Raw genomic sequence first — 114303 nt, forward strand, 5'->3', positions numbered from 1 at the left:
GCGCGGCCGACCGGAAAGCGGCACAAGAACAGGCACTGATCATGCGGGCGCTGCCCTCGCGCAGTCGGGCGAATTCAGCGGAGGAAGCTTGCGAAACGACGGAGGGCAGCGTGCGTAACCACGGAAGGTCCGGCGCGGGCCGCCGGTGGCTGGTGCGGACGTTCGGGGTGCTGAGCACGGGTGCGCTCGTCGGCGGCGTGCTGGCCGGGTGTTCGGCGAAGAATCAGGTGCCGTCCATCGGATACGCGGTCGACGCGGTGCCGCTGAGCTACAACGGCGGCAGCACGCTGGGCGCGAACGGCGGTGCGGCGGCGGTGTTCTCGCGGGTGCTGACCGGATTCTTCTATACCGGCCCGGACGGCCAGCCGGTCGCGGACACCGACTACGGCACCGCCAAACAGGTGCCCGGCGACGTGCAGACCATCCAGTACCGGCTCGATCCGGACGGCGTGTACTCCGACGGGGTGCCCACCTCCTGCGACGATCTGGTGCTGGAGTGGGCCGCGCGCAGCGGCCGCTTCACCAAGGCCGGGCCCGGCGGCGGTCAGGTGCCGATGTTCGACGCCGCCTCGACCGCGGGCTATCGCGATATCGAGAAGGTCGAGTGCCAGCCCGGTTCGAAGGACGCGACGGTGGTCTTCCGCCCGGGGCGGCACTTCCTGCCCTGGCAGACCCTGTTCGACGCCGCGGATCTGATGCCCGCGCACATCGTCGCGCAGGCCGCCGGGGTGCCGAATGTGGTGTCGGTCGTGCAGACCGCAGACCCCGTCGCGCTGGGCAAATTGGCCCAGTTCTGGAACACCGGCTGGAATCTCACGCCCGGCAAGGTGGACACCAAACTCTTCCCCTCCTCGGGGCCGTACCGGATCGATTCCTACAGCGACAGTGACGGTCTGGTCCTGGTCAAGAACGAGAAGTGGTGGGGCCTGCCGCCTCGAACGCCGCGAATCGTGGTGTGGCCCAAGAACACCGACCTGAAGCAGAAGGTGTCCGACAAGGCGGTCGGCGTCGTGGACATCGGCGCCGGTTCGGTGAAGAATCTCGATCTGAGCGGATTCTCGGTGAATCAGGTGCCCGGCCGGGGCGCGGAGCAACTGGTGCTGTCCACGGCGGGCGTCTTCGCCTCCGCCGACGCCCGCCGCGCCTTCGCGCTGTGCGTTCCGCGCAAGGCGCTGTTCGACAAACTCGGGCATCCCGGCTTCGACCAGAAATCGGGCCTTGGTTCGGGGCCGTTGAATTCCCGTACGACACAGGCGGATTCGCTGTACTACACGCCGAGTACCGGTGCGGCGGGCAAGTACACCGGAGGTGACGCCGCCGGGGCGCAGCAGGTTTTGACCTCGGCGGGGGCGAGCAATGCGACGGTGCGGATCGGATATCGCGCGCCGGACGATCGGCGCGCGCAGACCGTGGCGATGATCGCCGACGCGTGCCGGGCGGCCGGGATCACCGTGGTGGACGCGGGCTCGCCGACCTTCGTGCCGACCCAGCTCGGCGCCGGCGTGGACGCGGTGCTGGGCAGTACCGCGGGTGCGCCGGGCCCGGCCGGGTCGCTGTCCGGTGTGGCCGCCGCGGCGGCGCTGTACACCGGCCAGGGCCTGAATTTCGGCCACTACGGCAACGGCCGTTACGACGCGATCACCGAACAGCTTGCGGCGGACGACAGTTCGAGCACCGTGCTCGGTCTGGACGCCGAGGCCGAGAATCTGCTGTGGAGCGAGATGCCGACGATTCCGCTGTTCGACACCCCGCGGACGGTGGCGTTCGGCAACGGCATGCAGAGTGGAACCGTGAACCCCACCGAGGCCGGTGCGGGGTGGAATATGGATCGCTGGGTGTTGCGGCGGTGAGCGTCGCGCGTGTGGCGCGGCCCCGGACGCGGGGCGCTGGATGAGTGGAGTGGCGCGGATGAGTAAACACGGTATGGCCGAGTCGGCCGACGCGGTGGGGGAGCGCGTCGCGCGCGCGGCCGACGCGGTGCGGCGGCTGACCCGCTGGCACGACGACTTCCCCACTCCCGGTGTGCGTTTCGCGGACCTGACGCCGGTGTTCGCCGACGCCGAGGGATTCCGCGCGGTGATCGATTACCTGGGTTCCTGTGCGCCGGACGCTGATCTGGTGGCTGGGGTGGACGCGCGCGGCTTCCTGCTCGGCGCGGGTGTCGCCGCCGCACTGGGCACGGGCGTCGTCGCGGTGCGCAAGGCCGGTAAGCTCCCGCCGCCGGTGCTGTCCCGTGAGTACACGCTCGAATACGGTTCGGCCGCACTGGAGATCCCCGCCGACGGCATCGATCTGCGCGGCCGCAGGGTCCTGCTCCTGGACGACGTGCTGGCCACCGGCGGCACCCTGGCCGCGGCGGCGGGCCTGTTCGCGGCCGCGGGCGCAGAGGTCGCGGCCGCCGCGGTGGTACTCGAGCTCGGTTTCCTGGACGGCCGGGCGCGTCAGGGCGACTACCCGCTCACTTCGATTGTGCGGCTGTAGTTTCCGGTTCCGGTTGTGAGCTGCGCGATGGGTCGCTATGCTCGTGCCCGCGGCGGCGCGGCCGGATGCCGGGCCGCCTGTGAACACGCCGATATCGTCGCTGGACTTCAGCGATTTCACAGGGATTCGGATCCAATATCAGACTCATGACCCGAGCGCAGAACACGAGAATCAGCGTCGCCGCCGTTGGCGCGGTGGGAGTCGTCTTCGCCGTGGGTGCGGCGACCGCCTCGGCCGCGCCGTCGGTGGACGTGCACGGCGGAAGTACCATCACAGCGCGGGTTTCGGGTGAGAAGCCCGGGCAGTCCTGCCGGATCGCCGCCACGGGTATCGATATGCCCTGGCGGGAGGTCGGTGGTGACGGCACCGTGAGCCTGGACAGCGGTCCGGTGCGTCATGGCCGCCATGACGCGCGCGTGGTCTGCGAGAATCCGCGAGTCGGCGCGGCCTCGGCGCATACGATCGGGCACGAGCAGGACGTGTTCACCGGGCAGTGGGCGCCGGCCTTCGAATTCCTCCAGCATCACCGGCTCGAATTCCTGACCCCGCACGGCCACTGATCGACGCCGCGCCGATCGTGGCCCGGAACTAGAAGCGACCGAGCACGCGCGTGAGGATTCCGGCCACGAGAAGCCAGAACGCCGCGGCCAGGCCATAACCCACGACGATGTTCAGCTCGTGATTGCCGGTGTCGAACAGGCCGGGGAAGAACAGTGCCAGCGCCTCGGCCAGGGACCTGAGGGCGTTGAAGAATCTGTTCACCGGATTCAGCTCGAACAGCAGCATCAGCATGTGCGCGATCTCGATGAGGGCGAAGATGCTGCCGACCGCGCTGATGAGTGTGCCCACCGGACCGCGCCCGTAGGACCTGCGATAAACATCCATGGCGGATCCCGTCGCCGAATCGCTAAAACCGTTAGGCCACTTGGTAATCCAGTTTACATCGATTCCGGTGGGCCGGGGTGTTTCGCCGGAATCGACGCCGGGCCGCGCGAAGAATTCCTTGCGCGCGGGCTCCCGGTTGGCTAGCCTGGTCCAGTCTTGTTGCCGTTGATCGGAGTCGTGCCGTTGCTCTTCTGAGGTAGCCGTCGAGTGGCCCGCAACCCGCGCGCCGCATTCTCGCGACCTCTCTGGAGCGTGCACATGTCTACCTCTGTTTCGCTGTCCGATCTCACCTTCGCCTGGCCCGACGGCACTCCCGTCTTCGAGGGGCTGGACAGTGGCCTCGGGCCCGGTCATCTCGGCCTGGTCGGCAGCAACGGCGTCGGGAAATCCACCCTGCTCCGGTTGATCGCCGGTGAGCTGCGGCCGGTACGGGGTTCGATCACCGTCGGCGGCAGCCTCGGGTACCTGCGCCAGGATCTCGGCCTGGCCGCGGGTCAGCGTGTGGACGAGGTGCTCGGCATCGATCGCGTGCGGCAAGCGCTGCACCGGATCGAATCGGGGCAGGGAACCGAAACCGATTTCGACGCGGTCGGCAACCGCTGGGACGTCGAGGAGTCCGCGGTCGCGCTGCTGGGCCGCCTGGGCCTGGACTATCTGGCCAGGGACGTATCCCAGCTGGATCGCCGCCTGGACACCCTGTCCGGCGGGGAGACGGTCCTGCTCGGCCTGGTCGCCGAACTGCTGCGCGAACCCGATGTCCTGCTGCTCGACGAGCCCACGAACAATCTGGATTCGCATGCGCGCCACCGGCTTTACGAGGTCGTCGGCCAGTTCTCCGGCACCGTGCTGATCGTCAGCCACGATCGTGAACTACTCGATCGGGTGGCGGCGATCGCCGAGCTGCGGCGGGGTGAGATCCGTTTGTTCGGCGGCAATTTCACCGCCTACGAGGAGATCATCGAGGCCGAGCAGGAGGCCGCGCGCGCGGCGATTCGCGATGCGCGCAGCGATGTGCGCAAGCAGTCGCGCGAGTTGGTGGAGGCCCGGATCAAGCTGGATCGGCGCCAGCGGTACGGGCAGAAGATGTTCGAGCAGAAGCGTGAGCCGAAAATCGTTATGGGCGAACGTAAACGGCAGGCACAGGTGTCCGCGGGCAAGCTGCGCAACAACCACCTCGCGAAGGTCGAGCAGGCGCGCCGCACGCTGGACCGGGCGCAGGAGCAGTTGCGTGATGATCGGGAGATCCGCGTGGATCTGCCCGGGACGCGGCTGTATCCGGGACAGGACGTCATCGCCCTGGAGGAGGTGCGGCTGGCGAACGGCCCGGTGGTCACCTTGCGGGTGAACGGTCCGGAGCGGATCGCGCTGACCGGACGCAACGGCGCGGGCAAGTCCACGCTGTTGCGCCGGATCGCCGCCGAACCACCGAAGGTGCCGTGGCGGATGCTGCCGCAGCGCCTGGACGTGTTCGACGAGCAGCGGTCGGTCTTCGAGAACGTCTCGGCGGCAACGCCGCACGCCACCGCCGAACGGGTGCGCGCCCAGCTGGCCCGCTTCCTGTTCCGCGGTGCGGACGCCGATGTGGCGGCGGGTGCGTTGTCCGGCGGGGAACGCCTGCGGGCGGCGCTGGCGATGCTGCTGCTGGCCGATCCCGCGCCGCGGCTGCTGCTCCTGGACGAGCCGACCAACAACCTGGATCTGCCCAGCCTGGCCCATCTCACCGAGGCCCTGACCGGGTTCGAGGGCGCGCTGATCGTGGTCAGTCACGATCGGCGGTTCCTCGAGGAGATCGGGGTGACCCGATGGTTGGAACTCACCGCGGACGGCCTGCTCGAGGATCCGTGACGGCCGGTTCGGTGATCTCGGCGCCGCGGCCGCCCGGGCGTCCGCGAATTCGTGGCATCGCGATGGGAACTGTCCGGGCCCGGCCCGCGTTCTGTATAGACGCCGGGATCGCCCGGCCGCCGGACGGTCCGCGGATACCGTGTACGCCCAGGAATCGGGCGCATTTCCCAGGAAGCGGCGGTCGTCGGTGCCGGGGATTAAAGTTGGTGGTCTGAGCCGCACCGGCGCATCGGATAGGGTGTTGCGGTCGAGGCGGGAGAGGTGGTGGCATGACTCAGCATCTGGAAAAGGCGAATGCCGAGCAAACGATGGCTGGCGGTCGTGCCGCGCCCGCGTCCGCGTCGTCTCCGGCTCCCGCCAAATCCGCGTCGGCCCCGACTCCGCGGTCCATGCCGCCGCGTCAGCCGGGCAGCCCGGCGGTCGTGTCGACCTCGGCCTCGCGCCGGGTGCGCGCCCGGCTGGCCCGCCGGATGACCGGCCAGCGCGGTATCGCGGCGGTCAAACCGGTCCTCGAGCCACTGGCGACGGTGCATCGCGAGCTGTACCCGAAGGCCAATCTGCAACTGCTGCAGCGCGCGTTCGACGTCGCCGACGAGAAGCACGCGCACCAGTTCCGCAAGTCCGGCGATCCGTACATCACCCATCCGCTGGCCGTGGCCAACATCCTGGCCGAGCTCGGGATGGACACGACGACCCTGGTCGCGGCGCTACTGCACGACACGGTCGAGGACACCGGCTATTCCCTGGACGAGCTGACCCGGGAATTCGGCCAGGAGGTCGCCCACCTGGTCGACGGCGTCACCAAACTCGACAAGGTCAATCTGGGTGCGGCCGCCGAGGCCGAAACCATCCGCAAGATGATCATCGCGATGGCGCGCGATCCGCGCGTGCTGGTCATCAAGGTCGCCGACCGCCTGCACAATATGCGCACCATGCGCTTCCTGCCGCCGGAGAAGCAGGCCAAGAAGGCGCGCGAGACGCTGGAAGTCATTGCGCCGCTGGCACATCGGCTCGGTATGGCCACGGTCAAATGGGAACTGGAGGATCTCGCGTTCGCGATCCTGCACCCCAAGAAGTACGACGAGATCGTGCGCCTGGTGGCCGACCGGGCGCCCTCGCGCGACACCTATCTGGCCAAGGTCCGCGCAGAGATCGTGAACACCCTGGCCGCGAGCCGGATCAATGCCAGCGTCGAGGGGCGCCCGAAGCACTACTGGTCGATCTACCAGAAGATGATCGTCAAGGGTAAGGACTTCGACGACATCCACGACCTGGTCGGCATCCGCATCCTGTGCGAGGAGGTGCGCGACTGCTACGCCGCGGTCGGCGTGGTGCACTCGCTCTGGCAGCCGATGGCGGGCCGGTTCAAGGACTACATCGCCCAGCCGCGTTACGGGGTGTACCAGTCGCTGCACACCACCGTCGTCGGTCCGGACGGTAAACCGCTGGAAGTGCAGATCCGCACTCGGGACATGCACCGCACCGCCGAATTCGGCATCGCCGCGCACTGGCGGTACAAGGAGACCAAGGGCCGGCACTCCGGTGACACCGCCGAGGTCGACGATATGGCCTGGATGCGCCAGCTGCTGGACTGGCAGCGTGAGGCCGCGGACCCGGCGGAGTTCCTGGAGTCGCTGCGCTTCGACCTGAAGTCGCCGGAGATCTTCGTGTTCACGCCGAAGGGCGATGTGATCACGCTGCCGCAGAAGTCGACTCCGGTCGATTTCGCGTACGCCGTGCACACCGAGGTCGGGCACAAGTGCATCGGCGCGCGGGTGAACGGCCGGCTGGTCGCCCTGGAGCGGCAGCTGGAGAACGGCGAGGTCGTCGAGATCTTCACCTCCAAGGCGCAGAACGCCGGGCCGAGCCGTGACTGGCAGAATTTCGTGGTCTCCCCGCGGGCGAAGGCCAAGATCCGGCAATGGTTCGCCAAGGAGCGTCGCGAGGAGGCGCTGGAGGCGGGTAAGGAGCAGATCTCCAAGGAGGTCCGCCGCTCCGGTCTGCCGTTGCAGCGGTTGATGAGCGTGGACGCGATGACCGCGCTGGCCCATGAGCTGCACTACTCGGACATCTCCGCGCTGTACGCGGCGGTGGGCGAGAACCAGGTGTCCGCGCATCACGTCGTGCAGCGCCTGATGGCGCAGCTCGGCGGCGTCGGTGATGTGGAAAACGAACTGGCCGAACGCAGTACGCCCTCCACGCTGCCGCTGCGCCAGCGGTCCGGTGGCGACGCCGGAGTCGAAATCCCCGGCGCCCCAGGCACCGTCGCGAAACTGGCGAAGTGCTGTACGCCGGTTCCGGGCGACGAGATCATGGGTTTCGTCACCCGCGGCGGCGCGGTGAGCGTGCACCGCACCGACTGCACGAACGCCGATTCCCTTCAGGCGCAACAGGAACGGATCATCGAGGTCACCTGGGCGCCGTCGCCGTCGTCGGTATTCCTGGTGGCCATCCAGATCGAGGCGCTGGACCGCACCCGCCTGCTCTCGGATGTGACCAAGGTGCTCGCCGACGAGAAGGTGAACATCCTGTCCGCCTCGGTGATGACCTCCGGTGACCGCGTGGCGATCAGCAAGTTCACCTTCGAGATGGGCGACCCGAAACATCTCGGTCACCTGCTGAACGTGGTGCGCAATGTCGAGGGCGTGTACGACGTGTACCGGGTGACCTCGGCGGCGTAGCGGCCGCGTCCGGACCGGCCGCGACGTCGCGCGCGGTGAGGTGCGCGAACTCCACGCGGGCCTGCTTTCCGGTTGCCCGGGCCGGTCCGCACGCCCGATCCTCGTGTGCGGACGCCGATTCGGCGTCCACACGTCATACGAGGAGAGTCACAATGCAGAGTGCAACCATGATCGCGGGCACGGGCCGGGTTTCGTCGTACTTCAACGAGCAGATCGATCTGGGATCGGCGGGCGAGGCCTACCGCCGCTACGGCCACGTGCAGTCCGGTGACGCCGAGCGGGGCGTCCTTTACGACGTGCTCAACATGACCAAATCGCAGGCTCAGTGCCTGCACGTCAACGACGCGTGCTTCATGTAGTACCGGATCCGTTCGATCAGCGCTTGTCCGGGCTCGCGTCCGCGGCCCGGAGAAGCCGTCCGAGGGAACTCACAGTGAAACTGACTACCGCGTTGCGATCGGTTGTTCTCGCTCCGGTGCCGATGTCACGAGGCCGCGCGATCGCGGTCTCGGAGTGGCTGGCCGCCGCGTCGACCCTGGCTTCGTCACTGGAATACCTCACGGCCCGTGACAAATTCGGCGCCGGGGGTGTCAACGACTGGGCGATCATCCGGCAGAACACGCTCGGCCGGGGCGCGATCCAGAGCCGGCTCCTGGATGCGATCAGCACCGAACGCCGGACGGTCGCCCTGCATTACGCCAGAGCCGCGGTCAGCGCGGGCATTCTGCTGCCGATCCCGGGGCGCTGGCGTGGCTACGGCAATGCCTTTCTCACGCTCGGCACCGTTCTGCTGAGCCCGCGGCATCGTTATGGGAGTGACGGATCCGATCAGGTCACCTACATCACCCAGGCGGTCGTGGCGACGGCGCGCCTGTCGCGCAAGCCCGCGGTGCAGGACGCCGCGCTGTGGTACGGGGCGATGCAAGCCGGGCTGGCGTATTGCGCACCGGGTTGGCTCAAGCTCATGGGCGAGCAGTGGCGCAGCGGATCGGCGCTGAGCCGGATCATCCGGACCCGGACTTACGGTCATCCGGGGCTCTACGCGGTGATGCGGCGATACCCGAAGGCCACCGCGCTGATGTCGCACGCGACGGTAGCCTGGGAATGCCTATTTCCCATCGTCTTCGCGAGGCAGGGACGCCTGATCCGGCCGATGCTGGTGACGGGCCTGGGATTTCACATCGTCAATGGATTCGCGATGGGACTGGGCAGGTTCCTCACGGCGTTCCCTTCGATGTATCCGATGTTGGCCTATGCCACGGCGCCGCGATCCCACCCCGCGGTCGCGGACCGCGACGACCGCGCGGTCCGGGTGACTCTGGCCGCGGTTCTGGCCGCCGCGGCGGCCGCGGGAATCGTGGCCGCGCGCAAGCGAATCGAGGTTCTCGATGGCTGGCCGAAGTCCAGGACGATGACCACGCGTTGCGGAAATCGCCTGCAGTACAAGCCCGTCGGCGATTGGCATGCCGACGCACCCGTACTCGTGCTGCTGCCGGATCGCGCCGAGACGCCCGAACACTTCTCGTGGCTTATCGACCGTGTCACGCAGTCGACCGGCTGTGGTGTCGTGAGCTATTCGCGCGCGGGGTACGGCGCCAGTCGCCGCCGGGCCCGCACACCCTTCGGATCGGTCGAGTCGGTCGAGGATCTGATCGATCTGCTCGATGAGGCGGTACCCGCGGACCGGCGAATCGTCCTGGTGGGCCACGGCTTCGGAGGGGTCCTCGCCCGCCGTGCCGTCGGCGCCCTGCCGGACCGGATTCATGCCGTGGTCTACCTCGACCACACCCATGCTCCGCACCCGGATGACGACGACGCCGCCGGAACGAATTCGGCCCGGGAGTGGTCGGGGATACGGCAGATAACCTGGAGCCTGCGTGCCGGGCTCGGGATTCTGGTGACCAGGCCGCGATGGCTGGACGATCTGCCTTATCTGAGTCAGCGGCAGGTGTACGCGCAGTGGTCCGACGCCCGGATGTGGCGTGCCACGGCTCGGGAATACCGTGCCGTGCAAGAGGATTACGCGTCCGGTGGCGAGCGCGGGCCGGTGGCAGGACACGCCGTCGTGATCTCGGCGCAGCAGTGCATCGATGAATCGCCGAAGCGCAGGGACCAGGATCGAGAACTCGCGGACCAGCACCGCCGGGCCGGATACCGCGCCGAGACAGTGGTCGTCGATCGGGCCGATAGGCAAGGGCTGCTGACGAATCAGCGTTATGCCGTGCAGGTGGCCGATCATATCGTCCGCTTCCTGGAGGCGGTGGACCGGCCCGTCGTGCAGCTGATCGAAGGCCCCGGCTCGCCGCCCGAGGCGCCTGTGCCGAGCGAGGGCTCGACGGGGGGAGCGCGATGATGAGCCGCCGATCATTGCGCGGCATGGTGGTGCACACCATCTCCGGCGACGGGGCCGTGGTCAGGCTGATCGGGGCGGCGATGATCGTCGCGACGCTCGCGGTCCAGCACCCGGGCAAGTTGTTCAAGCGCTTGCCGCATCGCAACATGCTCGGAGTCTTCCCGTACTGGGGCTTCTTCGCGCCCACCCCCTCCACCCACGATCTGCACGTCATGGTCCGCTTCGTGCTGAGCGATGATTCGGCTCTGGAGTGGCACGATATCGACTTCATCGAGGAGCGTCGGATATCTCACGCGGTGTGGTTCCCGGAGGCCCGGCAGAAGAAAGCGCTCTACGACCTGGTCGCGGACATGCTCACGGTGCAGGAGCGCGGTGCGGATTTGATGGCCAGGAGCCCGGCGTTCGCCGTGCTGACCGCCCATCTGCGTGCACGACTGCCCGCACCGGCCCGCGCGGACGTCACCGGATTCCAGTTCGCCATTGTCGAATCGGCCGGTTACGACGATACCGAGGCTCCCCGCGTGAAAATCGTCTCCCGACCCCAGCCGCTCGCGGTACGGAGCACCGGACCTGTCCCGAAGGCCGGACCCGACGTCGCGTGAGGCCCCGAGTGTATGGCGTCCGCCCCGTCGTGGGATGCGCGGCCCGATCCGGTCGACACCGAGATGGCCGCACCGACCGAAAGCTGCCGATGTTGCCGCTCGGCTTCGGGTGAGCCGGACGGGTACGCCCCGAGGAGGTGGCGGATGGGCTCATGGTGGCGTGTGTCCATGCTCTCGGCCGGGATGGACCACTGCCTGCGCCTGGGACAACCGGACGGCGCCCACGCACATCACGATGACCGAGAGCAGGACGAAAGCGGTGCCGACCGGACCGCTGCGCAGGCGTTCGTCCAGGACCGTGAGGCCGACGAACGCCGCGCCCAGCGGTTCGGCGACGGTGAAGGCCGGTAGCGAGGCGGACAGCGGGCCCACCTGATATCCGCGCTGTTGCAGGTAGAGTCCGGCGATTCCGGTCGCCACCAGGGTGTAGGACTGCCAGCTGGTCAGCACCGCGGTCAGGCTCTGGCCGAACAGCTGGGTGACGTGTTCGGTCAGGGCGGCGGAGATGCCGAACAGCAGCCCCGCCGCGGTGCCCAGCAACAGCGCCCGCAGCGCGGGCACGCGAACCGTGCCGGCGATCACGACGCCCGCCACGATCAACCCGCCCAGCAGGCCCAGCGGGCCCACCCAGCGATGCCACGGTGCGTCGGTGTGGCCTTCGGTGGGGTCGCCGACGACCAGGAATACCGCCAGGGCTATCGACAGCGCCGCGGCCTGTGCCCACATCACCGGTGTGACTCGCCGGCCGCTGTAGTGTGCGGCCAGCGGCAGCGCGAAGACCAGCGCGGTCACCAGGATCGGCTGGACGACCAGGACCGAACCCATGGCCAGGGCCGCCACCTGGAAACCGAATCCGCCCGCATCGCCGATGATGCCTGCCCACCAGCGCGGATTACGGATCAAACGGGCCAAAAGCGCATCGCCCTCGGGCACATCGGCCGCCGCTCGCTGCTGCGCCACGGCGGACACGGCGAACATTACCGCGCCGATGAATGCGCAGCCCACGGCTGCCAGGGGTAGTTGAGCCACCCGGACAGTCTGCCCGGACCGATCCGGGAACTCGCTCGAGGCCCCCGGCGGGCGAGATCGGCGGCGGGTGGTGCGAGTCGGCGACATCGTTGGTCCGCTGTCCAGATCCGGAGTGGATCAGCATGCGATTCTGCGTGCGTTCGTCGGCCCGAATGCCGGGATCACGGTCGGCGAAACTTTCGCGAACGCGAAACATGGGCATCTACACCGCATTCCGCGTTTTTCGGTCGGTGTGGTCGAATCGCGGCAATTCGCCGGCGTTCAATTCCTTTGCGGGAATGGGGTCTTCGCGGGTGACCTTCCGGTCCGCCCCTCGGTTTCGATAGCTGCACTGTTGCCGAGGCTCGGATCTCGTGCGGCGATCCGCGAAAATTCTTCCGGCGCCGCCGAGTCTGGGCGCGGATCCTTCCCGTCCCGGGGTCGCATCCCGCAGGATGCACTGCGGAGTTCGCCGGATTCTGTTACGGTCTATTGCGTTTCGGGGCTCACACGGCAACGGCGGCAACTCGAAAAGATCACCGAGTGTCTCGCTCGCCGCGGCTCTCGGCCCTCCGAACGCCTTGCACACAGCTGGTTAAGGGGGTCGGACGATGCTGACCGCGCGGACAACCTGGAACGGGCTGGTCACGGGCGACGCCTCGGTGAACGCCCCGCGAGCCGCCGTGTATCCGCAGCTCGCGACGATCCTCCCGCACCCTTCCGGCAACGGTACCGCTGCGGCGTTGTCCACCTCGGACATTCGGCCGGATCGATGTGGCGTCCTCGGCGCGGCGGTTGGGTCGCAATCGTTTCACTTTTCCGCGTCCCGGCGTGAGCTGAGTCATGGTGCCTGGGTGCCAGGTGAATCCGCATCCGACCGGGCCGTCGCGACCAGCGGAAATCGCAACGCCCGGGGCGGGTGTGAGAATGTGAAAAGCCTGGTAGGCGGAATCTCGGCCGTCGCATCCGGCGCGTCGAGTTCGCCGAATTCGTCGGGTACGGGAGAATTTCCGTACCCGTTCACCACGAACTGATCGCCGAGAGGGTCCGACGATGACGCACGAGGTGCCTGGCTCTGCGGGGACGGGGGAATGTTGAACTCGTACAAAGATGTGCAGCACTGGTTCCCGGCCCTCGAGCCGCAGGATGCCGCGGCATCGCACGAGGCCGCCGATCCCGAGCTCGAGCAGGCGCTGAGCGAAGGCGGCGCGGGGCAGTACCCGCACTACATCCAGGAGACCGAGCCCGAACCGTTCGACCTCCCGTTCGCCGGGGAGACCGGCACGCGGCGCGCCGAATTCGTCGGCGGCTGGTCGGACTGGGTCGCGGGCGACCGCGCGCCCGGCCCCGATGACGACTACCCCGTGCGCGACGCCGAGCTGGTCCAGTTCCCGTGGGATGAACAGGCGCACGCGCCGGCCCGCCGCCCGCGACGGTCCCGTCCCGGCCACAACGACCCGGATGAGATGGTCCAAGGGCTCGAACGGCGTTCTCGGGACGAATCCGGCACCGCGGAATCCGAGCGGGAGAGCCGGGATTCGGGTGCGGGCCGGTCCTCCTCGCGCCGTCCCGGGCCGGTGGACGATGACGACTGGCCGGGCAACTCGGCCGACTGGCTCGACGACTGGCCCGAATCGACCGGCGGCGGTCGGAAGAAAGCGCCGCGCCGAAGCTGGATCCCGCGCCGCCGCGGCGGTCTGCCCCGCGGTGGGCCCGGCGCGGCGACCGCGCCGCGCAGCCTGCGCCGGCAGGCCGGGGCGGGCGGTCTGCGCGTCGCGCTCGTCCTGGGATTCGCGGTTCTGCTGTTGGCCGCCGCGGCGATGTTCGCTGTGTATTTGCTTCAGACTCGCGGCGGTGCCGCGCATTCCACGCGTCCGGTGATTTCGGAAATTCGGCTCACCGGCGCGACCACCGGCACGCCCCTGACCTGTCCGACCGAGCGCATCGGTGCGGTGGTGCGCGGAGCGGAGCCCGGCGGCACCGGTTCCGGGCCCGACGCGATCATGTGGTTTCAGCACGCCTACTACGTCGACCGTTCCGCCGAGCGCGCCCGTGAGGTCGTCGCACCCGGCGCGAGCCTGCCTCCGGCAGAAGTGATTCAGCGCGGCATCGACTCGATTCCCGCGGGGACCGCGTACTGCGTGCGGGTGGCGCCGTCCGGGGATTCCAGGTATTCGGTGGAGGTCACCGAACAACGGCCCGGCGGCGCGCCCGCGACCTACGGCCGGCAGACGGTGACCACCGAGGTAGTCGGCGGCCGCACCCTGATCACGGGTATCGCGGCCGGTTAAGAGGAGAGCTGAGACGATGGGACAGGACTGGAGCCAGTGGCTCGACGAGACGCCCGAGGCGGGCGATCCGGCGGGTCCGCGCACGCGCGACAGGGCTCCGGTGGTGCGGTTACGCCGGAGCCGGCGCGAGGACGGCGCGGGTGAACTGCTGCCGCGGCCGATTCTGGTGGTCGGCGGCTGCGGCGGAGCGGGTACCACGACGACGGCCCTGGGGCTGGCCGCGGAACTGGGTGCCGGCGGCCTGGCGACGGTCGCGGTGGACGCGACGGCCTCGGGCAGCGATCTGGCGCTGCGCGGCGCGGACGAACATCTGAGCCCGATCAGCCTGCAATCCTGGCTGTACGGCCGCGGCGACGACGAGCCCGCGCCGCTGAAGGAGTGTCTGTCCCAAGCGAGTTCGGGCATCGGCCTGCTCTGGCGCGATTCCGCGCCGCTGCGCCGCCGGGCGACCTACCTGACCGTCGCGCGGGCGCTCGCCGACGCCGGGCACACTCCGGTCTACGACGGCGGCAGCCCGATCGCCGCGCGGCACCTGCGCCCGCTGCTCGAAGACGCCGATATCGCACTGGTGCTGGCGATTCCGGCGCGCGCCGACGCGGCCAACCGGCTGCGGGTGACCCTGGAATGGCTCGACGACGAGTTCGGCGGCCAGACCGAGGGTCAGGGCGGCGGAATCGTCGGGGACACCACGATCGTGGTGTCCCACCAGCTGCCCGGCGACAGCGCCCCGGTGGCGAAACATCTGCGCGAACACCTCAACGGATGGGTCCGGGATATCCGCGAGATTCCCTACGACCAGCATCTGGCGCGCGGAGAACTGGTGCGACACAACGCACTTACCCCCGAGACGCGCAGGGCGTATCGCACCCTGCTGGCCGGGGTGGCATCATGACCGCGGCCATGAAGGAAAGTCGCAAACCATCGGAAACCCCCGAACCGGCCGACCGGCCGGCGGGGGCGGCGGGCGTCGTCGCACCGCCGGAGAATCGTCGCGCGCCCATCTGGGACCGGCCCGTACCGGGCGCCGGACGCGCGCCGCTGGTGTGGTTGCTCGGCGTGCACGGCGGCGCCGGCGCCAGCACGCTCGCCCATGTGCTCGCGCCCGCGGCGGACTCGCATCGCCGGTGGCCGGGTGTCTTCGACCGGGAATCTCCGTTCGTGGTTCTCGTTGCGCGCGAGACGATTTCGGGCCTGGCACGGGCGCACGACCTGCTCCGCCAGCATCATGCGGGCCTGGCCGGATCCTGCCAGGTGCTCGGGCTGATCACGGTGGCCGCGCGGCCGGGCCGGATCCCGCCGGAGATTCGGCGGTACCGGGATGTGGTGGGCGCGCTGGCCGGACCGGTATGGCAGGTCCCGTGGTACGAGGAGTGGACGCTGGTCGAACCCGAGCAACTGCCGGTCTGGTCGCCCAGCGACCCGCCGCCGCAGCAGAGCAAGCGCAAACTCGATCCGCTGCACGAGGTTCCGCACGACGTGGACCAGATCGGTGCGGGTATAGTGGCTCTGATTCGTGAAAAGGTAAGCACCGCTTCACATTTCGAGGAAGAGGGCAGGCGATGACCGTGCACTCTCGGCCGCCGCTGGGCGGGCGGCGACATGGCGCAACTGACGGTGTACTCCCGGTACACGGCTTTGTTTTCGGTTCACCTATTGAGAAGGACGCTCGATGAGTACCATCCTGCTCGCTGTACACGAGACGTACAGCGCTGTTCTCGCCCAGGTCGGAAACCCGACCCCGGAGGCACCGCCCGCCTCGGACAAATTGCTCAAACTGGTCCGTTACTTCACCTGGTTCGTGCTGCTGTCGGGCATCCTGGGCATCACCTACGCGGGCGGCCGCTTCGCCTGGGAGAAGTGGACCGGCGGGGGCCTCGAGTCGCCGAAGATGGTGGCCGGCGCCATGATCGGCGGAATCATCGCCACCAGCGCCGGGACCATCATGAACGCCGCTATCGGATCGTAGGGGCGTGGCCCTCGTGCTTGCCTACAAACAGATGCCGGCCGACGTCGTCGCGCCGTTGATGCAGCTGATCGATTGGCTGCTCTGGGTTGTGCTGTTGTTCTGCCTTGCCTGGCTGATCATCTCGGCCGGGCGCCTGTGGTCGGCGATGCGCGACGACATGGCGATCAACGACGCGTCGCACGGCATCGTGATGAGCCTGGTCGGTGCGATCGTGGCCTCATCCGCAAGCGCGATCGCCCTGACCTTCCTGCCGACATGAAGGACAAGGATGCGGACTCGGACCGCGGAATCTCCTTCGGCGGCATCGCCTCCGCGGCGGTGCTGGCGCTGATCGTGGTCGTCGGGGTGTTCATGTACGTCAATCACGGTGGTCCGCACAGTGGCAGCGGCGGTCAGGCCGCGGCTCCCGGGGCGCCGTCGCCGGCGGCGGGCTCGGACGCGACCGGTTTCGCCGCGCCCGCGGTGGACGTGTTCGGCCGTCGGGTGGATGTACCGAACAACCCTGCCGGGCAAGTACTTCCGCAGGATCCGAGCAAGGAGCACAAGCCGAGCGATCAGGACTGGCTGACCGCGGCGCCGACCGGTATCACCGCAGCGCACGGCTGGCAGCGGGTGTTCGGCGCCTCGGTGCCGTTCTCCAGCAGCGACGGTCCGACCCGGATCACCGACGGCCTGGCCACGGGGTATTCGCACACCCCACAGGGCGCGGTGCTGGCGGCGGCGCAGATCACCTACCGGCTCAACGCACGTCCGGCCGACCGGGATCTGTACGTGCGCCAGGTCAAGGCCAACGCCGCGCAGCTCGCCGCCTACGACAAGGCGCGTTCGGCGGGACGGCTGCCCCAGCAGCAGCCCGAGCAGGTGACGCGGTATCTGGTGGCGCCGGACGGGTTTCAGATCGAGAACTATGCCGACGACATGGCCATCGTGCGGCTGGCCGCACGCGGCCCGGTCAACGACGGCAAACAACTGTGGGCGGCGGTCCGCCTGGTCATGGTGTGGGACAACGGGGATTGGCGGCTGAAGCCGACCGATGCCTCGGGGTCGCAGACGGAGTACGTGGACTCGCTGGATGGGTGGACGAAATGGTGAGCACAGCGGCGAGCAGGGGATGTGATGGGACGTTGACGACAGTGCTTCGGGCCGATGCGGCCGAACTCCATCGCGACACTTCGGCGCATCGAGGGGTGAGCGATTTGATCAGGCGTTTGATCACGATTCTCGCGGTCGTCTTCACCGTCGTGATCGCCACGCCCACCGTGGCGTACGGGCAGACCTACGGATTCGATCAGACCTGCAACCAGATTCACGACGACCTCGACAACATGGGACTTCCCGGAGTCTCACTCGGCGATGCCGCCTCGGCGGCCTGCAAGGGCGCCAATGCCGCGACCCATCCCGGCGACGCGGGCGCGGCGGTGCGCGACAAGGCCTGGGATACCACCTTCGGCAAGGTGGTCGACTCGCTGATGAGCGGTCTGGGCCAAGCGTTGATCATGGCGCTCACCTTCTGGATGAAGGTGCCCAACGAGCGGCTCAGCAACGGCGGCCAGCTGTTCCAGAAGGTCAACGATTACACCTATCAGGCGCAGATCCTGCTGCTGATCGTCTCGATCATCCTGTCCGGGGTCAGACTCGCCGAGGCCAGACGCGGTGCGCTGATATCCGAAGCGGCCGAGTCGTTCCGAATGTTCGCGCGGGTGATATTCAGTTCCTGGATGCTGGGCGCGGTGATCGTCGCGGGCACGCAGGCCTCGGACCGCTTCTCCGCGTGGGTGATTCAGGACGCCACCAACGGCCAGGCGAAGAACATCGCCGAGTTGATGGTGAAAACCAGTAAGCTGCAGGCGTTCTCGCCGGGCCTGGTGCTGATCATCGCGATCGTGGGCCTGCTCGGCGCGCTGGCCCAGATCGTCCTGGCCATCGTGCGTCAGGGCATGCTGGTCGTCGCCGCGGGTGTGCTGCCGCTGGCCGCCGCCGCATCGGGCACGAGTATCGGCAAACAGTCGTACTCGAAGCTGCTGAGCTGGATCATCGCCTTCATGCTGTGGAAACCGGTGGCGGCGATCGTCTACATGATCGCCTTCCTGGCCGCGGGCAACACCGACGACACCACTTCCGCCGCCGGGCTTCCCGACGCGGACCAGGCACAGCGGATGCTGGTCGCGATCGTGCTGCTGGGCAGTGTCGCCTTCGTCCTGCCGGTGCTGATGCGCCTGGTCGCTCCGGCGGTCGGCATGGTCGGTAACGGCGGTTCGGGCCTGGCCGCCACCGGTGGCGTGGTGCTGGGCGCGATGGCGCTGGGCGCGGTCGGCACCAAGGCGGTCGCCATGCGCGGTACCGCCGCCTCGGGCTCGCCCGGATATGTGGGCGGTCGCGGCCCGCGTCCGCCGGGGGGCGCCGGTCGCGGCGGCGGTAACCGTCCGGTGCCCCCGCCGCGCGGCGGCGGAGGCGGTAACGGCGCTGCGGCCGCGGCGAGTCCGCCGACGGCCAGCGGCGCGGGGACCGCGCCGTCGGGACCCGCCCGCGCGATGAACCGGATAGCCAATGCCCGCGCGGCCGCGGCCAGCCTCAACCGCGGTGAATCGGCGATGGGTGACATCGCCGGTGACGGCTGGGGCAACCGTTCACCCGACCTCGGCAGGAGCACCATTCCACGATGACGACCGAAACCTATGAGCGGCGCTCGTACGGGCTCTGGCAGAAGCCACGCAGCGCAGGCCTTTTCGGCCTGCGCTGGGGCGAGACGGTGCTCGGCTTCGTCGTGGTCATCAGTGCGCTGCTGACAGCGTTGGTGGCCGGTCCGAAACCGGCGTTCTTCGTCGCCGGGATCGGCGTCGTGGTGATGGTTCCACTGGTGTGGCGGTCGGGGGGCCGCTCCGGCTACGAGACGGGATTGATGATGTTCCACTGGATTCGCGGTCGTAATCGGGGCGAGCACGTCTATCGCGGCGGCCGGTTCTCCCGGATCCCCGGCGGTGTCGCGCGGCTGCCGGGGTTGATGGCGCCGTCCAAGTTGTACGAGGGGATCGATGCCGGCGGCTACAGCTTCGGCATGATCCATCTGCCGCAGTTCGGCCAGTACACGGTCGTGCTGCGGGCCTGGCCGCAGGGCCACGAGGCGGTCGATCAACCGGTGATCGATCGCTGGGTCGCGGCCTGGGGCACCTTCCTGGCCTCGCTGGGGCAGACCTCCGACATCATCGCGGTCGTGCCGGTCATCGACACCGTGCCCGAGACCGGTAACCGGCTGCTGACCGAGGTGTCCACGATCACCCATCCGCAGGCGCCGGATCTGGCGCAGCAGGTGATGTACGAGCTGGCCACCGAATTGCCCCAGGAGCGGGTGCAATTGCTGCCGCGCGTGGCGATCACGTTCAAGGCCACCACCGCCGAGCGCCGCAAGAATCCCGCGGAGGAGGCGGTGGAGATCGGCCGGCGGCTGCCCGGGATCTGCGCGGCGCTGGCGGAGGCGGGTGTGCGCGCCCAGCCGATGTCCGCGGACGAGGTGATCGCGTTCATCCGGCGCAGTTACGATCCGGCCGCGCAGGCCGATCTCGAGGTCGCGGTCGGTGAACCCGGCGGCCACGGCCTGGACTGGGCCGATGCCGGACCGATCTCGCACGAGGAGCGCTGGGACCACTTCCTGCACGACGGCGGTCGTTCGGTGACCTGGGAGATGGACACCGCCCCGGAGGGCGCGGTGGACGAGCGGGTGTTGCAGCGCCTGCTCGCGCCCAACCCCGAGGTGCCGCGCAAACGCGTCGCCATCGTGTACCGTCCGCACTCGGCGGCCGACGCCGCCGAGATCGTCGATGACGACTACAAGAACGCGCTGGTGGCACAGCAGAGCGAGCGCGGCGTCGTCTCGGCCGCGGCCACCCTGCGAGTGGGTGCGACGCAGCAGGCCCGCGAGGAACAGGCGCGCGGGCACGGAGTGACCCGTTTCGGTGCGCTGGTGACGATCACCGAGCCCCTGCGCGGCGATCTGCCTCGGATCGAGGCCATTACGCGCGATCTGTCCACGCAGGCGCGCTTGAAGATCCGGCGGTCCTACCGCTATCAGGCGGCGGCCTTCGCGGCCTCGCTCGGGTGCGGGGTGATTCTGCCGGAGCACGCGACCATTCCGAAAGCATTGGCGGGGTGAGCTTGCATGGCAGGTGATGACGGCGACGCGCCGATCCGGTACCGCGGCGAACCGCCGCGCTATCGCGAGCGGGTGGTGGACACGAGCAATCCACTGCCGGGCGGTGGACGACGAGGTCTGCGCCGGGAGGACGACTGGGACGTCGAGGCGTACACGCCCGGTCAGCCGCGTACCGCCATGCCTGCCGACTGGGACGACGCACCCGTTCGGCCGGCCCGGCGCGGCACGCCCGGACTCGGAGCCGGGCGTGGTCGCTCCAGCACGCCGCCGGAACGTCGCCCGCGTCGTACGGACGAGGATCGCGGCGGCGCCGGGCACGAGGCCGACGCCGAGGCGCGCTCGCGTTCCCGGGAGGCCGTACCGCCGCGCGATCGGCGTCCGGTGCGCGAGGACACCTCCTCCGATCGTCTGGCGATCGAATCCTCCACCGCCCGTGAGCGATCCGTTCGTGAACAGTCCACCTCGCGGGCAGGATCGATCCCCGCGCTGGACGCACCCGCCGCGCTCGGCCCGACGCCCGCGAACGGTACCTCGCCCGCGGACAGCAGTACCGCCGCCAACAGCAGGTCGTCCGCGGACGGCGCGATCGCCGCGAACGGTACCTCGCCGGCGAACGGCACGACCGCCGCGGCCGGCACGCCGTCCGCGAATCGCGCGGCCGCGGCGAAAGACACGGCGCCGGGGACTGACACGGCCGACGCGAACCGTGCGACCCCGGCGACCCGCGCTACCGCGGCGAACGGTACGGCCACCGCGGATGCCGCGGGCTCGGCCGGTACCGGACGCAGCCCGGCCGACGCCGGGGCCGATTCGGTTGCGCGCAAGAGTGTCCCGGCCGAGCACGCGGACGCGCCGAGCACGCGGAACCCCACCTCCCGGCCCGCGACGGCCCGGCAGCGTGGCGGGCAACAGGGAGCCGACCGGTCGGGCGGTGCGGCCCGGGGGACCGAACAGCGCACGAGAGGTCGTGAGGACATGCGAAACGGGCAGGGCGGCCGGCGTCAGCGCCCGCCGCAGGACTCACCCGAGCAGATCGGGCCGCCCGATCCGCGCGCCGCGCGGTCGCGTTCCGGGGCGGATACGTTGTCCGGCAACGGCTCTCATCCGGACCACCAGCGCGCCGACGCGGGACATCTGACCCGCAGCCGAGCCCCGATGTCCGAACGCAACCGCCGCCGGGTGACCGATCGCAACGGTGGTGAGGCCGCTCGCACCGCCGCCCAGCGCCGGGGTGCGACTTCGGCCAGGTCGTCGGCCGCGGCCCGAAAGGGTAAGGGCGGCAAGGGCAGAGGGGGTAAGCAGGCCAAACAGGGTCCGCCGCTGCTGGACGAGCTCACCCGGGCGCGGCTGGAGCTGACCGCCCGCGAGGGCGCGGGCTTGCGTGCGGCCTGGGCCGCCTTCCGCATCCGCACCGACGATCTGCGCCGGATGAACGCCGCGGCCCGGCTCGATACCACGCAGGAAGACCAATTCGACCGCACCACAGCACAATTGACCGATCGCGGTTATCTCGGCGCGGGCGGCGGGCGGATGAACGTGGTGGGCCGCCCGGTCGAATATCGCGCTACCACAGCGCAGGTCGCGGGGCTGTGGCCGTGGTCGGTCGGCGCGGGCGCGCCGCTGATCGGCACTCCGCTCGGCTCGCACCTGCACACCGGGGCCCCGGTCTGCTTCGACCCGATGAACTGGTTCATGCGTGGCAGTTTCATCACCGCGCCCAGCCTGTTCGTGCTGGGGCTCAACGGCTTCGGTAAATCCTCGCTGGTGCGCCGGATCGTGCTGGGCGGTGTCGCGCAGGGCATCACGCCGCTGATCCTGGCCGATGTCAAACCCGATTACCGCAAACTGGTGGAGATGGTCGGCGGGCAGGTCATCGACCTGGGTTACGGCCACGGCAAGGTCAATCCGCTGGCCGGTGGCGTCCTCGGCTCGGTGGTGCCGCTGCTGAGTGATCTGCCCGCGCTGCAGGTACAGGTGACGCAGGAGCTGCGGGCCCGCCAGGTCACCCTGATCGCCGGTCTGGTCGAACTCGTGCGCGGCGCCCGGGTGCGCGACTACGAGGAGACGCTCATCTCGACCGCGTTGAGCATCCTGTACCGCGAGGGCAGCGGCTTCGCCCCGGAGAAGCCGCCGATCATGGAGAATCTGCTCGAGGTCATCGTCGCGGGCGGCGATCAGCTGATGCTCGACGCCGGCGCGGACAGCCCCGAGGAGTACCACGAATCCATCAAGGGCCTGCGCCGCTCGCTGCGCGCCCTGACCCAGGGGCCGTTCGGCGCCGTGTTCAACGGGCAGACCACCACCCCTATCGATACCACCTCGGTCGCGGTCTGCATCGATGTCTCGCACATCCCGACCGGTGACAAGAAGCTCAAGGCAGCGGTCATGCTGGCCTGCTGGGCGGACGGATTCGCCTCGGTCGAGGCCGCGCACGTGCTCGCCGACGCGAATTTGGGTGCGCAGCGCTATTTCCAGGTGGTCATGGACGAGCTGTGGCAGGTGCTCGGCCTGGGCGACTTCATGGTCGATCGCGTCGACGAGCTGACCCGTCTGCAACGCGGCCTGGCCACCTCGCTGATCATGATCAGCCACACCATCAAGGATCTGCAGTCGCTCGGTTCGGAGGCCGCGATCGCCAAGGCGATCGGCTTCCTCGAGCGCGCCCGCGCGAAGATCTTCGGCGCGCTGCCGCCGGAGGAGATCAAACGCCTGGATTCCACGATCCCGTTCACCTCCGCCGAGGAGGAGATGGTGACCGGCTGGTCCGCGCCGCAGGCGTTGACCGGTGAGGCGCTCAAGCCCGGACAGGCCCGCCCGCCCGCACCCGGTACCGGCAAATTCCTGCTGAAGATCGGCGAGGATCGCCGGCCCGGCATACCGTTCCACATGGAATTCACGATCTCGGAGCGAGAGAGCGGAATTCACGAAACCAACCAGCGTTTCAGCGAATTCACCGAATCCACCGCGCGCCGCGGTGACGACGCCGCGCCGAGCGGTGATGAGGGGAGTGCTGCGTGAGAGCGAACCGGGCGGTGGCGCAGGCGCCTTCGCGGATTCGGCGGTCGGGGAGGGTGGCGCGATGATGCCGCACAGGTCCTATCGCAGGGTGTCACCGCAGGTGCGGCAGGCAGCGGTGGAACAGGTGATCGCCCTGACGGGCAAGTTGCGCAGCGAATCCGAGGCATGCCGGGTGGTGGCGGAGCAGATCGGTGTGCACGCCAATTCGGTGCGCAACTGGGTGCGCGCCGCCGAGGGGCCGGGCCTGGACCGGATGGACGCGGGGGCGCTGCGCCGCAAGGTCGCGCTGCTGCAACAACAACTGGCCGCCGCCGCCGAGATGAACCGCACCCTGGTGGAAACCCTCAACGACGCCCAGCGCAGCACATGATCGCTGCCCAGCGACGAATGGGCGTGCCGCGGTGAACGGAAAATCCCTGCTGTGGGTGGGCTTCGGCAGTGTGATCGGGCTGATCGCACTGATCGTGGTGATCGTGCTGCCCTCCTCCGAGGACGACTGCGCCGACCAGCCGACCGTCTCGGTCACCGCGCCGGTCCCGAGCGCCGCGGCGCAGGCTCAGCCCTCGCCGACCTCGGCCGCGGCGAAATCGCCCGGCGCCGCGACCTCCGCGCCGAACGCGCCGACGGCGGCCTCGCGTTCGACGGTGCCGGATGTGCCCGCGGCGGCGGTGAATCCGAGTACGGGCGACGACCGGCCCGGCGGGAGCCTGGCACCGATCCGGCGGACCTGGCCGTTGGCCTCCGGAACATTCCAGATCTCCGATACCTTCGGTTCGCGCGGCGGCACCCATCTCGGGGTCGACCTGGCCGCACCGGACGGTACTCCCATCTATTCGGTGGCCGACGGCATCGTGGTCGCGGCCGGACCGGCCTCCGGATTCGGCAATTGGATCGTGATCGATTCGATCGACGTCAACGGCCGTCCGTTCTCGGCGGTGTACGGACACGAATGGGACAGTGGCGTCGGGGTGCGGGTGGGCCAGACCGTGCGCGCCGGCCAGGCGATCGGCCGGGTGGGCTCGGCCGGGCAGGCCACCGGACCCCACCTGCACTTCGAGATCGTGCCCGGCGGTCGCCTGACCGGCGGACATCAGATCGATCCACTGCCCTGGCTGGACGGCGCGCCGACCCCGCAGGCCGGCGGCGCGGTGCCGAATTCGGTGAATCCGTTGTGCAGCCGCGGATTCGGGTCCGCGGGCGGTGCGCTCGCGGACGGGAAGGTACCCGCCGAACTCGAAATCTGGTATCGCCGTGCGGGTTCGATCTGCCCGGAGATCAGCCCGTCGATCCTGGCCGCCCAGGGTAAGCAGGAGTCCGGTTTCCGGCGCGGGCTGACCTCACCGGCCGGCGCCGAGGGGTTGGCGCAATTCCTGCCCGGCACAGCGCGATCCATCGATCCGGACGACGGCAAACCGTTCCTGATCGATGCCGACGGAAACGGCACGGCGAGTCTGTGGGACGACGGTGACGCGATCGTCGCGCAGGGCCGCTACATGTGCTCGCTGGCCCATCGGATCGAGGGCTGGATCGGACAGGGCAAGGTGCACGGCGAAGTCGTACCGCTCGCGCTGGCGGCGTACAACGCCGGTGAGGGCGCCGTACTGGCCTCGGGCGGTATGCCCGATCAGGTGCCCGCGCACTTCTCCGAGACCCAGCCGTACGTGAAGAACATCCTGACGATGGAGGCGCAGTTCCGGGCGCCGGGCTCGATGGGCAGGTTCCAGCCGGACGGCGGGTCGGGTGGCGACCAGATCGTGCGGGCGGGTGAGCAGTGGCTCGGCACTCCCTACGTATGGGGCGGCGGCGGTCCGTCCGGGCCGACCGGAGGTGGTCTGGACGGCCCGGGCCTGACCTCGGCGTCGGTATTCGCGGCCTCCTCGGGGCGAGTTGTCCTGCCGCGCACCGCCGAACAGCAGTGGGAGATGGGCTCGGAGGTTTCGCTGAGTGCGGCACGTCCGGGTGATCTGGTGTTCTTCGATTTCGGGCGCCGCGGGCCCGCGGATGTCGGCATCTACCTCGGCGGCGGCGCGATGCTGCGCTCGGCCGATCCGTCCGGCGTCGGCAAGGCCCCGGTTCCCGGCGACGGACGGTTACGGAGGGTGATGTGAGCCGGACAGCAGCGCGCGACCGCACATCCGCGGGACACGCCGAGATCACCGAATTGCCGAGAGCTGTCGGGAGTCCCGCGCGCCCGATAGCCTGGAGTGCAGGCATGGTCGGCCGCCGCCCGCCGGGCGGGAGGGCCTCGGTGACCCGTCGAAACGCGATAGTGGTGGTGATGCTGGTGGTGGGCGTCGCAGTCTCGGCCGCCGCATGCGCCGGCGGCACCGTAACCGATTCCGCCCAGCCGCCCACGACCACGGTCCGGCAGTTGGAGGCGGTGCCGCCGCCGGATCCGAGCACTCCCGACGGGGTCGCTGTGGCGGCACTGAAGGAGATCTACACCTGGTATCCCGCCACCGAGTCCGAGGGCGCGTCGCTGGCGCGGGCTCGCCGGTACCTCGGTCCGGCCCTATTGCGCACGCTGGACTCCCCGCCGAGTGTCGCCGAGACGCCGAAACCCTCACTGCAGTGGGCGGATTGGGCTGCGGCCGGGGCGAAGATCGAGGCGTTCGCGTTCGCGTCGGGGGAGAAGGCGCCGTCCACCGGCGACCAGGATCATCAGCAGTACAAGATCGGAATCGAGCAGACCGTCCGCTATCCGGACGGGCGGCGCGAAGCGCTGCCGCCGACGACGGTCATCGCCACCGTCGGGTATACCGGCGGAGTCTGGCGACTCGACGGATTCCGTTGAGCGGCAACAACATATACGGTCACCCCAGGAGGCGCAGATGGCGAAGAAGGTGAAGGACCCGGCCGATCCGGGTCCCGATCTCACCCTGTATCTGATCTACTTCGGCTTCGCGGTCGTCGGAACCCTGTGGGTGGCAGTGCAACTGGGCAACGCGCTGTCCTCGACCAAGCAGGACGTTCCGATCAATCCGATCGCGATCGTGGCAGGGCTGGCGCGCGGCAAGCTGAGCTGGCCGTTCCCCGCGACGGTGATCGTGATCCTGGTCCTCGTGCTGGTGATCGCATACGTCTTGGTGCGCAAGGAGTTGCGCAAGCGGGCCGGTAAGGGCAAGCTCCCGGTCGACGACAAGGCGCAGTACATGGGCATGGGCGGCGCCATCGCCGCCCTGACCGAACAGGGTGCGCGGGAGAAGGCCGAGCAGCTCGGCGTGGGCTCGGGACGCGGGTCGGGCGGGCTCAATTCGGATCTGTCGCGCAATCAGGGCCTGGGCTACAACGATTCGCCGGGAGTTCCCATCGGGATCTCGGTCGCCGAGGGGGTGCCGCTGTACGGCTCGTACGAGGATCTGCACCTGGACATCTGGGGCCCGCGGCAGGGCAAGTCGACCTCCCGGGTGATTCCGGCGATCCTGTCCGCCATCGGCCCGGTGCTGGTCACCTCGAACAAACGTGACGTGGTCGACGCCACCCGCGGTGTGCGCGAGCGGCAGGGCGATCCGCGCCACGTGTACGTCTTCGACCCGCAGGGCGTGGCCCTGGACGTGGATCTGCCGATCAACTGGTACTGGGACCCGCTGCGGTGGGTCGATGCGCGCCGGCGTGGTTGTGAGATGCGTGCGGCGCAATTGGCGGGGCATTTCGCCGACGCCGACTCCGGTCAGGATGCCAAGGGGGACAAGTACTTCGACGCCGAGGCGGAGGATCTGCTGGCGAACCTGTTCCTGGCTGCCGCGGTGGCGCAGCGGCCGATCGTGCAGGTGTGGGAGTGGGTGACCAACCCGAACAACCCCGAGCCCATCGAGATGTTGCGTCAGGCCACGCCGTACTGGGCGAACGTGGCGGATCTGAACCTGTCCGCCTCGAGCCTTTCCGCGCAGTACAACACCGATCCGCGCACCAAGAGCGGCATTTTCGGCACCGCGAAGAAGATGATCGGTTGTCTGAAGATGTCCAATGTGCACCAGTGGATCACCCCGGGCGGCGATCGCCGGGAGTTCGACGAGCTGGAATTCCTGGAGCGCAACGGCACCCTGTACTGCCTCTCGCTGGAGGGCCGCGGTTCGGCCGCTCCGCTGGTCAGCGCCCTGACCGCGGCGGTGGTCGATGTGGCGATGCGCGAGGCGGCGCGTTCACCGCACGGGCGGCTGCGGGTGCCGCTGCTGGCGGTGCTGGACGAGGCGGCCAACGTGGTGCGCTGGAAGGATCTGCCCAAGCAGTACAGCCATTTCGGCTCGCGCGGCATCGTGGTGATGACGGTGCTGCAGTCGTGGGCGCAGGGTGCGCGGTGCTGGGGTGAGGACGGTATGGAGGCGCTGTGGTCCGCGGCCAACATCAAGGTCCTCGGCAGCGGTATCGACGATACGAAGTTCCTGGCCGAACGCTCGGAGGCGATCGGCGATTACGACTCGATCTCCCAGTCGATGTCAGAATCCAAGGGCGGCAAGAGTTATTCGCGTTCGCTGAGTTCCTCGCGCACCTTGAATGTGAACGCCCTGGTGACTCTGCCGCGCGGTCGCGCGGTCGTGTTCACCTCCGGCGCACCGGCGATTCTGGTGCGCACCGTTCCGTGGTGGGAGGGCGAGTACGCCGACGCGGTGCGCGATTCCATCGCCCGGTACGAGCCCGGCGCTCGCACGACACAGATCAGCGATCTGATCGAGGAGCGCGGCCTGGTCCGGGAAGCGCCGTCGGAGCAGTACGGTCAGCCCGAGGAGGTGCAGCCGCTGTGAGTTCGTGCGGTGAGCGATCCTTCGACGTAATAGTTCCCGCCACAACGGAACCGACCGCCGAGGTGAGGAAATGACGGAACCGGCGGAGCAGTCCCCGACCCACTACGCGGATGTCGTCGACTTCGTGGACCAGTATCTGCGCTACGTGTACCGGCGGCAGGTCACCGATACCACCGACGCGGTGTGGTGCCCGGAGTGGTGGCGGCATCCCGAGGCCGTGATCCGGCTGGAGGCGATGTGGCGGGCATGGGAGCACTATCGGCTCGAGCCCGGTAAGGGGTTGAGCGTGTGGTTCGTCGACCACGCGGATCGGCATATGGCCAAGCTGCTGGATCCGGTGGGAACGTTCAAATACTGCAGTTCCAGGCACGGGCATCGCGAGCTGCTGAGCCCGCTGCCCTTGCGCACCCCGCAGGCGGAGATGTTCACCGAGGCGTCCGGCACCGTGTACAAGTCGGTGGTCCAGTTCGTCGAGAGCTACCTGAGCCATACCTTTCAGCGGCAGGTCACCGACACCACCGATACGGTCTGGTGCCCGGAGTGGTGGCGGCATCCCGAGGCGGTGGCGCGGCTGGATTCGCTGTGGCGCTCATGGGAGACGATGCGGATCGAGGGTGCGACCGGTCTGAGTGAGTGGTTTTTGGAGCACGCCGATCCGCAGATGAAGCAGTTGTTCGATCCGCGCGGCTCATTCCGCTACTGCAGCGCCCGGCACGGCCACAAGGATCTGCTCGGTCCGCTGCCGACCTCGGAGCCGGGCGCGGGGATGTTCAGCAAGCTGGAGGACGCCCAGGAGGAATACCGAGTCTGATCCGTAACCGGCTGTGCGACAGCCGGTTCGGTGAGCTGCCGGGCCCTCGGGTTCGGGCGGTCGGCGAACCGGGAGGATCAACCGCGAGTGCGCTCGAGCCCGCGGCCTTCCAGTTCCCGGGCCTGCCCGAGCCGCCTGCTGGTATCGGGCTTGATCCGTACCGCCTCGGATGCGGGTTGCGCCTGGCCGACTTCCATCAGCATGCGCACCTGGGCGAGTTCGGGTGCGACCCCGATCCGGTTGAGATGCTGCGCCAGCGCGGTGCGGCGCTCGGCCGAGTCGTACCGGACCGAGGGGCGCGCGGGCGTGGACGTCTGGCCACCGCTGGGCGCGGTGCTGGAACGGTCGGAAGTGCGGTCCCGTTCCAGGGATACGCCCCGCTCGAGCGGGGCCTTCTCGAACATCCGGGCGAGTTCGACGTTACGCGGATCCTTGGCCTTCGCCTCGCGCGCTTCCCGGAGCTGGAGTTCGCGGGCCTCTTTGATGCGCGACTCGGTGACCTTGACGCGGGCTTCGGCTTCCTTCTGCCCGCGCTCGCGGGTGCGCAGCGCGACCAGCGTCGCGAGCTGCAACATTTGCTTCATGATCGCCGATGTCTCGGCGCCGATCTCGTCCATTTCCGGCATGGCCTGCTCCCCGATGCTGCAGTGGGAATCACTGTGGATGATGTGTGGTGCATCGTCATGGACGCGTCACTGGAACGGTGGTTCGAGCGATACGTCCCGCCTGCGTTGCGGACACCGGGAGCACTGGGTGAGCGGTACTGCCCGGTGGGGCGCTGACAACACTACGTCGTACTCCGTTATACGAGATTACCAATAAATATGCAGGGTCGCCTTACCAGGAATGCCCTGTCACAGCATATAACGCACATTTCCGGCCTGGCCGGGGAACCTTCGTATGTCTTCCGGTCGGAGCGTCCTTCGTGCCGTAGCTTGTCCGGGTGCACCCGCGCGACGTGGTGGCCGCCGGATTCGGTTCGGCGGCCACCGATCTCAGCTCACGGTGACCGATTCGAAGGTGATCGGCAGATTCGGTTTGCCCCCGCCGGCGGAGGAGTCCATCGAGTGGTCGTCGCCGGCCTTGGCGACCTTGTCCAGCGTCGCCAGACCGGCCTGGTCGACCGTGCCGAAGATGGTGTACTGCGGCGGCAGCGGCGAATCGCCGAAGATCAGGAAGAACTGGCTTCCGTTGGTGCCCTCGCCGGTCGCCGGGTCCGCGCCCGCGTTCGCCATCGCGACCACCCCGCGCTTGTACAGCACCGCGTCCTGGGCGGCCGGATCGTTCTTGGCGTACTGATCGGTCGGGTACTCGTTGTTGTACTCGTACCCCGGCCCGCCCTGGCCGGTGCCGGTCGGATCGCCGCACTGCAGCATCTGCAGCCCCTCGGTGCTGAGCCGGTGGCAGGGTGTGTTGTCGTAGAAGTGCTGACCGGCCAGGCTCACGAAACTGTTGACCGTGCACGGAGATTCGGCCGAGTTCAGGGTGATCCCGATCGGGCCCTGCGTGGAGTTGATGCTGACCTTCGGGCTGCCGGAGGTGGACACCTGGGTCTTGTCCGGCTTGTGCACCGCCTTGGACGCCTGGCCGCCGTCCCGGTACGCGCAGCTCACGGTCGCGGCCTTCGCCTTGGCCGCCGGGGGTGGTGCGGCCTTGGGCGTATTGGACAGTGAGGCGTCGGCGCTGGTGGTGGACGCGGCGGCCGAATTCGCGCTGTGGTCGTCATCGCGGGTGAGGTAGTAGATACCGACACCGGCCGCCACCACGACAACCACGCCGAGCACGGATCCGGCGATGGTGAGCTGCTTGCGCCGCCGCGCTCGCTCGGCCCGCCGGGCGAGTTGTCGCTCCAACTTCCGCTTCGCCGCGGCTCGTCGCTGTTCGTTGCTCGGCACTCCCAGTTCCTCCCGTGTAGGTCTGCGTTTCTCCGGCCAAGAGTCTGCCATCAGTTCCTGAGGGTGGTATCAGGACCGGACGAACCCTGGCCGCCGGTGCGCCCGGGAACCGGTTGGACTCGAGGATGTGCGGTAGGGGAGACTGGGGGATCGTGACCAAGACCAGCAGCTTCAACGCCCCGAAGGGTATCCCGGATTACGTCCCGCCCGGCTCGGCCGAGTTCGTCGCGGTGCGCGACACTCTGGTGTGCGCCGCGCGATCGGCCGGGTACGGGCATGTGGAGCTGCCGATCTTCGAGGACACCGGCCTGTTCGCCCGCGGCGTCGGTGAGTCGACCGATGTGGTCAGCAAGGAGATGTACACCTTCGCCGACCGCGGCGACCGGAGCGTCACGCTGCGCCCGGAGGGCACCGCCGGGGTGATGCGCGCGGTGATCGAACACGGTCTGGACCGCGGGCAGCTGCCGGTCAAACTGTGTTACGCGGGCCCGTTCTTCCGCTACGAACGCCCGCAGGCCGGGCGGTACCGGCAGTTGCAGCAGGTCGGCGTCGAGGCGATCGGGGTGGACGATCCGGCGCTGGACGCCGAGGTGATCGCGATCGCCGACGCCGGATTCCGCGCGCTGGGTCTGGACGGCTACCGGCTCGAGATCACCTCGCTGGGCGATGACTCGTGCCGTCCGCAGTATCGGGAACTGTTGCAGGACTTCCTGTTCCGTCTCCCGCTGGACGAGGAGACCCGGCGGCGCGCGGAGCTGAACCCGTTGCGCGTGCTGGACGACAAGCGTCCGGAGATGCGCGAGCTGACCGCCGCGGCGCCGCTGATGCTCGATCACCTGTCCGAGTCGGCGAAGGTCCACTTCGACCAGGTCCTGGGATATCTGGACGCGATCGGGGTGGCGTACACCATCAATCCGCGCATGGTGCGGGGGCTGGACTACTACACCAAGACCACCTTCGAATTCGTGCACGACGGACTCGGCGCCCAGTCGGGCATCGGCGGTGGCGGCCGGTACGACGGACTGATGGCGCAGTTGGGCGGGCAGCCGCTCTCGGGCATCGGTTTCGGGCTCGGTGTGGACCGGACCATGCTGGCCCTGCAGGCCGAGGGTAAATCCGCGGCGGATCCGGCCCGGGTGGACGTGTTCGGCGTGCCGCTCGGCGAGGCGGCCACCCAGCGGCTGGTGGTGCTGGCGGCGCGGCTTCGGGCCGCGGGCGTGCGGGTCGATCTGGCCTACGGCGGCCGCGGGGTCAAGGGCGCGATGAAGGCCGCCGATCGCTCCGGCGCGAAATACGCTCTGGTACTGGGCGATCGGGACATCGCCGAGAACGAGATCGGGTTGAAGGATCTGGCCACCGGCGATCAGCGGCAGATCGCGCTCGACGACGCGGTCGGCGTGGTGTCGGAGGCTCTCGCGCACGATCGGTAGTACGGTCACGGGGCCGGGATCACCCGGGCCCTGGCCCGAACCCGCCGGAGTGCAGCGGAGGCCATGGAAACAGATGCAGCAGCAACCGAATTCGCCAGAGCCGCAACGGGTCGGCCTGGATCTGATCGCACCCGAGGTGTACGCGCCGATGCTGCGCCGATTCACGCTGCTCGCGCTCGGCGCGGCCGTGCTGGTCGCCCTGCTGTTGGCGCTGTTGGTGAACTGGCAGCTCGCCGTGCTGGCGGGGGTGCTGTTGGTCGCGCCCGCCGCGGTGTACGCGGTATCGGTGCGCCGGCGGCGCATCTGGCTGGCCGGTACGGTCGTCGAGGCCCGTACCCTCACCGGGCTGCGCCGGGTGGATATCGCGCAGGCCACCGGCGTGGAAATCCTGGTGTATCCCGGGCGGCTGAGCCGGATAGTCCTGCGGATCACCGCCGGTCGTGGCCGGCAGGTGATTCCGCTGGCCATGTACACCGACGGCGGCGCGGGCCGGGAACTGCACATCCTGGGGTTGCGCAAGCTCGCCGACGCGCTGGCCTCGAGTCCTCTCGCGGCCGCGTTGGCGGTGTCCGGCATGTTCATCGCGCAGCTGCGCGCGGAGGCTCGTGACGCTGGCCTCGAGGAACGGCCGCTGTACCGGGCCGTACATCTGGTCCGGGTCAAGGATGTGGTCCAGCCCGTCGCGCTGAGTGACGCGGATATCGCCGCCCTGGGTTGAGCGCTTCGGCGGCAGTGTGAAAAACGTTGTGGCGCAGCGTATCGAGCCTGCGCTGTGGCATTCGCGGCGGGGTCTCCGGCGAATGTCTGATTGCTCACGGTGAGCCGTCCGGCGATGTGCGGCTCGTTAGGCTCGGCACATACAGTCGATCATCGAGGAGTTGATGTGACCAGCACCGCTCGCACGCCCGTGACCGTCACCGTCACCGGCGCGGCCGGACAGATCGCCTATGGATTGCTGTTCCGGATCGCCGCGGGCGCGATGCTCGGGCCGCGGACGCCGGTTCGATTGCGACTACTGGAAACTCCGGCCGCGGTCGGCGCCCTCGAGGGGGTGGCGATGGAACTCGAGGACGGTGCGTTCGGACTGCTCGACTCGGTCGATATCGCGGACGACCCGTGGATCGGATTCGAGGGAGCGAATATCGCGGTGCTGGTGGGCGCGCGGCCGCGGACCGCCGGGATGGAGCGTTCGGATCTGCTCGCCGCCAACGGCGCCATCTTCGCCGATCAGGGCGCGGCCATCAATGCCAGTGCCGCACCGGATGTGAAGGTTCTGGTGGTCGGCAATCCGGCGAATACCAACGCGCTCATCGCCATGAGCAACGCTCCCGATGTGCCCGATTCGCGCTTCACCGCGCTGACCCGGCTCGATCACAATCGCGCCATCGCCCAGCTCGCGCGCCGGGCGGGGGCGCCGGCCGCGTCGATCGCGAGGGTGACCATCTGGGGCAATCATTCGGCCACCCAGTACCCGGATCTGAACCACGCCACCGTCGGCGGTCGGCCGGCGCTGCGGGCGATCGGTGAAACCGCTTGGGTCACCGAGGATTTCATTCCGACGGTGCAGCAGCGCGGCACCGCGATCATCAAGGCTCGCGGGGCGTCCTCGGCGGCGAGTGCGGCGGGTGCGGCCCTGGACCACATCCGGGACTGGGTGCGGGGCACCCCGGACGGCGACTGGGTGTCGATGGCCGTTCCGTCCGACGGGTCGTACGGTGTGCCCGAGGGGCTGATCAGCTCGTTCCCGGTCACCTGCGCCGAGGGGGAGTACCGGATCGTGCCCGGACTCGAGATCGACGAATTCTCCCGGGCCCGAATCGATGCCAGTGTCGCGGAACTGGAGTCCGAGCGTGATGCCGTGATCGAGTTGGGTTACGCGAAGCGGGTTTGACCGACGTGCCGAACGGTCCGATCGCGCGCCCGCGCGATCGGACCGCGTGCGGTTCAGCACTTGGCGATGACGGATTCGGCGTAGCGCTCGATCGCCGCGATCTTGCGCTCCAGTGGTTCGGTGTCCGGTCCGGTCGTGTAGTGGTAGCGGAAGCCCACGATGACGTCGGTGATGCCGCGGTCCTCGAGCCGTTTGATGCCATCGGGCGTATAGGCGTCCAGGGACGCGACGTGAATCTCGAACGGGATGGAGCTGTCGCGTTCGGGGAGCAGTTCGTTCAGGCGGGCCAGCATGCGGTCCAGCTCCTCGGGCCGGCCGCCCGCGTGCATCCAGCCGTCGCACAGGCGCACCGCGCGGCGCAGCGCCGGATCGCTGTGCCCGCCGACGAGAATCGGCAGCGGCTCGGTCGGCGCGGGGGTCAGCTTGATCCGCGGAATGTCGTAGAACTCGCCGTGGTATTCGAAGTACTCGCCGGTGCACAGGCCGCGCACGATCTCGATGCATTCGTCCATGCGCCGCCCGCGCCGTTCGAACGGCACGCCCATGATCTCGAAATCCTCCGGCCACGGGCTGATGCCGACGCCCAGCGCGAACCGGTTTCCGCTCAGCGCGGCCAGTGAACTCGCCTGCTTGGCGACCAGGACCGGCGGCCGGATCGGGAGTTTGATCACGAACGGGGTGAAACGCAGGGTGGTGGTCGCGGCGGCGAGTGCCGCGGACAGCACGAACGTCTCGATGAACGGCTTGCCGTCCAGAAACTCTCGCGAGCCGTCGGGCGTGTACGGATACGTCGAGTCCGATTCCTCCGGATAGGCGATGCTGTCGGCGATCGACATGCTGTGGAATCCGGCGGCCTCCGCGGCTTGGGCGAGCGGGACATAGTAGGCCGGATCGGTCATCGCCTCCGCGTAGGTGAAACGCATCCAAGCATCCTCTCGGTCGGCGGGTCCGTGCACCCGCCCCGGTCCGGGCGGGCAGGGATCCTGCGTCTCCGGACGGCTGAATTAGAACAGATTCTAGTTTGTCCGCGATGTTAATCGCAGCGATCATGAACTGTCAGCCGTTCGGCCGATCCAGCGCGCGGGCCCGCACCCGGTTCGCATTGTTCGATCCGCGGGTTGCGAACCGGGAGAACGCTTCTGGCTCCGAACGTCGAGGGCCCGGACCGATCGGCCCGGGCCCTGGAAAGAATCGGTCGAGGGTCGATCAGAGGCTGGTGTCGGAGGAATAGCCGTTGATCTCCTCGTCGGAATGGATCTGGCCGATCACCTCCGGTGCGATCTCACCGAGCACACCGGCCAGCTCGGTATCGCCGGTGATGCTCTGATACGGCTGGACTGTGCTCTGGTGCTCGTCGTCCTCGGTGTTGCGCGCGTTGGCCGCGCCGCCGCCCATGAATCCGGGGCTGCTGGTCAGACCGGCCGCCCTGGTCGCCGCGTTGACCTCGGCGGCCAGCGTGTTGCTCGCATTGGCGATCGCGCCCGGGATCGAAGTGCCCGCGCCCCCACCGGAATTGGTGCCGGAATTGGTCCCGATACCGTCGGTGCTCAGGCCACCGCCGCCGCTGTAGGAACCGCCTCCGCCGCCGCTGAAGGCGCCGTTGTACCCGGCCGTCGAGGTATTGCCCAGCTTGGAGGTCAGGTCGTCGGTGCTGGTACCGCTGTCGGTGCTGTTGGACAGCAGCGATTGGGCCTGTTCCATCACCGGCTGGGCGATATTCTGCGCGACGGACTCCGCCGCCTGGACCGCCTGCTGTCCGGCGCCGCTCTGGCCGAGCAACTGGTTGACCACGCCGCTGAGCTGACCGGTGTAACCCGCGAGTTCGCCGCGGGTGGCGTTGACGATTCCGACCGCGGTACCGAGATGTTCTGTGGCCGTGGCGATCAGGGTGGCCTGCGCGGGCGGGGTGACGATCACCGGAGCGAGTGCGGTGGCCTCGGCAGCGAAGGACTGGGCCACCGCGGTGAGCTGCACATTGCCCTTCTGCACCACGGCCGCGGCCTCGTCGGTGAGTTTGGAGATGTCGAAACCGCGCTGGCTGGTGTCCTTGCCCTGGGACTGGGTCTGCTGGCCGGCGGACTGCGCGCTGTCGGCGGATTTGCCCTGCCAGACCTGGTCGACCGATTTGAGCGCGCTCTCACCGACCGACATGGCCGCCTGGATGATCTGCGAGGACTGGCTGAGCAGGGTGCTGGGGTTGAGTGCGCCCATCACGCCCGTGCCGAAGCTCTGCAACAGGCTCGCGAAGGGCTGGAAGAGCTGTTCGATCCCCGGGATCGCGGGCAGCGTGATGCCCTTGCTCAGCAGGGTGTTGATCGTATCGGTCGTCGGCAGGCCCGCGGAGATCGGCGCGGCGGCCTGCTGGATCGAGGAGGCGACATTGTTCAATGCGGTCGGCGCGCTGTTCAGGGCCGTGTGCGCGGTGTCGAGCACGTTCTGTGCGCCCGGAATCGCCGCGAGAGTGGTCTGGGCGTGGTCGAGCGCGTCGTTGGCCGAGCCGAGCAGCGGACCGGCCGCATCACCCAGCGCGGACGCGTGTGCGGAGGTGTTGCCGAATCCGGGGAGGTGGCCACCGCCGAGCGACGCGCCGTGATCGTCTTCGAATTCCTTTTGCGCGAGATGCAATTCGGGCGAGGACGCCTCGGTGGCCTCGGTGGGCAGTTGCGGCAGCGAGACGTGCACGAACGGGCCGTTCTGCACGGCGGAGGCGATGTTCTGCGCGGTCTGGGACGCCGCCTCGGAGACCGCGGCGACCGGGTCGGCGGTCTGCGCGCCGATGACACCGCCGGTTCCGGAGTCGATTGCCTGCACCATCAGCCCCCGATCTCGTTGGTGACGGATTTCAGTGCGTTCGAGAAGGTCGAATCCGAGTCGTCGAACGACGCGGCGGTGCCGAACGCGGACTGCCCGATCTTGTCGACCTTGCTGGACAGATCGTTGATGTCCTGGCAGTGCAGAACCTGCGCGGCGGCGAACATCGCCAGGTAGTCGGCGCCGATGAGACCGAACACCGGCGTCATCGCGGCCACGTGACTTACCGTGTCCATATTGCCCGCCCCGGAGATCTGTGCCGCTACGCCCTTGTGCGTCGCCGCGAACGCGCGAACGGCGTCGGTTTCCACCGAGAAACTCATCGAGTCTGCCCCCCAATCCTCATGCCATCGGTCTCGTGGACTTGCCGGGACACCGCGCGGGGTGTCCGATCCCGTGCGCCGTCACCGGCGCGACCGGTGACGGTACAGGGCCTCAATATAGCGGACCTGCCCGACACGTTTCGACTCCGACCGACGCGGCAGACGGCGAATTCCGGCGAGCGAGGCGGAGATTCGGGCGAAATGGAACAAACTGAAACTAGAACTTGTTGCAAATTAGAACCGGTTCTATATTCTCGTCTCATGAAGGTCGCAGTCACCGGCGCAGCCGGGTTCCTTGGCACCAACCTGCTCCACGAACTGGTGGAGCGCGGTCACGACGTGACCGCCATCGACCGGGTCCGGCCCGCCGTCGCGTCCGGCCCGAAGGTGACCTGGGTCAGCGGCGACGTGCTGGACCCCGAGTCGATGCGCACCGCGCTGGAGGGCGCGGAGGTGGTGTACCACCTGGTCGCCATGATCACCCTGGAGCATCGCCACGACCTGGCCTGGCGGATCAATACCGAAGGGGTGCGCGTGGTCGCCGAGGCCGCGCTCGCGGCCGGTGTGCGACGCATGGTGCACACGAGTTCGATCCACGCGTTCGACCAGTACAGCTGCGGTGGCCGGATCGATGAGCGCACGCCGCGCTCGATCGATCCCGACCTGCCCGTCTACGACCGGTCCAAATTCCAGGGCGAGGTCGAGTTGCGCAAGGTCATCGATCAGGGATTGGACGCGGTGATCTGCAATCCGACCGGCGTCTACGGGCCGGTCGATCATTCGGACTCGCGGATCAACACCACGCTGTGGGACGCCGCGCGCGGTCGCGTGCCGGTGATGATCGCCGGCGGCTTCGACCTGGTCGACGTGCGCGACGTCGCGCTCGGCCTGATCCTGGCGGGGGAGAAGGGGCGCACCGGGGAGAACTACCTGCTGACCGGTGCGATGTGCTCGATGCTCGAGGTGACCCGGTTGGCCGCGGCGGTGAACGGCAAGCGCGGGCCGCGGTTCGCGATCCCGACCAAGGTCATCTCGGCCGCCCTGCCGGTGCTGGAACCGATCGCGAAGCTGTTCGGCAGCGACCGGGTGTCCAAGGCCGCCATGGGCGCGCTCATCTCCGCGCCGGCCGTGGACGGTTCGAAGGCCGAGGCCGAGCTCGGTTACCGGCCACGGCCGACCGAGGAGACCGTGCGCGACCTGGTCGCCTTCTACAAGGGCGAGCCGCTCGAGTCGCGGTCGCGCTGCGTTGCTTGACAAGTACTAGAACAAATGTTCGACTTGGAGGGTGCGGTGGCGAAGCCAGACCCTGGATGCCGAGGACGGCGCCCTCCCGGGACTCGACCGGGCGGGTCTCGTACGCACGGTGCAGACTCCGGAATTCGACGGCGTGACCTTCCACGAGGTGCTGTGCAAGAGCGCGCTCAACCGCATTCCGGAGAGTTCCGCGCTGCCGTTCGGCTGGACCATCAACCCCATGCGCGGCTGCTCGCATGCGTGCCGCTACTGCTTCGCGCGCAGCACCCACGAATATCTGGATCTGGACGCGGGCCGGGATTTCGACAGTCAGATCGTGGTCAAGACGAATGTCGCCGCGGTGCTGCGCCGCGAGGTGAATCGGCGCTCGTGGCGGCGCGAACCGGTCGCACTGGGCACCAATACCGATCCGTACCAGCGCGCCGAGGGCAGATATCGGCTGATGCCGGGGATCATCGGCGCGCTGGCCGATTCGGGCACGCCGTTCTCCATCCTCACCAAGGGCACCCTGCTGCGGCGCGACCTGCCGCTGCTGACACTCGCCGCCCGGGAGGTGCCGGTGCGGCTGGCCCTGTCGATCGCGATCCTGGACCCGGAACTGCACCGCGGTCTGGAGCCGGGCACGCCGTCCCCGCGGGCGCGACTGGAACTGGTCCGCACACTGGCGGACGCGGGTTTCGCGGTGAACGTCATGGTCGCGCCGGTGATTCCCTGTCTCACCGACGGTGTCGCCCACCTGGACGAGCTGTTCGCCGCGATCGCCGCGGCGGGTGCGGCGAGCGCGGTCGCCTTTCCCATGCATCTGCGCGGTCGCACCCGCGGCTGGTTCCTGCAATGGCTCGCCGAGCACCACCCGGCGCTGATGCGCAGATATAGGCAGTTGTACGGTCGTGGGGCGTACGTCACACCGGAGTACTCCGCGTGGCTGCGCGGTCGGCTCGATCCGCTGCTGTCGCGGCACGGTTTGAACCGCGACGCGCCCGCGGAGACCGAGGTCAGGTCGCCGCGGGCAGCGCAACCGGCCGCGCAGTTGGCTCTGTTCTCCTAGCGGCGGCCCGCCCCGGGCCCGACGGGCGCGGGTGTGGAGCAGAGGAGGCGAGTGCCGGGGCGGGGAGTGTTGCGCTGCGGCACATCTCGGCGCCGCGGGTGTGCCCGCGATGCCGCTGGAAATCGGTACGACGCGAAATCTGTTGAACCGCTTGCGACTCGGGCATATCCGGGAGCAGCGGAGTAACTTGGCATGTGGTACTCATCGACGAGGAAGTGATACACGCGCATGGTTGCCCAGGGCTCTGATTCTCCCGGCGCCGCCGCACAGGCCGGTCGCGTGGACGCGGCCGGAACTGGTGGCGTCGCAGAGAAATTGGAAAAGGTCGTCATCCGCTTCGCCGGCGACTCCGGTGACGGTATGCAGCTGACCGGTGACCGCTTCACGCACGAGGCCGCCGCGTTCGGCAACGACCTGGCCACGCAGCCGAACTTCCCCGCCGAGATCCGCGCACCCCAGGGCACGCTGCCCGGCGTCTCCTCGTTCCAGATCCAGATCGCCGATTACGACATCCTCACCGCCGGTGATCAGCCCGATGTGCTGGTGGCGATGAATCCGGCGGCGCTGAAGGCGAATGTGGAGGATCTGCCGCGCGGGGCGACGATCATCGTCAATACCGACGAGTTCACCAAGCGCACCCTGACCAAGGTCGGGTATGCGGCCGATCCGCTCGCCGACGATTCGCTGTCCGATTTCGTCGTGCACCGGGTGCCGATGACCTCGCTGACCCTGGGGGCGACCGAGTCGGCCGGGGTCGGCAAGAAGGACGGCCAGCGGGCGAAGAACATGTTCGCCCTGGGCCTGCTGTCCTGGATGTACGGACGGCCGATCGGCGGCACCGAGCAGTTCATGCGCGAGAAGTTCGCCGCCAAACCGGATATCGCCGAGGCGAATATCCTCGCCTTCCGGGCCGGTTGGAACTACGGCGAGACCACCGAGGCGTTCGCCACCACCTACGAGGTCGCCCCGGCGGTGTTGCCCCCGGCCACGTACCGGCAGATCACCGGCAACACCGCGCTGGCATACGGCATCGTCGCGGCCGGGCAGCTCTCGGGGCTGCCGGTTTTCCTGGGCACCTATCCGATCACCCCCGCCTCGGACATCCTGCACGAACTGAGCAAGCACAAGAATTTCGGCGTCACCACCTTCCAGGCGGAGGACGAGATCGCCGGAATCGGCGCGGCGCTGGGCGCCTCGCTGGGTGGTGCGCTCGGCGTGACCAGCACCTCGGGTCCGGGGCTGGCGCTCAAGAGCGAGACCATCGGCCTGGCCGTGATGACCGAGTTGCCGCTGCTGATCGTCGATGTGCAGCGCGGCGGTCCGTCGACGGGTCTGCCGACCAAGACCGAACAGGCCGACCTGCTGCAGGCGCTGTACGGCCGCAACGGTGAGTCGCCGGTCGCGGTGATCGCCCCGCGCTCACCGGCCGACTGCTTCGCGGCGGCGGTGGAGGCCGCGCGCATCGCGTTGACCTATCGCACGCCGGTGCTGCTGCTTTCGGACGGCTCGATCGCCAACGGGTCGGAACCCTGGGCGATCCCGCAGGTCACCGAACTGGAACGGATCGATCCCGGCTTCGAGTCCGATGCGGGCGAGGGCGAGTCGGATCCGTACCAGCCCTATGCGCGTGATCCGGAGACGCTGGCCCGGTCGCTCGCGGTACCGGGCACCCGTGGCCGCGCGCACCGCATCGGCGGACTGGAGAAGGCCGACGGCACCGGCAACATCTCCTACGATCCGGCGAACCACGATCTGATGGTCCGGCTGCGCCAGGCCAAGATCGACGGCATCGAGGTGCCGGACCTCGAGGTCGACGACCCCAGCGGCACCGCCGAACTGCTGCTGATCGGCTGGGGCAGCTCCTACGGGCCGATCGGCGAGGCCTGCCGCCGGGCGCGGCGGCGCGGAGTCCCCGTGGCACAGGCGCATCTGCGGAATCTCAATCCGCTGCCCGCCAATACCGGCGAGGTGCTGCGCCGCTACCGCACCGTGGTGGCGCCGGAGATGAACGGCGGTCAGCTGGCGATGCTGCTGCGTGGCCGGTATCTGGTGGACGTGCAACCCTGGACGAAGGTCGCCGGTACCGCCTTCTCGGCGCAGGAGCTGGTCGGCGTGATCGACGCGGCACTGGACGGTTCGCTCGCGGAACTCGAGAACGACAAGGTCTTCGCCGCACGCGCGAGGGCGACCTACCGCACCGTAGGGGGTAAGTGATGACGATCGTGGAAACCTCGCTCATCGGGACCGATCTCGGCCTGACCGGCCTGTCCGGCGTACCGGGCGCGGACGGGCCGCAGAAGGTCAAGGACTACACCTCCGACCAGGAGGTGCGCTGGTGTCCGGGCTGCGGTGACTACGTCATCCTGGCGACCGTGCGCAGCTTTCTGGCCGATCTGGGGCTGCGCCGGGAGAACATGATGTTCGTCTCGGGTATCGGCTGCTCGAGCCGTTTCCCGTACTACCTGGACGCCTACGGGATCCACTCGATCCACGGCCGCGCACCCGCGATCGCGACCGGTCTTGCGGTGACCCGCCCGGATCTGTCGGTGTGGGTGGTGACCGGCGACGGTGACGCGCTCTCGATCGGCGGCAACCACCTCATCCACGCACTGCGTCGCAATGTGAACATGACGATCCTGCTGTTCAACAACCGGATCTACGGGCTAACCAAGGGCCAGTACTCGCCGACCTCGGAAGCGGGCAAGGTCACCAAGTCGACGCCGATGGGGTCGGTCGACCACCCGTTCAACACGCTGTCGGTGGCGCTGGGCGCGGAGGCCACCTTCGCCGCCCGTGCGCTGGATTCGGATCGCGCCGGGCTGACCGAGGTGCTGCGCGCGGCCGCTGAGCATCGTGGCACCTCGTTCGTGGAGATCCTGCAGGATTGCCCGATCTTCAACGACGGCTCGTTCGACGCCCTGCGCAAGGACAACGCCGAATCCCATCTGATCCGGCTGCGTCACGGTCAGCCGCTGCGGTTCGGCGCGGACGGCGAATTCGCGGTGGTGCAGCGCGGTTTCGGCCTCGATGTGGTCGCCACCGATACCGTGGCCGAATCCGAGATCGTCGTGCACGACGCCTACTGCGAGGATCCGGAGTACGCCTACGCGCTCTCGCGGCTGTCCGATCAGGACCTCTCGCACGTCCCGATCGGCATCTTCCGCAGCGTCGCGCGGCCCACCTACGACGACGGCGTTCGCGAGCAGACCGAGACCGCGCGGGAACGCCGGCCGGTGCAGGCTGATTCACTGCAGCAGCTGCTCACCGGCAAGGAGACCTGGACGGTCGGCTGAGCCCGGTTCCGTCCGTTCCGGGCGGTGAGGTGTCGTGATCCTCGACGCTCGCCGCCCGGACTCACGGCCGGCGCGATTGCCGGGCCCCGACCAGTGCTGCGGCCGGTGAGGTCGGCGCGGGGGACGGGGGTTGCAGCTTGGTCGGTCGCGGTACGACCGGCGGTGTGGAGGCGGGAACGTGCGTTAGCCAATCCTCGGGGGCGGGTGGAGTCGGCGTCCGGTTCGTGCCCGGCGTGGCGGCGGTCGGCGCATGTCCCGCCAGGAGTACCCCGCCGCACAGCGACAGCGTCAGCGCCGAACCCGCCGCGAAGAGCTGTACGGACCCGATTCGCCCCCTCGCCCCGAACGACTGCATGGCCCGTCCCTTTCTCCCGGGCGGCACGGTGCCGCGCCCGCGATTGTGGACCGCCGATGCGGCGAAATGTGTGCGGCGCGCCCTATGCCGCGTACGACGTGACCGGAACCGGACAAACCGGCCATTCGTCCGGTATCCGGTGGAGTGCGGGCCGGGCCGCAGCGGGTCAGCGCAGCGCCGGAGGATTGTCCAGATCGGTCGCCGAGAACGTATCGCACGCCTTCACCTGGCCGTTGCGATATCCGGTGAGGAACCATTTCTGACGTTCCGTGGAGGACCCGTGCGTCCAGGATTCGGGATTGGTCCGGCCGGTGGCGGCCTTCTGGATCCGGTCGTCGCCGACCGATGCGGCGGCCGAGAGCGCGTCCTGAATATCCTTGTCCGACAGTGGTTTCAGGAACGGCTGGTTACTGCCCGGGGCGGGGAGTTTATCGGCGTAGGAGGCCCAGAGCCCGGCGTAGCAGTCCGCTTGCAGTTCCAGCCGGACCGATCCGGAACTCGCGCCCTGTGCGGACTTCGCCGCGCGGCCGGAATCGCCGAGCAGATTCTGGATGTGGTGGCCGACCTCGTGCGCGACCACGTACTCCTGCGCCAGCGGTCCGCCGCTGGAACCGAATTTGTCGACCAGTTCCTGGAAAAAGCTGGTGTCGAAGTACGCGGTCCGGTCCGCGGGGCAGTAGAACGGCCCGACCGCGCTGGTGGCCCGGCCGCAGCCGCCGGTGGACACCGCGCCGGTGAACAGTTGCACCTTCGGCGCGGTGTAGGCCTTGCGGGTCTGCTGCGGGAGCTTGGCGCCCCACACCGAATCCAGGCTCTGCGCGGTCAGCACCACCCGGCAGTCGACGTATCTGTTCGCGTCCGCGCCGGTCTTGCAGTGCGCGGGAGTCTTGGCACTCGGGGACTGGGTGGTCGTGCCACCGGTCACCTCGCGCAGCAGCGATCCCGGATCCCCGCCGAAGACCAGTGCCAGGACCAGCACGATCAGACCGCCGGCGCCGCCGAGCGCGATCTTCCCGCCCATTCCCGGGCCGCCGCCCGAGGAGACCCGATCCGGATCGATCTGCATGCCCTCGTTGAAGGTCATCCTGTGGCCCTCTCGCCCGTTGGTTCGCTGTGCCGCCGCGCGATCCGGTCGTTCCGGCCCGCGTGTGGACTACAGCTTGACACGGCATGGCGGATATCGGTTTCCGACGGGTGAACCGGTCTCTCTAGGATGGGAGCGCATCAGCCCATCGCGCCGGTGCACCGACCCCGTCGAAAGGAATACCGTGCTGCGCACCCACTTGGCAGGTTCGCTGCGAAGCGAACACGCCGGTCTGACCGTGACCCTCACCGGTTGGGTGGCTCGCCGTCGAGACCACGGTGGCGTGATCTTCATCGATCTGCGCGATGCGTCGGGTGTGGCGCAGGTGGTGTTCCGCGAAGGCGTTCCCGCCGAACAGGCGCACCGGTTGCGTGCGGAGTATTGCGTCCAGGTGACCGGCGTGGTCGAGCCGCGACCCGAGGGCAGCGAGAACCCGAATCTGCCGACCGGCTCGGTCGAGGTGAACGTCGGCGAACTCGTCGTCCTCAACGAGGCCGCGCCGCTGCCGTTCCAGCTCGACGAGCAGCCCGGCGAGGAGGCGCGGCTGAAGTATCGCTACCTGGACCTGCGCCGGGAGGGCCCGGCGCACGCCATCCGGCTGCGGTCCCAGGTCAACGCCGCCGCCCGCGCGGTCCTGGCCGAACACGCGTTCGTCGAGGTCGAAACCCCGACCATGACCCGTTCCACGCCCGAGGGCGCGCGCGACTTCCTGGTTCCGGCGCGGCTGCAGCCCGGTAAGTTCTACGCGCTGCCGCAGAGCCCGCAGCTGTTCAAGCAGTTGCTGATGGTGTCGGGCGTCGAGCGGTACTACCAGATCGCGCGCTGCTATCGCGACGAGGACTTCCGTGCGGACCGCCAGCCCGAGTTCACCCAGCTCGACGTCGAGATGAGTTTCGTGACCCAGGAGGATGTCATCCTGCTGGCCGAGGATGTGCTCAGCGCGCTGTGGAAACTCGTCGGCCACGAGATCCCCACGCCGATTCAGCACATGACCTATGCCGAGGCGATGCGCCGATTCGGCAGCGACAAGCCGGATCTGCGGTTCGGCGTCGAGATCACCGAGTGCACCGAATACTTCGCGCAGACTCCGTTCCGGGTGTTCCAGGCGCCGTACGTCGGCGCGGTCGTGATGCCCGGCGGTGCGAGTCAGCCGCGGCGCCAGCTCGATGCCTGGCAGGAATGGGCCAAGCAGCGCGGCGCCAAGGGCCTGGCGTACATCCTGGTCAACGAGGACGGCACGCTGGGCGGGCCGGTGGCCAAGAATCTCAGCGACTCCGAGCGCGAGGGCCTGGCCAAGCATGTCGGCGCGGAACCGGGAGACTGCGTGTTCTTCGCCGCCGGACCGGCCAAGGCGCAGCGGGCGCTGCTGGGCGCCGCGCGCGGTGAGATCGCGCGCAAGTGCGATCTGATCGACGAGAACGCCTGGGCGTTCGTGTGGATCGTGGACGCGCCGCTGTTCGAACCGGCCGCCGATGCGACCGCGAGCGGCGATGTGGCCCTGGGACATTCGGCGTGGACGGCGGTGCATCACGCGTTCACCTCGCCCAAGCCCGAATCGCTGGACACCTTCGACACCGATCCGGGCGCGGCCCTGGCCTACGCCTACGACATCGTCTGCAACGGCAACGAGATCGGCGGCGGTTCCATCCGTATCCACCGCCGTGACGTGCAGGAACGGGTGTTCAAGGTGATGGGCATCAGCCACGAGGAGGCACAGGAGAAGTTCGGCTTCCTGCTGGACGCCTTCTCCTACGGCGCACCGCCGCACGGCGGCATCGCCTTCGGCTGGGACCGCATCACCGCACTGCTGGCCGGGGTGGATTCGATCCGTGAGGTCATCGCGTTCCCGAAGTCCGGCGGTGGCGTGGACCCGCTGACCGAGGCGCCCGCGCCGATCACCCGGCAGCAACGCAAGGAGGCGGGGCTGGACGTCGTCCTGGACGAGAACGGCAACCCTGTCGGCCAGGACGGGAAGACCGCCGGGAAGAAGTAGTCCACGGTGGGCCCGGGTCGGCGTGTCCGATCCGGGTTCGATTGTCCGACAACGGATTCGGTGCTCTGCCGGTCCGAGATGCAGCGGCGGCGGGAGAACCGCGCTGCACGTCCGGGAACTGTCCGCCGGGCAGGACGGAAGAGGCGCTCGCCGCGCTGCGCGGGGCGCGACGCTGATCACGGTGCGCCGCGGTGCGGCGGTCGAGCCGTCCGGGGACGTGCTCGAGGCCGATGTCGCGCGGGAATCGGCCGACGACGTGGTCGCGGCCCTCGACGCGCTGGACAGCGGTTCGGCCGGCCGCCCCTGGACGGCGCCGACCGAATCCACACCGTGGAGTTGATCTGTCGAATGGGGCCGTTCTCCCCCGGTGGTCGCGCTGCCGGCGGGGTACGGCCCGCCGAATGACGCTGTGCCCGTGAGACGATCAGCCCAGGGTCAGGCCGTCGGTCAGCGCGCGATAGGAGTAGGTCAGCGCCATCACCGAGACCGGGCCGACCAGCAGCAGGCTCAGCGCGCAGACGACCATGCCGACCGTACCGGCGACGACCATGCCGATCACGCAGAGCACCAGGGCGGCCACGGTCAGGAACAGCACCGCGAAGGCCAGCAGCAGCGTCTTGCCGATATCCGAGAGCACCAGCCGCACACTGGATCTGATCGCGGCGATCGGATTCTGGTCCTGGTCGATCACGAAGTGCAGTGCGAACATGCACAGGAATCCGACCACGATCGCCGCGAGCACGCCCAGGATGGTCGCGAGCGTCTCGGACACGATGGCGAACACCGCGGACACCACGATCATCGCCAGCAGGCTGCTCGCGAATACGGCCAGCGCGGACAGCAGCACGTTACCGGCGTTGACGAATCCGAAGAACGCCTGGAAATCCGGTGGGGTGCCGTCGGTTTCGTAGAGCGCGCCCCGGATCATCGCCGCCTGCAGCAGCCAGACCACGACCGCCACGACCAGGAACAGCAGCAACAGCGGGATCACCGAATTGATGTCCGCCACCCGGACCACCACGGTCGCCGCCAGATACGCGACGAAGCCGACCAGCGTTATCGCGATCCAGGGAATCGGATTGGCGCGCAAGCGTTCCCAGCCGTATCCGAGGGCGCGGCCGATACTCAGGCCGATGGGCGCCGGCGCGGGGAATCCGTAGGGCGGCTGGCCCGGCATCGCGCCCTGCGGCGCTCCGGGAGGTACCGCGCCGGACGTCGGCGACCAGCCGGACTGGGGTGTTGCCCCGGCGGCGTAGTCCTGGCCGGTGTTCGGGTCGTAACCGGGGCGAGACGTCGTCGTCGGCTGTCCGTAGCCAGCCTGAGGCTGGTCGTGGCCGGGTTGAGATCGACCGTGTACCGGCGGAGGTGCGGGCTGCGCGGTAGGCGCGGATGTGGCACCGAAGACCGGGGGCGGGGGCGGGGGCCCGCCGCTCACCGGCGGAGTGGGGGCATTGCCGCCGGGACGTGCGGATCTTTCGGAGTGTGATCCGGCGTCCTGGGGATATCCGGATTGTGGTGTGGACTGCTCTCGGGCGCTGTCCCCGGAGGTGCCGGGCGCGGGGTGCGGGGTCTCGGTCATCGTGGGGACCTTTCGAATCACCTGGGTTTCAGTGTGGCGCACAGCAGTTGGCGATGACACAACCGGAATGCCCGGATCGTGTCAAGCGGCCTAGAGGGTATCCCTGTCCGAAATGTCGTAATACCTGATGGGGCAGGATCATCCCGCCCGCGGCGCACGTCGTGTGCGGACGTCCAGCCTCTCCTGCCGACAGCCCGCGCTTCACCGAGACACGCCGGGCGACGCGCGAAAGGTTGTGGAACCGCTCGCTGAAAGTGACCTGAAGCGAGTAACTTGGATCGCGATGACCGCACTATTGGCCGAACGCGCCACCGAAGTCGTGTCCGCGGCACAACATTTGCTCACAAAGCGGATGGGTGCTCCGGTGAAGCTCAGTGATCCGATAGAGCTAGGCGGAAGTGGCCGGACGACGGTACTACGCGTGCGTGTCGCGGAGAACGCCTTCTCACTTCCGCGCACGCTCATCGTCAAACAGCTCCGCGGTGCGGCGCAGGATCGCCGTATCGGCGGTCTCGCGCCCGGTGTCGCGAGTATCGACGCGGCGTTTCTCCGTGAGGCGGTGTCCTACCAGTTCACCACCGCCCTGAGCAGCCGGCACCGCCCCGGTGCGTATTTGCTGGCCCACGACATTCCCGCACGGCTGCTGATCCTGAGCGATCTGGGCGAGAACGCCTCGCTGACCACGGTGCTGCGCTCGGGCGCCGAACCGGCCAGTCGCAATGCGCTGATGGCCTTCGCCCAGGCGATGGGCCGCATGCACGCGGCCACGGTCGGCCGCGAACCCGACTTCGTAGCGTTGTTGCGCCGCGTCGACGTGGCGCACCGGGTGGACGGTATCGCCCAGCAGGCCGAGGCCGCGATCGGCGAGGTGCCTCGCATGCTGCATCGCGAGCTGAACATCGAGGTCCCCGGCGAGATCGCCGAACGCATCGTCGCGGGCAACCGGCTGTTCTCCGCGGGCCGTTATCGCGCCTTCAGCCCGTCGGACCTGTGCCCGGACAATGTCATTCTCAACGCCGAGGGCGCCCGTTTCCTCGACTACGAATGGGGCGGATTCCGCGACGCGACGCTGGATATCGCGTACGCGCTGGTCTCCTTCCCCGGCTGCCTGTGCGATGTCGAACTCTCCCGCGAACGCGCCCGTCAGCTGGTCGAGGCGTGGCGCTCGGAGGTGGTGGGCGTATGGCCCGCCCTGGCCGATGACGCCGTACTCGCCGAGCGGATCCTCGAGGCGCGGCTGATCTGGGTGTGGCTGACCACGTACTGGTTCCTGCCAGCCGATCACGCCCGCATCGCCGCCGCCCGCGAGCACGGCCTGTCGATTCCGCGCTCAGCGGCCCTGATCAACCGCTGGGCCGCCCTGGCCGAGGATGCCCGGTGCACCGGCGACGACATCCTGGGCGACTTCGCCGAGCACGTCTCGGCCACGCTCTACGAACTCTGGGAAGAATAGGAACTCCTCAGCGAGCCGGCCGGGGTCCGAAGATGGACGCGCGTTCCATCACCCGGACCTGCGGCCAGTAGTCGCTCGTGGCGTAGTGCTGGACCGCCCGGTTGTCCCAGAACGCGACGGTGTGCGGCTCCCAGTGCAGGCGAACCTGGTGCTCGGGGTAGTCGGCCTGCCGGCACAGCCGGTCCAGTAGTTCGCGGCTCTCCTCTGCGGTCCGGCCGGTGATGCGGTCGGTGAAGATCCGGTTGACGTAGAGGTGGCGGCGGCCGGTGGCGGCATGGGTGCACACCACGGGATGCTCGACGCTCGGGTGTTCGGCGCGCATGCGTTCGCGTTCCTCGGGTGTTGCCGCACGGCCGAAGGCGCGGGTGAAGTCGTGCACCGCGGTGAGTTCGCCGGCCAGTGCGCGGGTGTCCTCGTCCAGGGCGTCGTACGCGGCGTACATATCCGAGAACAGGGTGTCGCCGCCGACCTCGGGCACCGAGATCGCGTGCAGGATCGCGCCCATCGACGGCCGCGGCCGCCAGGTCACGTCGTGGTGCCAGGTGTTCTCGAGTCCGGCGACGTCCGCGCCCTTGGCGAATCGGACCAGTTCGGGCTGGCCGGAATTGGCTCCGAGCGCCGGGTGCACCTCGAGTTCGCCGAATTTCCGGGCGAACGCGACGTGCTGTGCCGGGGTGATCGGCTGGTCGCGGAAGAACAGCACCTTGTATTCGTGCAGCGCCTGGCGCAATTCGGCGACGACCTCGGCGGCCGGCGGTTCGCGCAGATCGATCCCGCTGATCTGCCCGCCGAGCGTGGTGCCGACGAGCCGGGCGTCGAAATGCTGCCAGCGCAGCGCGGACAGCCGGCGATGTTCGGCGGTCAGATGCGTGAACGGCCCGACCAGCAGGGGATATCCCGGCAGCGGGAACGGGCGCACGGTGGGCTCGGATTCGGCGACAGCGGGTGCTTCGGTCATGTCGGCTCCTGGAATCGGCTGGGTGTAGTCGAATGACTACAGGTGTTCCGTGCGCTAATGTAGTCGCATGACTACAGATCGCGCAACAGGTACGCCCGGATCCGGTGCGGCCCCGGTCGGGCGGGACGCGGTCGTGGCGGCGGTGCTGACACACGCCGCCGAACTGTTCGCCGAGCGCGGCCCGGCCGCAACCTCCATCCGGGACATCGCCGAGCGGGCCGGGGTCAATCACGGTCTGGTGTTCCGGCATTTCGGGGCCAAGGATCAGCTGGTGGCCCGGGTGCTGGACGAGCTGGCCGCCGGATCCCTCGCGGCACTGGAACGTTCGGGCCCCGATGACCGCTCGCCGCTGGATGACGCCCTGCGCCGGCACCTGACCGTGCTGGCTCGCAGCATCCTGGACGGCTATCCCGTCGCCCGGATGCAGCGCGGCTTCCCGGTGATCTCGCGACTGATCGAGCGGGCGCGGCCGTTCCACGAGTCGGACCACGACGCGGCGCTGGCCGTGGCCCATGTGGCGGCGTTATCGCTGGGGTGGCAACTGTTCGGGCCGTTCCTGCGGGGTGCGGCGGGGCTGGAGGACATGCCGGACGACCGATTGCAGGCGGATATCGACGCCGAGGCGGTCCGCATCCTGCTGTCCGGCCGCGGCGATACGATCCCGCCGGCCGAATGAGGCGACGGCCCTGGTTGTCGGTGCGGATCGGTACGGTTGTCTCGTGAACGCGGATGGATGACGGATTGTTCGAGGCTCCCGGTGCGCGGGCATCGTCCGCGAGTGCGGAGGAGTTCTCGATGGGGCAGGCCGCCGGACGATTGGCTCCGCTGGCGGTGCGGATGCGTCCGGCGAGTCTGGACGAGGTGGTCGGTCAGCAGCATCTGCTGGGTGCGGGTTCGCCGCTGCGGCGACTGATCGAGGGATCCGGTGCGGCGTCGGTACTGCTGTACGGGCCGCCGGGGACCGGTAAGACGACGCTGGCCTCGTTGATCTCCCAGGCCACCGGCCGCCGGTTCGAGGCGTTGTCGGCATTGTCGGCCGGGGTCAAGGAGGTGCGGGCGGTCATCGATGTGGCCCGGCGCCGGTTGCTGGCCGGTGAGCAGACGGTGCTGTTCATCGACGAGGTGCACCGGTTCTCCAAGACCCAGCAGGACGCGCTGCTGGCCGCGGTGGAGAACCGGGTCGTGCTCCTGGTCGGCGCGACCACGGAGAACCCGTCCTTCTCGGTGGTGTCGCCGCTGCTGTCGCGGTCACTGGTGCTGCAGCTGAAGTCGTTGTCGGAGAACGATATTCGGCAGGTTTTGCGGCGGGCCGCGGACGATCCGCGGGGACTGGGCGGCGAGTACGCGATCAGCGAGGAGGCGCTGGATCACATCGTGCGCATCGCGGGGGGAGACGCGCGCCGGGCGCTGACCGCGCTCGAGGCCTCGGCGGAGTCCTCGCTGGACGGCAACGTCGGGGTGGATCTGGTGGAGGCGAGCGTCGATCGCGCGGCCGTGCGCTACGACCGCGCCGGAGATCAGCACTACGACGTGATCAGCGCCTACATCAAATCCTTGCGCGGCTCGGACGTCGACGCGGCGCTGCATTATCTGGCCCGGATGATCAGCGCCGGCGAGGACCCGCGCTTCATCGCCCGCCGCCTGATGATCCAGGCCAGCGAGGACGTCGGCATGGCCGACCCGACCGCGCTGCAGACCGCCGTCGCCGCCGCCCAGGTGGTGCAGCTGGTCGGCATGCCCGAGGCTCAGCTCGCGCTCGCGCACGCCACCATCCACGTCGCGACCGCCCCGAAATCCGGTGCCGTGGCCGCGGCCATCGGCGCGGCCATGTCCGATATCGGTCGAGGAAAGGCCGGTGCGGTACCCGCGCACCTGCGCGACGGCCACTACGCCGGCGCCGCGAAGCTCGGCAACGCCCAGGGCTACAAGTACCCGCACGACCACCCCGACGGTGTGTTGTCCCAGCAGTACCCGCCCGACGAACTGGTCGGCACCGACTATTACGCCCCCACCGACCACGGTTACGAGCGCGAAGTGGGCCCCCGGGTGACCAAACTGCGCCGCATCGTCCGTGGCCGCTGATATCACGACGCCGACTCCCGAGGTCGCGGCCCGGGTCGATTCTGGACTGACGGAGCGGGGGAGCGAAGCGGAGGAGGGAAGAATCGAGCCTTGGGGGGCCGTGACCCGCCGGAGCGAAGCGGAGGCCAAGGGTACAGTAGGCTTGATATCTGTGCAGACCCACGAGATTCGACGGCGCTTCCTGGACCATTTCGTCCGTGCCGGCCACACCGAGGTGCCCAGTGCCTCCCTGATCCTGGCCGACCCCAACCTGCTGTTCGTCAACGCAGGCATGGTGCAGTTCGTGCCGTATTTCCTCGGTCAGCAAACCCCGGCGTTCGCGACCGCGACGAGCGTGCAGAAGTGCGTGCGCACGCTGGACATCGAGAACGTCGGCATCACCACCCGGCACAACACCTTCTTCCAGATGGCCGGCAACTTCAGCTTCGGCGACTACTTCAAGCGCGGGGCGATCGAGCTGGCCTGGTCGCTGCTGACCGGGTCGGTCGAGGACGGCGGCTACGGCTTCGATCCCGAAAAGCTCTGGGCCACAGTCTATCTGGACGATGACGAGGCCGAGAAGATCTGGCTGTCGGTCGGTGTGCCGCCCGAGCGGATCCAGCGCCGCGGCATGGCGGACAACTACTGGTCCATGGGCATTCCCGGTCCGTGCGGCCCGTGCTCGGAGATCTACTACGACCGCGGCCCGGAGTACGGGCGTGAGGGCGGGCCCGAGGCCGACGAGGATCGCTACCTCGAGATCTGGAACCTCGTGTTCATGCAGAACGAGCGTGGCCAGGGGCGCGGCAAGGACGATTTCGAGATCCTCGGCCGGCTGCCGAAGAAGAATATCGACACCGGTATGGGTGTCGAGCGCGTCGCGTTCCTGCTGCAGGGTGTGGACAACGTCTACGAGACCGATCTGCTGCGCCCCCTCATCACCCGGGCCGAGGAGCTGACCGGCCGGGCGTACGGCGTGGAACACTCCGACGACGTGCGGTTCCGCGTCATCGCCGATCACGCCCGCACCGCGGCCATGCTGATCGCCGACGGCGTGAATCCTGGTAACGACGGCCGCGGTTACGTGCTGCGCCGCCTGCTGCGCCGCATCGTGCGCTCGGCCCGGCTGCTGGGTGCGGACAAGCCGGTGATGAGCGAGTTCATGTCGGTCGTGAGCGAGCTGATGGCTCCCTCGTATCCGGAGCTGGCCACCGATCTCGTGCGGATCGAGACGGTCGCGGTCGGTGAGGAGACCGCGTTCCTCAAGACGCTGGCCACCGGTTCGAAGCTGTTCGACGACACCGTGGCCGAGGTGCGCTCGGCCGGCGGGGCGCGGATCGCCGGTTCGGACGCGTTCACCCTGCACGACACCTACGGCTTCCCGATCGATCTGACCCTGGAAATGGCCGCCGAGGCCGGACTCGAGGTCGACGAGGCGGGCTTCCGCTCGCTGATGGCCGAGCAGCGCCAGCGCGCCAAGGAGGACGCCCAGTCCCGCAAGCACGCGCACGCCGACCTGACCATCTACAAGGAGCTGGTCGACCGCGGCCCGACGGAGTTCACCGGATTCGACGAACTCACCTCGGAGGCAAAGGTTCTCGCGCTCATCTCGGACGGCGTGCGGGTTCCGGTGGCTTCGGCGGGACAGAGCGTCGAGGTGATCCTGGATCGCAGCCCGCTGTACGCGGAGTCCGGCGGCCAGATCGCCGACCGGGGTTCGCTCACCGCGTCGGGGCTGAAGGTGCGTGTCAACGACGTACAGAAGATCGCCAAGCAGCTGTGGGTGCACAAGACCACGGTCGAACAGGGCATGATCACCGAGGGTGACACGGTGCTGGCGCAGGTCGATCCGTCCTGGCGGCAGGGCGCGACCCAGGGGCACTCGGGCACGCATATGGTGCATGCCGCGCTGCGTCAGGTGCTCGGCCCGAACGCGGTGCAGGCCGGTTCGCTGAACAAGCCGGGCTATCTGCGCTTCGACTTCAACTGGCAGGGCCAGCTGTCCGAATCACAGAAGGCCGATATCGAGGCGGTCTCCAATGACGCCGTGGGTGCGGACTTCCCGGTGAACACGTTCGTCACCGATCTGCCCAAGGCCAAGGCGATGGGCGCGATGGCGCTGTTCGGCGAGAACTACGGCGACGAGGTGCGCGTCGTGGAGATCGGCGGCCCGTTCTCGATGGAGCTGTGCGGCGGTACGCACGTCGAGCACTCCTCGCAGATCGGCCCGATCACCGTGCTCGGTGAGTCCTCGGTCGGTTCGGGCGTGCGGCGTGTGGAGGCGTTCGTCGGCCTGGACTCGTACCGGTATCTGGCCAAGGAGCGCGCGCTGCTGGCCGGTGTCGCCTCCTCGTTGAAGGTGCCCAGCGAAGAGGTGCCCGCCCGCGTGGAGCAGTTGGTGGAGCGGCTCAAGGTCGCCGAGCGCGAACTCGAGCGGACCAAGGTGCAGGCCGTGCTGTCGCAGGCCGGAAAGTTCGTCGAGGACGCCGAGCGCGTCGGCCGGGTCCTGCTGGTCGCCGCGGCCGCGCCGGAGGGGGTCGGCGCGGGTGATCTGCGCACCCTGGCCGGGGATATCCGCGGCCGCTTCGGCAGTGAACCGGCCGTGGTGGTGCTGCTGGGCAACGATGGCGGCAAGGTGCCGTTCGTGGTGGCGGTGAACAAGCCCGCGCAGGATCTGGGCTTCAAGGCCGGCGATCTGGTCGGCAGCTTCGGTCCGAGCATCGCCGGACGCGGCGGCGGCAAGCCGGAGATGGCGCAGGGAGCGGGATCGGATCCGTCCGGGATCGCGCCCGGTCTGGTCGCCGTGCGCGCGCGGGTGGCCGAGCTCGCCGCCTGATGCACGACTCCCCGGGCGACCGGACTTCGGAGGGATCATCGCCGGCGTCCGGTTCGGTCTCCGATCGGCCGGATGCCGCGACCGACCCTGGTCGCGGGAGGCGGATCGGCATCGATGTGGGCACGGTCCGCATCGGCGTCGCCTCCTGCGATCCGGACGGAATTCTGGCCACTCCGGTCGAGACCGTGCCACGCGCCGGCAAGGGTAAGAGCGGTGCAGGTAGCGGGAAAGGCGCTCCGGCGACCGATCTGGCCCGAATTGCCGAGATTGTGCGGGAATACGAGGCCGTCGAGGTGATCGTCGGGCTTCCGCGCACACTTCGTGGCGAGAACGGCGCATCGGCGACACTCGCCGCAAGGTTTGCGAAGAGTTTGCAATCGGTGCTTCCCGATGTGCCGATAAGACTTTCCGACGAACGTTTGACTACGGTGGCAGCTGCACGTGCACTGCGAGACAGTGGAGTTCGCGCACGTGGGCAGCGGCAGATGATCGACCAGGCGGCGGCCGTATCGATCCTGCAAGGTTGGTTGGACGAACGGAGTGCGGTGCTAAGGTCGGCCGGTGACGCAGGCGGCGGGGTGGGCGAATGAATGACCGCTGGCTCCGTGCCGAAGAACGTCTTCGGCGCAGTACCGAGGAGCGGCGGTACCGTCGCTCGGACAATTGGGCCGAGGCGGACGATCGCGCGGCGCACAGTGCGCAGAACCGGGCCGTGCGCGGCTCGGAGCTGGGCGCGCCGCGCGGCGCCGAGCCCAGGCACGGCCGGCGTGCGCGCCATGCGGCCCCGGACGAGTGGGACGAACGCGAGGACGACACCACGGTCATCCCGGCGTATCGGGACGAGTACGAGGACGGGTATCCCAGCGGCGAGTTCGAGTACGGCGACAACGCCTACACCGGCGGGCATCGATACCTCGATCCGGACGACTACGCCGAGCCGGAGTACGCCGAGGAGTACTACGACCAGGAGCTCCCGGCCGAACCCGAACCCGCGCCGCGTCGCGCCCCGCAGCGCGGGCGAGGCGCGCGCGGGGAGACCGCTCGCACCCGGTCCGGCGGCACCCGGACGAATCGCAAGCAAGCCGGCGGCAAACCCGCGGCCCGGAAGTCCGGCACTCGTGGATCGGGTGCGGGAGCGCAGCGCACCCGTAAGCCGGGCTCGCGAGACGAGGCGCAACGCGGCCGGTCCGGGCGGGGACGTCGATCCCGGGTCGCGTCCCGTAAAGCGGCCGAGCGCAAACGTCGCCGCCGCAATCTGATCTATGTCGGCACGGTCTTCGTGGTGTTGTTCGCCGTCGCGGTGGTCTACGCCGGATACAAGTTCCTCGGCGGCTTCGGCGGACCCGACGATTACACCGGTGCGGCCGGGCCGTTGACGGTCGTGCATGTCGCGCCCGGCGACACCGCGGAACAGATCGCCAAGACGATGGTCGACCGGGGCGTGGTCAAGAGCACCGGCGCGTTCTATCAAGCGGCCGTGCGTGATTCGGGGATGAACTCGGTGCAGCCCGGCTATTACGCGGTGCCGACGCACAGCAAGGGCGCCGATGCGGTGACCGCGATGATGAGCAAGGACGCGCGGGTCGGCAACGTGGTCATCTCCGAGGGGCGGCGGCTGCACGATTCGACCGACGCGAACACCGGTTCCCGCAGCGAGGGGATCTACCGCAAGATCGCCGACGCCAGTTGCATCGGCACCGGCACCGCGAAGAAATGCGTCACCTACGAGCAACTCGACGCGGCCGGAGCGAGTGCCGATCTGAACGCGCTCGGCGTGCCGCAGTGGGCGATGGACTCGGTGCGCCAGGTGCCCGACCACACTCGTCAGCTCGAGGGTCTGATCGAGGCCGGCACCTGGGATTTCGACCCGAGCGGGACTCCGGAGCAGATTCTGGCCCAACTGGTCAGGCAGAGCGCGAAGAGTTACGAGTCCACCGGACTGCTGAGCACCAACGCCAACAAGCTGAACCCCTATCAGACGTTGACGGCGGCGTCGCTGGTCGAGCGCGAGGCCCTGCCTGCCGATATGGCCAAGGTGGCCCGAGTGATCGTGAACCGGCTCGCGGTCGATCAACCGCTGCAGTTCGATTCGACGGTGAACTACACCCTGGACAAGCTCGCGGTCGCCACCAGTGACGCCGATCGGGCCAAGCGCACCCCGTGGAACACCTACGCGATGTCCGGGTTGCCCGCGACGCCGATCGCCTCGCCCTCGCTGGGTGCGTTGCGCGCCATGGAGAATCCGACACCGGGGCCGTGGCTGTATTTCGTCACCGTGGACAAACAGGGCCAAACCCTGTTCACCGACAGCTACAGCGAACATCAGCGCAATATCGAAAAGGCCAGGCAGAGCGGAATTCTCGACAGTGGACACTAACGGCACCGCATCGGTGCGCACGCACCGCCGGGCGGCCGTGCTGGGCAGTCCGATCGCGCATTCCCGCTCCCCGCAGCTGCATCTGGCGGCATATCGCGCTCTCGGCCTGGATTGGAGCTACGAGCGCATCGAATGCACCGCTGAACAGCTGCCCGGTCTGGTCTCCGGACTGGGACCCGAATGGGTCGGTCTGTCGGTGACGATGCCCGGTAAGGTGGCCGCGCTCGAGTTCGCGGCCGAGCGCACCGAGCGGGCGATCCTGGTCGGTTCGGCGAATACGCTGATGCGCACCGCATCCGGATGGCGGGCGGACTGCACCGACGTGGACGGGGTGCGTGGCGCGCTGCGCGGCGGCGGGGTCGAGAAGGTCGCCGAGGCGGTGGTGGTCGGAGCGGGCGGTACCGCGCGGCCCGCGCTGTTGGCGCTATCGGAACTCGGGGCACACGCGGTCACGGTCGTCGCGCGCGACGCGGGCCGGGCCGCGAGCACGCTGGCATTGGCCGGCCGCCTGGGCATGTCGGCGACGGTGATCGATTTCGGCGCGCAGCGGCTCCGGGACGCGTGCGCCCGCGCCGACGCGGTGGTCAGCACGGTGCCCGCGAACGGCGCTGCGGCAGTGGCGGATTCGATCGCCGCGGCGCCGGTGGTGCTGGACGCCATCTACGATCCGTGGCCGACCCCGGTTGCCGAGGCGGTCCTGCGGGCCGGTCATACGGTGATCAGCGGGTTGCAGATGCTGTTGCACCAGGCCTACGGACAGGTCGAGCAGTTCACCGGCGCACCGGCGCCACGTGCGGCGATGATCGCGGCGCTGGAGGGCTGATCCGCCCGGCCGGGTTGCAGAACTGTAACCGGTTACTATTTTTCCGAATGCATCGGCAGGTTAGGGTGGACGACATGAATGCGTGGGTGTTACGCGCCATTGGTCTGGGTGTGCTGACGGTTGTCCTGCGAACCCTGCTGGGCTTCGGGATGATCAACTGGCCGACCCAGGGAGCTTGGATGCGCTTGGTCTGCCTGGTCGTATTGATCGCTGCCGGAGTGGCCTGGGGCCTGTTCGACGGTCGCGGCGATCGCCGGGCTCATCCGGATCCGGAGCGGGGCGGCGCGGATCTGACCATGCTCTGGCTGAAGGCGGGCGTGGTCGGCGGCCTGGGCTCGGGCGTGGTGGCCTGGGCGCTGGATTACATCCCGTCCTTCGATCTCGGCGACAACGGTCTGGGCTTCGAGATCACCGCGGGCGCCGCGTTCATCGTGCTGATGATCTTCGTCCCCGCCATGGTGGGCGTCGGGCTCGGGCGCTTCCTGGTCAACCGGGAGAACAACAAAGCGGCCGCGAACTCGCGGTCCTCGACGGATCACGCCGCCAGCCCAGCCTGACCTCTCGACAACGACGATGCCGTTCCGGATGCGATCCGGAACGGCATCTCGCGTTTCAGCGCGGCCTGTCTACAGCAGGATCGCGCCGCCCTCGGCGGCATCCTCGCGGGCGATGGTGGCGTAGGCGGCGGCCAGCAACGAGGGATCGGGCCCCTCGAGCCGGCCGGGTTTGGCCAGCCCGTCCAGGACGACGAAACGCAGCATCCCGGCTCGGTTCTTCTTGTCGGTCTGCATACCCTCCAGCAGTTGCGGCAGGGCGTCGGCGTCATAGCTGGTCGGCAGGCCCACACTGGCCAGGACGGCGCGATGCCGGTCGGCGGTGGCGTCGTCCAGGCGTCCGGCCAGACGGCCCAGTTCCGCGGCGAAGACCAGTCCCACCGAAACTGCCGCGCCGTGCCGCCACCGATACCGTTCGCGACGTTCGATGGCGTGGCCGAGGGTATGGCCGTAGTTGAGGATTTCCCGCAGGCTGGACTCCTTCAGATCGGCCGCCACCACATCGGCCTTCACCTGGATGGCGCGGCGCACCAGCTCCGGCAGCACATCACCGGTGGGGTCCAGGGCGGCCTTCGGATCGCGCTCGATCAGGTCCAGGATGACCGGGTCGGCGATGAATCCGGTCTTGATGATCTCGGCCATCCCGGCCACGATCTCGTTGTGCGGCACCGTCTCCAGGGTGGCCAGATCGACCAGGACCGCGGCGGGTTCGTGGAACGAGCCCACCAGATTCTTCCCGGCCTCGGTATTGATGCCCGTCTTACCGCCGACCGCCGCGTCCACCATGGCCAGCAGTGTGGTCGGCACGTGGATGACCTGCACGCCGCGCATCCAGGTGGCGGCCACGAATCCGGACAGGTCGGTGGCCGCGCCGCCGCCGAGTCCGATGACCAGGTCCTGGCGGGTGAGTCCGATGCGACCCAGAACCTCCCAGCAGAAACCTGCCACCGGCAGATCCTTACCGGCCTCGGCGTCCGGGATCTCGACGCGATGCGCGTCGATTCCCTTGTCGGCCAGGGCTTTGCGTACCACCTCGGCGGTCTCGGTGAGCGGCGGCTGATGGAAGATTGCGACGGTGCGGACGGCGGGCCGTCCGGTCACCTGTTCGACGAGGTCCTGCAGCAGGCCGCGCCCGATGATCACCGGATACGGCGCTGCGGTGCGGACGTCGATGCGGATCGGGTCGGTCATGCGGTCTGCTCCGATTCTTGTTGTGCTCGTAAGGTGCGTGCGCGGCGTGCCCGGTCCCAGCGGGATCGGCCCGGCGGTGTCGCATCATCCGAAACCTGTTGCGCGCCAGTTGTGTTCGGGGATGCGTCGGTCCGCTCCGATGAATCACCCGAGGCGGTGCGGCGTGAGGTGTCGTCGGCGGCAGTGTCGGGGGCGGGTCGCGGAGTCGGCGGTCCGGCGGGGCGTTTGGCCGCGCGGGAACGCCGTGTACCGGTCGTTCGAGGCGAGACGGCGTTCTGCGGGGCGGGCGCGGCGGCGGTCTCGGTGGCCGGTCGCGGGGGAGCGGCGCGCGTTCCGGATCGGGGCGAACCAGACTGAGATTGTTGTGCCGCAACGGAATTCGATCGCGAGGCGTTTCGTCGTCGCGGGGTGGACGCCTGGTCCGCAGCCGGTTGTGCGGCAGTGCCTCCGGTTCGCCCTTCGGCGGTGGCCGGCGAGTCCGGTGTCGTGTCGCGCCGGCCCTTCGAACGGCGACGGCCACCGCGCCGGGATCGCCGGGAACGGCGGCTGCTGGTCGCGCCGTCGGCGGTCGTGGCGTCCGGGGGAACCGCGTTCGGCTCGGCCGCATCGGCTGTCCGGTCGGGCGGCGTCGCCGACTGCGGTGTGCTGCTCGAAACCGCTTGTGTCGCAGCCTTGTTCGATCCGCGTGAGCGGCCGCCGCGGCGTCGGCGCCGGGATCGCCGGGCGGGGGCGTCGGAGGTGTCGGCGGGACGCGGCGGTGTCACCGCCGGCGCGACGGGTTCGAGGCCGAGCCGGGCCAGGATGTTGCGCACCACCCGGCCGGGGCTGCGGCCGTCGGTGCGTACCCGGACCGAGGCGACCTCACGGTAGAGCGGGCGGCGAAGTTGCATGAGTTCGCGGTATTTGGCCGAGGGGTCGGCACCGGCCAGCAGTGGCCGGTGGGTGGCGGCGCCGGTGCGCCGAAGTCCTTCGGCGACACTGATTTCCAGATAGACCACGGTGCGCTCGCGCAGCAGTTCCCGGGTCGCCGCCGACAGGATCGCGCCGCCGCCGAGTGAGATGATGCCGTCACCGGCCTGCACGGCGCGGCGGACCGTATCCTCCTCGATACGCCGGAATTCGGGTTCGCCCTCGGCGGTGAAGATCTCCGCGATGGTACGTCCGGTCTCGGCCTCGATCATCGCGTCGGTGTCGACCAGTTCGGCCCCGAGTTCCCGGGCCAGTTTGCGGCCGATCGTGGATTTGCCCGCTCCGGGCGGCCCGACCAGCACCACGCAGGGCCGGTGCGGGCCGGTCTCGCGGGTCATGAGACCGCGGAGCCCGATGGCACATGGGGACGGGCGTTGATCCGTTTCAGATAGCCGTCGATATTGCCGATGGTCTCGGGTAGCGAGTCCCCGCCGAACTTATCCAGCGCGGCCTGGGCCACCACCAGCGCGACCATCGATTCCGCGACTACACCGGCGGCGGGCACCGCGCACACGTCCGAACGCTGGTGGATCGCGACCGCCTCGTCACCGGTGCTCATGTCGACCGTGGACAGCGCCCGCGGGACCGTCGAGATCGGCTTCATCGCCGCGCGCACCCGCAGCGGCTCGCCGTTGGTCATCCCGCCTTCCAGGCCGCCGGCCCGGTTCGTCGAGCGCAGCACGCCGTCGGGGCCGGGCCGCATCTCGTCGTGGGCGGCGCTGCCTCGCCGCCGCGCGGTCTCGAAACCGTCGCCGACCTCGACGCCCTTGATCGCCTGAATGCCCATCAACGCGGCCGCCAGGCGCGAATCGAGCCGGTTCTCGCCGCTGGTGAACGATCCCAGCCCGACCGGCAGGCCCTCCACTACGACCTCGACCACGCCGCCCAGGGTGTCGCCGTCCTTCTTCGCGGCCTCGATCTCCGCGATCATCGCCGCCTCGGCGTCCTTGTCGAACGCGCGGACCGGGCTCTCGTCGATCGCGGGCAGATCCGCGGCGCCCGGCACGACACCGGCGGGCGCGGTCGCGGTGCCGATGGATACGACATGGGAGATGACCTCCACGCCGAATGCCTGGCGCAGGAAGTGCCGCGCGACCGTGCCCACGGCGACCCGGGCCGCGGTCTCGCGGGCGCTGGCCCGTTCCAGGACCGGACGCGCGTCGTCGAAGCCGTATTTGAGCATGCCGGAGTAGTCCGCGTGACCCGGGCGGGGCCGGGTGAGCGGCGCGTTGCGGGCCAGTTCGGCCAGTTGCGCCTCGTCCACCGGATCCGCGGCCATCACCTCGGTCCACTTGGGCCACTCGGAGTTCGCGATCTCGATCGCCACCGGACCGCCCATCGTGCGCCCGTGCCGGACGCCGCCGATCACGGTGACCTGGTCGGCCTCGAACTTCATCCGCGCACCGCGGCCGTAGCCCAGGCGTCGACGCGCCAACTGCCCCGAGATATCGGCAGAGGTCACCTCGACGCCGGCCACCATCCCCTCGAGGATCGCGACGAGGGCGGGACCATGGGATTCTCCGGCAGTTATCCAGCGCAGCACGTCTCCTATCTTTCCACGTCAACACCGCTGCCCGGACATCTGGCCCGCCGTCGTGCGAACGGGCGCGCCCGATGGCGGCGTGGTGCGGGTCCGCGTGGGCCGGTGAACGGACGGCGAAATCGCAGCTACGCGGGCATCGTGCCGCGGACCGGTATCGAGCCGGGGAACGCGGACCGTGACCGGGTCAGCGAGCCAGCAGCAGCGCGGTGAGCGTCGCCAGGCACATGGCCGGTCCGTGCGGCAACGCCCGATCCGCGGGACCGGCCCGGGCCGGCCGGCCACGCACCCGGATCACCATTCCGGCCAGTGCGGTGAGAACAGGGGCGGCGAGCGCGGCCCACACCCACACCTGCGCGCCGCCGCAGGCCGCCGCCGCCCCGAGTCCGAACGCCAATTTCACATCTCCCGCACCGAAGGCGGCTGGAAACACCAGATGGATCAGCAGATAGGGCGCCGCGAGCAGGAGTGCGCCGACCATCGCGGCGGTGCCGTGTCCGGTCGCCGTCGCGACAGCCGGTACGGTTACCGCGCCGGCCGCGGTGAGCGGATTGGGCAGGCGGCGCTCACGCAGATCGATGACGCTCAGCAGAACGCACCATCCGGTGAGGGCCAGGAACGCGGCGGCAGTGGCGAAGGACATGAGCTAATCGTGCCCGCGCCGAAGCGGCCGCGGCGGCCTCGACCAGGAAATGTGGATTACTCCACGATTGTGAATAACAACTGCTTCAGAAGTTTGCCGGGCAGGACGTTCGCCCAGCATGCCGAGCGGGAAGCCGATCCGGCCGGGCTGTGTAGCAGCATGGGGATACGACATGGGGATGTTCCGCCCGGACAGCGGTAGCGTTGAAACCATGTCTGCTGATCACGGTGCCCGGCGCCCCGACCACGGGGCCCGCCGGGCCGCGCTGCGGGACCTGCTGGTGGAGAACGGGGTCGATGCCCTGCTGGTGACGGACCTGGTGAACATCCGGTATCTGACCGGATTCACCGGATCCAATGCCGCCCTGCTGGTGTATGCCTGGGACACCTCCGAGGCGCGCACCGTGATCTGCACCGACGGCCGGTACATCACCCAGGTCGGCGAGCAGGTGCCGGATCTGCGCGCGGAGATCGCGCGGGCCAGCGCGCGGCGGATCGTGGAACTGGCCGGGGAGTGGCAGACCGGTCGCGTCGGCTTCGAGAGCCACGTCGTCACGGTCGACCAGCATCGCGGCTTCATCGAACAGGGCACCGGGCTGGAACTGGTCGCGGTGCCCGGTCTGGTGGAACAGCTGCGCATGGTCAAGGACGACTACGAGGTGGACCGGCTGCGCGCGGCCTGCGCGGCGGCCGACGCGGCGCTGGCCGTGCTGCTCGAGCGAGGCGGTATCCGCCCCGGCCGCACCGAGCGGCAGGTCGCGCGGGACCTGGAGTGGCTGATGTTCGAGCATGGCGCGCGGGCGGTGGCATTCGAGACCATCGTCGCCGCGGGCGCGAATTCGGCTGTGCCGCATCATCGTCCCACCGATGCGGTGCTGGCCCCGGGCGATTTCGTGAAACTCGACTTCGGCGCGGTCGTCGACGGCTACCACTCGGATATGACCCGAACCGTGGTTCTCGGCGAGCCCGACGACTGGCAGCGTGAGGTGTACGGCCTGGTCCGGGAGTCGCAGCGGGCGGGGCGCAAGGCGTTGAAGCCGGGGGTGGGATGCGCCGAGGTGGACGCGGCCGCGCGCGGCGTGATCGAGGCGGCCGGGCACGGCGAGCTGTTCGTGCACGGGCTCGGTCACGGCGTCGGTCTGCGTATCCACGAAGCGCCCGGTCTCGCGAAAACCGGCACGGGTACACTGCTCGATGGCGTGGCGGTGACCGTCGAACCAGGTGTGTACTTCCCGGGCCGCGGCGGTGTCCGGATCGAGGATACCCTCGTGGTACGCGAGGGGGGTCCCGAGCTGCTCACGCTCACCAGCAAAGACCTGACCGTCGTCGATTGACGCGCGGCCCGAGAACAGGAGATCCGAGGACAGTGGCGGACACCAGCGACTTCAAGAACGGCCTCGTGCTGAAGATCGACAATCAGCTCCAGCAGATCGTCGAGTTCCAGCACGTCAAGCCGGGCAAGGGGCCCGCGTTCGTGCGCACCAAGCTGAAGAACGTGCTGTCCGGCAAGGTGGTCGACAAGACGTTCAACGCCGGCGTGAAGGTCGAGACCGCGACGGTCGACCGGCGCGATATGACCTACCTGTACCACGACGGGTCGGACTACATCTTCATGGACGGCGACACGTTCGACCAGATCAACCTGGGCGAGAACGTGCTGGGCAAGTCCGCGGGCTTCCTGCTGGAGAACATGCAGGTCCAGGTCGCGATGCACGAGGGCGAGGCGCTGTACGTCGAGCTGCCCGTCGCGATCGACGTCGTGGTCACCCACACCGAGCCGGGCCTGCAGGGCGACCGGTCCAGCGCCGGCACCAAGCCCGCCACCGTGGAGACCGGCGCCGAGGTGCAGGTGCCGCTGTTCATCAACCAGGGTGACAAGCTGCGCATCGATACCCGCGACGGTTCCTACATCAGCCGCGTCAACTCCTGATCCGAGGGAAGAAGCCAGCGACTGTGGCCGATCAGCCCGGGGACAAGAAGTCCCAGTACAAGAAGCTCGGCGCCCGGCACAAAGCGCGCCGGCGCGCGGTGGACCTGCTGTTCGAGGCAGAGGCGCGCGACATCGACGTGACCGAGCTGATCGCGGAGCGGGTGCAGTTGTCCACCGGTGACGATTCGGTCGCACCGGTGAACCCGTACACCAGCACCCTGGTCGAGGGCGTGGCCGACGATCTGGATCGGGTGGACGGCACCATCGAGTCGTACCTGCAGGACTGGACGCTCCCGCGGCTGCCCGCCGTGGACCGCGCCATTCTGCGGGTCGCGGTGTGGGAGTTGTTCCACGCCAACGACGTTCCCCCGGTCGTGGCCGTGGACGAGGCGGTGGAGCTGGCCAAGGAGTTGTCCACCGACGATTCGCCGAGCTTCATCAACGGTGTGCTGGGCCAGGTGGTCCGCGTGGCGCCCCAGGTCCGCGCGGCCGCGGCGGCCACTCGAAACACACCGGTTTCAGGGTCCGAAGGTTAGGTCGTCCGGGACGCGCGGAGTCGTTCCGCGATCGGGCCGAAATCCCGCCAGGTCGGGGCTTCGGCCCGATCGCGTCATTCGGCGGTGTGACTCGGTCGCAGGATGATCGTTCCGGTCGTTCGCCGTTCCTGGACGAGCCGGTGTGCGTAGGCCGCTCGATCCAGCGGCAGGGTCCGGTAGATCAGGGGCTCGAGTCCGCCCGCGGCGGCGCGGTCGAGCGCTTCGGCGCGGGCCGCGCCCACCAGTTCCAGCCAGGCCGTGCCCGCGCAGCCGGTATACGTGAGACCGCGGGCGAGCAGATCCGTGGCGGTAATGGGGGCGGGCTGTCCCGACAGCGAGCCGTAGCCGAGCATCCGGCCGCGCAGCGGGGTCATCAGATCCAGGAGGTCGGCCGCGGCCTGTCCGCCGATCGACTCGAAGACCACGTCGATCGTGTTGTCCCCGAGAATGTTTCGCAGGCGGGTTGGCCACTGCGGGTCACGATGGTCGACGACCTCGTCCGCACCGAGCGCGCGGGCGCGATCGGTTTTCTCCCCACCCGCGGTGGCGATGACGCGCTTCGCGCCGAACTCCTTCGCCAACTGGGTGAGATATCCCCCGACCCCGGTGGCAGCGGCCTGGACCAGAACCGTCTCCGCCCCGGTGAGTGCGGCGCGCCGCAGCAGTGCCAGCGCGACCGAACCGCCCATCAGCACGGCGGCCGCCTGCTCGGTCGGCAGCCCGGCCGGAATCACGGTCGCGGATTCGGCCGGGACGCAAACCTTTTCCGCATAGGCTCCCGATCCCGCAGTGACCGCGACGACCCGCGCGCCGAGCAGCGCGGAGTCCACGCCAATGCCGACCTCGGTGACCGATCCGGCCGCCTGGAACCCGAATATCGCGGGGAGTTCGGCGGCCATCGGGAAAAGCCCTCGGCGCAGGGCGATTTCGGGGTAGAGGACCGGAATCGCGGTGGGCCGCACGAGGATCTGGCCGGGGCCGGGGCGCGGATCGGGCAGTTCGCGGGCGAGGAGTACCTCGGGCTCGCCGACGGCGGTCATTACGATGGCCTGCATCGAAACTCCATAAGTGGACTGGTGGTCAAGTTGTCGTGTTCGACGATATGGACCGCCGGTCAAGTTGTCAACGAAGGGACGGCATGGCCGACGAACCCCGCAAGGAACGCGCCGATGCCGCGCGCAATCGGCGCGCCATCCTCGACGCGACGGCGGCGTTGTTCGCCGAGCACGGTGCGGCCGGAGTCACGATGGAGCGCGTGGCGGCAGCCGCCGGGGTAGGGAAGGGGACCATTTTCCATCGCTTCGGCTCACGTGCGGGCCTGCTGCAGGAATTGGTCGGGGAGCGGGCGTTCGCGCTGCGTGAGGCGGTCGTGCACGGGCCGCCGCCGCTCGGGCCGGGTGCGCCGGCCGCGGAACGGCTCGTGGCGTACTTCGACGCGATGACGGATCTGGCGCTGGACAACCTCGAGCTGGTCGTGGCGTATCAGACGGTGCATGAGCACCCCGAACGCGAGAAACTGCATTCCTTCTGGGCGGCGCACATCACCGGGCTGTTGCGGGAGGCGCGGCCGGAACTGGACGCGCAGGCCACGGCCGCACTGCTGATGGCGCCGCTGGGCAGTGAGATCGTCGTCCGCACGGTGCAGACGCTGGGGCGGGAACGAATCCGGCAGAGTATGCGAGAACTAGTGGCCTCGGTACTCGCGCAGCGGTGAGCGTCCCGGCCCGGTGCGGCTGAATGCCGATCCGGGCCGGGACCGGCTGTTATCGGGCCGAGCCGCTGGGCGATGGCGCGGGTGCGGGTGCGGCAGGCAGCGGCTTGCCGTTCAGCAGGGCCCGGCAGTACTCGTCCGGGTGTCCGGCCTGCTTGCAGTTCACCCACTGGACCTGGCCGTCGGTCCAGGCATCGGCGTTCGCCGCCGGTGCCGCGACTCCCAGAGCGCAGCAGAACGCCAGGCCGATCATGGGAACAATCTTTCTCAACGCAACCCCCGGATCAATCGTGTACATCAGCTCGGGTTACCAGCATGCCATGGTCCGCAAACATCCAGCGAAAAGATTTATCTGAGTCGCTCAACCGGTGATCAGCAGCGCGCCGACCGCGGCCGCGGTCGCGGTGACGGCCAGCGCGAGCCCGGTGGCCAGGAATCGGCGCATCGGCACCCGCACGCCATGGGTGCGGCAGAACTCCAGGCACAGCAGCGTGGCCAGGGATGCCCATGGCGTGACCACCGATCCGACGTTCGTGCCGATCAGCAAGGCCAGCAACTGATTTCGATTACCCGGAGTTATCACCGCTTCGCCCGCGGTGTAGGCGGGCAGGTTGTTGGCGACATTGGACAGCCCGGTTCCGGCGGCCGCGGCGCGCAGCGCCCCCGAGACACCGGGGTCGTCGCCGATCAGGGTGTGCATCAGCGTGCCGAGTCCGAACCGGCTCAGCGTGGGCACCACCAGGAACAATCCGACCACGAAGATCAACAGCTGCCAGGGGATCAGTGACCAGCGCAACACACGACGGTCCAGGATGGCGAACGCCGCCATCGCCAGCAGCGCCGCCGCGGCTGCGGCCAGGCCGATGCTGTCGCCGACGATCGGGATGGCGGCCACGAACAGCAGGCACGCACCCGCGGTGACGCCCATCAGGATGCGTTCACGGGCGTCGGCCGCGCGCACCGGCTGCGGGGGAGTGTAGCGATCCGCCCCACGACGGCCTCGCCGCCAGTACCAGATCCACAGCGCGAGCATCGTCATCAGCACCGAGGCCAGTTGCGGCGCCCACATGCGTGCGGCGAATCCGACGCCGTCGAGACCGACGCGGTTCGCCGCGAGCAGATTGGTCAGATTCGATACCGGCAGCAGCAGGCTCGCGGTATTGGCCAGCCACAGCGTGGTCATGGCCAGCGGCAACGGCGCGATCCGCGCGGGCCGGGCCAGCGCCAGCATGACCGGAGTGAGCAGCACCGCTGTCGTGTCGAGGTTGAGCAATGTGGTGGTCGCGGTGGCGAACAGCACGCACAGCACGAACAGGGCGGGGTAATTTCCGGCCCCGAGGATCGCCACCCGATGCGCGATCACATCGAACACCCGCGCTCGCCGGGCCAGCTGAGCCAGAATGATCACACTGGTCAGGAACAACAGCAGCGGCGCGATCCGGCGCATATTGCTCGCGGCCTCGGCGCGTGGCAGCAATCCCGTTGCGACACAGAGCAATCCGGCGACCAGCAGCCCGATGCGAATCCAGTCCAGCAGAGCTATCCGGCGCAGTCTCGCGGATATCGACAGTGTTCGTGCGGTGGTGGTCCGCTGGTCGACTTCGGTCTGCTCGGGCATCGCAGCCATCATCCCAGAGCCCGCCGACATGTTCCGCCCGGTCCTGGCGGGACGTCCGAAGGGCGGGCCGCGACCGGTGCGGGACTCGAAGGAATTGCCGGTCCGGTCGGCGGCGGACTCCGGCAGGCCACTACAGCACGGGCCGGGCGACCCAGCCCGCGACCACGACCAGGCCGGTAGGGCGGTGGACGGCGAGGAATCCGAAGGGCCGATCGAACGTGACTGCTGTCTCGACGGTGCTGTGCGGGCGTTGGAAGGCGACCGCGCGCACCATGCGGGTGGCGGTGACCGCGGCAGCCTCGAAACCCTCCCGGGTGAATCGGGCACGCACGTTCTGGGCGGCGCCATCGATGCGCAGCGGAGTGTCCGACAGCGCCGGGAAGTGGCCGGTGCGCGGATCGGTCGCGGTGCGCAGGCCGAACAGATCGCGGTGCTCGAGCAGATCGTGGGAGGAGTGGATTTCGAACGGCGGCAAGTGGATTCGCAGCGTATCGGCCGTCGCGCGGGTTCGGCGGACGGTCAGCCCGGGTCCGGTGTCGCCGACCCGCAGCACGGTGTGCGCCTCGATCGAGCCGTCGAGGACGCCGAGTCCGGCTCGCAGCACCTCCGCGGGGGAGGCGTCACCGAGCAGGAGATGAACGTCCAGGTCGCCGGTGCCCCGCACGACAACTCGCGTCACCGGCGTGGATGCGGCGAGAAGGGCGGCGTCGGTGCGGGTTTCGCAATCTCGGGACAGTGCGGGCCCACGGTGGCCCGCCCACGGGCCCGACGTGGGTTCGAGTACATCGTCGTGGAACGGCGTGCGCCACGCCGTCTTCGCGACGATCGCGGTGGCCAGAACCATCAGCGTGTCGGGCTGCACCTCGAGCGGGAAACGATCGATCAGACCGCGGGTGTGCTCGTCGGCCCAGGCGTCCAGGGCGGGCCGGCCGGTCAGTTTCTCGACGGTGCCCTCGGGCAGGCCGCGCACCCATGCCTCGTGCAGCGGAAGGTCCGGGCGTACCCAGACGCCGAGCGCGGCGGAGGTCGAGTCGGCGTCCGCGAGTTCGCGGAGCAGGGCCAGCGCGGCCGCCCGGGACTCGGCGGGCGCGAGCGAAGCCGCGGCGGCGAGTTCCGAGCGCGCGGGTTCGTCGGCGGCGTCGGCGAGAATGCCCAGGAGCGGCCAGATTCCGCAGCCCGACAAAACGAAGTCGTCACCTCCCGCCCGGTCGCACCAGCGGCCGGTCAGGTCGTTGGCGGCGGCGACTTGTGACAGAAGGCTCGACTGCACACGATCCAGCGTAGCGACCAGGCGTTGCCGCATCCGGTGCGAACCGCGGGGGCGAGGATGCGCCCCGGAACCCCGCCGACGGGTGTACGAGAGGACGGCGGGGTGTTCCGCGACCGCATCGGGCGGATGCGCGGACCGGGGTCGCGCACCATCCTCATACCTCGAGCGTGCTCGAGGTCAAGAGCATTCGCGGATCTGCGTTTCCGCCCGGCGACCGGTGCGCGTCGCCGGGCAGACCGGACGAGACCCGGGGTGTCGTCGATTGATGTGCGGCGGGGCAATGACTCCGGGGACATTGCGAGATCACCGTCGGGGCGGACGTGTTCGAAGTCTCGGCGTGTCGAGATATTGTGAGGACCGATTGTTCTCTTTCGCACGAATCGAGGAGGCTGGCGTGGCCGGTACCGGTACACCCGCGGCGCGGCTGGACGAGCTGCGCGGCGCGGGTTGCACACCGCAGCAGGCGTGGGAACTGTTCGACAGCCTCCCCGGGGTGCGCGTGGAGGAGGTCACCACCGGCCGGTGGCGCGGCGGCGAGCTGGACACCGGACATCCGTGGAAGGGTGTGCTGGTCGGATCCGGTTGGTACGGTAAACAATTCGACAGCGCCGACAGCGTGCAGCCGCTGCTGTTCGCCGGCCCGGATGAGCGGATCTTCCCGGTCGACCCGCGCCGTGTGCCGCTCGCGCTCGCGGGCCGGATCCCGCTGGCCGGTGTCCGATTCTGCCGGCGACTGCTGCCGCTGCTGCGCCCGCTGCTGCGCGCGGGATCGCCGTGTGCCCGACTGCGCGACCTCGAATACCGCGGCAAGGTCGGCGCGGCGATGGTGTACGACCATCTGCCGATCATCGACTGCTTCCGCCTGGTCGACGGGGACACCCTGCTCGGCGTGATGGATATGCGCGGGATGAGCGACCCGTACTTCTTCATTCTCTCCCGCGACCACTTCTGACCCGCGCGGTCATTTCTCCGCCGAGCGATCGGCTCGCTGCGGCGTGCGCTCGTCGGCGGTGTCCTTGCCGCCACCCGATCCGTTCGCGGCGGTGCCGTTTCCACCGGGCAGGACACGGAAACCGTTGTGCCAGTTGGATACCGCGGCCTGGGCCGGATTCCGGCTCTGCCGTGTGGAGTTGCCGGATTCGGCGTCCAGATCCGCCAGGATGCGCCGGATGGTGCGTGAACTCGTACCGAGCTGCGCCGCGATCTCGCTGGTGGGTGCGTTGATCGCGTGCAGTTCGCGCACCCGCTCGCGGAATGCGGGATCTCGGCGGTACTGACGGTTCGCCTGGGTGGTTTCGGACTGCGACGAGGCGGTCGGCGTCGCCGTTGCCGTATACCGTCCGGCAGGTTCGGTGAACTCCAGCTCCCGGGGCTCGGCGCCGTGATTCCCGAGCGCCGCGCGTGCGGCGTCCGCCGGCGGCTGTTCCGGTGACTCCGGTGCCGTCGGCGAAAGGTCTTGTCCCGCATGCCATGTCCACGGTGCATTCGTCGGCGGCTGCACCGTCGGCAGCGTTTGCCTCGCCGCCGAGAGGTCCTGTTCGCTGGGCGGAGTCTGCGCGGTCCGGGGGAGTGCTCGGTCCGCGTCCGGGCTCTGTGCCGTGGCCGGGGTCGGCTGGTTCGGGTCGGGAATCCGTGCGGGCGCGGGGGATTGTTCCGGTGTCCGGGTATCGGCCGGAATCGGTTGGCCCGCTGCCGTTCCCGGGATTTGTCCGCCCGCCTCCGGTGTCTGCGGAGATGTCGATTGCGGTTGGGCGTCTGCCTGTGCCTGGTCGGTCGCCGAGGCCGGTTGGCTCAGCTGCTGCGCCGGAAGTGGCCGGCCTGCTTGCCGAGCCTGCTCCGGCGCGGAGAACGGTTGTCCTGTTTCCCGGAGCCGCGCGCTCGCCGGAACAGGCTGCTCGGTTGCCTGCGGCCGCTGCACACCGCCCGCGGTGGACGGGGTAGAACCTCGCGCCCCGGTCGGCGGGACAGGTTGCGCCGCAGGCGAAACAGGCCCCTCCGATGCCGGAATCCGCGGATCGTCTTGCGCCCGGCCGTCTTCCGGCATGGCGGTCGGCGGCGCCGACCCGTCGGACGATGCGGTCCGCTCCCCTGACAGCGACTGCGCGCCAGACGTTTCCGGCATGTCCGGCCGCGAGGCGGAGGTCGGCGTCGACTGTGCAGCGAGCGTGGCGGGAGCCGCCGCACCCGAGGCCGGGAGCGCCGGGGCGGCGAACAGGACCGCGTCCGCCGTGCCGGGTTCCTCGTCGAGGGTCCACGGACTGGGCAGGTCGAGATCCACGAGTGCGCCGGTGCCGGACAGTACGCGCAGATTGTCCATCAGCACGGTGCGCGGCGAGCGGGCGTTGTCCACCAGCCCGCCGTCCTCGACCGCGCGGCGCATGACCCGTTGCAGGTGGCGCCGGGCGCGATTGATCCGTCGCGGACCGGCGCCGGTCGCCCGCAGGGTCCGGGCGTGATCCGCGGCGAGGGCGACGTCGATCAGGCGGCGCTGGCGGGCGGCCTCCCCGGCGGTGCGGTCGGTGGGATCGGCGATGCCGAGCCGGATCAGGACGCGTTCGGGGGTGATCCGCCAATTGATTCCGCCCAGCGTGCCGCTGCGGCGACGTTCGAGGGCCATGCTGCGTTCCCATCCCCATGCCGCGACCAGAGGTGCGGACAGCCGGATCAGCACCGTGCCCGCATTGTCCGCATCGGTGGCCGCCAGCACCGCGGACAGGCAGGTCAGCACCCACATCGCGACGCCGTCGATACCGGCGCTGCCGCTGACCTGTTGGGCACTGCGGGCCCGCAGCGCCGAGGTCAGCACCATGATCTCCAGGAAGGCGAAGAACATGATGCGCAGCGACAACGTCAGGTGCAGTGATTTGTCGAAGAACACCCACATGCCCTGCGCGCTGACCCCCGTCGCGATCGCGGCCGCGAGCAGGGTGCCGGCCTGTTCTCCGGTGAGTCCACGACGCCGGGCCGATCGCACGGCCCAGACCGCACCGCATACGACCACGACGACGCCGAGGGCGGCGAGCACCGTGATCGTGAGGTGTGACTCCAGGTTCGTCGCGATCCGATCGATGCCGTTCATCCGCCGGAGGTCCTTCCATTCGCCAAACGCCGAGCCCGGTGATGGTCTCGCGTTCTCGGCCGCACCGCACCCCGAATCATCCGAAAGGGTGGCGGATCACCGGCGCGCGACGGACCGAATCACTCTCGGGCGCAGCGGCAGCGGAAGTCAGTTCTCCTGCAGAATGGCGGCGAAACGCTCGTCCGCCAGGTCGAGCTGATCGAGTATGTGCTGCTTGACGTGTTCGGCCAAAGGGGTGTCGGGGCGGGTGACCAGATCGCGATAGACGCTGGTGAGCGGACGATATTTGACCGCCAGGCGTTCCATGGCCGGGCTGGTGGCATACAGGATGCCGACACCGTTGTCGGTGAAGTCGGAGAGCTTCACCACCCGCGCCCACGGATCGCGCTCCAAGCTGGCGGCAATGTGCGCACGGTATTGATGATTGCGATCGATACCCGGCTCACGGGCCGGATTGGTGACCGCGGCGACCAGTTCGGCGACCCGCGCGCCGAACCGCTCGCGCACCGCGGCCAAGGCGGCCTCGGTCTCGGAGCCGGCTCCGGCGCGCGCGAGCTCGGGGGCGTGATCCTCCACCGCGTCGTGCAGCAGGCCCGCTACGACCAGATCGGTATCGTGCACCTCGTAGTGACTGACGATTCGAATCGCCACGCGCAGTAGGTGGCTCAGATAGGGTTCGCGGCCGTACCGGTCGTCGCGATGCAGGTCCGAGACCAATTCGAGTGCCGCGCCGACGCGTTCGGGTTCGGACAGTTTCGCCGATTCGAGTTCGAGTCTGCGGCGCAGCCCTTCCTCGCCGTGCACCTCGCTGATCGTGTGCAGCGGCATCACCGCCAGAATCCCCGCCCCTGTCGCGTTCATACCCCCAATCTATCGGGCGGCGCCGACGAAGTGACCCATCGGTAGGCGAAATTACGGTGACCGAAAGGGGATCGGGCGGGTGTTGCAGCGCGGGGAGCGCGGCTCAGCGCACGCCCCGCGGCCGGAACTGGATGCTGATGCGCGGCCCGACCGCACGGCGGGTCTTGGGCACCGCGTGCTCCCAGGTCCGCTGGCACGATCCGCCCATGACGATCAGATCGCCGTGACCCAGCGGATAACGCAGACTTTCGCCGCCGCCGCGGGGACGCAGCAGCAGGGCGCGGGGCGCGCCGACCGACACGATGGCAACCATGGTGTCGTGGGTCGCGCCCCGGCCGGAAGTGTCGCCGTGCCAGGCGACGCTGTCCGCGCCGTCCCGGTAATAACACAGCCCGGCCGTGCGGAAGGGTTCGCCCAGTTCGTCGAAGTAGTGCTCGCTCAAGGCGATTCGCGCGGCCTCCAGCGACGGATCCGGCAGTTCCCGTCCCTCCTCGTAGAACCGCAGCAACCGCGGCACGTCGACCACCCGGTCGTACATCTGCCGTCGATCGGCGCGCCACGGGACCGCCGAGACGAGCCGATCGAACAGCAGATCGGCGCCGCCGAGCCAGCCCGGCAGCACGTCGATCCACGCGCCGCCGGACAGGCGCACCCGGCGCACACCGTCGAGCGGACCGAGCGTGATCTCCTCGAATCCGTCGAGCAACGATCCTTGTAACGGCACCGACATGCGCTCGAATCTACGTTCTATCGAACATATGTTCAAGCATCGATGTCGTCGTGGTGTGCCTCGAAGGTCCGTTTGATGTATTCGCCGCCCGCGCGCATCGAGGCCAGGGAGGCGCCGGCCGATTCGGCGGGCAGCAGGTCGCGCAGCCACAGGAATCGGCTGCGCCCCGGGGCGAGCGGGATCACCCGCATGACGGCGTTGTCGTGTTCGGGCCGCACGTCGCCGCCGACGACGCTGTAGGCCACACGCATGCGCTCCTCGTCGATGGAGACCAGCCGTTCGCGCACGACGGTGCCGTCCGCGAAGGTGACCGAGCGATGATCGCCGTCGGCGGTGCAGCCGGTGACGAATCCCGGTGCCATGCGCAGTGGGCCGGTGTCGAATCGGCGGATCACCGCCCAGATGTCGGCGGCGTCGGCCGCGACCTCGAATTCCGTTCGGACGGTTGCCATTTCATCTCTCCGTAGGATATGAAGCGGTGGGCAGCGGTGTTGCCCGGGGACCGTGCGAGTGTGTCGCGCGGATGCGGCTCACGTCTTGAACATTCTTGCGCCTGCGGACCTGTCGTACCGCCGGCGTACCGTCGGGCCGTGCTCACTTCCACCGCTCTGGCCGTGCGGCCGCGCTATGCCGTGCACGCGGTCGTGTGCGACGGGCGGCACATGGGGTGGTCGGAGCCGGATTCGCCGTCGGCGCATCGGCTGGTTCTGGTGCGCGGCGGCCGGTTCCGCAGGCGCGGACACGCCGGAACCGCCGAACTGGACCGGCTGTGCGGCTATCTGGCGACACCGGGGCAGCCGGAGCAGTACGAGCATCCGGCGGGCGGCGATGTGTGCACCTCCATCACGGTGGATTCCGCGCTGTGGCGGTCGCTGGCCGGCGCCGGAGACGTGACCGCGGCGGCACTCGCCGTGGACGGACGCCTGGACCTCGCGCATCGGCGATGTCTGGCCGCGGCCCGGTCCGGTGATCCGGATTTCGCGCTGGCCGAGGAGTTGATCGGGTTGCTGGGGGTCGCGGTGCGGCGCGCGGTTCCCGGATCGATCCCGAATGCCTCCGGGCGTCGCGACCGCGGACTCGTCGCACGCGCGCGGGAGGCGATCCGGGAGCGGGACCCGGCCGCGGCCGGGCTGGTGCCGCTGGCGGAGCGATTGGCGGTCTCGCCCTACCGGTTGAGCCGCGCGTTCTCGCGTGAGATGGGCGAGTCGATCACCGCCTACCGCAATCGTTTTCGCGTCGCGCGCGCCCTGGACGCGATCGAGCATTCCAGTCGCAGCCTGGCCGACATCGCCGCGGAGCTGGGGTTCGCCGACCAGGCCCACCTCGCACGCACGCTGCGCGCGCAGGTCGGCTACCCGCCGTCGGCGATACGCGCCCTGCTGCGTCCGCCGCCCTGATGCCGGCGCGGCATCAGGCGGTTGCGGCGGACGTGAAGCTCGCCCGGTGTGCGCGGGGATGTCACCGCGTGCCGGTCGGGCTGGGCAGCGGGAATCCGATGCCGGTGAGCTGCTCGGAGGCGTTCCAGAGGCGCCGGGCCAGATCGGGATCCCGGGCCGGTTCGGAGCTGTCGATGAGTTGCGGGGCGCCACGCATGTGCGCGAGATGCCGGGGGCCGGTGAAACTGTTGCCGGGAAGGTCGGCCACGGCGGCGTACAGCACCGGCAGCGCGCCGTGGTCCGCGTCCTGGGCCAGCAGTTTGATCGCGATGTACCACACCAGGTCCATCGCGCGGCGCGGTCCCTCCTGCCGGTAGATGTTCGTCGCGACGAGGCCGGGGTGGGCCGCGATCGCCCGGACGCTCGAACCCGCGGCGGTCAACCGGCGTTGCAGTTCCGCGGTGAACAGCATGTTCGCGAGCTTGGAATCGTTGTACGCCCGGGAAGGCTGATAGGTCCGGTGCTCCCAGTTGAGGTCCGCGAAGTCGAGCTGGGCGAGTCGTTCGGCCTGTGAGGCGACCGTGACGACGCGGCCGGTGACGTGCGGCAGCAGCAGGTTGGTCAGTGCGAAGTGGCCGAGATGGTTGACGCCGAATTTGGACTCGAAGCCGTCGGCGGTGCGAATCAGCGCCGACGGCGAGACGCCGGCGTTGTTGATCAGCAGGTCGATCGGGTCGTTCCAGTTCGCGGCGAAGGTGCGCACGGATTCGAGGTCGGCCAGGTCGAGTTCACGGACTTCGGTGATGCCGTCGATTCCGTGCGCGGCCGCGCGGCCTCGCTCGGCACTGCGCACCGCGAGGACGACTCGCGCGCCTGCGGCGGCCAGCGCCCGTGACACCGATCGGCCGATTCCGCTGTTGGCACCGGTCACCACCGCGGTGGTTCCGGTCAGGTCGGTCAGGTCCACACCATGAAAAGTTGTCATGCCGCTAATGTACTCACTGGCTACATTGTAGTCAATGGGTACATTGTAATCGGTGGGTACATTGGGATGCTAAGGTTGACGGCCATGAGCGACCACGCCTATCACCACGGGAATCTGCGGTCGGTGCTGCTCGCCGAGGCCGAGCGAACCCTTCGTGACGGCGGCATCGATGGCTTGTCGCTACGCGAACTGGCCCGGCGGGCCGGGGTGAGCAGTGCGGCGCCGCGCCGGCATTTCCCCGATCGGCAGGCCCTGCTGGACGCGCTGGCCGGGGTGGGCTTCGATCGCCTCGCCGATGAGATCGCCGCCGCGATCGAGCGCGGCGGCGACGACTACCCGGCACGTCTGCGCGCCGCGGCCGTGGCCTACATCCGGTTCGCCATCCACGACGGCGCGCTGATGGACCTGATGTTCGCCGCCAAAACCCGTGCGGGACATGCTGTTCCGGAAGAAGGGCCGGTCCGGTTGTTCGCCGCCACCGGTGCATTGATCGCCGAGGGGCAGCGCGTCGGCGCTCTCCCGCCCGGCGATCTCGACCGGTTGCGGCTGCTGCTGGTCGCCACGCTGCAGGGCGTCGCCACGCTCATCACCTCGGGCAGGGCGCCGGCCGAGCTGGCCGACGCGCTCGCCGTCGACGCCGTCGCCCTCTTCCTGCGAGACCGCGGCTGACGCCGGACCGCCCGGCGCGCCGACCCGCTCCTCGGCCCGTACCTGTTCGCCGGGTTCGCACCGGGCTCATCGCCCTACTGGATCGGTCCGGTGCCGTGCGCGATGCGGATGGGTGCTGGTGTGTACCCCGGTCGTCACTTCGAATCGATCCGGCCCAGTGGCTCACCGGTCGACGCCAGGGCGTCGCGAACCCCGGACCACGCGGTGTCGTCGAGGCCCAGCGCGGTGCGCAGATATGCCAGCGTGGCTTCCTGGACGAACGCGACGCGCTCGGGGCTTTCGTCGGTGGTTCGAGTGTCGTGTGCGCCCTGGATGCCGCCGAGTCCGTGTTCCGCGCCGAAGAGGGTCAGCAGATCGGTGGCGCCCGGGGCGAGCCGGTAGCCGTCGGTGAACCAATCCGGACCGCGCACGGTCAGCGGGGATTGGTCGTGATCACCGGCGACGACCAGGCTCGGGGTCTTCATTTCCCCGAAATCGGGGCTCATGAACGGGAAGTACTCGGTGGCCATCGGGGAAAGGTCCGGGCCGCCGGTTCCGGGCAGACTGAGCAGCACCGCCGCGCCGATTCGCGAGTCCGCCATGCTCTCGCCGGGTGTGTCGCCGTCCAGAACTCGCGCGCCCGCCAGCGTGCTCGCGGTCTGTGCGCCCCACGAGTGTCCGGCGACCGCGGCGCGCTCGCGATCGATGCGGCCGGTCAATCCGGGGACCGCGGCCTCGATCGCGCCGAGCTGGTCGAGGATCCCGGTCAGGTCGGCGGTCCGGATACGCCAGATCAGCGGGGTGCGCGGGTCGTCCGGGGCGAGGCCGAGGGAGTCGAGATGTGTGGGCTGGATGACCGCGAAACCGTGAGCGGCCCAGAATCGGGCCAGCGGTGCGTAATCGTCCATGGTCAGCGTCATGCCGTGCGAGAAGACGACGACCGGCAGATCGCGTCCGGTCGCCGGCGCGGTGACCCGTACCGACAGGTCTCGGCCGCGATCCGGGGCGGCGAGCGTGATCGGGGCGGCGGAGATGACGGTGGCGGGTGTTGGTGTGATGTCACGCATGAGTGTGGTCCTCACTCGTGGATGGAAGCGCAGATGCAGGCAAACGGCCATCTGGCAAAATAGGTTCCGGAGCGACGCTCCGGTTAGAAATATACGGAGCGACGCTCCGCTTGGCAACCTGGGAGGTACCCGCGATGTCATCGGCTGACGACGAGGCCGCCGGGCGGCGCAAACGGTCCGATGCGCGCCGGAACGCGCAGATCGTTCTCGACGCCGCCGCGACCGTCTTCGCCCGCGCGGGGGTCGATGCTCCGGTGCGGGATATCGCCGCGGAGGCGGGCGTGGGAATGGGGACCGTCTACCGGCATTTCCCCACCCGCCCCGACCTGGTGGTCGCGGTCTTCCGGCATCAGGTCGACGGGCTGGCCGCCGCGACCGTCGCGATCGAGGACCCCGAGCGGGCCCTGCGCGCCTGGGTCGCCGGGTTCACGGACTTCCTGGTGACCAAGCACGGCCTGGCCGAGGCGCTGCATTCCGACCAGGCCGGATTCGAGAGTCTGCACGCCGAATTCGTCGATCGCCTGGTCCCGGTGCTCGGCGAACTGCTGCGGGCCGGCGTCGACGCCGGCCGTCTTCGTGCGGACGTACGCCCGTTGGAACTGATGATCGCGATCGGGAACCTGTGCATCGGGGCCGAAACCTTCCCGGACTACCGTGCCCGGCACATGGTCGACGTACTGCTCGCGGGCCTTGCGGTACAGCCCGGGCGGGAGGGCGAATGAGCGGGACCGCATTCGGTCCCGCGCCGTGGTCCGGCGGGCTCAGCTCCGGTGTTCGCCGAGATGGGCGCGGACGAAATCGACCACGGCATCGGAGAATTCGTCGTTGACGTCACTGGCGGCGGTGTGGGCGGCGGCGCTGATCTCGACGTATTCCAGCTGCGGGACCAGACTGCGGAAATCCGCGACGCCCTGTTCGCTGACCACGTCGGACAGCCGGCCGCGCACCAGCAATACCGGCATGCTCAATTTGCGGGCGGCCTGCTCGAGCGCGACGGTGTGCGCCTCGATGTCCTCGACCTTGCCCGACATCATCGCCGGATCCCAGTGCCAGTACCACCGGCCGTCCTCGCGCAGCCGCAGGTTGCGGCGCAGCCCCTCGCTGCTGCGCGGGCGGGTGCGGTGCGGCAGGTACTCCGCCACGGCGTCGGCTGCCTCGTCCAGGGAGGCGAATCCGTCCTGATGTCCGCCGAGGAAGTTCAGGACCCGTTCCACGCCTTCGTGTTCCGGGCGCGGCACCACGTCGACCATGACCAGTCCGGCGATGCGCTCGCTGCCGGGGCGGTCGGTGGCCAGCAGCGCGGTCAGCCCGCCCATGCTCGCGCCCACCATGATGGCGGGGCGGTCCAGTTCGGCGAGGATGCCGAGCAGATCGGCCGTCATCGATTCGCGTGAGTAGTCGCCGTCGGGCGCCCAGTCGCTCTCGCCGTGCCCGCGCGCGTCCAGCAGCAGCGCCCGCAGGCCGACCTTGGCCAGCGCGGCCCCGGAGTCCTTCCAGGAGTGCCTGGTCTGGCCGCCGCCGTGCAGGAAAACCGCCAGCGGCCCGTCCTCGGGCCCCCAGCTCTCCCCGGCCAGTGTGATTCCACCTACGCCGCGGAAACTCACGCGGCGCGGCTCGCTGAATTCGGCATCGTTGCGCACACCTCGAGCATCGCACATTCCGATATACGGCGTATGAAGATAGGTACCGTAGGGACTTCGCCGATCTTGAATGCCTCCGGCGCGGCTCGCTGTCCGGGTGGGCCGCGTCTGTGTGAGGTTGCTCCCATCGCGTGGCACGGAAGCGGACCCCGAGGTATTTCGCCGGCGGCCGCGATAACCGGGCAATAGCCCGAAGGCTGCGAGAATTCCTGCGAATCCCGCCCAGAAGCCGCTGGTCCGAGCGCTGTGGCGGATCACCCCGGCGAAAGCCGGCACATCCGATCGACCTGCCGCGTGCGCATCGATTGCCCGCGGGGTGCGGTGCGGGCGCGAACCCGTCGCACTGCTAGGCTCGGGACCCGAAAGACATCCTTTAACGGACCGTCCCGTGAGGCGGGGAAGGAGGTCGGCATGGCTGTGCCCGAAGGGCGTGGCAGTCGCGTCGGGCCCGAAGACGGCCGCGACCGTGACCACGCAGGGCCCGCGGATGCCGCCGGTGAACAGAGCGCGGCCAGGCCGAACGCCGCTGAATATTCGCAGCGGCACGATCCCGAACGGGTTCAGGACGGGCGTGAGTTGCTCTCCGCCCAGGACGTCGGCCGGACCATCGCGCGAATGGCGCACCAGATCATCGAGAAAACCGCGCTGGATTCCACCGACCCGGCGCTGCCGCGCGTGGTGCTGATCGGAATTCCCACCCGCGGAACCACTCTCGCGGAACGGCTCACCGAGCGCATCCACGAGTTCTCCGGCGTGCGCCCCGCGCTCGGCTCGCTGGACATCACCCTCTATCGCGACGATCTGCGCAATCGCCCGCATCGCCCGCTGGAGCGCACCTCGGTGCCCGAGGGCGGCATCGAAGACGCGCTCGTGGTGCTGGTCGACGACGTGCTGTTCTCCGGCCGCAGCGTGCGCTCGGCCCTGGACGGCCTGCGTGACCTGGGCCGCCCCCGCGCGGTGCAGCTGGCGGTGCTGATCGACCGCGGCCATCGTGAACTACCCATCCGCGCGGATTACGTGGGCAAGAACGTGCCCACCTCGCGTAGTGAGGACATCTCGGTGCTGCTGACCGAATACGACGGCCGGGACGGCGTCTACCTGCATCAGGGGGTCCAGGCGTGAGGACGTTCGCCGGCCCTCCGCAAAGGGTGCGCGGATGAGGCATCTGCTGTCGGTGACCGATCTGGACCGCGGCGCGGCCACCGAACTCCTGGACGACGCGCAGCGTTTCGAGCAGGCGCTGCTCGGTCGCGAGGTGCGCAAACTGCCCACGCTGCGCGGTCGCACCGTGATGACGGTCTTCTTCGAGAACTCCACCCGCACCCGGGTGTCGTTCGAGGTGGCCGGGAAGTGGATGAGCGCCGACGTGATCAACGTCAGCGCGTCGAGTTCCTCTGTCTCCAAGGGGGAATCGCTGCGCGACACCGCGTTGACCCTGCACGCCGCGGGCGCCGATGCGCTGATCGTGCGGCATCCGGCCTCGGGCGCCGCACATCAGATCGCCCGCTGGTTCGGTGAGATGGCCAGCGGCGCAGGCGGTTTCGCTGGGCCCGGCCCGGCGGTGATCAATGCCGGGGACGGTATGCACGAACACCCGACCCAGGCCCTGCTCGATGCCCTGACCCTGCGCCAGCGCCTCGGCTCGCTCGACGGCAAGCGCGTGGTGATCGTCGGCGACATCCTGCACAGCCGGGTCGCGCGCTCCAATGCCCTGCTGCTGAGCATTCTCGGCGCGGAAGTGGTGCTGGTCGCGCCGCGCACGCTGCTGCCGGTGGGCGTGCAGCAGTGGCCGGTGCGCGTCTCGCATTCGCTCGACGCGGAACTGCCCGGCGCGGACGCGGTGATGATGCTGCGGGTGCAGGCCGAACGGATGAACGGCGGTTTCTTTCCCTCGGCGCGGGAATACTCGGTGCACTACGGACTGAGCGAGCGGCGCATGGCGCTGCTGGACCGGGACGCGGTGGTGCTGCATCCGGGGCCGATGCTGCGCGGTATGGAAATCGCGCCGCAGGTGGCGGATTCGCCGAAAGCCGCTGTGCTGCAACAGGTCACCAATGGCGTGCACATGCGCATGGCGGTGCTGTTCCGGTTGCTGGTCGGTGCGGGGGAGCCCGCATGAGCCGCTGGAGGAACACCCGCCGCGCCGGGGGCCGGGCATCGGCGCGAGGCGAACAGATGGGAGCACGATGAACGACGTCCTGATCCGGAATGTACTGCTCTACGGTGCGGGCGACCCGGTCGACGTGCGCCTGGGCGAGGGCGAGATCCGGGAGATCGGCGCGTCGCTGGACGCCGGTGACGCCGAGGTCGTCGAGGGTGCGGGCCGGTACCTGCTGCCCGGTTTCGTCGATCTGCACACACATCTGCGCGAACCGGGCCGCGAGGATGCCGAGACCATCGAATCCGGTTCCGCCGCAGCGGCTCTCGGCGGTTACACCGCGGTCTTCGCGATGGCCAACACCACGCCGGTCGCGGATTCGGTGGTGGTCACCGACCACGTGTGGCGGCGCGGGCGCGAGGTCGGCCTGGTGGACCTCTACCCGGTCGGGGCGGTGACCGTGGGCCTGGCGGGTAAGCAACTCGCCGAGATGGGCACCATGGCCGCCGGCGAGGCGCGGGTGCGGATGTTCTCCGACGACGGTCACTGCGTCCACGACCCGCTGATCATGCGGCGCGCCCTCGAGTACGCGCAGTCGCTCGGCGTGCTGATCGCCCAGCACGCCGAGGAGCCCCGGCTGACCGAGGGCGCCGTCGCGCACGAGGGGCCCAACGCCGCCCGGCTCGGCCTGGCCGGCTGGCCGCGCGCGGCGGAGGAGTCGATCGTGGCCCGCGACGCGCTGCTGGCCCGCGACGCCGGCGCCCGCGTGCACATCTGCCACGCGTCCACGGCGGGAACCGTCGAGCTGGTGAAATGGGCCAAGGGACAGGGGATTTCGATCACCGCCGAGGTCACCCCGCATCATCTGCTGCTGGACGACTCCCGGTTGGAGACCTACGACGCGGTGAACAAGGTGAATCCGCCGCTGCGTGAGGCATCCGATGCCGAGGCCCTGCGCCGCGCCCTCGCCGAGGGCGTGATCGACTGTGTGGCAACCGATCACGCGCCGCACGCCGAACAGGACAAGTGCTGCGAATTCGCCGCCGCCCGTCCCGGCATGCTCGGACTGGAGACCGCGCTGTCGGTCATCGTGCAGACGATGGTCGCGCCCGGTCTGCTGGACTGGCGCGGAGTGGCCCGGGTGATGAGCGAGAATCCGGCGCGGATCGCCGGACTCGATGATCAGGGCCGCCCGCTCGCGGTGGGCGAACCGGCGAACCTGGTGCTGATCGACCCGGAGGCGACCTGGACGGTGCGCGCGAGCGAACTCGCGAGCATCTCCCGGAACACGCCCTTCGACACGATGACCCTGCCCGCGCGGGTGAGTGCCACCTTCCTGCGCGGCCGGATCACCGCCCGCGAGGGCAAACCCGAACCGCGCGAGACCACGGGAGCGTCCTGATGGAGCGGACACTGCAGGTCGTCCTGCTGATTCTGTTGTTCTGCCTGTGTCTGTGGCTGATGTACCGGGCCTGGCAGAAGAAGGCCCGGCGCCAGGCCGCGGCGGTCGGCGAACTGCCGCCGGTGCCCGCCGAACTGGGCGCGCAGCTGCTGGAGCCGACGACGGGTCTGTACACCGGTACGACCCTCGCGCCCAGCTGGCAGAACCGGATCGCGGTGGGCGATCTGGGGTTCCGGGCCGCGGCGGAGCTGACCCGCTTCGAACGCGGCATCCTGCTCGAACGCGACGGCGCCGAGGTGCTGTGGATTCCGCAGGAATCCATCACCGCGGTGCGCACCGAACGCGGTCACGCGGGCAAAGTTATGACACAAGATGGTGTGCTGGTAATTCGCTGGAAGCTGCCGACGGGAACCGAGGTGGACACCGGTTTCCGCGGCGACGACAAGACGGTGTATCCGGCGTGGGTTGCCGCGGCGCCCAGCACGAAGACGGGAGAAGAGACGACGTGACCGGGCAGAGCGCGATGATGGTGCTGGAGGACGGGCGGGTCTTCCGCGGCTCGTCCTTCGGCGCCGAGGGGCAGACCCTGGGTGAGGCGGTGTTCTGCACCGCGATGACGGGGTATCAGGAGACGCTGACCGATCCGAGTTACCACCGGCAGATCGTGGTGGCCACGGCCCCGCAGATCGGCAACACGGGCTGGAACGACGAGGACGACGAGTCCAAGCGGATCTGGGTGGCCGGATACGCGGTGCGCGACCCCGCGCGGCGCGCCTCGAACTGGCGAGCCACGACGACGCTGCAGGACGAACTGGCTCGCCAGGACGTGGTCGGCATCGCCGGGATCGACACCCGCGCGCTGGTGCGCCACCTGCGCTCGCGCGGGTCGATGAAGGCCGGGATCTTCTCCGGCGAGGCCGCCGAGGCGTCGGTGCAGGAGCTGCTGGCCCGGGTGAACGGCCAGCCCTCGATGCTGGGCGCGGACCTGGCCGAAGAGGTCAGCACCGACCGGCTGTACACGATCGAACCGGCCGGTGAGCACCGATTCACCGTTGTCGCAGTCGATCTCGGCATCAAGACCAACACCCCGCGGATGTTCGCCGAGCGCGGTATCCGGGTGCACGTGGTCTCCTCGAACGTGACCCTCGACCAGATCCGGGAACTGCAGCCGGACGGGGTTTTCCTGTCCAACGGCCCCGGCGACCCGGCCACTCAGGACGACGCGGTCGCGCTGACCAAAGCCGTTCTGGGCGAAGGGATTCCGCTGTTCGGTATCTGCTTCGGCAACCAGATCCTCGGGCGCGCACTGGGTTTGGGCACCTACAAGATGAAGTTCGGGCACCGCGGCATCAACGTCCCGGTGGTGGACCATGCGACCGGGCAGATCTCGATCACCGCGCAGAATCACGGGTTCGCGCTCGAGGGTGAGGCCGGACAGCGCTTCGACACCCCGTTCGGCACCGCCGAGGTCAGTCACACCTGCGCCAACGACGGCACGGTGGAAGGCGTGCGGCTGGTCGACGGCCGCGCCTTCTCGGTGCAGTACCACCCGGAAGCGGCCGCCGGTCCGCACGACGCCGCATATCTCTTCGACCGTTTCGCCGGTCTGATGGAAGGAGCCTGATGCCTCGCCGCGAGGATCTACGCCACATCCTGGTGATCGGCTCGGGCCCGATCGTGATCGGCCAGGCCTGTGAATTCGACTATTCCGGCACCCAGGCGTGCCGGGTGCTGCGGTCCGAGGGACTGCGGGTGTCGCTGGTGAACTCGAACCCCGCGACGATCATGACCGATCCGGAATTCGCCGACTCGACCTACGTCGAGCCGATCACCCCGGAGTTCGTCGAGAAGGTCATCGAGAAGGAGCGTCCCGACGCGATCCTGGCCACCCTCGGCGGCCAGACCGCGCTAAATACCGCTGTGGCCCTGCACGAACGGGGTGTGCTGGCCAAGTACGGCGTCGAGATGATCGGCGCCGACTTCGACGCCATCCAGCGCGGTGAGGACCGGCAGAAGTTCAAGGACATCGTCGCGAAGGTCGGCGGCGAGAGCGCCCGCTCCAAGGTCTGCTACACCATGGACGAGGTTCGCGAAACCGTTGCCGAACTCGGTTTCCCGGTCGTGGTGCGTCCGTCGTTCACGATGGGCGGGCTCGGTTCGGGCATGGCGTACAACGACGAGGATCTGGACCGCATCGCCGGCGGCGGCCTGGCCGCATCGCCGACCGCGAACGTGCTGATCGAGGAATCCATCCTGGGCTGGAAGGAATTCGAGCTCGAGCTGATGCGCGATCGCCGCGACAACGTGGTGATCGTCTGTTCGATCGAGAACGTCGACCCGATGGGCGTGCACACCGGCGACTCGATGACCGTCGCCCCGGCCATGACCCTCACCGACCGCGAGTACCAGAAGATGCGCGATCTGGGCATCGCGATCCTGCGCGAGGTAGGAGTCGACACCGGCGGCTGCAACATCCAGTTCGCGGTGGACCCGCGCGACGGGCGCTTGATCGTCATCGAGATGAACCCGCGTGTGTCGAGGTCGTCCGCATTGGCTTCCAAGGCAACGGGTTTCCCGATCGCGAAGATCGCCGCGAAGCTGGCCATCGGCTACACGCTCGACGAGATCGTCAACGACATCACCAAGGAGACCCCGGCCTGTTTCGAGCCCACGCTCGACTACGTGGTCGTCAAGGCGCCGCGGTTCGCGTTCGAGAAGTTCCCGGGTGCGGACCCGACGTTGACCACGACCATGAAATCGGTCGGCGAGGCGATGTCGCTGGGCCGTAACTTCGCCGAGGCGCTGGGCAAGGTGCTGCGCTCGCTGGAGACCAAGTCGGCGGGCTTCTGGACCCAGGGCGACGGCGAGTGGACCGATGTGCAGGCGGTGCTGGACGATCTGAAGGTGCCCACCGAGGGCCGCATCTATCAGGTCGAGCGCGCGCTGCGGCTGGGTGCGAGCATCGAGGACGTCGCCGCGGCCTCGGGTGTTGACCCGTGGTTCGTGGCCGAGATCGCGGGCCTGGTCGAGTTGCGGCGGGAGATCCTGGACGCGCCGGTCCTGGACGAGCAGCTGCTGCGCACCGCCAAGCACTACGGTCTGTCCGATCGTCAGATCGCCGCGCTGCGGCCCGAACTCGCCGGCGAGGGCGGTGTGCGGGAGCTGCGGCACCGGCTGCACATCCGCCCGGTGTTCAAGACCGTCGACACCTGCGCCGCCGAATTCGAGGCCAAGACCCCATACCACTACTCGGCCTACGAGCTCGACCCGGCCGCGGAGTCCGAGGTGGTCCCGCAGCGTGAGCGCGAGAAGGTCATCATCCTGGGGTCGGGTCCGAACCGGATCGGCCAGGGCATCGAATTCGACTACTCGTGTGTGCATGCGGCGCAGACGCTTTCGGCCGCCGGATTCGAGACCATCATGGTCAACTGCAATCCGGAGACCGTCTCGACCGACTACGACACCGCCGACCGCCTGTATTTCGAGCCGCTCACCTTCGAGGACGTGCTCGAGGTGTTTCACGCGGAGTCCGAATCGGGCACCGTCGCCGGCGTGATCTGCCAGCTCGGCGGGCAGACGCCGCTGGGGCTGGCGCAGCGGCTCACCGACGCGGGCGTGCCCGTGGTCGGCACCTCGGCCGCGGCCATCGACCTGGCCGAGGATCGCGGTGAGTTCGGCGAGGTGCTCACGGCGGCGGGGCTGCCCGCGCCGAAGTACGGCACCGCCACCACGTTCGCGCAGGCGAAGAAGATCGCCGCCGAGATCGGCTATCCGGTGCTGGTGCGTCCGTCGTACGTGCTGGGCGGTCGCGGAATGGAGATCGTCTACGACGAGAAGTCCCTGGCGGACTACATCTCCCGCGCCACCGAGATCACCCCGGACCATCCGGTGCTGGTCGACCGGTTCCTGGAGGACGCCATCGAGATCGATGTCGACGCACTGTGCGACGGCGAGGAGGTCTACCTCGGCGGCGTCATGGAACATATCGAGGAGGCCGGTATCCACTCCGGCGACTCGGCCTGCGCGCTGCCGCCGATCACGTTGGGGCGCAGCGATATCGAGGCGGTGCGCCGCTCGACAGCCGCGCTGGCCAAGGGGATCGGCGTGCAGGGCCTGCTGAACGTGCAGTACGCGTTGAAGGACGACGTGCTGTACGTCCTCGAGGCCAATCCGCGCGCCAGCCGCACGGTGCCGTTCGTCTCCAAGGCGACCGCGGTTCCGCTGGCCAAGGCCGCGGCGCGAATCGCGTTGGGCGCCACCATCTCCGGCCTGCGCAAGGAGGGGCTGTTGCCCGCCGAGGGCGATGGCGGGTACGCGCCGATCGAGGCCCCGGTCGCGGTCAAGGAAGCCGTGCTGCCGTTCCACCGCTTCCGCCGCCCGGACGGCACCGGCATCGACTCGCTGCTCTCGCCGGAGATGAAGTCGACCGGTGAAGTCATGGGCATCGACGCGGATTTCGGCACCGCCTTCGCCAAATCGCAGAGCGCGGCCTACGGTTCGCTGCCCACCGAGGGCACCGCGTTCGTCTCGATCGCGAATCGGGACAAGCGCGCCATGGTGTTCCCGGTCAAGCGCCTGCACGACCTGGGATTCCGCATCCTGGCCACCGACGGGACCGCGGAGATGTTGCGGCGCAACGGAATTCCGTGCGAGCGCGTGCGCAAGCAGTCCGATCCGGCATTCGTCGGTGAGGTCGGCGGAAGCGCCGGGGAACTCGCCGGTCCCTCGATCGTCGACCAGATCAAGGACGGCGAGATCGATATTGTGTTCAACACCCCGTACGGTAATTCCGGACCTCGAGTCGACGGCTACGAGATCCGCACCGCCGCGGTGGGCGCGAGTATTCCGTGCATCACGACGGTGCAGGGTGCGGCCGCGGCCGTCCAGGGCATCGAGGCGACAATCAATGGAGGGATCGGTGTGCGATCCCTCCAGGAGCTGCACGCCGTCCTGCGGGCCGGTGCGAGCGACCGGTCCGCAGGCGGCGGCGAGCGTGATGATCACGCCGCCGTTGACGTCACTATCGAGCACAGCTGAGAGAGGAACGAAGACGGTGGGAGCCATGGGTTTTGGTGCGGGACCCCGGCCGGGGACGCCGCGTCGGCGGCGGGCCGGTCTCGGCGAGGTACGGGTGCCGGGCGGTGATATCCGGGTGATGCGCAACGTCGGCGGGTACAGCACCGTCGGCTTCCGTGCCAACCCGCCGATCAACCGGACCCGGGCGTCCGAGCCCGCGGAGCAGTCGGACTTCGAGCGTGAGCTCGAGGCCATCGACCGCGAGCTGGCCGCAGCCGAACGCGATCTGGCTGCCAAGGGGGCGATGACGGATTCGCGCGAGCCCGCCGCGGCCGGTTCGGCGGCGGAGCCGCGGTGAATCCGTTCGGGCTGCGGCTGCGCGATGCGATGGGCCGGCACGGCCCGGTGTGCGTCGGCATCGACCCGCATCCGCAACTGCTGCGCGCCTGGGACCTGTCCGAGGACGTCGAGGGGCTCAAACGATTCGCCGATGCCTGCGTGGACGCCTTCGCGGGCCGGGTCGCGCTGGTGAAGCCGCAGGTGGCGTTCTTCGAGAGCTACGGCTCGGGCGGCTTCGTCGTGTTGGAGGACACCATCGCGGCGCTGCGCGAGGCGGGCACGCTGGTGCTGGCCGACGCCAAACGCGGCGATATCGGCTCGACGATGGCCGCCTACGCGCAGGCCTGGCTGGCCGATGGACCGCTGGGCAGCGACGCGCTGACCGTCTCGCCCTACCTCGGCTTCGGGTCGCTGGCGCCCGCGCTGGAGCTGGCCGCGGCGAACAACCGCGGGGTGTTCGTACTCGCGGCGACGTCCAATCCGGAAGGCGCGCAGGTACAGCGCGCCGCCGCGGCCGATGGTCGCGCTATCGCCCAGACCATCGTGGACGAGGCCGCGGCGCGGAACGCGGGCGCGGAATTCGGTTCGGTCGGGGTGGTGATCGGGGCGACCCTTTCCGAGGCTCCCGACCCGGCCCGCCTCAACGGCCCGATCCTGATGCCCGGCGTCGGCGCGCAGGGCGGCGGAGCGGAGTCGATTCGCGCCCTGGTGCCCGCGCCGAGTCTGAATGCCGTGGTGCCCAACGTGTCACGCGAAGTACTGAACGAGGGGCCGTCGGTGGCGGCCCTGCGGACCCGGGTGACCCAACTCGCCGACGAGTTCGCCTTTCTGCAGAGCTGAGCCGGTACGGCGGTGTTCCGCCGGGCACGACCGACGACGGACCGGTCGCCCCGAATGACGGGGCGACCGGTCCGTTTTCCGTCACGGCCCCGTAGCGCCGCCGGACGTGCGCGATGGCCGGTGTGTCGCGCCTATACGTTTTACGCTGTCAGGGCGGCGTTCGGGCGGCGGTGCGGTGCCGCCGGGCGGCAACGGTGATCCTCGGCGTCTCCGGAAGCTGGGCGCCGCGCCGGACGAGTGCTCGTCCGATGGCCCGCCGCGACGGTCGCGAAGCACGACACGCTGGGCGAAAAAGTGCGACACGCGGATAAATTCCAGAAAATTCCTGGTCGGGCGATAACGGCGCGGTTACGAGTTGTCCGGTCGGTGCATCCGGTACCGCGAGTACCCGGTATCGGGTGTGGAATATGCTGGTCAGAGGGCTCTTCACGATTTTCGCCGGAGCCTTCGCGAGATCGTCCGGAATCCTCGCCGCAGGTCGCCCGACCCGCGCGGCGGGCGCCCGAATCACCCGCTGACCTGGGGGGTGGGTTCGCAATCGGCAGGCCGCGTGGGTACGGTCGCTGAGACCGCCGGGTTACCGGGGGTAGATCATGCAATGAACGATGAGACGGAGGAACCGTGGCCCTTCCCCAGCTGACTGACGAGCAGCGCGCCGCTGCTTTGGAGAAGGCGGCTGCCGCTCGCCGCGCTCGGGCAGAGCTCAAGGAGCGCCTGAAGCGTGGCGGCACCGACCTGAAGACGGTCCTGAAGGATGCCGAGACCGATGAGGTCCTGGGCAAGATGAAGGTGTCCGCACTGCTCGAGGCCCTGCCGAAGGTCGGCAAGGTCAAGGCGGCGGAGATCATGACCGAACTGGAGATCGCGCCGACCCGCCGCCTGCGTGGCCTGGGCGACCGTCAGCGCAAGGCGCTGCTGGCGAAGTTCGACTTCGAAGCCTGAGTTTCGGGGTGGTCGAACACACGAAGATGGGTCGGCTGGTGGTACTGGTCGGCCCCTCGGCCGTCGGGAAGTCCACTGTGGTCCGCTGTGTCCGCGAGCGGCTGCCGGAATTGGTATTCAGTGTGTCGGCCACCACCCGGGCCCCGCGGCCCGGGGAGGTCGACGGCCTGGACTACCGGTTCGTGACCCGGGCCGAATTCGACACCATGATCGAGAAGGGGGAGATGCTCGAGTGGGCCGACATCCACGGCGGCCTGCAGCGGTCCGGTACTCCGGCCGCACCGGTCCGAGCGGCGCTGGCCGCCGGAAAACCGGTTCTCGTGGAGGTGGACCTCGCCGGAGCGCGTTCCATTCGCGCCGCGATGCCCGAGGCGCTGCTGGTATTCCTGGCGCCGCCCAGCTGGGAGGAGCTGGTTGCCCGGCTGACCTCGCGCGGCACCGAATCGCCCGAGGTGATCGAACGCCGATTGCTGACCGCGAAGACCGAACTCGCCGCGTGTGACGAGTTCGACACCGTGATCGTGAACGACGAGGTGACTGCCGCCTGTGAGCAGTTGGTATCGTTGTTCGTTAGCACAAATTCGCGATAGAGCCCGCCCGTCTCCGGGCGGCGGCTCTGTCATCAGACCACCACACAGACCCGCAGGAGCCTCACCAGTGAGCGACACCAAGACCGTGCCCGCGTACGACACCCCGGTCGGCCTCACCAACCCGCCGATCGACGAGCTGCTCGAGCGCACGTCGTCCAAGTATGCGCTGGTCATCTACGCGGCCAAGCGGGCGCGCCAGATCAACGACTACTACAACCAGCTCGGCGACGGCATCCTCGAGTACGTCGGCCCGCTGGTCGAGCCGGGCCTGCAGGAGAAGCCGCTGTCGGTGGCCATGCGGGAGATTCACTCCGACCTGCTCGAACACACCGAAGGCGAGTGAGCCAGGGCCGCGAGGCACAGTGACCCGACGCACCGAAGAGGCATGAGGTATGCGGATCGTTGTCGGCGTGGGCGGCGGGATCGCCGCCTACAAGGCCTGCTCGCTCATTCGTAAATTCACCGAAACCGGTCACGACGTGCGGGTGATTCCGACCGAGTCGGCGCTGCAGTTCATCGGTAAGGCCACCTTCGAGGCGCTGTCGGGCAATCCGGTGCACACCGGCGTCTTCGCCGACGTGCCCGAGGTGCCGCACGTGCGCCTCGGCCAGGAGGCGGATTTGGTGGTCATCGCCCCGGCGACGGCCGATCTGATGGCGCGCGCCGCGATGGGCCGAGCCGACGATCTGCTGACCGCGACGCTGCTCACCGCGCGATGTCCGATCCTGTTCGCCCCGGCCATGCACACCGAGATGTGGCAGCACCCGGCCACGGTGGCCAATGTGCGCACGCTGCGTGCGCACGGTGCGATCGTCGCCGAACCGGCCTCGGGCCGGCTCACCGGAGCGGACACCGGCCCCGGGCGGCTGCCCGAGGCGGAGGAGATCTTCGCGTTGGCCTCACTGCTGCTCGAGCGTGCCGACGCGATCCCGCGTGATCTCGAGGGCCGCCGGGTCGTGGTGTCGGCGGGCGGTACCCGCGAGCCGCTGGATCCGGTGCGTTTCCTGGGTAATCGCAGTTCCGGCAAACAGGGGTTCGCCCTGGCGCGCCTGGCGGCGCAGCGCGGTGCCCGGGTGACCCTGATCGCCGGGAACACGATCGGCCTGGACGCCCCGGCCGCGGTGGAGTTGCTGCACGTCACCACCGCCGAGCAGTTGCGCGTCGCGGTCGACAAGCACGCCACCGGCGCGGATGCGGTGATCATGGCCGCCGCGGTGGCGGACTTCCGCCCGGTGAACGTCGCGGCCGCGAAGATCAAAAAAGGTGCCGGGGAACCCAATTCGATCGAGCTGACGAAAACCGAAGACATTCTGGCGGGTTTGGTGCAGGCTCGCCGGGACGGTCGGCTGACCGGAACCGCGATCGTCGGATTCGCCGCCGAGACCGGTGACGAGCACGGCGACGTCCTCACCCACGCGCGCGCGAAACTGAAGCGCAAGGGGTGTGATCTGTTGGTAGTGAACGCGGTCGGCGAGGGCAGGGCCTTCGAGGTCGACCACAACGACGGCTGGCTGCTGGGTGCCGACGGCACCGAGCAAGCCCTCGATCACGGATCGAAGGCACTGCTGGCCAGCCGGGTGCTGGATGCGCTCGGTCCGCTACTGCGCTGAGCAGTCGGCGGATTCGGCCTATCCTGCAAGTAGGCATCCGATGCTCCACGGCATCGGGTGCACGGTTTCACCGATCGCCAAAACGGGGCCCTGTGGAGGCGTTGTGGCTGGTGCGGGCGTCCGTGTGGCGCCCTGCGAGACCCCACTGCGTCGGTGGTTTGGAATAGTCTGAGGCAAAGGTCTCATGACAGCGGGCCGAGCAGCGCCATCGTGACGGTGCTGCGGCGGGCCCGGACGAGAAACCCGTTGAGGGAGAGGGAGAACTGTGCGCACGTCTGGCAGCCGCCTATTCACCAGTGAGTCCGTGACCGAGGGTCATCCGGACAAGATCTGTGACGCCATCAGCGATTCCGTTCTCGACGCTCTGCTCGCGCAGGATCCGCGCAGCCGGGTGGCGGTGGAGACCTTGGTGACCACCGGTCAGGTGCACGTCGCCGGTGAGGTCACCACCGAGGCCTACGCCGACATCCCCACGATCGTGCGGGAGAAGGTCCTCGAGATCGGATACGACTCCTCGGCAAAGGGTTTCGACGGTGCCTCCTGCGGGGTGAACATCGCGATCGGCGCGCAGTCGCCCGATATCGCCCAGGGCGTCGACCACTCGCACGAGGCCCGCGTCGGCGGTTCCGACGACGAGATCGAACGGCAGGGCGCCGGTGACCAGGGTCTGATGTTCGGGTACGCCACCAAGGAGACCCCCGAGCTGATGCCGCTGCCCATCGCGCTGGCGCACCGCCTGTCGCGGCGGCTGACCGAGGTGCGCAAGTCGGGCGTGCTGCCGTACCTGCGCCCCGACGGCAAGACCCAGGTCACCATCGAATACGAGGGCGCGCAGCCGGTGCGCCTGGACACCGTGGTGCTGTCCACCCAGCACGCCGCCGATATCGATCTGGACAATCTGCTGGCTCCCGACATCCGCGAGAAGGTCGTGCAGGCGGTGCTGGACGACCTGGAGTTGCCCAACCCGCTGGACACCTCCGATTTCCGGCTGCTGGTGAACCCGACCGGCAAGTTCGTGCTCGGCGGCCCGATGGGCGACGCGGGTCTGACCGGCCGCAAGATCATCGTGGACACCTACGGCGGTATGGCCCGGCACGGCGGCGGCGCGTTCTCCGGTAAGGATCCGTCGAAGGTGGACCGTTCTGCCGCGTACGCCATGCGCTGGGTGGCGAAGAACGTCGTTGCGGCGGATCTGGCCGAGCGGGTCGAGGTACAGGTCGCCTACGCCATCGGCAAGGCCGCCCCGGTGGGTCTGTTCGTCGAGACCTTCGGCACCGAGAAGGTCGACCCGAACGCGATCTCCGCGGCCATCGCCGAGGTTTTCGACCTGCGTCCGGGCGCCATCATCCGCGACCTGGATCTGCTGCGCCCGATCTACGCGCCGACCGCCGCGTACGGCCACTTCGGCCGCACCGATATCGACCTGCCCTGGGAGCGCACCGACCGTGCCGACAAACTCCGTGCCGCAGCGGGTCAGTAGCCATTGGGAGGCTGTATCGGATGCGTGCCGACAAACTCCGTGCCGCGGCGGGTCTGTAGCCATTGGGAGGCTGTATCGGATGCGTGCCGACAGGCTCCGTGCCGCGGCGGGTCTGTAGCCAGTGGCTGGCTGTATCGGATGCGTGCCGGCAAGCTCCGTGCCGTGGCGGGCTGCAGGCTGTTGGCAGGCTGTAATGGCCGCGTCGGATCGCGCGTGAGTTCGGTGCGCGCGGCTACCGGAGAGTAGTTGTCCGAGGCCAGGACGCCCGCGGGCGCCGCCGGATCCGCATCCGATGCGGCGGGCGCGGGGAAGCGGCGTGGTAAACGAGCGGAGACGGCCGCGAAGGACGCGGCCGTCTCCCACCCCATCGCGCGGGTTCTGCCGATGCTGGAACCGGCCCACCTCGATCGCGACTTCGATTATCTGGTCCCGGCCGAGATGGACGAACTCGCGCAACCGGGTGTGCGTGTGCGCGTGCGCTTTTCGGGCCGGCTGGTCGACGGCTTCCTGCTGGAACGCCTCGAGCGGTCCGATCACACCGGCACCCTGATGCGGCTGGAACGCGTCGTCTCGGGCGAGCGCGTACTCACTCCCGAAATCCTGCGCCTGATCACCGCTGTCGCCGCCCGCTACGCCGGCACCCGGGCCGATGTACTGCGCCTGGCGATTCCGCCGAGGCACGCGCGAACCGAAGCGGGACAGGCACGTTCGAAGCAGGAGCGCGCCGCACAGGAATCCGCCGCAGAGACCACCTCCGAGACGATGGTAGCGGCCGATCCCGCCGCAGCACTCGATGCTTCGGGTCCGGGGGAGTGCCCGGCCACGAAAGAACCATTCGCAGACGGTGAGTCCGCACAGCCCGATGGTGGGTCATCCGCGAGTGGTACCGCGGATTCCGTTGGACGCGTGGGATTTTCGCGTGCCGCAGATGCGGGGCCCGCGGTGCCTCGTCCGGGGGGGATGTCGGCGAATAGTGTCCCGCGGTCGTCTGATGTGGTGGCCGGGCGTGCGGCTGCGAGTGGTTCGGCTGGCATCGCGGATTCCGTTGGGCGCGTGGATATTTCGTCGGCTGGTGCCCAGGTCGCGGACGCGACGACTGAGGTGCCTCGCCGGGCGGGTATGTCGGCGGGTAATGTCCCGCAGTCGTCCGATGTGGTGGCCGGGCGTGGGGCGGTGAGCGGTTCGGCCGCTGGTTGCGGGTCCGCACCGCCGGATGGCGCGTCATCCGACAGTGGCTTCGCGGATCCCGGTGGGGGCGTGGAGGTTTCGTCGGCGCGTGGCCGGGGCGCGGATACGCGGGGGGCCGTTGCGGACGGATCTGTCGAACAGGCGAGTGCTGGAGTCGATGACGGGTCCACGGCCGAACCGGGGCCGGGTGCGGTCGGCCGGGCGAGCGAGTCCGAGGCCGATCATCCTGCCGCGGGGGTCGATGATGTTCGGCATTCCGGAGGCCGGGATGGGCGTGGTTCGGCTGCGGCAGGTGGTGCCGCGTCAGCGCAGGCGGGAGAAATCGCTTCGAACCATACCGGGGCACGGGGTGGTGTCGGCGATGACGGCGCCGGGACTGCGGGAGACGGCGACGGGGATGAGCATGCCGAGCCGGTTGCCGGCGATTCCGACGCGGTGCAGAGCCACCTCGGCGGGGTACCGCGGGATACGGGTGGGGCTGTCTCCACCGCAAACCCGGATCGCCTCGCGGCCGCTCGCGATGACACGGCTCCGGCGGGCGACCGTGATACGGACGGCGCGACGCAGGGCTCGGGCGCATCTTCGGCCGAACCCGATGCTGTCCGGACCTCGCGGGCGAAAGATGCTGCGCGAGTGGACGTTTCGCGGTTCACCGAGTGGTCGCGTTATCGGCACGGTGCGTCGTTCCTGAGCGCGCTGGCGGCAGGTAAGGGACCGCGGGCGGCGTGGCAGGCATTGCCGGGGGAGGATTGGGCGCGGCGGCTGGCAGAGGTGGCCGCCGTGGTCGCCGGGGGCGGCCGGGGCGTGGTGGTGATGGTTCCGGATCAGCGGGATCTGGATCGGGTGCTGGCGGCGTGCACGGAGCTGGTGGGGGAGGGGGCGGTCGGGCTGGCCGCGGGTCTGGGGCCCGCGGCGCGGTATCGGCGGTGGCTGGCGGCGTTGCGGGGGACGGCGCGGATCGTGGTGGGAACTCGCAGTTCGGTATTCGCGCCGGTGCACGATCTGGGGTTGATCGTCATCTGGGACGACGGCGACGATACCTATGCCGAACCGCGCTCGCCGTATCCGCACGCGCGGGAGGTGGCGATGTTGCGGGCGCACGAGAGCGGTGCGGCCTTCGTAGCCGGGGGATTCGCGCGCACCGCCGAGATCCAGGCCGTGGTCGATTCCGGGTGGGCGCACGATCTGGTCGCCGATCGGGCCGTGGTCCGGCAGTACGCGCCGCGGATCAGCGCACCCGGCGACAGCGACGTTGCGCTGGAACGTGATCCGGTCGCCCGCGCGGTAAGGATTCCCGCGGTGGCCTTCACCGCGGCCCGCAAAGCGCTCGCCGCCGGAGATCCGGTGCTGGTGCAGGTGCCGCGGCGCGGTTATGTTCCCGCGCTGTCGTGTGCGCGGTGCCGCACGCCCGCACGATGCCGGCACTGCAATGGACCGCTCGCCCTGCCCGGCGAGCCCGGCGCGGCGCGGCCCGCGGGGGACGCCGCCCGACCCGGTTCGGCGCGAGAACTGGGAGTCGCGTTGTCGCGCAGGCGATCCGAGGAGGTTGCGCACAGTCCCCGGTGTCGCTGGTGCGGCCGGACCGATGCCGCATTCCGCTGTGGCGCCTGCGGTGCGCGGGCATTGCGGGCGGTGGTGATCGGCGCCGCGCGCACGGCGGAGGAACTGGGACGGGCCTTTCCGGGAGTGCCGATCCGGGGTTCCGGCGGTGCGACCGTGCTGGATTCGGTCTCCGAAGGTGCGCAGGTCGTGGTGTCCACCATCGGCGCGGAGCCGAGTGTGCCGGGGGGCTACGGTGTCGCGCTGCTGCTGGACGGCTGGGCGCTGCTCGGTCGCGCGGACCTGCGTGCGGCCGAGGACGCGTTGCGGCGCTGGATGTCCGCCGCCGCACTGGTCCGCTCGACCGGCCAGGTCATCGTGATGGCCGAGCCGTCGTTGCCGACCGTGCAGGCGCTGGTCCGCTGGGACCCGGTGACGCACGCGGAATTCGAACTGGCGGCGCGGGCGGAGGTGCGCTTCCCGCCCGCGGTCCGCCTGGCCGCGCTGGACGGAACCACCGACTCGATCGCCGAATTGCTCGGTGAGGCACAGCTTCCCGCCGGTGTCGAGGTCTTGGGCCCGGTGCCGCTCCCACCGGGGGCCCGCACCCCGTTCTCCGCCGGAGACGCCCCGGCCGAGATCGAACGGATGATCCTGCGCGCGGACCGGGACCGAGCCGCCGCCCTGTCCCGGGCCCTGACCGCGGCGCTTGCCGTCCGCAGCACCCGCCGCTCGGGCGATCCGCTGCGAGTCCAGATCGACCCCATCGACATCGGCTGAGCCACAACCGAATTCGGGCACAACTGCCGCGGTGGTCCCGGTGCGCGCCGAGGTCCTCGGCCCGGATGACGGTGCGGCGGGGTGGCCGTGACCGGCAGCGCTGCGGTTCGGGGTGGTGCGAGGGGAGATCAGCGGAAGGTGTCCGCGTGCCGGGCCGCCCAGGCGGTGAACGGGGTGGCGGGGCGGCCGAGGACGTTCTCGACGTCGGGGCTGACCTGCTGTTCGTCGGCGGTGGGAGTACCGAGGATGGACAGTGTGACCTCCGCGACGGGTTCGGGCATGTAGCCGGTCATGGCCGAAAGCGCCTGGGCGCGGGTGAGTTCGTGGAAGGTGATCGGCTCGCCGAGTGCCCCGGACAGGATGCGGGCCTGGTCGCGCGGGGAGACGAGCGCGGGGCCGGTGAGCGTGTATGCCTGTCCGGCGTGCTCGTCCGAACGCAGTGCGGCGGCGGCCACCTCGGCGATATCGGCCGGATCGACCTGCGGCAGCGCGACATCGCCGAACGGCCAGTGCACCGCGCGCTCGGCGCGGACCGACTCGATCCAGGCGAAGGTGTTCGAGAAGAATCCGGCGGGTCGCAGAACCGTCCAGGCGAGCTCCGAATCCCGCAGTGCCGCTTCGAAAGCGGTGATGCGCGGGGCCGCGGGGTTGCCGGGCCGGGTTCGCGCCGACTGGGAACCCAGCAGTACGACCTTGCCGACTCCGGCTCGCTCGATCGCGCGCAGCACATCGGCGGCCGGCGGCCCGGCCACGCCCTGTTCCCCGGACAGCAGCAGGAACAGCGCCTCGCCACCGGCGGCTGCGCTCGCGAGCCCGTCGAGATCGGACAGATCGGCACGCCGATACTCGACCCCCTGCTGCGGGCGGCTCTCCTTCTCGCCTCGGGAGATCGCCACCACCTTCTCGCCCCGCGCGGCCAGCGTCCGCACGAGCGCATCGCCGACATTGCCGGTCGCTCCGGTCACCACGATCATCGACATCTCCTAAGTTAGTTGGCTGACTTAGAACACGGTACGGCGCGCGACCAGGTTTGTCTATAGTTAGTTGTATGACTGACTCAGTCGAGCCGAAACGGGCCGGCAAGCGCGAACGACTTGCCGCGGCCGCCGCGCGCACCTTCCACGAGCAGGGTGTGGAGAAGACGACCATCGCCGATATCGCGCGCGCCGCGGACGTGCCGGTCGGCAATGTCTACTACTACTTCAAGACCAAGGATCAGCTCGTGCAGGCGGCGATCGGCGCCCATGCTCAAGGCCTGCGGACCGTGATCGCCGAACTCGAACAGCACGCAGCACCGGCCGACCGGCTCAAGGAACTCGTCCGGGGCTGGGTCGGCGGGCGTGATCTGGCGGCCCGATTCGGCTGTCCCTCGGGAACTTTGGCCGCCGAACTGGACAAGCGCGACGACGGCCTGGATCGTGAGCTGGCCGCGGTGATGCGGGGGCTGATCGATTGGGTGCGTGTGCAGTTCGCGGCGATGGGCCGTGCCGACGCGGCCGAACTGGCGGTGGCGCTGGTCGCCGCCTATCAGGGAATATCGTTGCTCACCAATACCTTTCGTGATCCCGAGCTGATGGTCGCCGAGGGGCGGCGGCTGGAGAACTGGATCGATTCGCTCGCGGCCTGACCGGCCGGCCCGGCGCTCCGGAGGGTCGGAACCCGGCTCTATTCGGTTGCGTCCCTGCCGGATCGGAGATCGAGTCCGAGGGTCTCGGTGATCGTGCGCAGGGCGCGCCGGGTCGAACGATTCAACTCCGCCGCATCGCTGCCCATTCCGATCAGCAGATCCACGGTCGCGGGGCCGAGTACGGCGGTCAGCGCCTGCCCCTGGGTGCCGAGATGTCCGGTCAGTTCGAGCAGGACGACGCCGTGGATGAGGCCCCACAGTCGCGCGGCAACCTGTCTGGGCGGGTCCGCGCGGATGCGACCGGCGTCGATCATCCGCTGTACGACCGCGACGAGTTGCAGATAAGTCGCGGCGCCGACGCCTTCCTGCAGGGGTTCGGCGGTGAAGTCGTGGATCGAGCCGGTGTGCAGTGAGGTGAGCCCGAACATCAGCCGATACCGCTGCGGGCTGGCCAGGGCGTACTGCCGGTAGGCCGCGCCCATCACGAGGAAGTCGGCCGCCGGATCCTCGGTCGGGGCGACCGCACCCAGCGCCGCGCCGAACTGGGTGAACGCCTCGATGATGATGGCCGAGACCAGTCCGGGCATGCCCTCGAAGTGGGTGTAGACGGCCATCGTCGACGCGCCCACCTCGGCGGCGACCCGGCGCGCCTGCAGCGCCTCGGGGCCCGCCTCCTCGAGCAGCCGCATGCCGGCCTCGATCAGTTGTTCGCGCATCTGCGCGCCCGTCCGCCGATTCGATTGGCGGGGATGAGAACTCACTGTTGCCACACCTCCATAACAAGGTTATTCTAGTCCATATAACGTTGTTATTCACAGGAGCCTCGCATGGGAAATCGCTATCTCGAGGGCGGCTTCGCGCCGCTCGAGCAGGAATTCACCCTCACGGATCTGCCGGTGACCGGCACGATCCCGGATCATCTCGACGGCAGATATCTGCGCAACGGCCCGAATCCGGTCGGTGAACTGGACCCGGAGCTCTATCACTGGTTCCGCGGCGACGGCATGGTGCACGGCATCCGCCTGCGCGACGGCCGCGCCGAGTGGTACCGCAATCGCTGGGTGCGCGGCCCGGGGACCTCGGTCGCGCTCGGTGAGAAGCCGCTGGTGGACCTGTCGGCCACCGGAGGGGAAGGGCCGAATACCAACGTCATCGCGGTCGCCGGGCGGACGGTGGCCATCGTCGAGGGCGGCAGTACCGCATACGAGCTCACCGATGAGCTCGACACGGTAGGCCCCTGTGATTTCGACGGCACGCTGACCGGTGGATATACCGCTCACCCCAAACGTGATCCGGTCACCGGTGAGCTGCACGCGGTCTCGTATTCGTTCCAGCGCGGAAACCGCGTGCAGTACTCGGTGATCGGCGCCGACGGCCGGGCGCACCACACCGTGGACATCGAGGTCGGCGGCTCGCCGATGATGCACGATTTCTCGCTCACGGAGAATCACGTGGTGTTCTACGATCTGCCGGTCACCTTCGACACCCGGATCGCCGCGGAGATGACGGTGCCGCGCAGTCTGCGGCTTCCGGCCCGGCTGATGCTCTCGGCCATGGTCGGCCGGGTGCGGGTGCCGACCCCGCCGACGCCGAATTCGCCACGGCCCGCGCGCGATCGGCGAATGCCGTACAGCTGGAATCCGAAATATCCCGCCCGCATCGGGGTGATGCCGCGCACCGGCGGTTCGGCGGACGTGCGGTGGTTCGAGATCGAACCCTGCTACGTCTTCCATCCGATGAACGCGTACGACGACGACGGCGTGATCGTGCTGGACGTAGTCCGTTACGACACGATGTTCGAGGAGGGGCACCGCGGCCCGTCCGGGCGTTCGGCCCTGGATCGCTGGGAGGTCGACCTGAACGCGGGCAAGGTCCGGCAGTCACGCCTGGATGATCGCCCGCAGGAGTTCCCGCGCGTGGACGAGCGTCTGGTCGGGCGGCGGCACCGATACGGCTACGCGCCCGCGGTGGGGCGCGATCTGGAGGCCGGCGCGACGCTGTACAAGCACGATCTGCGCACCGGCGATACCGCCGAACGTTCCTTCGGTGTCGGAAAAGGCTTGGGAGAGTTCGTCTTCGAGGCCGCTTCGCCGGACGCGGCGGAGGACGAGGGCGTGCTGATGGGGTTCGTTCACGACGCGCCGACCGATCGCAGTGAACTGCTCGTTCTCGATGCCGGAACCCTCGAGACGGTGGCGAGTGTCGCGCTGCCGCACCGGGTGCCCGCCGGATTCCACGGCAACTGGATCCCCTCGAACTGATCGAACGGCCGGTTCGTGCCCTGCCTCACACTTGTCAAAGATGCATTGTCGATATATCGTCGACTATGTAATCGAAGAACAAGCCCGAGGAGGCAGCCATGGAAAACATGGAGAACATGAATTTGCGCGGTCGCCGCGGCGGCCCGCATCCCGGTGATCGCCGGTGGGAGGGCCGTGGCCCCGGTGGCCGCGAGCACTTCCGCCGGCACCCGCACGGCGGTCACGGCTTCGGTCCGGAATTCGGCCCGTTCGGCGGCGATTTCGGTCCCGGCTTCGGCCGCGGCTTCGGCCGTGGCCGCGGCCGGGGTGGCCGGGGCCGGCGCGGCGATGTGCGTGCGGCGATCCTGCTGCTGCTGCGTGACCGGCCCATGCACGGCTACGAACTCATCCAGCAGATCCGCGAACGCAGCGGCGACGTCTGGCGACCCAGCCCGGGGTCGATCTACCCGGCACTGTCCCAGCTCGAGGACGAGGGTCTGGTGCTGATCGACAAGGTGGCCGGCCGCAAGACCGCCAAGCTCACCGCATCCGGCGAGGAGTACGTCCAGCAGCACGCGGACGAACTCGGCGATCCGTGGCAGGAGGTCCGCGCCGGCGTCGGGGATCAGGCCCTGGATCTGCGCGAACTCGTCGGCCAGCTGATGGGTGCGGTCGCGCAGGTGGCTCGTGCGGGCACCGCGGAGCAGGCGGCCAAGGCCGCCGAGGTGCTCACCGAGGCGCGTCGCTCGCTCTACCGGATCCTCGCCGACGACGAGGCCGGGGAGAAGTGAGCCGCGAGGCCGGACCGGTGAAACGCTGCGCCGCAGCGGCGATTGCCGGTCCGGGTGCGCAATGATCGAAATATGGAACGATGCGGTCCCCGCATTGATCGGGGCTGGTCACAAGGGTCGGGACGGTCGCGTCGGGGGAGCCGGTCGCGCCGGACGGCCGTGGCGGCGGCATTGGCGGGTGCGCTGATCCTCGGGATCGGCACACCCGGTTGGGCCGAACCGCCGCGACCGCCCGGATATCGGCCGCCTGTCGTCCCCGTCCTGCCGGGGCCGCCGCAGCAGGACCATCTCGCCGCGGCGCGCTATCAGAAAGCCCATCCCGGCGTTACTCCGGAGGGCACCAACGACTTCGGCTGCCGGCCCACCGCCGAGCACCCACGTCCGGTCGTCCTGGCGCACGGTACCGATGCCTCGGCCTATACCGATTGGTCGGCGATCGGCCCGCAGCTGGCGCACGCCGGATTCTGCGTCTTCGCGCTGAACTACGGCGGAAGGCCCGGGGCCAGTTCCTTCGGCACCGAGGATCTGTGGATCTCCTCCTGGCAGATCGGCGACTTCGTCGACCAGGTGCTGACCGCGACCGGTGCGACGCGGGTGGACCTGGTCGGATTTTCCCAGGGCGCCAACGTCACCCGGTACTACATCGACAAGCTCGACGGGGCGGCCAAGGTGGCGCAGTGGGTCGGGATCGCCTCACCGACGAACGGCGGGGTGATGTACGGACTGGTCGCGCTGGCCGACGCGCTGCCCGGACTGTGGCCGGTCTACCAGGATCTCACCTCGCCGGCCGTGGTTCAGCAGGCCGCGGGTTCGCCCTTCATCCGGCAGTTGAACGAGGGCGGTGACACCGTGCCGGGAGTGCGGTACACCACGATCATCAGCCGCGTGGACGAGATGATCCAGCCCTATCGCAGCATGGAACTGCGCGGGCCGGGCGCGCGCAATCTCGTCCTGCAGGAACTCTGCCCGATCGATCTGACCGGGCATTTCCACTCGGTGTACGACCCGTATGTGCAACAGCTGCTGCGCAATGTGCTGGATCCGGCGCACGCGACGCCGCCGGAGTGCCGGCATGTGCCGCTGGGTACCGAGATTCCCGAGGTGATCGAGGCCGCGCACACCTGAACGGGGTGGGCCGGGGGCATCCGTAAAATGGGGCGACCACATCTTTCATCGCTTCGGGGAGTTACCGTGACCGTCCAGCCCGTTCGCCTGTTCGGCGACCCCGTCCTGCGCGCCCGCGCGGACGAGGCCACCTCCTTCGATCGGGAGTTGCGTCAACTGGTGACCGACCTGACCGAAACCATGCACGCCAGCGGCGGCGTGGGCATGGCGGCCCCGCAGATCGGCGTGGGCCTGCGCGTTTTCGTCTACGACACGGTGGATGCCTCCCGCGCCGGGACGCCTCGCGCCGGACATCTGATCAATCCGTCCTACGAGGTGCTCGGAGACGAGGAGCAGACCGGCGCGGAGGGGTGCCTGTCGATTCCGGGACTGCGCTACGACGTCACTCGATCGCTGCGGGTGCGGGCGCGGGGCGTCGATGTGGCCGGCGCGCCGGTGGAATTCGAGGCCGAGGGGCTGCTGGCGCGGTGCGTGCAGCACGAATCCGATCACCTCGACGGCGTGCTGTACCTGGACCGGCTCGACCCGGCAGCGCGCAAGGCGGCGCTGCGCGCGGTGCGCGAGTCCGAATGGTTCGGCGCGGGCAAGACCGTCATGTCGGCGGCCGAGGTGGCCGGGGCCCGCGTGGCCTCGGCGGGACAGGGGGACTGATGCGCCTGGTTTTCGCCGGGACGCCCGAGGCGGCGGTCCCCTCGCTGCGGCGGCTGCTCGAATCCACGCGGCACGAGGTCCTCGCGGTGGTGACGCGTCCGGACGCGGTCGCCGGGCGCGGCCGCAAGATCTCGCGTTCGCCGATCGGCCGCCTGGCCGACGAACACGGCATCCCGGTGCTCACCCCGCACAAGCCCGCTGATCCCGACTTCGTCGCGCGGCTGACCGAATTGGCTCCGGACTGCTGTCCGGTGGTGGCCTACGGCGCGCTGCTGCCGCAGCAGGTGCTCGACATCCCGCGGCACGGCTGGGTCAATCTGCATTTCTCGCTGCTGCCCGCCTGGCGGGGCGCCGCGCCGGTGCAGGCCGCGATCCTGGCCGGGGACGAGATCACCGGCGCCTGCACCTTCCGCATCGAGAAGGGGCTGGACACCGGGCCCGTCTTCGGGGTGATCACCGAGAAGATCGGCGTCGCGGACACCGCCGGGACGTTGCTCGAACGTCTCGCCGAATCCGGTGCCCGACTGTTGGATTCGACCATGGACGGGATCGAGGACGGTGTGCTGCAAGCCGTTCCGCAGGCCGCCGAGGGGGTGTCGTACGCGCCGAAGGTCGATGTGCAGGCCGCGCACGTACGCTGGGACCAACCCGCGCTCGCGGTGAATCGCCGCATTCGCGCGGTCACGCCCGCGCCCGGCGCATGGACCGAAATCGACGGTAAGCGAATCAAACTCGGCCCGGTCGAATTGGTCGAGGAGGCGCTCCCGGCGCGGGTGATCGAGGTCCGCAAATCGGGCGTCTTCGTCGGCACCGCCACGACCGCGGTCCGCCTGGACCAGGTCCAACCTCCTGGCAAACGCATGATGTCCGCTCTCGACTGGGCCCGTGGCGCACGCCTGGAGCCCGGCGCGGTGATCGGATGACCCGCCCGAGGCGGGACGGGAACGACGACACGCCGCGCTCGGCCGGTCGGCGCGAGTCCACAGCGGGCGGTTCGCGGGGCGATCGTTCGCGTGGCGGCGGCGGTGCCGCCGCACGTCCAGGACGCGCGAGTGACGCTGGGCGTCAAGAGGATTCGCAAACCCACGGGTCCAGGCGAGGTGACGTCGAGCGGGGCGGACGGATCGGCGGATATCGGTCGGATGACGTGCGCGGCGGCGGTGACGGTCCACGCCGGGCCGGTTCGGATCGTCCGGGCTCCCGCCGAGCCGGGGATTCGAGGGCGGCCGATCGAACGACGAACACCCGCGCTCGCTCGGACGACACTGTGCCCCAGCGCGATTCGAGGCGCGGGGTTGGTACGGCCGGGAACGCGGGCGCACCTGGATCGGGCCGAGAGGCCCCGGATCGGCGGGAGCGCGGTGCCGGGGGCGGGGATCGGACGGAAACGCGCGGTGGAGGCGGGCCGGGCCGGCGTGCCGCTGATCAGCGCGGCGGTGACCGGCCGTTGACGGGCGGTCGAGGCGGTGGTGCGGGCGGGCCGGGCGGCGGCCGGTCTTCGCAAGGAGGTGCGCGAGAGCAGCAGAGTCGTGGCCGGGGATCGGACCGGTCCGGAGCGGGCGGGCGATCAGCCGGGCGGGACGGCGGGACTTCGGGGCGCCCGCGCCGGGACGGCGGGCGCAAGCCCGGGGTGGTGGATGCGCCGCGCGAGGTGGCGCGCGATGTCTTACGCGCGGTCCGGGAGCGGGACGCGTATGCGAATCTCGTTCTGCCCGCGATGCTTCGGGAGCGCCGGGTGTCCGGGCGCGATGCGGCGTTCGCGACCGAGCTGGCGTACGGCGCGTCCCGGTCGATCGGGATGCTGGACGCGGTGATCGAGTCCTGCGCGGGACGGACGGTCGAGGATATCGACGGGCCGTTACTGGATGTGCTGCGTCTGGGCGTGTACCAGTTGTTGCGGACCCGGGTCGGCGCGCATGCCGCGGTGGATACCTCGGTGCAGTTGGTTCGGGCCGAATCCGGTTCCGGCAAGGCCGGTTTCGTGAACGCCGTGCTGCGCCGGGCGGGTGAGCGGGATCAGCAGGGATGGGTGGACGCGCTCGCGCCGCGGGATCCGGTGGGGCATATGGCTTTCGAATTTGCGCACCCGATGTGGATCGCCCAGGCCTTCGCCGATGCGCTCGGCGCATCGGCAGGGGAGCTGCGGGAGCTGCTGGCCGCCGACGACGAGCGCCCGGCGGTGCATCTGGTGGCGCGGCCCGGTGCGATCACCGCCGAGGAGCTGGCGCTGGTGACCGGTGGCGAGCCGGGGCGTTGGTCGCCCTATGCGGTCTATCTCGACGGCGGCGATCCGGGTGCGCTGGAACCGGTGCGCGAGGGGCTGGCCGGCGTGCAGGACGAGGGCAGTCAGCTGGTCGCGCTCGCACTCACCCGGGCCGAACTACTGGGTCCGGACAACGGCCGGTGGCTCGACCTGTGCGCGGGACCCGGCGGCAAAGCCGCGCTGCTGGGATCCCTGGCCGATATCGACGGCTACCGGCTCGACGCGGTCGAACCCGCCGAGCACCGGGCCGAGCTGGTGCGTACGGCCACGCGCGATCTGCCGGTGACCGTCCACGTGGCGGACGGCCGGGACAGCGGGCTGACCCCGGGCTACGACCGCATCCTGGTCGACGCGCCCTGCACCGGCCTGGGCGCACTGCGCCGGCGTCCGGAGGCGCGCTGGCGACGGACCCCGGCCGATGTCCGCGAGCTCACCGTATTGCAGCGCGAATTGCTCACCGCCGCATGGGATCTGCTGCGGCCGGGCGGCGTCGTGGTGTACTCGACCTGCTCCCCGCACCTGCCGGAGACGATCGCGGTGGTCGGCGACGTCGTGCGTCGCACCGGCGCCGAGGAACTGGACAGCCGCCCGCTGCTGCGGGGTGTCACCGAACTCGGCGACGGCCCCGCCGCGCAGCTGTGGCCGCATCGCCACGGCACCGATGCGATGTTCCTCGCGGCGCTGCGCAAACCCCTGTGACCCGGAGCCGGAGGATCCCCCGACGCGCGGCATCCTCCGGCCCTCGATCAGCTCCGCCGGGTCCGGTCCAGTCTCAGCGCGAGCCTCGGGCACAGATCGACGGCATCACGGGCTCCGGCGATCCGATCCGCCCCGACGATCGGATCCCGATGGTCGCGAGTGAGCGGATAGCCCCAATCATCCCGCGCGAGGACGTCCGGGAGTAGTTCGCTGCACACACCCCGCCCATCGCAACGCGTCCAGTCGATATGCAATCGCCACTCGCCCGGCTGTTCCGCGCGGCTCATGAGCGTGCGCCGTTCTCGGTGCTCGATGCCGCGCGGGTCCACAGGGCCCTGCGGTTCGTGTCCGCCGGGCGGTGATTGCTCGCGATACAGGTCATCATCGCGCTCCGATCGTGGTCTCGGTGATCTGGCATCGGCCGCGCAGGTGCGAGGCGATGTCGTGCGCGAAGACGTCGAGGGCCGAACGGACCAGCCGGGCGGTGCCGTCGGGGTGAGCGCACGCGCCGCGGCCGTCGACCAGGTCGGCGAGGCGGGCGATTTCGCGCGGATCGACCGGCTGTCCCTGGGCGAGTGCGCCGAATATCGCGGCGATGGCGGGCAGGCCGTTGCGGCACGGGCCGCACTGCCCGGCGCTCTGCGCGGCGAGGTACGCGATGATGTCGGCGGATGCCCGCAGCCCGCATTCGTTCCAGGACAACACTCGCACGACGCCCGCGCCGGGGGAGGCGTGCAGCGGGCGCAGCGCGGCGGCCGACAGGGCGGCCCGGCCCAGTGCGGCGGCGGGAATCCAGGTGCCGTGGTACCCGCCGATCAGCACGGCGCGCACGGTGCTCGGGTCGGTCCGGCCGTGCCGGGCGATCAGGTCGGGCAGCGCGATGCCGAGCGGGACCTCGACCACGCCGGTCGCGGTGGTTCCGGACAGCGTGACCAGCATGGTGCCGGGTTCCTCCGGAGTGCCTACGCCGCGGAACCACCGCGGTCCGTAGCGGGCGATGAGGGCCAGGTGCGCGAGGGTCTCGACGTTGTGTACCAGCGTCGGTCGACCCCGTAGGCCGGAGCGTGAGGTGCTGACCAGCTGATCCCCGGGCAGCGCGGGCGAGCCCGCGATCCGGTTGATCACCGCGGTCTTCTCCCCGGATAGGAAGGTCTCCGCCGACGCGGTGAGTTCGATCGTTCGCCGGTCGTATCCACTGGCCCGGCGCTCCTCGAGCGCGCGGCGTACCCCGTCGAGCGCGGCCGCGGGCGCGTAGAGGTGGCATTCGCGAGCGCCGACGGCGTCCGCGGCGATGCCGAGCCCGTCCAGCACCAGATGCGGTGCGCGGGAGAGCAATACGGCGTCCTTGCTGCTGGCCGGCTCGCCCTCGGCGGCATTGGCGATGACGACGGCCCGGCGTCCCGCCGCGACCGCGGCGAGTTTGCGTGCGGCCGGGAAGGCCGCTCCGCCGCGGCCGAGCAACCCGGAGGCGGCCACGGCGTCCAGGATTTCGACGCCTCCGGCGGTCGTCGGCATCGCGCCGAAACACCGTGTATGCGAGGATAATTCAGGGCCCGAGCGCAGTAGCCGCCGGACGCCGGCCGGCGCCGCTGGCTCGATGGTCGCGGTCGTCGTGCTCATCGCGCACTCCTTCGCTGTATCCGTCCGAATTCGGTGAAATCCGCCGCGGTCCGCCAGGTCACGGCGGCGGCGACGGCGACAATGCAGATTCCGGCGGTCGCGAGCATCCACGGCCGCGCCGCGTCGGTGCCGGTCCCCAGTGCGTGAATCAGCGCCACCGGCCACAAACCGTATGCGGCCCAATGGATCACGCGGAAGGTCCGCGGGCCGAGCCGATGCCGCAGCAGCGCCGAGACGACTACCGCGATGAGCAGATCCACCGCGACAGTGCCCAGACCCATCCACACCGGCCGGTAATCCGCGGCGAAGGGCACCGCGATGTCGGTCAGCCGCAACTGCGCGTCGGGATCGGCGAGCAGGCTCAGCACGTGGATGGCGACCAGCGCGCAGGCGATGAGCGACGCGCCGCGATGCAGATCGGCGATCGCGCTGCGGGGCAACGCGATCGCGCGTCCCGAGCGTGCCGCGATGCCGACGACGACCGCGACGGTCAGCACGACCAGCGCGGCGACCCCGCTGCCGCGCCCGAAGGCCCACAGCGCCTGGGTCATGGCCGTATCTCCCATGATGTCCCCCTTATCGTTCCGCGGGCCAGCCGCCGAGGGTGGTGATCCGCCCGTCGCGGTCGACCAGCCGCGCGGGTGATCCGGATCGGTGCAGCGGCCCGAGCGCGTCGCGTCCTCGAACCACGGCCGCGGTGGCGGCCGCATTGGCCGTCAGGCAGTCGTTCGCGACGACCGAGACTGTGCGCCAGATGTTTTCGGCGGCGATGCCGGTGCGCGGATCGACGATGTGATGGACCAGATGGCCACCGCGTTTCCACTGCCGCCGCAACGTGCTGGAGGTGGCCAGCGCCGCGCCCGCGGGCAGGCTGATCCGGCAGCCGGGCTCGTGCGGGCCATCGCGTACCTCGATCTGCCAGCCGCCCGCGGGCGCCGCGCCCGCGGTGGCGATATCACCGCCGAGGCTGACCAGCGTCCCGCAGCCGAACCGTTCGGCGACCATCCGCGCGCACCGGTCGGCCGCGATCGCCTTGGCGGTGGCGCCCAGATCCAGTCGGACACCGCGCGGCACCGTCACGGTCCGCGCGTCGAGCGAGACCGTCGTCCAGTCCGTGCGCGGGGTGAACACCACCTGGATCGGCTCGGCCGAATCGGTGCCCGCCACGAGCGTGTAGTCCCGGTCGTAACCCAGCCGCGCGAGCGCCGCGCCGACCGTCGGATCCACGTCTCCCGCGGTGTCCTCGGCCACCGACAACGCCGCGCGCAGATACTCCGCGAGCAGCGGCCCGACGTCGGCCGGGCGTCCCTGCCGCGCGTTGAGCCCGCTGAGTTCGGAATCGTCACGGAACCGGCTGCAGGCGCGATCGACGGCGTCGAGATATTCGCAGACCGCCTCCCGGGCTTCGGCGAGAGGTGCGGGATCGGTCACCACCAGCCGGGCGCGGGTACTCCACAGCGACCAGTCGGCCGCCGCGGTGCGGTCCGGTTCGAGCGCCGGCGCGGTCATGATCCGGCCGATTGTGCGTGCGTGCTGCCCGATCCGGTCCCGACCTGCGGGACGGTTCCGGTTCCCGAGGAGGTGCCGGAATTGTCGGAGGAAACGCCGCCGCCGTTCGTCGTGGCGGTATCGCTGCTGGTACCGGTGCTGCTGCTCGTCGTGCTGTCGCTGCTGCTCGTACCGGTGGTCGCGCTCGCGGTGTGGGTGTCGGTGTAGGCCAGTGCCGCCGCGCCGATGGTTCCGGCGACGCCGAGCGCCGCCAGCACGCGCGTCGCGGTGCGACCGGCCCGGCGGCCGGGATCCGATGACGCCATGGTCTTCCTCTTCGCTCGTGCGAGCGCATGGTCCGGCTCGCGTGTCATCGAGCATCCGGGGCGCGGCTGGGAACACCGTGAGAATTCATCCGGTGCCGGCTGTGTGAGCTGATCTCGGGCAAATCGGGTCGCGGCGAACCCTCCACCGCAACCATTTCCGGCGACCTGGGACAATAGGTGCGTCGAATCGGGACGATTCGTCCGGCAGGGACTGACCGCCCCGGTGACTGGGGGAGGCAAACGGAAGTGTTGCGTTTGCGCACCGGTAACCCTGACGTGAGACAACGGGTTGCGCGCTCTCGGCGCCGATCCGGAAAGGTGGACAGTACGTGACGCTCCAGTGGGACGTTTCGCGGCCTCAGGTACCGAGCCCGCAAAATTCCTCGCCTCTGTTGCGATCCGCGCACGCCGCGCCGCCACGCACCCTGGTCGACGTCCTCGCCGCGACCGCCGAGCAGCACCCCGACGCGCCCGCCCTCGACGACGGCTCCGATGTGCTGTCCTACGCCGAACTGCTCGCCGAGGTCGACGACACCGCCGACCGGTTGCGCGCGGCCGGGGTGCGGCGGGGCGACCGAGTCGGGATCCGCATCCCATCGGGCACCGCCGAGCTGTACGTGACCATCCTCGCGGTGCTGTACGCCGGGGCCGCCTATGTACCCGTCGACGCCGACGATCCGGACGAGCGCGCCCAGCTCGTCTTCGGCGAGGCACGCGTCAGCGCGATCGTGACGGCCACCGGAATCGCCGCGACGGGTCACGCGAACGGTGCCGAATCCGCCCCGGATACCGCGCCCGAGCCCGGTGACGACGCCTGGATCATCTTCACCTCCGGTTCCACCGGGACGCCGAAGGGGGTGGCGGTCACCCACCGCAACGCCGCCGCCTTCGTCGATGCCGAGGCCCGGATGTTCTTGCAGGACAAGCCGATCGGGCCCGGCGATCGAGTGCTGGCCGGACTGTCGGTCGCCTTCGACGCCTCCTGCGAGGAGATGTGGCTGGCCTGGCGGCACGGTGCGTGTCTGGTGCCCGCGCCTCGCGCGCTGGTGCGCAGCGGGATGGATCTGGGGCCGTGGCTGGTGCGCCGGGAGATCAGCGTCGTGTCCACGGTCCCGACGCTGGCCGCGATGTGGCCCGCCGAGGCGCTGGATGCGGTGCGGCTGTTGATCTTCGGCGGTGAAGCCGTTCCGCCCGAGCTGGCCGAGCGGCTCGCGGGCGGCGGCGAGCGGGAGGTGTGGAACACCTACGGCCCCACCGAGGCCACGGTGGTGGCCTGCGCGGCGCTGCTGACCGGGCAGGGTCCCGTGCGGATCGGGCTGCCGCTGGACGGCTGGGATCTGGCCGTGGTCGACCCGGTCTCGGGAAAGCCGGTGGCCGAAGGGGATTCCGGGGAACTGGTGATCGGCGGCGTCGGCTTGGCGCGCTATCTCGACGCGGCCAAGGACGCCGAGAAGTACGCGCCCATGCCGGCGCTCGGCTGGCAACGTGCTTATCGCAGCGGCGATCTGGTCCGCTTCGACGGCACCGGGCTGATCTTCCTGGGCCGCGCCGACGATCAGGTCAAGATCGGCGGCCGCCGGATCGAACTCGGCGAGATCGATACCGCGTTGCAGCATCTGTCCGGGGTCGGCGCTGCGGCGTGCGCGGTGCGAACCACCAAGGCGGGCAACCGGATTCTGGTCGGGTACCTGGCCAGTGCCGACCCTGATTTCGACGTGCACGCCGCTCGCGCGCACCTGGCCGATCAGCTGCCCGCACCCCTGGTGCCGCGTCTGGCGGTACTGGACGAGTTGCCGACCCGGACCTCCGGCAAGGTGGACCGCGACGCCCTGCCCTGGCCGCTACCCGGCGCCGGCGCGGACTCCGAATCCGCGAGCGAACTCGAAGGCACCGCGCAATGGCTTGCGGGACTGTGGAATTCGATTCTCGGCGCGGAGGCAAACGACCCGCAGGCCGATTTCTTCGACCTCGGCGGTGGCTCGCTTTCGGCGGCGCAGTTGGTGACCGCGCTGCGCGAGCGGTTTCCCGAGGTGACCGTCGCGGACCTCTACGACCACCCGCGACTCGGCGCGCTGGCGGAACGGCTCGACGCCGCGGCGCCCGCGGCGACGGTGCAGCCGCGCCTGGTGCGACCCACACCGCGCTGGGCGCAGTGGACCCAGGTGCTCACGCTGGCGCCGCTGACGACGCTGACCGGATTGCAATGGCTGACCTGGCTGGGCATCGTCACGAATATCGCCAGCTGGTCCGGTTCGCTGCCGTGGCTGCCGGTGTTGTCGTGGTGGTGGCTGCTGCTGGGATTCGTGCTGTTCATCACTCCGTTGGGCCGCATGTCGATCTGCGTGGCCGGGGCCAGGGCGCTGTTGTGGGGTGTGCGGCCCGGCAGTTATCCGCGTGGCGGCGCGGTCCATCTGCGACTGTGGGCCGCGGTGCGCTTGTCCGAGGCCAGCGGCGCGGAGAATCTGTCCGGCGCGCCGTGGATGGTGCCGTTCGCGCGGGCGCTGGGTGCGAAGGTTGGCAAGGGCGTGGACCTGCACACGCTGCCGCCGGTCACCGGCATGCTCGAACTCGGCAACGGGTGCAGCGTCGAACCCGAGGTCGATCTGTCCGGGCATTGGATCGATGGCGATGTGGTGCATATCGGCGCTATCCGGATCGGCGCGGGTGCGGTGATCGGCTCGCGCTCGACGCTGCTGCCCGGCGCGGTGGTCGGCAAGAACGCCGTCGTGGCGCCGGGGTCCGCGGTCTTCGGAAAGGTGAAGGCGGCCCAGGAGTGGGCGGGTTCGCCCGCGGTGAAGGTCGGCAAGGCCGAACATCCCTGGCCGCCGCGCACTCCCGCGCGGGCCGCGCACTGGGTGATCGTCTTCGGCCTGACCTCGATGGCGCTGGCCGCGATGCCGGTGCTGGGCCTCGCGGCCGGCGGTGTGCTGCTGGCCTGGTGGATCCGCGACGATCGCACGGGCGCGGCCGCTCTCGGACACGCCTATGCGATGCTGCCGGTCGCCACG

102 protein-coding genes and 2 pseudogenes (2 of these 104 running past the window's edge) are annotated in these 114303 nt (G+C 69.4%); 72 read left to right on the plus strand and 32 right to left on the minus strand.

Annotation, left to right across the window (positions count from 1 at the left end):
- The 4 genes from secF to AC5WS7_RS02465 form a co-directional block, all read left to right on the plus strand.
- Positions 1–39, plus strand: partial view of a protein translocase subunit SecF gene (gene secF, locus AC5WS7_RS02450; RefSeq protein ID WP_495952672.1) — the final stretch only. 1176 nt of this gene lie to the left of the window's left edge; the window shows 39 of its 1215 coding nt (coding positions 1177–1215); its start codon lies beyond the left edge, outside the window; the stop codon is at positions 37–39.
- 71 nt (positions 40–110) lie between these two features.
- A complete protein-coding gene (locus AC5WS7_RS02455; protein ID WP_495952673.1) occupies positions 111–1850 on the plus strand; it encodes an ABC transporter substrate-binding protein in 1740 nt (579 codons plus the stop codon).
- A gap of 58 nt (positions 1851–1908) precedes the next feature.
- Positions 1909–2481: an adenine phosphoribosyltransferase gene (locus tag AC5WS7_RS02460; protein WP_495952674.1), complete on the plus strand. Its 573-nt coding sequence runs from the start codon at positions 1909–1911 to the stop codon at positions 2479–2481.
- Positions 2482–2627: 146 nt separating this feature from the next.
- The gene (locus AC5WS7_RS02465) at positions 2628–3041 is read left to right on the plus strand and encodes a hypothetical protein (protein WP_495952675.1); all 414 of its coding nucleotides are present in this window, start codon (positions 2628–2630) and stop codon (positions 3039–3041) included.
- Positions 3042–3069: 28 nt separating this feature from the next.
- Here AC5WS7_RS02465 and AC5WS7_RS02470 read toward each other — a convergent pair whose 3' ends face one another.
- Positions 3070–3624: a hypothetical protein gene (locus AC5WS7_RS02470; RefSeq protein WP_495952676.1), complete on the minus strand. Its 555-nt coding sequence runs from the start codon at positions 3622–3624 to the stop codon at positions 3070–3072.
- On the opposite strand from AC5WS7_RS02470, the gene AC5WS7_RS02475 reads away from it, so the two are divergent.
- From AC5WS7_RS02475 to AC5WS7_RS02495, 5 genes are all read left to right on the plus strand, one after another.
- A complete protein-coding gene (locus AC5WS7_RS02475; protein WP_495952677.1) occupies positions 3625–5211 on the plus strand; it encodes an ABC-F family ATP-binding cassette domain-containing protein in 1587 nt (528 codons plus the stop codon).
- A 389-nt stretch (positions 5212–5600) separates the two neighbouring features.
- A complete protein-coding gene (locus tag AC5WS7_RS02480) occupies positions 5601–7892 on the plus strand; it encodes a RelA/SpoT family protein (RefSeq protein ID WP_495953719.1) in 2292 nt (763 codons plus the stop codon).
- Between the two features lie 152 nt (positions 7893–8044).
- A complete protein-coding gene (locus AC5WS7_RS02485) occupies positions 8045–8251 on the plus strand; it encodes a hypothetical protein (RefSeq protein WP_495952678.1) in 207 nt (68 codons plus the stop codon).
- Positions 8252–8325: 74 nt separating this feature from the next.
- On the plus strand, positions 8326–10245 hold the full coding sequence (locus tag AC5WS7_RS02490; RefSeq protein WP_495952679.1) for an alpha/beta fold hydrolase: 1920 nt from the start codon (positions 8326–8328) through the stop codon (positions 10243–10245).
- A complete protein-coding gene (locus AC5WS7_RS02495; protein ID WP_495952680.1) occupies positions 10245–10847 on the plus strand; it encodes a hypothetical protein in 603 nt (200 codons plus the stop codon). Before AC5WS7_RS02490 ends, AC5WS7_RS02495 begins: the two co-directional genes overlap by 1 nt.
- A gap of 150 nt (positions 10848–10997) precedes the next feature.
- Here the strand turns inward: AC5WS7_RS02495 and AC5WS7_RS02500 are convergent, their stop codons facing one another.
- Positions 10998–11876, minus strand: coding sequence for a DMT family transporter (locus AC5WS7_RS02500; protein ID WP_495952681.1), 879 nt, complete (start codon positions 11874–11876; stop codon positions 10998–11000).
- A 1070-nt stretch (positions 11877–12946) separates the two neighbouring features.
- On the opposite strand from AC5WS7_RS02500, the gene AC5WS7_RS02505 reads away from it, so the two are divergent.
- From AC5WS7_RS02505 to AC5WS7_RS02570, 14 genes are all read left to right on the plus strand, one after another.
- Positions 12947–14146 carry a DUF8176 domain-containing protein gene (locus AC5WS7_RS02505; RefSeq protein WP_495952682.1) on the plus strand — a complete coding sequence of 400 codons (1200 nt, stop codon included), beginning with the start codon at positions 12947–12949 and terminating at the stop codon, positions 14144–14146.
- Positions 14147–14162: 16 nt separating this feature from the next.
- Positions 14163–15038, plus strand: coding sequence for a MinD/ParA family ATP-binding protein (locus tag AC5WS7_RS02510; protein ID WP_495952683.1), 876 nt, complete (start codon positions 14163–14165; stop codon positions 15036–15038).
- Positions 15035–15709, plus strand: coding sequence for a hypothetical protein (locus AC5WS7_RS02515; protein ID WP_495952684.1), 675 nt, complete (start codon positions 15035–15037; stop codon positions 15707–15709). The genes AC5WS7_RS02510 and AC5WS7_RS02515 overlap by 4 nt, the downstream gene beginning before the upstream one ends.
- Before the next feature lie 106 nt (positions 15710–15815).
- Positions 15816–16112 (plus strand): hypothetical protein, encoded by a 297-nt coding sequence (locus AC5WS7_RS02520; RefSeq protein ID WP_067666614.1) that lies wholly within the window; start codon positions 15816–15818, stop codon positions 16110–16112.
- Positions 16113–16116: 4 nt separating this feature from the next.
- Entirely contained in the window at positions 16117–16371 is a 255-nt protein-coding gene (locus AC5WS7_RS02525; protein ID WP_495952685.1) for a hypothetical protein, read from the plus strand.
- Entirely contained in the window at positions 16368–17204 is an 837-nt protein-coding gene (locus AC5WS7_RS02530) for a DUF8175 domain-containg protein (RefSeq protein ID WP_495952686.1), read from the plus strand. The genes AC5WS7_RS02525 and AC5WS7_RS02530 overlap by 4 nt, the downstream gene beginning before the upstream one ends.
- 95 nt (positions 17205–17299) lie before the next feature.
- Positions 17300–18775, plus strand: a complete 1476-nt coding sequence (locus AC5WS7_RS02535) for a hypothetical protein (protein ID WP_495952687.1) — start codon at positions 17300–17302, stop codon at positions 18773–18775.
- On the plus strand, positions 18772–20259 hold the full coding sequence (locus AC5WS7_RS02540; RefSeq protein WP_495952688.1) for an SCO6880 family protein: 1488 nt from the start codon (positions 18772–18774) through the stop codon (positions 20257–20259). Before AC5WS7_RS02535 ends, AC5WS7_RS02540 begins: the two co-directional genes overlap by 4 nt.
- Positions 20260–20265: 6 nt before the next feature.
- A complete protein-coding gene (locus AC5WS7_RS02545) occupies positions 20266–23277 on the plus strand; it encodes a putative type IV secretion/conjugal transfer ATPase (RefSeq protein WP_495952689.1) in 3012 nt (1003 codons plus the stop codon).
- Positions 23267–23647 carry a transposase gene (locus AC5WS7_RS02550; protein WP_495952690.1) on the plus strand — a complete coding sequence of 127 codons (381 nt, stop codon included), beginning with the start codon at positions 23267–23269 and terminating at the stop codon, positions 23645–23647. Before AC5WS7_RS02545 ends, AC5WS7_RS02550 begins: the two co-directional genes overlap by 11 nt.
- Positions 23648–23678: 31 nt before the next feature.
- Positions 23679–25385: a peptidoglycan DD-metalloendopeptidase family protein gene (locus tag AC5WS7_RS02555; protein ID WP_495952691.1), complete on the plus strand. Its 1707-nt coding sequence runs from the start codon at positions 23679–23681 to the stop codon at positions 25383–25385.
- 140 nt (positions 25386–25525) lie between these two features.
- Positions 25526–26071: a hypothetical protein gene (locus AC5WS7_RS02560; protein ID WP_495952692.1), complete on the plus strand. Its 546-nt coding sequence runs from the start codon at positions 25526–25528 to the stop codon at positions 26069–26071.
- Positions 26072–26108: 37 nt separating this feature from the next.
- Positions 26109–28019, plus strand: coding sequence for a type IV secretory system conjugative DNA transfer family protein (locus tag AC5WS7_RS02565; protein ID WP_495952693.1), 1911 nt, complete (start codon positions 26109–26111; stop codon positions 28017–28019).
- 70 nt (positions 28020–28089) lie between these two features.
- Positions 28090–28830 carry a DUF4913 domain-containing protein gene (locus tag AC5WS7_RS02570; RefSeq protein ID WP_495952694.1) on the plus strand — a complete coding sequence of 247 codons (741 nt, stop codon included), beginning with the start codon at positions 28090–28092 and terminating at the stop codon, positions 28828–28830.
- A gap of 77 nt (positions 28831–28907) precedes the next feature.
- On the opposite strand, the gene AC5WS7_RS02575 is transcribed toward AC5WS7_RS02570, so the two are convergent.
- Positions 28908–29456 carry a hypothetical protein gene (locus AC5WS7_RS02575; RefSeq protein ID WP_495952695.1) on the minus strand — a complete coding sequence of 183 codons (549 nt, stop codon included), beginning with the start codon at positions 29454–29456 and terminating at the stop codon, positions 28908–28910.
- Positions 29457–29825: 369 nt separating this feature from the next.
- Complete coding sequence (locus AC5WS7_RS02580) at positions 29826–30725, minus strand: peptidylprolyl isomerase (protein WP_495952696.1); 900 nt, start codon at positions 30723–30725, stop codon at positions 29826–29828.
- Positions 30726–30877: 152 nt separating this feature from the next.
- Between AC5WS7_RS02580 and hisS the strand changes: the two genes are divergently transcribed.
- The 3 genes from hisS to AC5WS7_RS02595 all read left to right on the plus strand — a co-directional run bounded on the left by hisS (position 30878) and on the right by AC5WS7_RS02595 (position 34046).
- Positions 30878–32155, plus strand: coding sequence for a histidine--tRNA ligase (hisS, locus tag AC5WS7_RS02585; RefSeq protein WP_495952697.1), 1278 nt, complete (start codon positions 30878–30880; stop codon positions 32153–32155).
- Positions 32156–32228: 73 nt separating this feature from the next.
- Positions 32229–32873, plus strand: coding sequence for a hypothetical protein (locus AC5WS7_RS02590; RefSeq protein ID WP_495952698.1), 645 nt, complete (start codon positions 32229–32231; stop codon positions 32871–32873).
- A 165-nt stretch (positions 32874–33038) separates the two neighbouring features.
- On the plus strand, positions 33039–34046 hold the full coding sequence (locus AC5WS7_RS02595) for a malate dehydrogenase (RefSeq protein ID WP_495952699.1): 1008 nt from the start codon (positions 33039–33041) through the stop codon (positions 34044–34046).
- A 53-nt stretch (positions 34047–34099) separates the two neighbouring features.
- Here AC5WS7_RS02595 and AC5WS7_RS02600 read toward each other — a convergent pair whose 3' ends face one another.
- From AC5WS7_RS02600 to AC5WS7_RS02610, 3 genes are all read right to left on the minus strand, one after another.
- Positions 34100–34969 (minus strand): TIGR03619 family F420-dependent LLM class oxidoreductase, encoded by an 870-nt coding sequence (locus AC5WS7_RS02600; RefSeq protein ID WP_495952700.1) that lies wholly within the window; start codon positions 34967–34969, stop codon positions 34100–34102.
- Positions 34970–35252: 283 nt separating this feature from the next.
- Positions 35253–36860, minus strand: coding sequence for a hypothetical protein (locus AC5WS7_RS02605; protein WP_495952701.1), 1608 nt, complete (start codon positions 36858–36860; stop codon positions 35253–35255).
- Positions 36860–37180, minus strand: coding sequence for a type VII secretion target (locus AC5WS7_RS02610; protein WP_495952702.1), 321 nt, complete (start codon positions 37178–37180; stop codon positions 36860–36862). The genes AC5WS7_RS02605 and AC5WS7_RS02610 overlap by 1 nt, the downstream gene beginning before the upstream one ends.
- Before the next feature lie 261 nt (positions 37181–37441).
- Here AC5WS7_RS02610 and AC5WS7_RS02615 point away from each other — a divergent pair, with 261 nt between their 5' ends.
- The 4 genes from AC5WS7_RS02615 (at position 37442) to AC5WS7_RS02630 (ending at position 42775) form a co-directional block, all read left to right on the plus strand.
- Positions 37442–38434, plus strand: a complete 993-nt coding sequence (locus AC5WS7_RS02615) for an NAD-dependent epimerase/dehydratase family protein (RefSeq protein ID WP_495952703.1) — start codon at positions 37442–37444, stop codon at positions 38432–38434.
- A gap of 31 nt (positions 38435–38465) precedes the next feature.
- Complete coding sequence (locus AC5WS7_RS02620; RefSeq protein WP_495952704.1) at positions 38466–39482, plus strand: Rv2578c family radical SAM protein; 1017 nt, start codon at positions 38466–38468, stop codon at positions 39480–39482.
- A gap of 228 nt (positions 39483–39710) precedes the next feature.
- Positions 39711–41696 (plus strand): 2-oxoacid:acceptor oxidoreductase subunit alpha, encoded by a 1986-nt coding sequence (locus AC5WS7_RS02625; RefSeq protein WP_495952705.1) that lies wholly within the window; start codon positions 39711–39713, stop codon positions 41694–41696.
- Entirely contained in the window at positions 41696–42775 is a 1080-nt protein-coding gene (locus AC5WS7_RS02630) for a 2-oxoacid:ferredoxin oxidoreductase subunit beta (RefSeq protein WP_495952706.1), read from the plus strand. Before AC5WS7_RS02625 ends, AC5WS7_RS02630 begins: the two co-directional genes overlap by 1 nt.
- Positions 42776–43296: 521 nt before the next feature.
- Here AC5WS7_RS02630 and ypfJ read toward each other — a convergent pair.
- Positions 43297–44214, minus strand: coding sequence for a KPN_02809 family neutral zinc metallopeptidase (ypfJ, locus tag AC5WS7_RS02635; RefSeq protein ID WP_495952707.1), 918 nt, complete (start codon positions 44212–44214; stop codon positions 43297–43299).
- A gap of 184 nt (positions 44215–44398) precedes the next feature.
- On the opposite strand from ypfJ, the gene aspS reads away from it, so the two are divergent.
- Together aspS and AC5WS7_RS02645 are read left to right on the plus strand one after the other, a co-directional pair.
- Positions 44399–46207 (plus strand): aspartate--tRNA ligase, encoded by a 1809-nt coding sequence (gene aspS, locus AC5WS7_RS02640; RefSeq protein ID WP_495952708.1) that lies wholly within the window; start codon positions 44399–44401, stop codon positions 46205–46207.
- 181 nt (positions 46208–46388) lie between these two features.
- Positions 46389–46547, plus strand: coding sequence for a hypothetical protein (locus tag AC5WS7_RS02645; RefSeq protein ID WP_495952709.1), 159 nt, complete (start codon positions 46389–46391; stop codon positions 46545–46547).
- Positions 46548–46631: 84 nt separating this feature from the next.
- Here the strand turns inward: AC5WS7_RS02645 and AC5WS7_RS02650 are convergent, their stop codons facing one another.
- Complete coding sequence (locus AC5WS7_RS02650; protein WP_495952710.1) at positions 46632–47786, minus strand: DUF2189 domain-containing protein; 1155 nt, start codon at positions 47784–47786, stop codon at positions 46632–46634.
- A gap of 283 nt (positions 47787–48069) precedes the next feature.
- Between AC5WS7_RS02650 and AC5WS7_RS02655 the strand changes: the two genes are divergently transcribed.
- A complete protein-coding gene (locus tag AC5WS7_RS02655) occupies positions 48070–49239 on the plus strand; it encodes a phosphotransferase family protein (RefSeq protein WP_495952711.1) in 1170 nt (389 codons plus the stop codon).
- A gap of 7 nt (positions 49240–49246) precedes the next feature.
- Here AC5WS7_RS02655 and AC5WS7_RS02660 read toward each other — a convergent pair whose 3' ends face one another.
- The gene (locus tag AC5WS7_RS02660) at positions 49247–50197 is read right to left on the minus strand and encodes a TauD/TfdA dioxygenase family protein (protein WP_495952712.1); all 951 of its coding nucleotides are present in this window, start codon (positions 50195–50197) and stop codon (positions 49247–49249) included.
- Positions 50198–50264: 67 nt separating this feature from the next.
- Between AC5WS7_RS02660 and AC5WS7_RS02665 the strand changes: the two genes are divergently transcribed.
- The 7 genes from AC5WS7_RS02665 (at position 50265) to AC5WS7_RS02695 (ending at position 58851) form a co-directional block, all read left to right on the plus strand.
- Positions 50265–50873, plus strand: a complete 609-nt coding sequence (locus tag AC5WS7_RS02665; RefSeq protein WP_495952713.1) for a TetR/AcrR family transcriptional regulator — start codon at positions 50265–50267, stop codon at positions 50871–50873.
- Positions 50874–50926: 53 nt separating this feature from the next.
- A complete protein-coding gene (locus tag AC5WS7_RS02670; RefSeq protein WP_495952714.1) occupies positions 50927–52279 on the plus strand; it encodes a replication-associated recombination protein A in 1353 nt (450 codons plus the stop codon).
- Between the two features lie 151 nt (positions 52280–52430).
- Positions 52431–55094 (plus strand): alanine--tRNA ligase, encoded by a 2664-nt coding sequence (alaS, locus tag AC5WS7_RS02675; protein ID WP_495952715.1) that lies wholly within the window; start codon positions 52431–52433, stop codon positions 55092–55094.
- On the plus strand, positions 55094–55684 hold the full coding sequence (gene ruvX, locus AC5WS7_RS02680) for a Holliday junction resolvase RuvX (RefSeq protein WP_495952716.1): 591 nt from the start codon (positions 55094–55096) through the stop codon (positions 55682–55684). Before alaS ends, ruvX begins: the two co-directional genes overlap by 1 nt.
- Positions 55681–57471, plus strand: a complete 1791-nt coding sequence (mltG, locus tag AC5WS7_RS02685; RefSeq protein ID WP_495952717.1) for an endolytic transglycosylase MltG — start codon at positions 55681–55683, stop codon at positions 57469–57471. Before ruvX ends, mltG begins: the two co-directional genes overlap by 4 nt.
- On the plus strand, positions 57461–58294 hold the full coding sequence (locus tag AC5WS7_RS02690; protein ID WP_495952718.1) for a shikimate dehydrogenase: 834 nt from the start codon (positions 57461–57463) through the stop codon (positions 58292–58294). The genes mltG and AC5WS7_RS02690 overlap by 11 nt, the downstream gene beginning before the upstream one ends.
- Before the next feature lie 74 nt (positions 58295–58368).
- Positions 58369–58851, plus strand: a complete 483-nt coding sequence (locus AC5WS7_RS02695) for a B-4DMT family transporter (RefSeq protein ID WP_495952719.1) — start codon at positions 58369–58371, stop codon at positions 58849–58851.
- Between the two features lie 69 nt (positions 58852–58920).
- Here the strand turns inward: AC5WS7_RS02695 and aroB are convergent, their stop codons facing one another.
- From aroB to AC5WS7_RS02715, 4 genes and pseudogenes are all read right to left on the minus strand, one after another.
- Positions 58921–60039 carry a 3-dehydroquinate synthase gene (aroB, locus tag AC5WS7_RS02700; protein ID WP_495952720.1) on the minus strand — a complete coding sequence of 373 codons (1119 nt, stop codon included), beginning with the start codon at positions 60037–60039 and terminating at the stop codon, positions 58921–58923.
- Positions 60040–60827: 788 nt separating this feature from the next.
- Positions 60828–61346: pseudogene (locus AC5WS7_RS02705) on the minus strand (shikimate kinase); the annotation flags it as partial.
- On the minus strand, positions 61343–62551 hold the full coding sequence (gene aroC / locus AC5WS7_RS02710; protein WP_495952721.1) for a chorismate synthase: 1209 nt from the start codon (positions 62549–62551) through the stop codon (positions 61343–61345). The gene aroC and the pseudogene AC5WS7_RS02705, both read right to left, overlap by 4 nt.
- Before the next feature lie 184 nt (positions 62552–62735).
- Entirely contained in the window at positions 62736–63191 is a 456-nt protein-coding gene (locus AC5WS7_RS02715; protein WP_495952722.1) for an A24 family peptidase, read from the minus strand.
- Between the two features lie 211 nt (positions 63192–63402).
- Here AC5WS7_RS02715 and AC5WS7_RS02720 point away from each other — a divergent pair, with 211 nt between their 5' ends.
- The 3 genes from AC5WS7_RS02720 to nusB are packed head-to-tail and all read left to right on the plus strand — an operon-like array spanning position 63403 to position 65656.
- Positions 63403–64524: a M24 family metallopeptidase gene (locus AC5WS7_RS02720; RefSeq protein WP_495952723.1), complete on the plus strand. Its 1122-nt coding sequence runs from the start codon at positions 63403–63405 to the stop codon at positions 64522–64524.
- A 32-nt stretch (positions 64525–64556) separates the two neighbouring features.
- Positions 64557–65120 carry an elongation factor P gene (efp, locus tag AC5WS7_RS02725; RefSeq protein WP_495952724.1) on the plus strand — a complete coding sequence of 188 codons (564 nt, stop codon included), beginning with the start codon at positions 64557–64559 and terminating at the stop codon, positions 65118–65120.
- A 23-nt stretch (positions 65121–65143) separates the two neighbouring features.
- Positions 65144–65656, plus strand: coding sequence for a transcription antitermination factor NusB (gene nusB / locus AC5WS7_RS02730; protein ID WP_495952725.1), 513 nt, complete (start codon positions 65144–65146; stop codon positions 65654–65656).
- A 74-nt stretch (positions 65657–65730) separates the two neighbouring features.
- Here the strand turns inward: nusB and AC5WS7_RS02735 are convergent, their stop codons facing one another.
- Positions 65731–66711, minus strand: coding sequence for a quinone oxidoreductase family protein (locus AC5WS7_RS02735; RefSeq protein ID WP_495952726.1), 981 nt, complete (start codon positions 66709–66711; stop codon positions 65731–65733).
- Positions 66712–66794: 83 nt separating this feature from the next.
- Between AC5WS7_RS02735 and AC5WS7_RS02740 the strand changes: the two genes are divergently transcribed.
- On the plus strand, positions 66795–67370 hold the full coding sequence (locus AC5WS7_RS02740; protein WP_495952727.1) for a TetR/AcrR family transcriptional regulator: 576 nt from the start codon (positions 66795–66797) through the stop codon (positions 67368–67370).
- Between the two features lie 49 nt (positions 67371–67419).
- On the opposite strand, the gene AC5WS7_RS02745 is transcribed toward AC5WS7_RS02740, so the two are convergent.
- The 3 genes from AC5WS7_RS02745 to AC5WS7_RS02755 form a co-directional block, all read right to left on the minus strand.
- On the minus strand, positions 67420–67620 hold the full coding sequence (locus AC5WS7_RS02745; RefSeq protein WP_495952728.1) for a hypothetical protein: 201 nt from the start codon (positions 67618–67620) through the stop codon (positions 67420–67422).
- Between the two features lie 108 nt (positions 67621–67728).
- Positions 67729–68985, minus strand: a complete 1257-nt coding sequence (locus AC5WS7_RS02750; protein WP_495952729.1) for an SLC13 family permease — start codon at positions 68983–68985, stop codon at positions 67729–67731.
- 130 nt (positions 68986–69115) lie between these two features.
- Positions 69116–70255, minus strand: a complete 1140-nt coding sequence (locus AC5WS7_RS02755) for a serpin family protein (protein ID WP_495952730.1) — start codon at positions 70253–70255, stop codon at positions 69116–69118.
- Between the two features lie 394 nt (positions 70256–70649).
- Between AC5WS7_RS02755 and AC5WS7_RS02760 the strand changes: the two genes are divergently transcribed.
- The gene (locus AC5WS7_RS02760) at positions 70650–71207 is read left to right on the plus strand and encodes a DUF4334 domain-containing protein (RefSeq protein WP_495952731.1); all 558 of its coding nucleotides are present in this window, start codon (positions 70650–70652) and stop codon (positions 71205–71207) included.
- Positions 71208–71216: 9 nt separating this feature from the next.
- Here the strand turns inward: AC5WS7_RS02760 and AC5WS7_RS02765 are convergent, their stop codons facing one another.
- The 4 genes from AC5WS7_RS02765 to AC5WS7_RS02780 all read right to left on the minus strand — a co-directional run bounded on the left by AC5WS7_RS02765 (position 71217) and on the right by AC5WS7_RS02780 (position 75377).
- The gene (locus AC5WS7_RS02765) at positions 71217–73334 is read right to left on the minus strand and encodes a hypothetical protein (protein WP_495952732.1); all 2118 of its coding nucleotides are present in this window, start codon (positions 73332–73334) and stop codon (positions 71217–71219) included.
- A 147-nt stretch (positions 73335–73481) separates the two neighbouring features.
- Positions 73482–74195: an HD domain-containing protein gene (locus tag AC5WS7_RS02770; protein ID WP_495952733.1), complete on the minus strand. Its 714-nt coding sequence runs from the start codon at positions 74193–74195 to the stop codon at positions 73482–73484.
- 103 nt (positions 74196–74298) lie between these two features.
- Positions 74299–74925: an alpha-ketoglutarate-dependent dioxygenase AlkB gene (locus AC5WS7_RS02775; RefSeq protein ID WP_495952734.1), complete on the minus strand. Its 627-nt coding sequence runs from the start codon at positions 74923–74925 to the stop codon at positions 74299–74301.
- Positions 74926–74957: 32 nt separating this feature from the next.
- Entirely contained in the window at positions 74958–75377 is a 420-nt protein-coding gene (locus tag AC5WS7_RS02780) for an SRPBCC family protein (RefSeq protein WP_495952735.1), read from the minus strand.
- A gap of 138 nt (positions 75378–75515) precedes the next feature.
- On the opposite strand from AC5WS7_RS02780, the gene AC5WS7_RS02785 reads away from it, so the two are divergent.
- The gene (locus AC5WS7_RS02785; RefSeq protein WP_495952736.1) at positions 75516–76322 is read left to right on the plus strand and encodes a helix-turn-helix domain-containing protein; all 807 of its coding nucleotides are present in this window, start codon (positions 75516–75518) and stop codon (positions 76320–76322) included.
- Positions 76323–76383: 61 nt separating this feature from the next.
- On the opposite strand, the gene AC5WS7_RS02790 is transcribed toward AC5WS7_RS02785, so the two are convergent.
- Positions 76384–77286 carry an oxidoreductase gene (locus AC5WS7_RS02790; protein ID WP_495952737.1) on the minus strand — a complete coding sequence of 301 codons (903 nt, stop codon included), beginning with the start codon at positions 77284–77286 and terminating at the stop codon, positions 76384–76386.
- Positions 77287–77370: 84 nt separating this feature from the next.
- On the opposite strand from AC5WS7_RS02790, the gene AC5WS7_RS02795 reads away from it, so the two are divergent.
- Positions 77371–77955 (plus strand): TetR/AcrR family transcriptional regulator, encoded by a 585-nt coding sequence (locus AC5WS7_RS02795; protein ID WP_495952738.1) that lies wholly within the window; start codon positions 77371–77373, stop codon positions 77953–77955.
- 134 nt (positions 77956–78089) lie between these two features.
- Here the strand turns inward: AC5WS7_RS02795 and AC5WS7_RS02800 are convergent, their stop codons facing one another.
- The gene (locus AC5WS7_RS02800) at positions 78090–79001 is read right to left on the minus strand and encodes an alpha/beta hydrolase family protein (protein ID WP_495952739.1); all 912 of its coding nucleotides are present in this window, start codon (positions 78999–79001) and stop codon (positions 78090–78092) included.
- 134 nt (positions 79002–79135) lie between these two features.
- Here AC5WS7_RS02800 and AC5WS7_RS02805 point away from each other — a divergent pair, with 134 nt between their 5' ends.
- Positions 79136–79723: a TetR/AcrR family transcriptional regulator gene (locus tag AC5WS7_RS02805; protein WP_495952740.1), complete on the plus strand. Its 588-nt coding sequence runs from the start codon at positions 79136–79138 to the stop codon at positions 79721–79723.
- A 39-nt stretch (positions 79724–79762) separates the two neighbouring features.
- On the opposite strand, the gene AC5WS7_RS02810 is transcribed toward AC5WS7_RS02805, so the two are convergent.
- Positions 79763–80641, minus strand: a complete 879-nt coding sequence (locus AC5WS7_RS02810; protein ID WP_495952741.1) for an alpha/beta fold hydrolase — start codon at positions 80639–80641, stop codon at positions 79763–79765.
- A gap of 411 nt (positions 80642–81052) precedes the next feature.
- Between AC5WS7_RS02810 and pyrR the strand changes: the two genes are divergently transcribed.
- From pyrR to AC5WS7_RS02880, 14 genes and pseudogenes are all read left to right on the plus strand, one after another.
- Entirely contained in the window at positions 81053–81763 is a 711-nt protein-coding gene (gene pyrR / locus AC5WS7_RS02815) for a bifunctional pyr operon transcriptional regulator/uracil phosphoribosyltransferase PyrR (RefSeq protein ID WP_495952742.1), read from the plus strand.
- Between the two features lie 34 nt (positions 81764–81797).
- Entirely contained in the window at positions 81798–82760 is a 963-nt protein-coding gene (locus tag AC5WS7_RS02820) for an aspartate carbamoyltransferase catalytic subunit (RefSeq protein ID WP_495952743.1), read from the plus strand.
- A 67-nt stretch (positions 82761–82827) separates the two neighbouring features.
- Positions 82828–84141 carry a dihydroorotase gene (locus AC5WS7_RS02825; protein ID WP_495952744.1) on the plus strand — a complete coding sequence of 438 codons (1314 nt, stop codon included), beginning with the start codon at positions 82828–82830 and terminating at the stop codon, positions 84139–84141.
- Positions 84141–84650, plus strand: a complete 510-nt coding sequence (locus tag AC5WS7_RS02830) for a PH-like domain-containing protein (RefSeq protein ID WP_495952745.1) — start codon at positions 84141–84143, stop codon at positions 84648–84650. The genes AC5WS7_RS02825 and AC5WS7_RS02830 overlap by 1 nt, the downstream gene beginning before the upstream one ends.
- A gap of 14 nt (positions 84651–84664) precedes the next feature.
- Complete coding sequence (gene carA / locus AC5WS7_RS02835) at positions 84665–85765, plus strand: glutamine-hydrolyzing carbamoyl-phosphate synthase small subunit (RefSeq protein WP_495953720.1); 1101 nt, start codon at positions 84665–84667, stop codon at positions 85763–85765.
- Entirely contained in the window at positions 85765–89178 is a 3414-nt protein-coding gene (gene carB / locus AC5WS7_RS02840; protein WP_495952746.1) for a carbamoyl-phosphate synthase large subunit, read from the plus strand. Before carA ends, carB begins: the two co-directional genes overlap by 1 nt.
- A gap of 25 nt (positions 89179–89203) precedes the next feature.
- A complete protein-coding gene (locus tag AC5WS7_RS02845) occupies positions 89204–89515 on the plus strand; it encodes a hypothetical protein (RefSeq protein ID WP_495952747.1) in 312 nt (103 codons plus the stop codon).
- The gene (gene pyrF, locus AC5WS7_RS02850; RefSeq protein ID WP_495952748.1) at positions 89512–90336 is read left to right on the plus strand and encodes an orotidine-5'-phosphate decarboxylase; all 825 of its coding nucleotides are present in this window, start codon (positions 89512–89514) and stop codon (positions 90334–90336) included. The genes AC5WS7_RS02845 and pyrF overlap by 4 nt, the downstream gene beginning before the upstream one ends.
- 621 nt (positions 90337–90957) lie before the next feature.
- The gene (mihF, locus tag AC5WS7_RS02855) at positions 90958–91278 is read left to right on the plus strand and encodes an integration host factor, actinobacterial type (protein WP_040824977.1); all 321 of its coding nucleotides are present in this window, start codon (positions 90958–90960) and stop codon (positions 91276–91278) included.
- A gap of 26 nt (positions 91279–91304) precedes the next feature.
- Positions 91305–91868 (plus strand): guanylate kinase, encoded by a 564-nt coding sequence (gmk, locus tag AC5WS7_RS02860; protein WP_495953721.1) that lies wholly within the window; start codon positions 91305–91307, stop codon positions 91866–91868.
- 67 nt (positions 91869–91935) lie between these two features.
- A complete protein-coding gene (gene rpoZ, locus AC5WS7_RS02865; RefSeq protein ID WP_025350704.1) occupies positions 91936–92211 on the plus strand; it encodes a DNA-directed RNA polymerase subunit omega in 276 nt (91 codons plus the stop codon).
- Between the two features lie 49 nt (positions 92212–92260).
- A complete protein-coding gene (gene coaBC / locus AC5WS7_RS02870; RefSeq protein ID WP_495952749.1) occupies positions 92261–93478 on the plus strand; it encodes a bifunctional phosphopantothenoylcysteine decarboxylase/phosphopantothenate--cysteine ligase CoaBC in 1218 nt (405 codons plus the stop codon).
- A 265-nt stretch (positions 93479–93743) separates the two neighbouring features.
- The gene (gene metK, locus AC5WS7_RS02875; protein ID WP_495952750.1) at positions 93744–94958 is read left to right on the plus strand and encodes a methionine adenosyltransferase; all 1215 of its coding nucleotides are present in this window, start codon (positions 93744–93746) and stop codon (positions 94956–94958) included.
- 384 nt (positions 94959–95342) lie between these two features.
- Positions 95343–95651, plus strand: a pseudogene (locus tag AC5WS7_RS02880) (primosomal protein N' family DNA-binding protein); the annotation flags it as partial.
- A 798-nt stretch (positions 95652–96449) separates the two neighbouring features.
- Here AC5WS7_RS02880 and AC5WS7_RS02885 read toward each other — a convergent pair.
- The gene (locus tag AC5WS7_RS02885; protein ID WP_495953789.1) at positions 96450–96593 is read right to left on the minus strand and encodes a hypothetical protein; all 144 of its coding nucleotides are present in this window, start codon (positions 96591–96593) and stop codon (positions 96450–96452) included.
- A 186-nt stretch (positions 96594–96779) separates the two neighbouring features.
- On the opposite strand from AC5WS7_RS02885, the gene AC5WS7_RS02890 reads away from it, so the two are divergent.
- A complete protein-coding gene (locus AC5WS7_RS02890; RefSeq protein WP_495953722.1) occupies positions 96780–98465 on the plus strand; it encodes a primosomal protein N' in 1686 nt (561 codons plus the stop codon).
- Between the two features lie 128 nt (positions 98466–98593).
- On the opposite strand, the gene AC5WS7_RS02895 is transcribed toward AC5WS7_RS02890, so the two are convergent.
- Positions 98594–99439 carry an NAD(P)H-binding protein gene (locus tag AC5WS7_RS02895; protein WP_495952751.1) on the minus strand — a complete coding sequence of 282 codons (846 nt, stop codon included), beginning with the start codon at positions 99437–99439 and terminating at the stop codon, positions 98594–98596.
- A 74-nt stretch (positions 99440–99513) separates the two neighbouring features.
- Here AC5WS7_RS02895 and AC5WS7_RS02900 point away from each other — a divergent pair, with 74 nt between their 5' ends.
- The gene (locus tag AC5WS7_RS02900) at positions 99514–100092 is read left to right on the plus strand and encodes a TetR/AcrR family transcriptional regulator (RefSeq protein WP_495952752.1); all 579 of its coding nucleotides are present in this window, start codon (positions 99514–99516) and stop codon (positions 100090–100092) included.
- Positions 100093–100130: 38 nt separating this feature from the next.
- Here AC5WS7_RS02900 and AC5WS7_RS02905 read toward each other — a convergent pair whose 3' ends face one another.
- Positions 100131–100853, minus strand: a complete 723-nt coding sequence (locus AC5WS7_RS02905; protein ID WP_495952753.1) for a TetR/AcrR family transcriptional regulator — start codon at positions 100851–100853, stop codon at positions 100131–100133.
- Between the two features lie 66 nt (positions 100854–100919).
- Here AC5WS7_RS02905 and AC5WS7_RS02910 point away from each other — a divergent pair, with 66 nt between their 5' ends.
- From AC5WS7_RS02910 to AC5WS7_RS02935, 6 genes are all read left to right on the plus strand, one after another.
- Positions 100920–102353 carry a carotenoid oxygenase family protein gene (locus tag AC5WS7_RS02910; protein WP_495952754.1) on the plus strand — a complete coding sequence of 478 codons (1434 nt, stop codon included), beginning with the start codon at positions 100920–100922 and terminating at the stop codon, positions 102351–102353.
- A gap of 107 nt (positions 102354–102460) precedes the next feature.
- Positions 102461–103123 (plus strand): PadR family transcriptional regulator, encoded by a 663-nt coding sequence (locus AC5WS7_RS02915; protein WP_495953723.1) that lies wholly within the window; start codon positions 102461–102463, stop codon positions 103121–103123.
- 159 nt (positions 103124–103282) lie between these two features.
- Positions 103283–104248 carry an esterase/lipase family protein gene (locus AC5WS7_RS02920; RefSeq protein ID WP_495952755.1) on the plus strand — a complete coding sequence of 322 codons (966 nt, stop codon included), beginning with the start codon at positions 103283–103285 and terminating at the stop codon, positions 104246–104248.
- Positions 104249–104314: 66 nt separating this feature from the next.
- Positions 104315–104899 carry a peptide deformylase gene (gene def, locus AC5WS7_RS02925; RefSeq protein WP_495952756.1) on the plus strand — a complete coding sequence of 195 codons (585 nt, stop codon included), beginning with the start codon at positions 104315–104317 and terminating at the stop codon, positions 104897–104899.
- Complete coding sequence (gene fmt / locus AC5WS7_RS02930) at positions 104899–105822, plus strand: methionyl-tRNA formyltransferase (RefSeq protein WP_495952757.1); 924 nt, start codon at positions 104899–104901, stop codon at positions 105820–105822. Before def ends, fmt begins: the two co-directional genes overlap by 1 nt.
- 524 nt (positions 105823–106346) lie before the next feature.
- The gene (locus tag AC5WS7_RS02935) at positions 106347–107861 is read left to right on the plus strand and encodes an RsmB/NOP family class I SAM-dependent RNA methyltransferase (RefSeq protein ID WP_495952758.1); all 1515 of its coding nucleotides are present in this window, start codon (positions 106347–106349) and stop codon (positions 107859–107861) included.
- A gap of 47 nt (positions 107862–107908) precedes the next feature.
- Here AC5WS7_RS02935 and AC5WS7_RS02940 read toward each other — a convergent pair whose 3' ends face one another.
- From AC5WS7_RS02940 to AC5WS7_RS02955, 4 genes are all read right to left on the minus strand, one after another.
- Positions 107909–108148 (minus strand): ferredoxin, encoded by a 240-nt coding sequence (locus AC5WS7_RS02940; RefSeq protein ID WP_495952759.1) that lies wholly within the window; start codon positions 108146–108148, stop codon positions 107909–107911.
- 94 nt (positions 108149–108242) lie between these two features.
- The gene (locus tag AC5WS7_RS02945; RefSeq protein WP_495952760.1) at positions 108243–109481 is read right to left on the minus strand and encodes an NADH-ubiquinone oxidoreductase-F iron-sulfur binding region domain-containing protein; all 1239 of its coding nucleotides are present in this window, start codon (positions 109479–109481) and stop codon (positions 108243–108245) included.
- Entirely contained in the window at positions 109478–110047 is a 570-nt protein-coding gene (locus tag AC5WS7_RS02950) for a ferric reductase-like transmembrane domain-containing protein (RefSeq protein WP_495952761.1), read from the minus strand. Before AC5WS7_RS02950 ends, AC5WS7_RS02945 begins: the two co-directional genes overlap by 4 nt.
- A 10-nt stretch (positions 110048–110057) precedes the next feature.
- The gene (locus tag AC5WS7_RS02955) at positions 110058–110990 is read right to left on the minus strand and encodes an FAD:protein FMN transferase (protein WP_495952762.1); all 933 of its coding nucleotides are present in this window, start codon (positions 110988–110990) and stop codon (positions 110058–110060) included.
- Between the two features lie 21 nt (positions 110991–111011).
- Between AC5WS7_RS02955 and AC5WS7_RS02960 the strand changes: the two genes are divergently transcribed.
- Together AC5WS7_RS02960 and AC5WS7_RS02965 are read left to right on the plus strand one after the other, a co-directional pair.
- Positions 111012–111197: a hypothetical protein gene (locus AC5WS7_RS02960; protein ID WP_495952763.1), complete on the plus strand. Its 186-nt coding sequence runs from the start codon at positions 111012–111014 to the stop codon at positions 111195–111197.
- A 487-nt stretch (positions 111198–111684) separates the two neighbouring features.
- A protein-coding gene (locus tag AC5WS7_RS02965) for a Pls/PosA family non-ribosomal peptide synthetase (RefSeq protein ID WP_495953724.1) crosses the window boundary here: on the plus strand, positions 111685–114303 show its 5' portion. 1239 nt of this gene lie beyond the right edge of the window; only the first 2619 of its 3858 coding nucleotides appear in the window; the start codon lies at positions 111685–111687; its stop codon lies beyond the right edge, outside the window.

This window comes from Nocardia sp. PLKS1-43 (assembly GCF_059510335.1).

What these genes read in the sequence shown, in the direction of transcription:
- AC5WS7_RS02915 (WP_495953723.1), top strand. Translation starts at nt 102,461, where the DNA reads ATGGAGAACATGAATTTGCGCGGTCGCCGCGGCGGCCCGCATCCCGGT.
- gmk (WP_495953721.1), top strand. Translation starts at nt 91,305, where the DNA reads ATGGGTCGGCTGGTGGTACTGGTCGGCCCCTCGGCCGTCGGGAAGTCC.
- AC5WS7_RS02625 (WP_495952705.1), top strand. Translation starts at nt 39,711, where the DNA reads ATGGTTGCCCAGGGCTCTGATTCTCCCGGCGCCGCCGCACAGGCCGGT.
- fmt (WP_495952757.1), top strand. Translation starts at nt 104,899, where the DNA reads ATGCGCCTGGTTTTCGCCGGGACGCCCGAGGCGGCGGTCCCCTCGCTG.
- AC5WS7_RS02530 (WP_495952686.1), top strand. Translation starts at nt 16,368, where the DNA reads ATGAAGGACAAGGATGCGGACTCGGACCGCGGAATCTCCTTCGGCGGC.
- AC5WS7_RS02460 (WP_495952674.1), top strand. Translation starts at nt 1,909, where the DNA reads ATGAGTAAACACGGTATGGCCGAGTCGGCCGACGCGGTGGGGGAGCGC.
- AC5WS7_RS02480 (WP_495953719.1), top strand. Translation starts at nt 5,601, where the DNA reads ATGCCGCCGCGTCAGCCGGGCAGCCCGGCGGTCGTGTCGACCTCGGCC.
- AC5WS7_RS02510 (WP_495952683.1), top strand. Translation starts at nt 14,163, where the DNA reads ATGGGACAGGACTGGAGCCAGTGGCTCGACGAGACGCCCGAGGCGGGC.
- ruvX (WP_495952716.1), top strand. Translation starts at nt 55,094, where the DNA reads ATGCACGACTCCCCGGGCGACCGGACTTCGGAGGGATCATCGCCGGCG.
- AC5WS7_RS02820 (WP_495952743.1), top strand. Translation starts at nt 81,798, where the DNA reads ATGAGGCATCTGCTGTCGGTGACCGATCTGGACCGCGGCGCGGCCACC.
- AC5WS7_RS02590 (WP_495952698.1), top strand. Translation starts at nt 32,229, where the DNA reads ATGCAGCAGCAACCGAATTCGCCAGAGCCGCAACGGGTCGGCCTGGAT.
- AC5WS7_RS02545 (WP_495952689.1), top strand. Translation starts at nt 20,266, where the DNA reads ATGGCAGGTGATGACGGCGACGCGCCGATCCGGTACCGCGGCGAACCG.
- AC5WS7_RS02655 (WP_495952711.1), top strand. Translation starts at nt 48,070, where the DNA reads ATGACCGCACTATTGGCCGAACGCGCCACCGAAGTCGTGTCCGCGGCA.
- AC5WS7_RS02570 (WP_495952694.1), top strand. Translation starts at nt 28,090, where the DNA reads ATGACGGAACCGGCGGAGCAGTCCCCGACCCACTACGCGGATGTCGTC.
- AC5WS7_RS02780 (WP_495952735.1), bottom strand. Translation starts at nt 75,377, where the DNA reads ATGGCAACCGTCCGAACGGAATTCGAGGTCGCGGCCGACGCCGCCGAC.
- AC5WS7_RS02750 (WP_495952729.1), bottom strand. Translation starts at nt 68,985, where the DNA reads ATGCCCGAGCAGACCGAAGTCGACCAGCGGACCACCACCGCACGAACA.
- AC5WS7_RS02740 (WP_495952727.1), top strand. Translation starts at nt 66,795, where the DNA reads ATGGCCGACGAACCCCGCAAGGAACGCGCCGATGCCGCGCGCAATCGG.
- AC5WS7_RS02665 (WP_495952713.1), top strand. Translation starts at nt 50,265, where the DNA reads ATGACTACAGATCGCGCAACAGGTACGCCCGGATCCGGTGCGGCCCCG.
- AC5WS7_RS02945 (WP_495952760.1), bottom strand. Translation starts at nt 109,481, where the DNA reads ATGAGCACGACGACCGCGACCATCGAGCCAGCGGCGCCGGCCGGCGTC.
- AC5WS7_RS02715 (WP_495952722.1), bottom strand. Translation starts at nt 63,191, where the DNA reads ATGTCCTTCGCCACTGCCGCCGCGTTCCTGGCCCTCACCGGATGGTGC.
- AC5WS7_RS02800 (WP_495952739.1), bottom strand. Translation starts at nt 79,001, where the DNA reads ATGCGTGACATCACACCAACACCCGCCACCGTCATCTCCGCCGCCCCG.
- coaBC (WP_495952749.1), top strand. Translation starts at nt 92,261, where the DNA reads ATGCGGATCGTTGTCGGCGTGGGCGGCGGGATCGCCGCCTACAAGGCC.
- AC5WS7_RS02670 (WP_495952714.1), top strand. Translation starts at nt 50,927, where the DNA reads ATGGATGACGGATTGTTCGAGGCTCCCGGTGCGCGGGCATCGTCCGCG.
- carA (WP_495953720.1), top strand. Translation starts at nt 84,665, where the DNA reads ATGATGGTGCTGGAGGACGGGCGGGTCTTCCGCGGCTCGTCCTTCGGC.
- AC5WS7_RS02765 (WP_495952732.1), bottom strand. Translation starts at nt 73,334, where the DNA reads ATGAACGGCATCGATCGGATCGCGACGAACCTGGAGTCACACCTCACG.
- AC5WS7_RS02790 (WP_495952737.1), bottom strand. Translation starts at nt 77,286, where the DNA reads ATGACAACTTTTCATGGTGTGGACCTGACCGACCTGACCGGAACCACC.
- ypfJ (WP_495952707.1), bottom strand. Translation starts at nt 44,214, where the DNA reads ATGACCTTCAACGAGGGCATGCAGATCGATCCGGATCGGGTCTCCTCG.
- AC5WS7_RS02735 (WP_495952726.1), bottom strand. Translation starts at nt 66,711, where the DNA reads ATGCAGGCCATCGTAATGACCGCCGTCGGCGAGCCCGAGGTACTCCTC.
- AC5WS7_RS02775 (WP_495952734.1), bottom strand. Translation starts at nt 74,925, where the DNA reads ATGTCGGTGCCGTTACAAGGATCGTTGCTCGACGGATTCGAGGAGATC.
- AC5WS7_RS02825 (WP_495952744.1), top strand. Translation starts at nt 82,828, where the DNA reads ATGAACGACGTCCTGATCCGGAATGTACTGCTCTACGGTGCGGGCGAC.
- AC5WS7_RS02615 (WP_495952703.1), top strand. Translation starts at nt 37,442, where the DNA reads ATGAAGGTCGCAGTCACCGGCGCAGCCGGGTTCCTTGGCACCAACCTG.
- pyrR (WP_495952742.1), top strand. Translation starts at nt 81,053, where the DNA reads ATGGCTGTGCCCGAAGGGCGTGGCAGTCGCGTCGGGCCCGAAGACGGC.
- mltG (WP_495952717.1), top strand. Translation starts at nt 55,681, where the DNA reads ATGAATGACCGCTGGCTCCGTGCCGAAGAACGTCTTCGGCGCAGTACC.
- AC5WS7_RS02575 (WP_495952695.1), bottom strand. Translation starts at nt 29,456, where the DNA reads ATGCCGGAAATGGACGAGATCGGCGCCGAGACATCGGCGATCATGAAG.
- AC5WS7_RS02520 (WP_067666614.1), top strand. Translation starts at nt 15,816, where the DNA reads ATGAGTACCATCCTGCTCGCTGTACACGAGACGTACAGCGCTGTTCTC.
- AC5WS7_RS02720 (WP_495952723.1), top strand. Translation starts at nt 63,403, where the DNA reads ATGTCTGCTGATCACGGTGCCCGGCGCCCCGACCACGGGGCCCGCCGG.
- AC5WS7_RS02630 (WP_495952706.1), top strand. Translation starts at nt 41,696, where the DNA reads ATGACGATCGTGGAAACCTCGCTCATCGGGACCGATCTCGGCCTGACC.
- AC5WS7_RS02495 (WP_495952680.1), top strand. Translation starts at nt 10,245, where the DNA reads ATGAGCCGCCGATCATTGCGCGGCATGGTGGTGCACACCATCTCCGGC.
- AC5WS7_RS02695 (WP_495952719.1), top strand. Translation starts at nt 58,369, where the DNA reads ATGAATGCGTGGGTGTTACGCGCCATTGGTCTGGGTGTGCTGACGGTT.
- AC5WS7_RS02565 (WP_495952693.1), top strand. Translation starts at nt 26,109, where the DNA reads ATGGCGAAGAAGGTGAAGGACCCGGCCGATCCGGGTCCCGATCTCACC.
- AC5WS7_RS02770 (WP_495952733.1), bottom strand. Translation starts at nt 74,195, where the DNA reads ATGAACGCGACAGGGGCGGGGATTCTGGCGGTGATGCCGCTGCACACG.
- AC5WS7_RS02465 (WP_495952675.1), top strand. Translation starts at nt 2,628, where the DNA reads ATGACCCGAGCGCAGAACACGAGAATCAGCGTCGCCGCCGTTGGCGCG.
- AC5WS7_RS02940 (WP_495952759.1), bottom strand. Translation starts at nt 108,148, where the DNA reads ATGAGCCGCGCGGAACAGCCGGGCGAGTGGCGATTGCATATCGACTGG.
- AC5WS7_RS02795 (WP_495952738.1), top strand. Translation starts at nt 77,371, where the DNA reads ATGAGCGACCACGCCTATCACCACGGGAATCTGCGGTCGGTGCTGCTC.
- AC5WS7_RS02485 (WP_495952678.1), top strand. Translation starts at nt 8,045, where the DNA reads ATGCAGAGTGCAACCATGATCGCGGGCACGGGCCGGGTTTCGTCGTAC.
- AC5WS7_RS02910 (WP_495952754.1), top strand. Translation starts at nt 100,920, where the DNA reads ATGGGAAATCGCTATCTCGAGGGCGGCTTCGCGCCGCTCGAGCAGGAA.
- AC5WS7_RS02660 (WP_495952712.1), bottom strand. Translation starts at nt 50,197, where the DNA reads ATGACCGAAGCACCCGCTGTCGCCGAATCCGAGCCCACCGTGCGCCCG.
- AC5WS7_RS02830 (WP_495952745.1), top strand. Translation starts at nt 84,141, where the DNA reads ATGGAGCGGACACTGCAGGTCGTCCTGCTGATTCTGTTGTTCTGCCTG.
- AC5WS7_RS02845 (WP_495952747.1), top strand. Translation starts at nt 89,204, where the DNA reads ATGGGTTTTGGTGCGGGACCCCGGCCGGGGACGCCGCGTCGGCGGCGG.
- AC5WS7_RS02605 (WP_495952701.1), bottom strand. Translation starts at nt 36,860, where the DNA reads ATGGTGCAGGCAATCGACTCCGGAACCGGCGGTGTCATCGGCGCGCAG.
- AC5WS7_RS02950 (WP_495952761.1), bottom strand. Translation starts at nt 110,047, where the DNA reads ATGGGAGATACGGCCATGACCCAGGCGCTGTGGGCCTTCGGGCGCGGC.
- AC5WS7_RS02745 (WP_495952728.1), bottom strand. Translation starts at nt 67,620, where the DNA reads ATGATCGGCCTGGCGTTCTGCTGCGCTCTGGGAGTCGCGGCACCGGCG.
- AC5WS7_RS02515 (WP_495952684.1), top strand. Translation starts at nt 15,035, where the DNA reads ATGACCGCGGCCATGAAGGAAAGTCGCAAACCATCGGAAACCCCCGAA.
- aroB (WP_495952720.1), bottom strand. Translation starts at nt 60,039, where the DNA reads ATGACCGACCCGATCCGCATCGACGTCCGCACCGCAGCGCCGTATCCG.
- AC5WS7_RS02895 (WP_495952751.1), bottom strand. Translation starts at nt 99,439, where the DNA reads ATGATCGTGGTGACCGGAGCGACCGGCAATGTCGGCGATGCGCTCGTG.
- AC5WS7_RS02955 (WP_495952762.1), bottom strand. Translation starts at nt 110,990, where the DNA reads ATGACCGCGCCGGCGCTCGAACCGGACCGCACCGCGGCGGCCGACTGG.
- AC5WS7_RS02475 (WP_495952677.1), top strand. Translation starts at nt 3,625, where the DNA reads ATGTCTACCTCTGTTTCGCTGTCCGATCTCACCTTCGCCTGGCCCGAC.
- AC5WS7_RS02805 (WP_495952740.1), top strand. Translation starts at nt 79,136, where the DNA reads ATGTCATCGGCTGACGACGAGGCCGCCGGGCGGCGCAAACGGTCCGAT.
- AC5WS7_RS02650 (WP_495952710.1), bottom strand. Translation starts at nt 47,786, where the DNA reads ATGACCGAGACCCCGCACCCCGCGCCCGGCACCTCCGGGGACAGCGCC.
- AC5WS7_RS02600 (WP_495952700.1), bottom strand. Translation starts at nt 34,969, where the DNA reads ATGCGTTTCACCTACGCGGAGGCGATGACCGATCCGGCCTACTATGTC.
- AC5WS7_RS02610 (WP_495952702.1), bottom strand. Translation starts at nt 37,180, where the DNA reads ATGAGTTTCTCGGTGGAAACCGACGCCGTTCGCGCGTTCGCGGCGACG.
- AC5WS7_RS02505 (WP_495952682.1), top strand. Translation starts at nt 12,947, where the DNA reads ATGTTGAACTCGTACAAAGATGTGCAGCACTGGTTCCCGGCCCTCGAG.
- AC5WS7_RS02540 (WP_495952688.1), top strand. Translation starts at nt 18,772, where the DNA reads ATGACGACCGAAACCTATGAGCGGCGCTCGTACGGGCTCTGGCAGAAG.
- carB (WP_495952746.1), top strand. Translation starts at nt 85,765, where the DNA reads ATGCCTCGCCGCGAGGATCTACGCCACATCCTGGTGATCGGCTCGGGC.
- AC5WS7_RS02900 (WP_495952752.1), top strand. Translation starts at nt 99,514, where the DNA reads ATGACTGACTCAGTCGAGCCGAAACGGGCCGGCAAGCGCGAACGACTT.